Consider the following 100,432-nt stretch of genomic DNA (forward strand, 5'->3'; position numbering starts at 1 on the left):
TCCTGATGGCAATTCCTCATCTAATAACACTTTCATTGTATTAGGACTTGGTGTTGGTTCGATTGACTTAATTTTCATCTTATTCTCCTCTTCTTGTTATTTAGTCCATTCTATCAAAAAGTGGAAAAACTCACTATTGTAACGCCTTAACGAATTCTTCAAAGTCATTTGTTCTAGATTCGATTGCGTTGTGAGTTAATTCTTCAGATCGACGAGTAAAAAGGTGAAATTTCTCAACTATTATTTCCGTCACATAAATAGGTTTTTCTGATTCCTTTACATAACTTGAAGTTTTTATAACTCCTTCAATAGAAACCTCCATCCCTTTTTTTGCTTTTTTAGTAGCATATTCAGCAATGGGACCCCATAATTTTACTGAAACATAATTCGTTCTCGTTTTTTTCAGATAATCTGAATAAACATTCGTAGCAATATTTATAAAAGTTGTTTTCCTTCCATTCGGTGTAGTTTGTAAAATTGGCTCTTTCGTTAATCTTCCTACTAATACAACATTGTTTATCATTATTACCATCTCCTTTATTTTTTTCTACAATACAAAATTATTGTAAGTTCGTAAAAAAAGGAAAATGGTATTTTAAATAAACTTTTATATTTAAAAACTCATTATGAGATAAAAAAACTTGAGTAGTAATATGACATCAGAATCCAAAACTCAAAATTAATACTTTACTTTAAACTTTCTACTAAATCACTTAAAACTGACCAGCGCTCCATTTTCTGTTCTAGTTGAGCTTCTTTTTCCTCAATATCTTTAGAAAGTTTATAAGCTTCATCAAAATTAGAGCCCACACCTTGTAATTTTACATTTAGTTGCTCAATCTCATTTTCCAGTTTTTCGATATCAGACTCAATACTATCCCATTCTTTTTGTTCTTGATAAGTTAATCGCTTTTTCTTTTGTTCTTTTTGATAAACTGGTTTTTCAATTGTTTCTTTTACAGCTTCAACTTCATGTTTTTCGTTCGATTGTCGTTCTAAATAATCCGTATAGCTTTCTAATGTAGATGAAATTTTTCCTTCACCTTCGAAAATTAATAATTTATTGGTAACTTTATCTAAGAAATAGCGATCATGTGATACGGTAACTACTACTCCACTAAAATTCTCAATATAGTCTTCTAAAACCGTTAAAGTATCAATATCTAAATCGTTTGTTGGCTCATCAAGTAATAATAAATTCGGGGCAGTCATTAAAAGTCTTAATAAATATAGTCTTCTTTTTTCGCCACCTGAAAGTTTTCCCAATTGTACTCCGTGCGATTGAGTAGGAAATAAGAATGTTTCCAGCATTTGTGAAGCTGAAATTGTTTTTCCATCTGGTGTATGAATGACTTCTGCTTCTTCCTTAATATAATCAATCATTCTCATAGTTGGATTCACATTTTCTTGTATTTGAGTATAGTATGCTACTTTTACTGTTTGCCCAATTTCAATTTCACCAGAATCAACTTTTTCTTCTCCAACAAGCATTTTCAATAAAGTTGTCTTACCCGCACCGTTTTCACCAATTATTCCAATTCGATCAGTTTGAAGTAAAAGTAAGTTAAAATTATCTAATATCTTTTGCTCGTCAAAAGACTTATTAACATTTATAAACTCAACAACTTTTTTACCTAAACGAGTTTGTTGAAAGTTCATCTCTAATTCCACTTTTTCTTGATTGTTGAGTTTACCCGAAAGGTCATCAAATCGTTGAATTCGAGCTTTTTGCTTTGTTGTTCGAGCTTTTGCCCCTCTACGCATCCAAGCTAATTCTCTTCTAAATAAATTGTTTCTTTTTTCATTAGTAGCTGCCTCTTTCTCTTCCCTGGCAGCTCTTTGTTCAATATAATACTGATAGTTTCCTTCATAACGATAGATATTACTATTTGAAAGCTCTAATAGTGCTGTAGTAACTTCATCTAAAAAATAACGATCATGAGTTACAAATAATACTGCGTTTTGTAGTCTTTTTATGTATTCTTGTAAAAAAACAATACATTCATAGTCCAAATGGTTCGTAGGCTCATCTAGAATTAATAAATCACATGGATGTATTAATGCTTTTGCTAAGGCTACTCTTTTTTTCTGACCACCTGAAAGAAATGAAACATCTAAATTTAAATTTGATAAACCTAATTTCGATAAAATCGTCTTAGCATTTGCTTCTAAATCCCAACCATTTAATGAATCCATATCAGCTTGTAATTTTAGTAATTCATTTTGTAATCCTTGATTAGATGGGTCTTCTCCAAGTGCTTGTAAAGTTTTTTCATATGATTTTACTAAAACCATTACTTTGTCATCACTCTCAAATACTGCTTCAAGAATCGTTTGTTTTTTATCAAAGTCTTCATGTTGAGGCAAATAACTTATTACATAATCCTTTGGAGTCGTAATTTTTCCATCATCAGCTGACTCGATACCTGCAATAATTTTTAATAAACTCGATTTACCAGTTCCATTTATACCTAATAATCCAATTTTCTGTCCTTCACTTACGGTAAATGAAATTTTATCGAATAAAGTTTTTTCCCCATAAGTTTTAATTAAATTCTCTACACTTAAAATCTTCATATTTTAAAATTCCACTCTTTCATAAATTCATCGATGAATTTTTCTACAAATAAATGTCTTTCTTCTGCCATTTCTAATGCTGTTTTTGTATTCATTAAGTCTTTAAGTTTTAATATTTTTTCATAGAAGTGATGTAGCGAAGAACTTTTGTCACTTCTATATTCTTCGATCGTCATGTTATCTCTTATTTTAAACTCTGGGTTAAACATACTACGACCTTTTTTACCTCCGTACGCAAACGTTCTAGCAACACCAATTGCGCCAATTGCATCCAAACGATCAGCATCTTGTACAATTTTACCTTCTAAAGAGGTTGGAATAACCCCATTGCCTCCTTTATAGGAGATATTTTCAACGATGTACAAGATTGCTTTTACGACTTCATTACTATTTAATAATTCATTTAGAATTGATTCTAATTGTATTTTTTGAGCTTCAAGATCATCATGTAATTTATCATCTATTACATCGTGAACTAATGCAGCACATTCTACGATGAATTGATTTGCATTTTCTTTTTTTGCAATATGTACAGCTAAGTTTCTAACACGGTCAATATGATGCCAGTCATGCCCAGAACTATCACCTTGATGAAGATTTCGAACATAATTTTCTAATTGTAATATGATTTCCTGCTGATTCATACTCGTACCTCCATAAATCGACTAGTGATATTATATCATTTTTCTATCTCCGAAAAACATTAATAGGCTAAGTGGGATTTAAATTTACGAAAAAACCTTCACTTAGAGTGAAGGTTTTTAGTGTGTAGACAAATTCCAAAAAAATATGATTTTATATTAAATTAGAATCTAATTATATTGAGTAGTATATTTTTTCTTAAATCCATTTGGATTGGTCTTATGCCATTTCCAAGCATCTTTAATGATCAAATCGATGTCTTCATTCTTTACTGTCCATCCTAAAACTTTTTTAGCTTTCTCTGAAGAAGCAACTAGAATACTTGGGTCACCTTCTCTTCTAGAACTGATTTTATATGGTATTGGGTGCTTAGTTATCCGACGAACCGCTTCAACAATTTGTAATACTGAGTATCCCTTATTATTTCCAAGGTTAAAAATATCACTTTTCCCACCATTAAAAAGGTAATTAAGTGCTAATAGATGAGCATTCACTAAATCTTCAACATGGATATAGTCTCTAATACACGTCCCGTCTGGAGTATTATAATCATCTCCAAAAATAGAAATCTCTTTCCTTTGATTTAAAGCAACCTGTAAAATCAATGGAATTAAATGAGTCTCAGGTAAGTGGTCTTCTCCAATTTCGGCTGAGCGCTTTGCTCCAGCAACATTAAAGTATCTTAGTGAAACATAATTTATACCATATGCTAAACTACTCCATTTCATCATCTTTTCCATCATTAATTTTGTTTCACCATAGGTGTTCGTTGGATTTGGAATGCAGTCTTCTGAGATCGGTACTATTTTAGGTTCACCATATACAGCAGCCGAAGATGAAAATACGATATTTTTAACATTAAATTCATTCATCACTTCTAATAGAACTTGTGTGCCAAATACATTATTGCTAAAATACTCCAACGGTTTTTCCATTGATTCACCAACTAGACTATTTGCTGCAAAATGTAACACACCATCAATCTTTTCATTTTCGAATACTGATCTTAAAAATTTCTTATCTCGAATATCCCCATTATAAAAAATGGCTTTTGAATGAATCGCTCCTTTGTTTCCTGTCTGCAAATTATCAACAATTACTACATTTACGCCATTTTCAATCAGCATGTATACTGCATGTGATCCTATATAACCAGCTCCGCCAAGTACTAAAATATTCATTTTGGTCACATTCTTTCGTTTTTAAGTTGTTTTTTGGTCATATTTTTATTTTTAAAAACAAGCAATTTTTGACCAAAGTAATTTAAAATCGTATATAACCCAGAACTAATTAAAACAGCAAAGTCATTTTTATAATTTAGAGAGATAAAATCCTGTAAATTTAAAATGTAATCAATTATTTTAGCTCCGAGATTAAATGCTATAAAATAACAGGTTAAAATGACTATAATAAACAATGGAATACTTTTTTTTACAGAGCCTTGACTTTTAAATGTAAAATTTCGATTTAAAATATAACTTACACAAGCTCCTATAGAATTTCCAATAAATGTTGAAATCCAATAAGACAAACCAAATAAATGAAGTAATAAATAAATGAATGATAATCCTACAATTGTATTTGCAATTCCTACTGCAATAAAACGGATAAATGTCTTATTCATCTTTGCCCCTTATTTACTAGTTCAGAATTGCTCATTGTATATAAATCTGTTTCAATAGCGTATCTAGGTCGATTTTTTACTTCGTGATAAATCTTTCCAATATACTCACCGATCATTCCGATTCCCATTAATTGAACTCCACCTACAAACCAAATTGAGACCATTAATGACGGCCATCCACTAACCGTATTTCCTAATAAATGTTGAACTATTGCATAACCACCTGCTATCAAACTAAATATGATGGATAAAAACCCAAGCAGTGATACAAATCTAATCGGAGCTATACTAAATGATGTGATCCCATCGAACGCAAAAGATAGCATCTTTTTTAATGGGTATTTTGATTCACCTGCAAACCGTTCTTTTCGATCGTAATAAACATTAGTTGATGGAAACCCTACAAGAGGTACTAGTCCCCTTAAGAATAAATTAGTTTCTTTATATTTGAATAACTCATCTAATGCCCTTTTACTCATTAATCGGAAATCAGCATGATTAGGAACTAGATTAATCCCTATTTTCCCCATGAATCGATAAAATCCAAGCGCTGTTGTACGCTTAAAAATGGTATCTGTTTCTCTACTGTCTCGTACACCATAGACAATATCAAAACCTTCTATATACTTTTCTACAAAATTACGTATTACATTTATATCATCTTGTAAATCCGCATCGATTGATACTACACAATCGGATTGTTTATTAGCAATTTCAAGCCCAGCAATTAGTGCGTTTTGATGCCCTACATTTTTAGCAAGCTTTAATCCTTTAACAAATAAATTATCGTTACTTTCTTTTTCTATTAGTTCCCATGTTCGATCCTTACTTCCATCATCTACAAATAGAATTTTGCTATCATCTGAAATAAGAGAATCATAAATTAATTCTTCAATTAAGTAAGTAAGTTGATAGGCTGTTTCTTCAAAAACTTCCTGTTCATTGTAACAAGGTACAACAATTGTTAGTAAAGGTATCATGTATAATCACGTCCTTATAAAGTGGTTATTTTACTTCGTATAGATAGATGCGCCATGCTGAATGATCATCATTAAATGTCTTCATCAATCTAAGTCCATTACTATTAGCATTTTCTATTGGGACAGCCGCAAAAATATATTCCCCACCCAACTTTTTAAATTCGTTAATATTTAGTTGTAAATGATGGATTTTTACGTTTGAGTCCTTTTTAAATTCATAATTTTTACCTAATTCAGCTACAAATAAATAGCATCTCCCTCCCCAATGATCGAAGTAATTTTCAAGCAAGGGGCTTTTTTCAAGTTCAGGTGCTATTATTTTTCTAAATTGGTGCTTATACTTTAGCGAATAAAAATTATTATACGTATCGAGCGTGTAAAAACCGTTATACTGGGCAATCGCAGGGTGAATGCCTATACTTGCAACCCGATAACTATTTTTAGGTTTTCCAATATATTTTGAGATTTCATTAAATTGATTTACAGCATAAAATTGTTTAAATGATGGTTTCCCTGCTACACGATACACAATTTCATCATTAGCACAAAACATCACAATTACTTGAACTACTAAACAAATTTCCACAAACTTTTGCCAACCTTTTCCCTTTAACCAAAGAAGATAGGCTCCAACAGCAAACATTAAATAGATTATTAAAGGTCTTAAAAAATGAAATCTTGCAAAATTAAACGTATTTAAAAGCTGAAATTGTTCTTTTACTGGCTTCCATCCTTTATAAAACCAAAAGGCGTACCAAACGGATAATAAAAAATTAAGAATGAATAAGTATAGAAATCTTTTTTCAATAATTCCTCTTTTTTTATTTCTTAAAGTCCAGAATACAATAAAAGATAAAGGTACAATGACTAGAGTGTGAAGTGTTAGCACATGGGTATGGCCTAAAAAATAATTCTTAAACACTAATCGAATCGTATGCCAAAAACCCAATGTAGAGCTTAAAAACTCATTTCTACTTGTTGGTTCAGATGGAATGACTAGTGAGAATACTAACCGATATTCTATTGCTAAATACATTAAAGTCATTAATAAAATACTTAAAAAGAACACTAGATTGATTTTCTTTTTTACAAATACATCTCTTAACCATAGCATTCCCATAAATACTAAAAAGAAAAAGAATCCTAATACAAAACTAGAATAGAAAGGTAATAAAATAAGGGTAATCCATTCTTTCCTAGAATATTTCCCAATTCTTATATTTAGAAACGCCCAAAGTGCTAGTGGCATCCCCAATGTACTTAGCATTCCAGACGGCCAAAATGGCGTTAGTGCAAATGCAAGTGAGACCCATACTCTAATAAGGTAATTCTCCTTTGATGTTATAAAATGCTTTTTTAACAAGATATACATCCCAAAAAACGCGAAAAATCTAGTAATTGACTGCCCTATGGAATAAGCTAGCATTGGCGAAAAGAGATTATTTAGCCACTGTATACCACTAAATTCCGTTCCATAAGCATTTCTTGGCAATCCATTTATGATCTGTGGGATTGTGGAATTTAATTTACCAAATAATTGCCCTGAATTTTTAAGTGTTTTATACCATGCAATATTTGAATCTAAATTATCATGTACTCTAATATGAGCATTTTCTCCTAATATGAAAAGTGGAGAAACATAAATGATCATTAAGATTGTTGCAATCATTAAATGTTTATTTTCCTGACTTAGTTTCTTAAATAGTTTCATATTTCTTACACCACTTTGTTTATATATTGTTTTTTGATTATTGATTAATATTTCCCTCACTTTATCTTTTTAGTTTTATTTCCTATCTCTTTCTCACATCTATTAATATTAAAATTCTTTTCTGAAAATCAGATGAAAATTTGAATAAAATTTCATTTAAATTTTCCCTATTATTTTCAATAAGTAAAAAATATTAATTTTATAATGTGCATAAAAATTTAATTAGGCTAATTTCTTTAATAGTATAAAAAGTTTTTAGAAATAATTAAATATGTATTAGAGGTGCAATCATGCTGATTTTTGTGGATGACGAACAAAAAAAGTTTCATCTAACAAACGGAAAAATTAGTTATGTATTTTATGTCATGAAAAATGGTCATCTTGGGTCTTTGTATTTTGGAAAAGCGATTGACATTCATTCAAATTTCACTCATATCCAAAATGACAATTCTACTACAACATATACTTCTTATTATTATGCTGATCGATCAATTAGTCTTGAAACGATCAGACAGGAATATCCTGTCTATGGTACTTCTGACTATCGTGAACCGGCATTAAGTATTCGTCAGTTAAACGGTAGCCATATTACTAACTTTATCTATAAAGATCATACAATTACAAAAGGGAAACCCCTTTTACAAGGATTACCTGCGGCTTATACTGAAAATGAAGAAGACGCAGAAACAATTCAGATTGTTCTAGAGGACTCAACACTTAATGCTGAATTAGTCTTATGCTATACAATTTTTAAAGATTTATCTGTTATTACTAGAAGTGCTTATATTTGTAACCACGGTTCGGAACCTTTTTATTTAGAACGTTTTATGAGTGCATCTATTGATTTTCCTGACTATGATTTCATGATGATTCAGCTAAGTGGTGCATGGTCTAGAGAGAGACATATAAAGGAACGTCAGTTAGTAATGGGTACACAAGGAATCTCGAGTTTACGAGGTTCAAGTTCACATCAACATAACCCATTTCTTGCCTTTAAAAGAAAAGAGACTACAGAAAATCATGGTGAAGTATTTGGTTTTAATTTAGTTTATAGCTCAAATTTTATTGCTCAAGCTGAAGTTGATCATTACGATATGACTCGAATTACAATGGGAATACATCCGTTTCGTTTTACTTGGAAATTATCAGAAAATGAACACTTTCAATCCCCTGAAGTAGTGATGGTGTATTCTGATCAAGGTATGAACGGAATGAGTCAAACTTATCACGATTTATATCGAAACAACCTAATTCGTGGTGAGTGGAAAAATAATGAACGCCCTATCTTAATAAACAATTGGGAAGCCACTTATTTCAACTTTAATGAAGAATCCTTACTTCAAATCGCAAGAGAAGCAAAAAAGCTTGGGATTGAACTCTTTGTATTAGATGATGGATGGTTTGGTAAAAGAAATAATGCTACTAGCTCTCTAGGCGATTGGTATTCAAATACTGAAAAATTCCCTAAAGGAATAGACCGTTTTGCCTATAAAATTAAAGAGTTAGGTTTAAAATTTGGTCTTTGGTTTGAGCCTGAAATGGTAAGTCAAAATAGTAATTTATTTAAAAATCATCCTGATTGGATTATTCATACACCTAATCGGCAAGTTTCTTTAGGAAGACATCAATTAGTATTAGATTTCTCGAGAAAGGATGTTATCGATCACATTTATAAAAAAATGGTAGATGTTATAAAAAATACAAATTTAGACTATATAAAATGGGATATGAATCGAAATATAACTGAGGCTTATTCTAAGAAGTTAGCTAATGATCAGCAAGATGAATTTTTTCATCGGTATATTTTAGGTGTGTATGAATTATATGAACGATTAATAAGTGAATTTCCAAATGTGTTATTTGAATCATGTGCTGGTGGTGGTGGTCGATTTGATCCTGGTTTATTGTTTTATGCACCCCAAGCATGGGCTAGTGATAATACAGATCCAATTGAACGATTAAAAATTCAATATGGTACCTCACTACTATACCCAATTTCTAGCATCGGATCACATGTATCAGCATCACCTAATCATCAAACATTTCGTAATACCCCATTATCAATTAGAGCCAATGTCGCTTTCTTTGGAACATTTGGTTATGAATTGAATCCTTTAATACTTACTGAAAAAGAAAAATCAGAAATTAAATCGCAAATACAATTTTTCAAACATCACCGTTCATTAATGATGAAAGGAGATTTTTATCGGTTACTTGATCCTTTTAAGGAAAACGAAGTAGCTTGGATGGTAATAAGTAAAAACAAAAATGAAGCCATTATAGGTTGGTACAAAATATTAGCAAGCCCAAATCCAAGGAAGTTCCAGACTTTAAAACTGACAGGATTAAATCCAAATAAGAAATATTTACTAAACACTACGAATCACACTTTTTATGGAAACGAATTAATGGAAAATGGAATCCCATTACCACTCGAATTTAATGGCGCCAATAAAAAAATTGCAAAACGAGCAGGTGATTTCCAATCTTGGATTTTTCATCTGGTTTGTCCTGATTAAATGTACAAAACTCGTCCTTAATTTCGTATAACGATGTTCGAAAAAGTAGAAGTATAGACCAATCAAAACGCTTGTCTTTTCGTGCAGCAAATCTTGCAATTGTGCGATAAAAACAAGCGTTTTTAAATGGTCTTTAAACCATTCAACATTAATGAAGGTTCTTAAGCTTTCAATAATTTCTCAATGGTTGATTTCATCTCTTGAGGATTTGTTTGAGGAGCAAATCGTTCAATGACTTTACCATTTTTATCAATAATAAATTTAGTAAAATTCCATTTTATTGATTTTAACCCCATAATACCAGGAGCTTCTGAGCTTAAATATTTAAATAGTGGATCTGCTTTGTCACCATTTACATCAATTTTTCCGTAAACAGGGAAAGTTACACCAAAATTCAATTCACAAAAACTTTGAATTTCTTCATTTGAACCTGGTTCCTGATTCATAAATTGATTACATGGAAAACCAAGAATTACTAATCCTTCTTCTTTATATTCTTCATATAATGCTTGTAAATCTTTATATTGAGGAGTATATCCACATGCACTTGCAGTATTTACAACAATTATCACTTTATCTTTATATTTTGAAAGAGATACCTCTTCGCCCTTGCTATCTTTTACTTCAAAATCATAAATACTCATTTCACATTCCTCCTACTTCCTTATAATGTTAATAGTAATTATTTTCCATCAAAAAGTCTATTCTAATTACTATTTTTTGAAAAAAACCTTCAAACCTATTAATATTTAAATTATAGTTTAATTAAACTAATTTCTTCACCTTTTAACTATAGAATGGAGGTAAGAGTATGCAAGATTTAGGCTTTAATACATATTTAATTGATATATATGATTTATCGTTTCAGGAACGAACGGGTAGTTATATTATTTTAGATGAAGATATTACAATCATTGAAACAAGTGCCAGTCCTTCCCACGAGTATTTATTACAAGGTTTAAAAGAGTTACAAATTTCATTAGACAGAATTAAAAATGTTATCGTAACACATATTCATTTAGATCATTCAGGTGGCGCTGGCTTATTAATGGAAAAATGTCCTAATGCAACTCTTTTTGTCCATCCAAAGGGAGCTAGGCATTTAGAGGATCCGACAAAATTAATTGCGAGTGCAAAACAAGTTTATGGTGATGATTTTGATCGATTATTTAATCCAATTCTTCCAATTGACTCTACTAAAATTTATCAGGTAGCCGATAGTGAGGAACTGGTTATTGGTAAAAATCGTAAACTAACATTTTTACATACGCCAGGTCATGCTAATCATCATATTTCAATTTTCGATTCTTCTAGTAAATTTATGTATACAGGAGATACATTAGGCATTTATTATCCACAGCTTCAAAAGGAAATAGGTACGTTTATTTTACCATCGACATCGCCTAATCAATTTTCATACGAAGCAACACTAAGTTCATCTGGAAAAATTCAAGAGTATCATCCTGATGCTATTTGCTTAGGTCATTATGGATTAACTAGAGATACAAATTTCGTATATGAGTCTTTAAAACTATATTTGGATCGTTTTATAAAACTGACTGCTTCCACGATTGAAGATAATAAAGAAAAACCTTTTTATGAGAAAAGCAGGATTTTGTCAGCAGCATTATATAGTGAAGTAAAGCAAGATCTTCAAAATAAGAATATAGATGAGAGTCACCCAGTTTTCCAGATTATAAAGTTAGATATGGAAGTTTCAGCTATGGGATTAGTACTGGCTATGGATCAAGTTTAATTAAATAAATAACTTCAGCCATTCGGCTGAAGTTTCAGACTGTTGACAAACGCTCGCTTTCTTCGTTGCTTCGCCTGTCTGCGGTGCTCATTACCGTCTAGGGTAACTCCGCTCCTCACCAGGCTTCGCGCCTCGAAAGACAAGCGCTTGCAATCAGTCTGAAAGTCAAGTTTTTAGTACTTTATCTACACACTAAAACTTCAGCCATTCGGCTGAAGTTTTTATTATTTTTTAATTTTTTTCATTGGTTTATTTTTACTTGAAACAGGTTTTTTATTTTGATTTGAAACTGGTTTCGTTCTTTTTTCTTTTATTTGATTTTCATTCGGTTGTTTTTCTTTCATTTCGACTTTTTGTATTTCACCGTGTGAAACCGTTAAATGTTCAAAAAACAATTTTTGCGTTCCTCTTAAGCTAAATAAATTCTTTTTCTCTCGAGGTGTTACTAAGTTTATGACAGTACCTTGTTTATCCATTCTTCCTACACGGCCACTTCGATGAGTATATTGTTCAACTTTTTCAGGTACATCAAGTGTTATGACATAAGGTAACTCTTGTAAATCGATTCCTCGTGCTGCTACATCAGTTGAAAATAGTAAAGTGGTTTTACCGATTTGAAGATCTTTTAAAACTCGACTTCTTTCCATTTTCCCTAGTTTTGAATGAAGTACCGCTGTTTTAATTCCTCTAAAATTTAATTTAGAAGCATATCCTTCAAGTTTAAATGGATCATTACTAAATACGATTGCTTTCATATTTTGAACAGATGCAATTCTTCTAAGTAATTCTAGCTTCTCTCTTTCTTCACAAGGAATAAAACCATGAATTATATTTCCTTCCAAGCTTTGTTCAATCGAAATTTCTTTTAGATTTGAACTTGTTTCCTTGGCAAATTGCATTGCTCCAGGTGTAATTGTTGCAGATAAAAATACTAGTTGGCGATCTTTCATCGTTGCTTTGACAATTTGCGGTAAATCTTTTTGATCATCTGTTTTTAATAATTCATCTACTTCATCAAAAACAATTGCCTTAACACAATGCATTTTTAATTTTTTCTGTTTGATTAATTGTGAAATTCGCCCCGGTGAACCAACGATAATTTTAGGCTTTTGTTTTAATTTTTCAATCTGACGTTTTATATCAGCTCCACCAACAATTGAAGCCACTTTTATATTTGTATTTTGTGTATAGTCTTGAACAACCTGAAAAATTTGCATTACAAGTTCACGAGTTGGAGCCATGATCATAATTTGAGGATTTTCTTCCATTACATCGACCTTATTAATTAAAGGTAAAACATATGCAAGAGTCTTACCAGTACCTGTCGGAGATTGCGCTATGACATCGTTCCCATCTAAAATCGCTGGGATTGCTTCCTCTTGAACTGCTGTCCATTTCGTAATATTATTTGCTTTTATTTTTAAGATTGTTTGTTCTGCTAATTGAAAATGTTCCATTTAAATCTCCTTTAATATTTGCTCATCGTACCATTGTAACATTATTTCTGTAATATGTACCAATTCTTCTATTAGATCGAAGTCATCTTCGGTCATTTTATTTTGAAATTTTATGTTTACTGACGATTCAATGATATTTTTATCTAAAATAGAGTGTTTAATGTTATAAAATGGAGTGAATTGCTCATTTGTCTTATTTTGAAATAAAAGCAGACTTCTTTGAATGATTTCAATTTCTAATGGTTTAGGAAAGGAAAATTCAATTTCAATATAACATCCTACTTCAGTATTTCCATTAATTAATTCATTATATAAATCACTAGCTGATGTGCTCATTGAAAATATGCAACTTGTTGTCTTAGTCGACTTATTTAATTTATTAAATCGAATTGAGAATAATCGATCCATTTTGGAAAGATTAACAAAGTCATTTCGATCAGTGATTTCATATTCTCCATCTAAATCTTTGTCATATAAGAGCCCTTCTATGACAACCTTCATATTATCAAAAGCGGTCGGATCAAACATTATCTACACTCCTTTAATCAATAGATTCCTAAGTTCGCTTATTTCCTATAATGTATCATAATAAACGAACAACACAAAAAATAATCCGATAAAATCATTTTGATTCAATTTTATCGGATCAATTCTTATTTTACTATTTCAAATTGGCTATTATAAAGATTTGCGTAAAAACCTTCTTTTTCCATTAATTCCTCATGCGTACCTTGTTCAATAATATCGCCATCCTTCATACAAAGAATCAAATCTGCATTTCGAATAGTCGATAGGCGATGCGCAATCACAAAACTTGTTCTACCTACCATTAAATTGTCCATTGCTTTTTGAATGAGTGCTTCAGTTCTTGTATCTACACTACTTGTTGCTTCATCTAAAATTAATATTTGAGGATCTGCCAAAATTGCACGTGCAATCGTGATTAGTTGCTTTTGACCCTGGGATATATTATTCACTTCTTCGTTAAGTATCATATTATATCCATCTGGCAAAGCCCTGATAAAGTGATCAGATTGAGCAGAAATAGAAGCATTTGTTACTTCGTCATCCGTTGCATTAAGTCTTCCAAAACGGATATTATCTGCAATTGTACCATTAAATAGCCAAGTATCTTGTAGAACCATTCCAAATAATGATCTAAGTTCATCCCTTTTAAAATTCTTTATGTTATGTCCACCGATTGTGATTTCCCCACTATTAACATCGTAAAACCGCATTATTAAATTTACAATTGTTGATTTACCAGCTCCCGTTGGCCCAACAATTGCAATTTTTTGGCCAGGTTTAACGACTAAATTAAAATCATGAATAATCATTTTTTCAGGTGTATAACCAAAAGCAACATGGTTGAAGCAAACATCACTTGTAACTTCATGATGCTTGATTAATCGTGCGTTTGTTACTTCAGGTACTTCTTCTTTCTCTTCTAAAAATTCAAATACTCTTTCTGCAGCTGCTGCTGTTTGTTGAAGGATATTTGAAATATTAGCAATTTGTGAAATTGGCTGCGTAAATGAACGAACATACTGAATGAAAGCTTGAATTCCTCCAACTGTCATTGATCCATTTGCAGTAAAATATCCACCTAATATACAAATCGCAACATAGCCAATGTTTCCAATAAAAGCAGTGATTGGAATCATAAGTCCAGATAGAAAATTCGCTCTCCATGCCGATTTATATAACTCATCATTATATTCACTAAAAGCTCTCGTAGATTCATCTTCACCACTAAATGCTTTTACTAAAACATGATTTCCTAACATTTCTTCTACATGTCCATTTACTTTCCCTAAATATCTTTGCTGGTTAATAAAATGTTTTTGAGATTTTTTAACGATCATCATGACAAATATCATAGAAAGAGGCAATATACATAGCGCAACTAAAGTGAGTTGCCAGCTGATTGAAATCATCATGATTGTTATACCAATAATCGAGGTAATCGATGTAATGATTTGTGTTAAACTTTGGTTTAATGTTTGATTAATTGTATCCACATCATTCGTTATTCTAGAAAGAACTTCACCGTGACTAGTCTGATCAAAATAGCTTAATGGTAATTTATGAATTTTATCATTAATATCACTTCGAAGCTTAAAAGTTACCTTCATCGTAACACCACTCATTACATAGCCTTGAAGATATGCAAAAAGTGAGCTTAATAAATATAAACCAATTAACCATACTCCAATTACACTTATTTTTCCAAAGTTTATTTTTCCACTACCACTAATTTGTTTCATGACACCGGAAAAAATTTCATCTGTCGCTTTACCTAGAATTTTTGGGCCTAGTATTGTAAAAACCGTTGAAATAATTGCTAGTATAAAGACAAAAACGATTGTCTTTTTGTGAGCACCTAAATAACTCATTAATTTTGCCATCGAACCTTTAAAATCTTTCGCCTTTTGACCTGGTGCCATTGGGATATTTCGTCCAAACATTTGACTGGGCCCGCGATCACCGCCCCGATTTTGAAAAGTATTTTTATTAGAATTGCTCATGCTAATTCCTCCTTGGATAACTGCGATGAAGCAATTTCTAAGTATTCAGGGCAATTTTTAAGAAGTTCTTTATGGGTACCTTGACCTACAATCCTACCATTATCTAATACAACAATGTGCTCTGCATTCATGATCGTATTTACACGTTGGGCAATAATGATCATCGTTGCCCATTCTAGCTCTTCATTTAACGCTTTTCTTAGCGCAAAATCAGTGTTAAAATCAAGCGCAGAGAAACTATCGTCAAAAATAAGAATTTCGGGTTTCCTTGCTAAAGCCCGAGCAATCGAAATTCTTTGTTTTTGACCACCTGAAACATTATCTCCACCTTGAGAAATTTCAGCATTAAATTCCCCTTCTTTTTGGGAGATAAATTCACTAGCCTGAGCGATTTGGGCTACTCTCTCCATTTCTTCATCAGAAATATTTTTATTTCCGTATTTTAAATTAGAGGCAATTGTCCCTGTTAGTAAAAGTCCTTTTTGAGGTACATATCCTATTTTAGTACGTAAATCCTTTTGCTTTACTTCCCTTAGGTCTACACCATCAACTAAAACTTCCCCTTTTGTAACATCATAAAAACGTAAAATTAAATTTGCAATTGTTGATTTTCCCGAACCAGTTGGACCAATAATGGCAGTTGTTTGTCCTGGCTTTGCAACAAATGAAATATTATTTAGCACATCATTTTCAGCACCTTCATATCGGAAACAAACATTTTTAAATTCAACAAATCCTTTTTTATCTGCTTCAAAGTTTTTATGAAGCTCTGGATCGATAATTGATACATCAGTAGACAATACTTCTGAAATACGTGTAGCAGAAACAGCCGCTCTAGGGACAAGGATAAACATGATTGAAATCATTAAAAATGCTGTAATAATTTGCATTGCATATTGCATAAATGCGATCATATCGCCAATTTGCATATTAGATTTAGCAATTTGGTGGGCACCAACCCAGATGATTAATAGTGATGAACCATTCATAATCAACATCATTGAAGGCATCATCATTGTCATGATTCGATTTACAAACAAATTCGTTTTTGTTAATTCACTGTTTACCTCTTGGAATCTCATTTTTTCATGTGAAGCATTTCCAAATGCTCTAATTACCATCAATCCCGTTAAATTTTCTCTTGAAACTAGATTTAACTTATCTATTAGCTTTTGAATTAATTTAAACTTTGGAATAGCAACTGTCATGATTACCATAATTAAAGAAAGTAGAACAATAACAGCTAATGCAATAATCCAGCTCATCGAGGCGGATTTATTAATTGCCATTATGATTCCGCCAATTCCCATAATTGGTGCATAACAAAGCATTCGGATCCCCATCATTAAAAGAGTTTGAATTTGCATTACATCATTTGTACATCTTGTAATCAGAGATGCCGTTGAAAATTTATCAAATTCATTGTTTGAAAAGCTTTCAATTTTTTTGAAAACATCTTTACGTAAATTCCTAGCGACACCAGAGGCAATTCTTGAGGACAAGAAGCTGACTAAGACTGTTGCTATTCCTCCAAGTAAAGCAATCGCAATCATAATCATTCCTATTTTAACGATATATACACTTCCTAGTTTATGTAAATTAACGCCTAGTTCAGTATAAAATGATTTCGTCATCATAATACCACTTTGAGTTAGTAAGGTTTTATCCGATGAAATAGCTTTATTATGCGCATTTAGTATCGCATTTTTGGGAAGTTTATCAAACATTGGTTGCAACTCATATAGTTTTGTTAAATTAATCTTATTTGAACGCGGCGTACTACTAGTTTGTGCGTGACTTACTTTTCCACTAGCTTCTTCTTGGATTATATTAAATAATGTCCAAGTGGATGCACCAAATGATTGATCAAGTTGTTTTTCTACATTCTTATTCAATTTTTTCTTTATGTAAATGCTCTGATCTGCTTTTTTGTAGATACTTATGTATTTTTTTCCTTTTGAATTTTTATCTTTTGCGGATTTTAACTCATAATTTTTAAATATAATTTCTTTTTCCTTATCTGTCATAAAGGTGGTCATTAGTTTCATACCTTTTTGACTAATTGCATCTGGAGCAACATGCAAAATACCATTTTGTTGAATACCATTGTTCACAATTTCGGACATATAGTTAGGTAAGTTCAAATCACACATGGCCTGACCAAATAAGAATAATATAGCTAAAATTATACTTGTACTAAATGCTTTTAAATATTTAGCTAACTTGATCAAATGAGTATCTCCCCTATTATGATGTATTTTTTTAAAACACTAACTCATACTGAAAAAACTCGCATCAAATGCGAGTATGTTTTTCAGTAAGAATTATAAAGTTAATTAAAACAATCCTTTTGGACGGCCTAGTTCATCTAAGTCCATATTTAATGCAGCTGGTTTTTTCGGTAAACCTGGCATTGTCATTACGTTACCTGTTAGTGCAACAATAAAACCTGCACCAATTGATGCTTTAAGTTCTCTTATTTCTACTTTAAAACCAGTAGGTCTTCCAACTAAACTTGGTTGGTCTGATAAGGAATATTGAGATTTTGCCATACAAATTGGTAGGTTGCCCCAACCATTTTCATTAAATTCCAAAATTTGTTTTTTTGCTTTAGAAGAGATATTCACTCCGTCTGCACCATAAACTTCTTTTGCAATTTTTTCTATTTTATTTTCAATTGAATCAGATAATTCATATAAATAATTAAATGTTTCTTTAGGATTTTTTAACATACTAACAAGAGATTCAGCTAGCTCTACGCCACCTTTACCACCATGTTCCCAAACTTCTGTTAAGACGATCTTAATGCCGTTATCTTGTCCCCATTGTTTTAATACACTTATTTCTTCTTCTGAGTCAGAAATAAATTTATTAATTGCTACAACAACAGGTACATTGAATTTGCGAACTGTTTCCACATGCTTTTCAAGATTTTGAATTCCATCTTTAACTGCTAAAGCGTTTTCATTAGTCAATTCATTTTTATTTACGCCACCATGCATTTTTAATGCTCTAATCGTTGCAACTATTACGACTGCATCAGGTGTAACACCTAAAGCTCTAGTTTTGATATTTAAGAATTTTTCAGCTCCTAAATCTGCACCAAAACCAGCTTCCGTTACAACATATTCCCCTAATTTCATAGCCATTTTAGTTGCAATAACACTGTTACAACCATGAGCAATATTAGCAAATGGGCCACCATGAATAATTGCTGGAGTGTGTTCAATCGTTTGAACAAGATTTGGTTTAATTGCGTCCTTTAGTAATAATGCTAGTGCACCTTCTACTTTTAAATCTCCAACAGTTACTGGCGTTTTATGTATAGTGTAGGCAACAACAATTCGTTTAAGTCTTTCTTTTAAGTCTTGAATTGATGTCGCTAAACAAAGAACCGCCATGATTTCAGAAGCAACCGTTATATCAAACCCATCTTCTCTTGGAACCCCGCCAGATGGACCGCCTAAACCTACAACGACATTTCTTAAAGCACGGTCATTTAAATCGACTACTCTCTTCCAAGAAATTCTACGTACATCAATTTCAAGTTCATTTCCTTGATGGATATGATTATCAATAAATGCTGCTAAAGCATTATTCGTCGTAGTAATAGCATGGATATCACCGTTAAAATGTAAATTAATATCATCCATTGGTAAAACTTGAGAATATCCTCCTCCAGTTGCACCGCCTTTTACTCCCATCGTTGGCCCTAATGACGGTTCACGCAATGCTACGATTGCATTTTTGCCAATTTTGTGGAAAGCTTGTGCAAGCCCAACAGTGACCGTTGATTTACCTTCACCAGCAGGAGTCGGGTTTATTGAAGTAACTAAGATTAATTTACCATCTTCATTTTCTTTTAATCGGTCTAAAATTGATAATGACAATTTAGCTTTATAATGCCCATAGTTTTCAACTTCTTCATCAAAAAGATTTAAATTATCTGCAATTTCGTTTATTTTTTTCATTTCTGATTCAAAAGCAATTTCTAAATCTGATTTAACTTGACTCATTCAATCATCTCCAATTGCACTTCATTATAATCAAAATTATAGCACAATTTTACAAAAAATTCATTTTTAAAAATTCAAAATTCTTTATTCATATCATCCAAAATTACTAATACTTTCTACTTATCAATGGAATTCAAAGTTACATACTAAAGATAAGGCATTAAAAGAAAGGAGTGTAATTAAATGTATCGTCATAAAAAGCATAAAGAACATAAACGTAATCACAATTTACCAAAGGATCAAAATGAAGAATATAGTGCAGAGTTTTATCCCACAAGGAATGTGTTTTATTCGGAAACTACTTCAGATAAATCTCATGCCTCTGGAATTGTAATTGGATACGTAGCTCTATTTTTTTCACTATTTTCGTTATTTTTAATGCCTGTTTTATTCGGAATCGTTGGAATTGCACTTGGAATATACTCTGTAACTAAAGGTCATTCCACTTTAGGATATACAGCAATTGGATTTGGATTATTCTCGGTAATAGTCACAATATTCTATAACTTATTAATTGTCTTAAGTGCAATTCTTTAAGAATAGATTGAAAAAAGCAAAAAAAGACCTTTAAGGTCCTTTCAAAATAGATGATTTTTGTACACCATCTACTCACTGAAAGAACCTTAAAGGTCCATTTAAATTCCCCGCAAACATTCACTTACTCAATTTTCATCATCTTCCTATTGGTTTAAATAACATCACAAATCGAAAGACAATCTATTTCTTTAAACTTGAACGACAGACCATTCTTCATCTTTCTTTGAATAAGTTAAATTTGCAATATGATTTGTAAGGTCACGATACTCTTCCACATTTTCTAAAATTTCATCTACACCAGAATAAAAATCAACTCGGAAAATAGGGATTTCGATTACTTTTCTATTTTCAACTCTTTCACTTAAATCAATTACCAATCCATCCTCCATTAAAGGGTATAATGTCAACATTAATTTAATATTGATTGGATTAATTTGTTTTGAACGATTAAATATATTTAAACTTCTTCTCTGAAGTTGTGTAATTTTATATGATATGACATTACAAAGCATAAAAATAAAGTCATTAGTTCGTTTATAATAAACTTTTTGATACATTCCATCACTTATGTTCATGTATGCAAAAGAATTGTTTAATCTTGGTATAAAAGGTTTTTGTAATGGCTCTTTTTTGTGAGCAAGATACAGTAATTCTGCAATTTCTTTAGGTTCAAGCTCATCTAAATCTGCTAATTCTTCAAAATCGATCCAACATAGGTCATCATGTTCACTATGTTCTAATATAAATTGATTAATATATTCTCTTTCAACATAATAAAAAGAGGAATTTAAATTAAATTCGGACCATTGAATATCGTGTTTTAGCAAAAGAATGTTTTGAAGAGGAAAAGGAAGTCCTTGAACAAACTCTTTATAATTTATACCTGATGTTATAAAGCAATGATTATGGTTATCACCATAAATATAGATTATCTCCTTTGAATCTATTCCCGCCAACGATATTGCCACCTTTAATTTTTTTCTTTATCATATCATACTTTATACTAAATTTATCATCAAAAATGATAAATTTAATTCTTTTTACCTAATATTTTTTTACATTTTTTACCATAATATCGCACTCTACCTCAAAATAATCTTATACAGGTGGCCTACATAAAGATGTAGTTTTTGTTTGAATTGGTTCTTTCGTAACAGAGCGAATACTCCATTCTCCGTCATCATTCGAAAAATTAAATTTAACAAGTGTGTAAGGTGGTTGTTGATCTTGTTTATATGCAATTAATTGAATTGTTGCTCCGAATACGTATGTACCATTATATTTCTTTTTTATATTTGTTATTGTCGCACAATTATATTGTTCTCCTGGACCGAACATTTTATATAAACGGTTATTTATACTAGGAAAAAGAATTGATAACACTGCATCTTCTAATACTTCATTTTGTACCGCAAATGCATTTGTCGGTTTTGATGTCCCAATTAAGCACATTAATAGTACGATAATAAATCCTCTTTTCATTTCTAATCCTCCATCTTAAGATTTTAACAAAAATACTTAGTATCTAGTATCTATTCTTTACAATTTACTGATGGTTATGAAAGAGAGTTTAAATGAACTAGGAATAGAAATTTTATGGCAAAAGGAAAAAAGAAGACCTTGAAAAGTTTTTTCTTTTCGTGGTCTTCTTTTTATTTTTTTACAACGCTATTGATGATCCCAATAGTATTTACTCAATATATCTGAGAGCAAGTCAATCGTTCTATAAAGTTCAGGTAATGTATTATCGACCCCACCTACTTCGATTAATATGGAGTGCGGTGATAAATCTTGGTTATAAACGCCATTCCCTTGTTTATAGTTTTTACTAAATATTCCTCTTGTTAAACCTTTGTTAAATTTCATAATTTCACTATTTAAATCTTTTGCTAGTGCTAAGTTCTTTCTATAATTTTTGTTTTCTACGCCAACTACAAAGTATAGCTTTGCGTATTTTTGCCCATTAATCTCAGTAGTTGTCACATTTTTTCTCTGATCATCACGATGTATATCAATAAGATAATTTAAATCTTGATCTTGAGAAAGCGCATCTTGTACAACCAATCTAGACATTTTATATGAACTTCCCCAATTCCAATTTCTTTTCGTTAATTCAGCCCCAATATTTGTTTTATCGTCAATTGCACCAATTCCATTTGCTTCTAAATTCTTTTTCAATCGTTCACCTAATAAGCTTACATTTACTTTTGGAGAAGAAGCTTGATTTGGCGACTTTGCACCTGGGATTAAAGGTAAAAATGATTCCCAGCTATGTGTGTGGTAAATAAAAAAGACATCTTTTCCATTTGTAGTTTGTGATGGCGGATTTGTTGGATTTTTAATTGGTTCATTTACTGGATCTTTAACAGTTGGATTTTGGTTAATTTCGTCGAGTGTTAAGCTTGATTCTATTGGAAGATTGGTAAAATCAATACCTTCTCCAGCAACTAAGATATTATTTTCAAATTTCGTCATACTAGATATTTCATGCACTAATAAACTTTTTGGATCGTACAGTCTAATATTTGTAATAAATGAAAAAAGTATATTACCGATAGGTTGTCCACTTTTAGTAGAATCGTCACCTACCTTAAAATGACCATTTTCATATTCAAACGCTTTAATAAATCCTTCATAGCTCATTTTTTCAAACCATTGATGCACATAATATGATTTAGTATTTTTCATTGATGTCACAAATAAACTCGCTAACAAAAATAATAAGACAATGCCTACAAAGACACTTGCCGTTACACGTTTAAGATTAATAGATTTTATATATATTGATTGTCTCATTAAATCACCTCTAATAAATCGTATGTACAAGCTCTATAAAATAGAATGAAAAAATTATTAAATCCTATTAATTACTCTACTGCTATAAAAGAATGTGATTAAAATATTAAATTGTTCGAACTCCACTCTCATTTACGAATTTTATTAGAATTTTGATTCGTAAAAAAAGAGATGCCCTAAAAGACACCTCATAAAAAATTTCGCAATTCAATTAGTGTAAAAGCTCTTTTTTTAATAAATTACATATTATTATTATTGTTGCAACGATTAAATACTGTAAACGGATTTGCAACACAACTATTTCTTGCAGCTTCTAATTGAGTATCACAAAATGAGCTTGTTGCTGGTGATACCATACTATTATTCATATTTCTATTTCTTCTACATCCACTACGTCTATTATTATTCATATTTCTGTTTTCGTTTCTGTTTTCGTTTCTGTTTTCGTTCATGTTTCTGTTTCTGTTTTCGTTTCTGTTTTCGTTTCTGTTTTCGTTCATGTTTCTGTTTCTGTTTCTGTTTTCGTCCATGTTTCTGTTTTCGTTTCTGTTTTCGTTTCTGTTTCTGTTTGAATGACCATTATTCATACTATTCATACTTTCACTCATAACTCTGTCATTGTCATGATTTCTATGACAATCACATTCATTACATGGTCTACGAACTTCAACAAACTCTCTCATATCTCTTACTGGAGATACTTCTTCTCTTTCTTCTCTTCTACGATTGCAACCACAAAATCCCCACATTTAAGAACACCTCTATAATTATTTATTGTACATTTATAACATACGTAGAAATTTAGATATTGAATGTGTACATGTCTAGATATGAACAAGTTTTTTATATTTATTTTTCTATTTTTAATGTCAGTACGGTAAATGAAATTTCAATAGTAGGCTTTTTTATAAGATTTTGTTAGTTGTTTATCCTAAAAGTAAAAAAAAAATGAGCCAATTAGGCTCATTTCATTGTGTAGACAAAGTTCTAAAAACCTGATTTTCAGACTGATTGCAAGCGCTTGTCTTTCGAGGCGCGAAGTCTGGTGAGGAGCGGAGTTACCTTAAAACGGTAATGAGCACTGCAGACAGACGAAGCAACGAAGAAAGCGAGCGTTTGTCAACAGTCTGAAATGAGCCAATTAGGCTCATTTTACTTGTTACGGTATACATATTCATCTTTTGGTGGTTGAATTTCCTTAATTTTAGTAACGTCTAAATAAGGAATGTTTACTTTAAATGGTTGATAGTACATTTGTTGTATATTACCTGTAGCTTCAATCCATTGATCATTTTTTAACGTTTGTCCCTCAGGTAAATCAATTAGCACTCCATATACACCAGAATCGGCAACACAGTGAATAATTCCAAATCTAAATAAGAAAACCTGATTCTTTTTTAATCCTTTTTCATGATAAATAAAGCCTTTATAAGTTAGTTGCTTTCCTAAATATTTTCCAGGCTCATCATATAAAACTTCCATTCCTTTAAGAAAGTCATAATCATTTAGGACAATGCTTTTCTTATTTATATATTCTTTTGATTCTTGTTTAATTAATTTTTGATATCCTTCTTGCCCATAGTAGATACTTAAATCAGGCTTTAAATACTGCCTTTGCATAAAAGGATCATTGTTACCCGGTTCTGAAACAGGGAAATGAAACCCTTTAGCTTGTACAATCGTAGAATCCAAAGTTGCAACGGGTAAAAATATACCTGTAAACAATGGAAAGATGAAAACCAAGCCATTTAAAAACTTTTTAAACCCTTTTGCTTCTTTATGAACATGTCCATGTACACAAGTATGATCACAATTATGTTCATGATGATGGCTATGGTCGTGGTCATGATCGTGGCTATGCTGTTCATCTTCATCATGACTAGTTCTTAAAGTATGAATTACTTGAATTAAAGTTAGAAATGCAAATAATATCCCAGCTGTCAGAGATAAATAAGAGTATTTCATATTTATATATTTTGAGATCGTACCTTTAATATGCAATTGCATTAAAAAGAAGGTAAATCCTAATAGTACATATGCTCTTGCCATATTGATTCTCCCTTAAATGAATAATGTTGTGAAAAACGTTAATACAATAACTAACCCAATAATAATGAATACATATCGACTTTTAAAATGTTGGAATAACATTAATGTATTTTTTATATCAATCATTGGACCAATAACCATAAACGCAACGATTGAGTTTAAAGAAAACGTACTTTGGAATGAAGATGCTACGAATGCATCAGCCTCAGAACAAAGAGATAAAATAAAGGCTAATGCCATCATTACTAGAATACTAGCAACTTGTCCATTACCTATATGCATTAACGTTGAAGTTGGAATAAATGTTTGTACGAATGCTGCAATAAATGCACCTAAAATTAAAAACTTACCCATTGAGAAAAATTCTTCTATAGCATGTACACAAACACTCCATAACTTTTTCCTAGCTGGAATTGAATGGTCAACTGGAATTGTAACTAGATCGTGTTTTAATGGATTCTCGATTTTTAAATATGATAATACGATTCCTATTATATAAGCAATGATCATAGCAGCCCCGGCACGATAAATCACCATTTCAATATTATTACCAAATGCTATAAATGTTGCAAACAGTACAATTGGGTTAATGATTGGACCTGTTAACATAAACGCCACCGCTACATAGTGTGGCACACCTTTTTTGATCAATCTACTTACAATTGGTACAATTCCGCACTCACAACCTGGGAATATAAATCCCAATAAAATAGCTACTAATACTGCTAGATATCTATTTTTTGGTATTATCTTATATAACATTTCTTCAGTAATAAATATTTGGATGATCCCCGATATAAAAACACCAATTAAAATAAATGGCAATGCTTCTACTACAATCGAAATAAAGATCGTATTCATTTGTAAAAACGAATGATAAAAATTCGTACTCATAATCTCTCTCCCATGTACTTTTAAAAATGAAAACTCACAAAACCTCCGAATGACCGGCGGCTTTGTGAGTTAAAAGTACCTTTTTTTCCAAAAAATTAGTGCAATTGTTGTTGATAATATTGCAGATATACCAATTACAATTGGAAACGCATGTGGTATATTGGCTAATGGAATATGATCAACGTTCATCCCATAAAAACTAGAAACCATAGTTGGGATTGATAAAATAATTGTAATAGAAGTTAAAAATTTCATTACAATATTTAAATTATTTGAGATAACTGAAGCAAATGTATTCATCATTCCACTTAAGATATTACTATAAACTTCTGCCATCTCTATTGCCTGTTTATTTTCAATAATTACATCTTCTAATAAATCTTCATCATCTTCATACATTTTTAATATATTCCCTTTAAGAATTTTTTGCATGACGATTTTATTCGATTTAAGTGAAGTAGTAAAATAAACAAGACTTTTTTCAAGGTTCAGCATTGTAAATAACTCTTGATTTCTTGTAGATTGATGTAATTCAGTTTCAATTTCATTTGTTTTACGATTAATTTGTTTAAGATAACGTAAATAATATGATGATGTCGTATGCAATAGTTGAAGTGCAAATCTAGTCTTTTTAAACGTAAAGAAGCCTTTTACTTTTTGGTAAATAAATCGTTCAAAGATTGGATTTTCACTTAAACAGATTGTGACAAAAGTGCTGGATGAAATAATCATCCCGATTGGTATTGTATCAAAAATTGTGTGCCCATTATCATCATGAGCTACAATTGGAATATCAACAATAATTAGAGTGTGTTCCCCTTCAACCTCTATCCTTGAACGTTCTTCATCATCGAGTGGGTCTTTAATAAAATCTAAATCTAAGTCTAATTTTTGAACTAGATATTGAATTTCTTGTTCTGTTGGATTGATCGCATTGATCCAACAACCTTTCTCAATAACATCGACTTGATTTAGTTTCCCTTGTGCATCTGAAAGATAAAAATTTAGCATCTTAATTCACCTCTAATTCTAAAACAAAAACTACACAATAATAGCATACGAAACATTTATATATGTTTCAACCTTTATTAAAAAGAAAGTCCATTTTCTAATAATCAAAGGCTTTTAGCAGCTATTTTAGTGAGCATTTATACTATTCACAAATAAAGAAAAAGGCCACTTATAGTGACCTATTTTTTAGTATCCGCTTTTATAAAAATAATGCATATCACTTAATTCATCAATGTATTGATAAACTTCTAACTGACTTTGTAATTGCTCTTTTGTATGTAATGAATAATCTTCCGTATTCAATTGATTTTGAACATTTGAAAGAGTATTTGATAAATCTGATTTTAGTGCATCATATGACATAGAATACATAAAATTCATCCTTCCAATTGAAATTTATCATATTATATGTAATATAATGTAAAACAAATCATATTTATTTTATTTTCTACCTTTTCCCACTAATTTTTTTATTAAAAAATATACAACAAATAGGGCAATCGCTATAATGATTAACATGGGTGTATATGGAGCTAAAACAGATTTAGCAGTTTCCCAATTTTTACCTAATTTCTCACCAATTTTGATAAAAAGTATAGACCAAGGAATGATTGCAAGAACTGTATAAAGTGTAAACTTACTTATTGGCATCTTTGCTAATCCCGCTGGAATCGAAATGGCATGTCTAACAACTGGAATAAAACGAGCCGTAAACACTACTCCAACGCCATATTTTGAAAACCATTTTTCAGCTAAATCAAGATGATGTTTATTAATTAGAATATATTTACCATATTTTTCAATGATTGGTCGACCACCAAAATAACCTAACCAATATAAAAATAATTGTGCAATAGTTCCCCCAATCACACCTGCTATTACAGCACCTACAAAATTTATATGCCCTCCGGCTACAAGATAACCAGCATATGCTAAAACAATCTCACTCGGAATAACTTCGATCATTAAGCCTAAAGCTACTCCTAAATATCCTAATGATGCAAAAAATTCTAATATTTGATGTATGATATTTGTCAATAGAATCCCCCTCTCTAATACAACTTGTACTACAATGATAATACATAGCAAGATAAAATATGTCAAAATAAAGAAATACAAAGGTGAATGTATTATTACATATAAAAAAAGGCTGTCCAAGTCAGTGACCTGACATTAGAACAGCCTTTTATCATTTCTTAATTATTTAATTACAACGTTTTTGTAAGTGTAATCTGGTCCGAATGCATGCTCAATTAATCCAGTTACTTTTGGCTTCATTAGGTATGCGATCGCACGTTGATACATTGGAAGAATTGCCGCATTATCTTGAACTAAGATTTTCTCAGCTTGTAAGAATGCATCAGAACGCTTAGTTGGATCTAATAAGAAATCTGAACCTGCTTGAGAGATTAACTTATCATACTCTGGATTAGAGAATCCCATTTGGTTGAATGGGCTTTGACTTGTCCACATATCGAAGTATGTCATTGGATCTTTATAGTCTGGACCCCAACCGCCCATTGAAATATCATAATCCTTTTTAGAGTTTAAATCTAATTGTTGAGCAAATGGTACTGATTTAATGTTCATTTTTAAGCCTGGTAAGTTTTTAGTTAACTCACCTTGTAAGTACTCAGCTATTTTTTTAGATGTCTCTACATCTGTACCTAATAATTCAATACTTACTTCTTTTTTACCGATTTCTTTTAAGCCTTGTTCCCATAATTTCTTAGCGTCTGCTGGATCATATTTCACAAGTTGTCCAGATGCATCACGGAAGTCTTTACCATTAGCATCTAAGAAGTTACTTGGAGCTAGGCCATATAATGGTACTGAACCGTTATTTAAAATTACGTTTGTAATGTCTTCACGATCAAACGCTTCATTTAAAGCTTTACGGATGTTTACGTTTTTAAGAGCTGGATTTTTCGATTCGTTTACACGTAAGAAAAATACGGTTGGCTCTTTTGTAGTTCCATAGTCTGGATTTGATTTATACTTGTCTACAAACTCTGCCGTTAAACCTGCACGATCAACTGCACCTGATTCATAAAGGTTTACACCTGTTGCAGGGTCTTTTACGATTTGGAAGTTGACTTCATTTAATTTTACGTCTTTAGCATCATAATAGTCAGGGTTTTTCACTAATTTATAACTTACCTCATGTTTCCATTCTTTTAACTCGAATGGACCATTAAAAATTAAATTAGATGCTTCTAACCCGTAGTTTTTACCTTGAGATTCAACAAATTTTTGATTTAATGGTAAGAATGTTGGGAAAGTTACTAATGAATCAAAATATGGAATAGCTTTTGCTAATTTAACTTCTAAAGTTTTATCATCAACAGCTTTAACCCCTAATTGATCAACTGGTTTTTTACCAGTAGTAACGTCTTCACCATTTTGTAACACATTTAACATGAATGCATACTCAGATGCATTTTTTGGATCTGCAGCACGTTTCCATCCGTAAACGAAGTCTCCTGCAGTTACAGGGTCACCATTAGACCATTTAGCATCACGTAAGTGGAATGTATAAGTTAAACCATCAGCTGATTTATCAAAAGATTCTGCGATACCAGGTTGTACAACATCATCTTTACCTAACGTGTTTAGACCTTCCATAATGTTACCTAAAACGTTGAAAGATTCAGCATCTGTACTAGTACTTGAATCTAAACTTGGTAGTTCAGCTCCGCCTAGTAAGTTTAATACTTGTGGTTTTGCTTTTGCTGTTTCTTTTTTACCTTCATTTGATTTGTCTGAGTTACATGCAGTTAAAAGCATGCTCACAGCAACAGATAAAGATAGAAAATACGATACCTTCTTTTTCATTAGATTGCCTCCCCAAAATTAAACAATTAGACTTAAAAACTATTAAAATATTCAAACAATTTACATTGTCCGAATAGTTAATAACCTTTAACTTACTTTTTATTTTACATACTTTTTAGAAAATATCAACAAAAAATCGACATTTTTTTCAAAAAAATTAATAAATTTAAATAAATCTTTACTTTTTTGTAACCAAAAGCTACATTTTGAAGTATTTTTTTGCATATTAAATCAAAACCATTAATAATTGCCCCAATTTAAATAAATGTTTAAAGATGGACAAATATGTATATTTTTTTAAAGTTTCAAAAAAAATTAGTTTTAAATTTAATTTCTTCTCTATTCATACTCAAAATAAAACAGGATCCAGCAAAGTAATCCTCTGGACACCCTTTAAGATTTACTTTTACAGCTTTACCTATACAGAAAAAATGAAAAAACCTTTTCTATCACAGTTGTTTATTAATCCTTTTGTAGGTCAAAATTAATATCGAACATTACTTCATTAAACTTATCAATTTTAAAAACATTAATAGATCATTCCAAAAAATGATATTTCATTATTATAAATGTTCTTTTAATGTCCGTTTCCTCTATTGACAATTTTATATTTCAACAATCTGAGAGAAAATTCCTTTTTTTATACCAAAAACTTCCTAAAAAAAGAGAAGTATGATCCCTTCTCTTTTTGTTTAATACTATTATTTTTTGTTAGATGCCCATTTGTAAGAGAAATCTCCGCCAAATTTGTGCGCAATAATACCTTTAACAGAATCTTTTTGTAAATATGCACGACCGCGTTGGTAAATAGGAGAAATACCAGCTTCATCCATAATTACTTTTTCAGCTTCAATCATATCATCCCAACGTTTTTGTGGGTCTGCTTCTTTCTTAGCAGCATTTACAAGCTGATCATATTGTGGATTGTTGTATGCCATTTCATTGAATGGACTGTTAGATAAGAACATATCAATAAATGTCATTGGATCTGGATAGTCTGGACCCCAACCTGAGAATGAGAAGTCATAATCTAATTTTTTCTCGTTATCAAGTTTAATTTCAAACGGTTGTGGAGCTACTGTAATTTTTAAACCAGGTAAATTCTTCTCAAGCTCACCAGCTACATACTCAGCAGCTTTTTTACGAGTTGTATCATCATAAGAAAGCATTTTTAGCTCAAATGTATCTTTACCAAGTTCTTTTTTAGCTTCTGCCCATAATTTTTTAGCTTCTTCGACATTATATTTGTTGAAATCTCCATTATGATCACGGAAATCTTTTGAATCTGGTCCTTTTACCCACTCAGAAGGTACTAACCAGTATGCAGGTTTAGAACCATCATTTAAAATCGAAGATGTAATTGCTTCTTTATCATATGCTAAGTCAAATGCTTTACGAGCTTTAGCATTTTTAAAGATTGGTAGTTTTTCATTGAAACGGAAGAATACTAAACGAGCATCTAATTGAGTTTTGTATTCAGGGTCATTTTTATATTTATCAACGTACTCAGAATCAAGCATTACTTTATCAATATCGCCGTTTTCATATAAGTTAACTGCAGAAGAAGTATCTTTAACTACATTGTATTTAATTTCATTTAACTTAACTGAATCCTTGTCCCAATATTTTGGATTCTTCTTTAAAGTAAAGCTTTCCTCATGCTTCCAGTCACTTAAAGTAAACGGACCATTATATAATTGAGTATTTGCTTCTAAACCGTATTGATTCCCTTTAGACTCAACCCACTTTTGATTTTCAGGTAAGTATGTCCCAAAAGTAGTTAATTGTAAGAAATAAGGAGTTGGTTGTTCTAGTGTTACTTGTAATGTTTTATCATCTAGTGCTTTCACACCTAATTGGTCTTTTGGCATTTTACCATTGAAAATTGCTTCAGCATTTTTCACATAGTATAAAATGAATGAATATTCAGATGCAGTTTTTGGATCTACAGCACGTTGCCAACCATAAACGAAATCATTAGCAGTTACTGGCTCACCATTTGACCATTGTGTATCACGTAAATGGAATGTATATGTTAAACCATCTTTACTAATTTCAACCGAATCTTTCTTAGCAACACCATCTACTACTGCGTCACCCTCTCCTAAACGAAGTAAACCTTCATTTACGTTGTTTAAAACTTCGAATGACATTGAATCAGTAGTTTTTGCTGAATCCATTGAAGGAATCTCGGTAGTTGTAGTTAACCTTAACGTTTGCTTCTTATCCTTCTGTGAGTTAGTTGCCGTTTTTTCTGTGTCTTTGCCACAAGCCGCTAGTACCGTACTTAGTACCAATAAACTTGAAACTGTTGTTGCTAATCTACGCTTCATTAGAGCACCTCCATATATTAGTGATTATTCATTTTATAATTTACTTATTTTTCTGAAAAATCACTTTTTACTTTTTCAATATACTACATATTTTTCAGAAAAAAAAGTATTTTTTTAATATTTAATTTATTTTTTATTAAATTCCCCCAAATTCCTAGTTCAAATATCATATTTTTTATTAATTTTAGTGTAGTGCAATATGATTGTAATACTATTCACATATTTTATCGGTGCAAAATACGACAAATTTTATATGACTTTATGTCGATTCTAGAAACATTTTATGAACTTAATTATTAGATTCCATTATTACTAAATTTTGGGTTATAATATATCTTATTGAATTTGAACATATCAATTTTTTATATCAATTTTAGGAAGTGAATGTATGATAAGAAAAAGTATTCCAAACCTATTTACTCTAGGGAATTTATATTGTGGGTTTCTATCGATCGGCTTTGCCGCTAAAGGAGAATTTAGAAATGCTGCAATTCTTATTTTAATAGGAATGATGCTCGATAGTATGGACGGTCGAGTTGCTAGAGTTTTAGGCGTCCAATCACAATTAGGAAAAGAACTAGACTCTTTAGCTGATATAGTTACTTTTGGAGTTGCACCTTCCTATTTGGTATTTTGTACACAATTTTCAACTGAAGGTATCTTTGGTCTAGGAATTGCCGGTTTATTCCCACTGTTTGGGGCATATAGATTAGCAAGATTTAATGTTACACCGATTTCAACATCACTAAAATATTTTACTGGAGTACCAATTACAGCAGCTGGTGGTCTTGTTGCCTTTTTGACATTATTTGGAAGTCGAATACCGCAAATAGTCATCATAACAGTTTTTGTTGCATTAGCATTCTTAATGGTTAGTAGATTAAAAATTCCAAGCTTTAAAGATATTCCGATTCCTAAATATGCTACAATTATTACGATTTTTTTAGGATACGCATTATATCTAGTATGGCATGCTAAAAAAGAACAGTGGCCATTCTTTATTTATATAGCAATTCCGCTTTATATCTTCTTTATTTTCTTTCAATTTTTCAAAAGTAAAAAGAAACAATCAAGTAATGAAAATAAGAAACCACGTAAATTCCGTTTAAAACGAAAGTCTTAATAAAAAGTATGTTTTGATGTATTTTTTCATCAAAGCATACTTTTTTTTATTTTTTTATCCACTTAAATCGCATTTTTCTTGCACATTAATAATTACTGTTCTATAATGACAAAGGATTAAATCGTATTTATTACGATTTTGAATATTTTATTAAATTATGTACCTAATTGTTTGATAAGAATGATCTTACATTTTTTTTAAAGTATAAAAAGGAATGATTACGAATTAATTAAATTTTTTTAACTTTATTCGTTTATTAACAACCTCATTATAAAATACTAAAATGATTAATTTTTTAGGGAGAGAAAAAAATGAAATTTAAAAAATTAGCAATAACGACTTTGCTATTAACAAGTGCAGTTCTGTCAGCTTGCAATAAGGACACACATCAGCAAAGTACTAAAAATAAAAACAAACTAACGATTTATACAACCATTTATCCCCTTCAAGATTTTGCTGAAAAAATTGGTGGTAAATACGTTGATGTACATTCCATATACCCTACTGGTGTTGATACTCATGATTTTGAACCAACTTCTAAACAAATTGTAGAAATCGCAAACTCCGATTTATTTGTTTACAATGGTGCAGGTATGGAACCTTTTGCAGATAAAATCAAAGATACACTTAAAAATAATCATGTTGCAATCTTAGAGGCAACTAAAAATATCGAATTAATAAAGTCAAACGAAGAGGAAATTCAAGAAGATGAAGATCATCATGACGTTGATCCCCACGTTTGGTTAGATCCATCTCGTGCAAAAATTGAAGCACAAAATATTAGAGATGAATTAGTTAAATTAATGCCAAAAAACAAACAGTACTTTGACGCAAATTATGATAAAATTGAAAATCAATTTGATGAACTTGATAATGAATTAAGAAATTTAGTTTTACATTCTGCACGTAAGGATATTGTCGTTTCACATGCAGCTTATGGATATTTGGAACAACATTACGGAATTGAACAAATCCCAATCACAGGACTTTCCCCTTCTCAAGAGCCATCACAGAAGGATTTAAAGAAAGTTGTTGATTTTGTTAAAGAACATCATGTTAAATATATTTTGTTCGAAACGTTTGCAACACCTAAAGTAGCAACAGTTGTAAAAAATGAAACCCATGCTGAAATCTTAAGACTTAACCACCTAGCAACTATTTCAGAAGATGATTTAAAGAAACATAAAGATTATTTCGACTTAATGCAAGAAAATATAGACACACTAGATAAGACATTAAATAACCGTTAAAAAGAGGACCCAATCTGTTGGGTCCTCTCAGACTGCCCGAAAACGCTCGCTTTCTTCGTTGCTTCGCCTGTCTGCGGTGCTCATTACCGTCTAGGGTAACTCCGCTCCTCATCAGGCTTCGCGCCTCGAAAGACAAACGCTTGCAATCAGTCTGAAACTCAAGTTTTTTGTACTTTGTCTACACACTAAGAGGACCCAATCTGTTGGGTCCTCTTTTACTACTACTTATCCTACCTTCATATTATCAGTAAACGGTTCAGGTTTTTTCTTGATTTCTTTAAACATCAATTCAAATAAATATGCTCCAATCAAGGCTAGGATCGAAATTATGCTAAATGTCCATTTATATCCAATTAGCCCAGCTAGTGGAATCGTTAATGGTGCAATAGTTCGTCCTAGTGACCATCTTAAGCCTGCTGCTGCAAAATACTGTCCACGTTGATTTTCAGGGGCAATTTTTGCAATAAATGAGTTCTGATTTCCTACAACTAATATCTCACCCAAAGTAAAGAGTGCCATTGCAATAAAAATAACATAGGCTGATAGCGTGAAACCGAACAATAACATAGATAAAGCATAACAAACTGATGATGCGAAAAATAGAAATCTTTCATTAAACTTATTGGCAAATTTCGTTATTAAAACTGTAAATAATGCTACGATTAAACCGTTTTCGGCTATGACCCAGCTAAATAATGTTTCACTATTTGTCTTTAAAGTAAAATCGCTAAAACTTAATAATGTTTGAACAGGAATACTTTCTTTTATATAAACCGCTAGTAATAAGTCTAATTGAGTAAAAGTTTGAGAGATTAATATACCCGCTGCAACAAATAAGAAAAAAACCTTATCAGTAAAAATTACACGATAATTTTTTACTTGTTTAATTAAAACTTTTGAAATAGACGCTTCTTTTTCTTGTCTTACAGAGTCTGGTAATGACTCCTTTATTAATAGTAGAATCATAAAAGCGACAATTAAAAAGATCAATGAAGATATAGTAAATAATAAAAATCTTGCTTTAAAAAATAAAATACCACCAATAATTGGACCGATCACTACATTAATATTTATCATCGTATAAAAAACAGCAAAGACTAAGTTTCTTTCATCTTTATCCTCAACTGTATCTGCTACCATGGCCGAACTTGCTGGATTATATAGCATTCCTGTGACACTAATAATTGCAAATCCTAAAAAAGTTAGCCATGGAGAATTTAAAATTGGTGAATTTGCAATTGTTAGCAAAATCATTCCTCCAGCTTGAATGAAAGCTGAAATGACCATCATTCGTTTTCGGCCATACGTATCAGCCAAATATCCACCGATTAAATTTGCAAATACTCCAACAGCTTGAGAACACATAAGTAAAATCCCTGCTGTCACTTTACCTAATTCTTCAGCAAAATAAATTGCTAAAAATGGTAAATACATCCAAAAGAATAATCCAAAGAAAAACTCAGCAACGAGTCTAATCTTCATATTAAAATTCCATTTAAGTATATTCATGATGTCCGTCCCCCCAACCTTCTCACTTTAACATAATTAAAAAAATGCGTAAATTGAATTTTAATTGTACTTCCTTCTTATATGTGTGTATAAATGCATTTATTTGATTTGTTTGAAACTTTTAACTAAAGGAGCATGTCTATTTTCCTAAAATGTATCATACAATTTAGTACTACATTTAGGAGGACTTCCTATGAAATTCAACTTTAGTAAAGAAGCTCGAAATATAGCCTTTACGTATGTCGGAACAGTGATTGGAGCAGGTTTTGCCACGGGTAAAGAAATTGTAGAGTTCTTTTCAATTAACGGGGTATATGGTGCAATGGGGATCCTTTTTGCCACTATATTATTTTGTTGGTTTGGAACTAAAATTATGACAATTGCTCATACATATAAATTAAATTCTGCTCAGCAATTTAATGTACTTTTGTTTGGAGAACTCGGAGGAAATATTATTAATGGGCTATTATTCTTTGTTTTAATTGGCGTTACTAGTGTCATGTTGTCTGGTGCTGGAGCTGTATTTAAAAATTACTTACATTTTGATTCATTTATCGGCTCATTATTATTTATCATTTTGACTTTTATGGTTTTAAGAAAAGGGACAAGTGGTTTATTCAGTCTAAATAATACGGTAGTCCCAATTATGTGTGCTTTTATCGTCGCAGTTTTCATCAACTCACATTTACCATTTACGATGCATGAAATAACACTAGACCATATTCTTCCTTCTATTAATTCGCTAAACTATACAGTGTTTACAAAACCAATAACCTATGTTTGTTTAAATATGGCGTTAGCCCAGGCTGTTTTAGTACCGATTGGTTTTGAGTGCAAAGAAAAATCTTCTATTGTACAAGGCGGTGTATTAGGCGGTCTAATATTAGGCACTATTTTATTACTAATTCACCTGAACGTATCAGGTGTAACCAATTTTCAACAATATGAAATTCCAATGGTAGAAGTAATCAAAAAAATCCATCCAATTTTCTATTATTTTTTCCTAATGGTTATTCTAGCTGAAATATTCACCACACTAGTAGGGAATATATATGGGATGTCTAGACAAATTAATTCATATATCCGATTAAATACAAATTTAGTCGTTATCTTATTATTAATTTGTTGCTTATTTATTAGCATTATTGGCTATGGACCATTATTAACATTCCTTTATCCACTTATTGGTTGGATTAGTTTTCTTGTAATCCTAACCTTACTAAAACCAAAAAAATCATCTTAATCGCAATCATCACAAACTTCATAATATAAACCAAATTCAATGTGTAACTTTGGCTTCCATTGAATCTTAAACATTCTGCTTTGCCAACGTTCTAATACAAATTGAATTGAATTTTCATCATGATCGTTTATTAAAATCATTTGATGAACTTGTAGGCTTTTTACTGAAAAGCGATTTTCATTTTCGATAAACCAATCAATCGTTAACTCATCGTATTCATTTATAATAAACTTAACATACGTGCTCGGTTTATCTTTCAGACTCATCTCGCTAAATATTCCATCGTCAGTCACAATAATCGGATAATCACCTTTATCATTTTTTTCTAATTTTATTTGAAAGGTATTTTCTAAAAAACAAATCATTTTGTCACCTTCTAATTTATGATATGTTGATAGTTTAACAAATAAAGACAGGAAAAGACAGGAATATGCCGGTTCAAAAGATCTCGTTAGACTGGTGATACTGAATTTTTATCCTTAAATTGAAAAAGGATTACTCTTAAATCAAAGAGTAATCCTTTTTATTTATTTTCGATTGTATAAAGCTTTATATTTAGACCATGTATTTCTTCTTTCTTTCATTAAACTAATGAATTCCGGTTTACATTCATCTAAATTAGTTAACGCTACAAGTTCGTTATTTTTCCATTTTGTTACAATACCTTCTGTAGTATAAATTAAGTATTGGTATTCTAAGTAACTTCCTAACGTTGATAAGCTTATTTGTTCAAAAATATTTTCTGCAAAACTGTTAGAAAATGATACACATACTGGCCTAGTGCCCACTCGATCTAAGTCAAGTACATGTACAATTTTCCGATTACAGTCTATACATAATGAATAGACGGAAGGAACAATTCCACCAGTTAGAAAAACTTGTTCATTGCTATAGAATTCCTTCACTCTAATCCTCCTATTATCATTGTATATAAGTATATGCAATAAAAAATAGAATTGACTAGTTAAATTACATTATGCCTCACTTTATTTAATGGAATTTTGGATAAACATAATCTTCCCTGATTCATTAAATTTTAAAGAAGCCTCAAATTCTTTGCCATCCTTTGAAAATCCTTTAATAACTTCTGTGGTCTCATTGTTTAATAACTGCTTCATTAACGCCTTTGTAATTGTTTTTCCTAATATTTTTTTTGAAATTGTAACTCCACATTTTGTTTTTTGGAATTGATCGCACCCATAAAACGATCCTTTATCGATCATTTTACCACCACATTTAATACATTTTCCAACACTAGTTGATTTTTTCTTCGGACCAAACTTCGAACTTTGCATCTCTTCAATTTTAAACTCTGAAAAATTCCATATCTTCTCGTTTTCATATGCATCAAGAATTATTTTTTCAGTTAATTTTTTGGTTTGTTCCATGAACTCAAGACTACTTGCTTTTCCTTCTCCAATTTCACTTAATCTCTGTTCCCATTTTGCAGTCATTTCAGGTGAAGTTAAAATATTTTCCCCTAGAGCATAAATTATAAGCTTCCCCTTATCTGTAGCAAAAACTTGATTTTTCTTAACTACAATATATTTTCTATTTTTTAAAGTACCAATAATACCAGCCCTAGTTGCCTCAGTACCTAATCCTTCAGTTTTATTTAGTATTTTCGTTAATTCCGGATTATCAATATGTTTTCCGGCAGACTTCATTAATGTTATTAATTGTCCCTCTGTATATCTTTTAGGTGCTTGAGTTTTCTTTTCTTTTACCTCTACCTTTTTTACAATTCCTTCTTGCCCAGTTTCAACAATGGGTAAATTTTGTTCTTCTGTATTTTTTTCTTTTGTTTTTTCAAATATGACTTTACGCCAACCTTCTTGAACCATTATTTTCCCTTTTGAAATAAAAGTCGCTCGCCCGTCTACTAACGTATGAATTGTTGTATAATCAAAAATTGAATTAGGATAATGTGCACTAATTAATCGATTTACAATTAGTTCATATATTTTCAATTCCTCATCATTCATTTTATGGATATTAGGTACTTGCTCAGTAGGAATAATTGCATAGTGATCAGTGACCTTTTTCTCATTAACATAGCGACTATTATTTAAGATAGATTGATTTGGCAGTGGAAAGAATTTTGAAAATTGCTCAATATTTTCAAGTTTCTTCAATATATCTGGGAGCATCATTGCTTCTTCTTTCGTAATAAAACTTGAGTCTGAACGTGGGTATGAAATATTCCCTTTAACATAAAGTTTTTGTGCAATCTCGAGTGTTTTTTGTGGTGAAAATTTATATTTACTGTTTGCATCTGCTTGGAGTGCCGATAAATTATATAGAAAAGGTGGTTGAAACTCTTTTCTTTCTTGCTCAATATCGGTAATTTTTACATTTTTATTTTCACAAAAGCCAGCAATTTTTTCAGCTAATTCCTTTGACATTATTTTAGATTCTGATTCGTTATGCCATTTTCCAAAAAACTTTTGCTTATCAAACTGAAAAGTAGCAAAAACCTCCCAATAAGGTTCAGAATTAAACCTTTCAATCTCAAGTTCTCTTTTGACAATAAGAGCGAGTGTTGGTGTTTGAACTCTTCCTAACGAAAATACATCCTGGATTCCTTTTTTTTGTAAGTGTAATGAATATACTCTTGATGCATTCATGCCAACTAACCAATCAGCACATGCACGGCTATACGCCTCAAAGAATAAACTTTTGGTTTCACTTTCATCCAATAGTTGACTAAATCCTTTTTTAACAGCATTTTCTGTTAATGACGAAATCCAAAGTCTTCTCATTGGCTTTTTGTTTCCAGCTAAATTTAAAATAAGGCGAACGATATGTTCTCCTTCCCGTTCACAGTCACCTGCAAGAATTATTTCAGTAACCTCATCTAAATGCACTAAGTTCTTAATGATTGAAAATTGATCCCATTTTCCTTTTGAAACTTTATGCCCAAAGCGATTGGGTATAATTGGCAAAGTATTTAATGACCACTTTTTCCATTTTTCATCATATTCTTCAGGTGATAATAACTCACATAAATGCCCAATAGCCCAAGTTAAATAAGCACCTTTTGGAAAAAACTCGTTAGGTTGAATGACTAAGAACCCTTTTTTCTTTTGAAACTTAAAAGGGGCTGCAAGCTTTAAACCTTGATCAGGCTTTTCGGCAATAATTAATTTCATTTTCTTCCTCACATTTTAAACTAATTTTTGTATCACTTTTTTTGTTAGATATAGTCATTATATAACTTATGTAATGGTAGGGAAAGCAGTAAGAAACGAAAAAAAGGCAGTACCAAAAGAATTCATTCTCTTGAACTGCCTTTACTTCTCTACCTAATTAGACTTTTTAACTACACGCTGGATTACGAGGTATCTGAATAAATTCAACCTCTTCTAATATTTTAATTCGTTTTGTTACAATGACAACAAAGTTAGCTGTCCATATATATTGAGGAAAGTTATTTTCGTCAACCATCATTGCTTGAAAAGTATCATTCATCATTTCTTCAAATTTTTCCTCTGTGATTAAATCATTTTCAATATTAAATTCAATCCATTCACAATGAATCATTTTCATCTCTCCGTCTCTATATAAAGTGAAATCAAGATTTATTCTTAATCGTACTTTAAATTACTTCTTTGATTGTAGTATATCATGCACTTTTCTAATTGTGAATAATTTCACAAATTCATTATAACTTTTTATTTTATTTATGAAATTTTTAAGTCAATTGAATGTATATTTTGATATTAAGCGCTTACTTGACTTATATTCTTAATAGTTGTATATTAATTTCAACATTTATTATTAACAATATTAATAAATGGAAATTCTTTCGCGCTTCATGTGCAATGTTTTAGGAGGAAAAGAAAAATGCAAGGAAAAGTTAAATGGTTCAACAATGAAAAAGGTTTCGGATTCATCGAAGTTGAAGGTGGAGACGATGTATTCGTACATTTCTCAGCAATCCAAACTGACGGATTCAAATCTTTAGAAGAAGGTGCTGAAGTTTCTTTTGACATTGTTGAAGGTAACCGTGGACCTCAAGCTGCTAACGTAGTAAAGCTATAATATAAACTTGACTACATAAAGGACTGATTTTATCAGTCCTTTTTTATTTTTCCAATGAGATTATAATAAGAATTATTCAGTATACTCAAACAAAAAAAATCCTCTCGCTTTTCATGATTCCTATTTTATTTGGGAATACTACGAAGTGAAATAAGGAGGGTGTTTATGTCAAACTTTAATAATTTTGAGGATGTTGAAATGAAAGTTAAAGCTGCTCAAAAGCTTGTGGGCTATGCAACAATGAGCATGGACGAGCAACAATTAACAGATGCAACAACTGCAGTTTCTCAAGCAAGAGAACAGCTTGAAAAAATGAAGGGCCTTGCTACTGATTTAGATGATGAGTTTTTAAAGAAACAAGAAGAAGACTTAATGCAAATTGAGCAACAAATAAGAGAAGCTCAGATGTAATGAAAAAGAAGGTGCTTTTATTAGCACCTTCTTTTTTAAGTTTAATTTAGTTAGGGCAAGTTAACAGTCATAAGTTAATTGCTTACCGATCGTTTTTATTTTTTCTCCAATTGTACATTTATTAATACAAAATGATTGTGCGAATTTTTGACTATGGTCTTTTCTAAAATGTTTATAGACAAAACAGCCATCACAATAAGTCTTCATTAAAGTATCTATTTCCTCCAAGATTTCTTTACGTTCCATCATTCAATTCACCTCTTCATGTAACTTCAATCGTACTTATTATCTTATTCCCTTTAAGTGCTTGCGTTGCTAAATTATGAGCTTCTTTATTATCATTACGTTTAATAAGTTCTAATTGTAAGGTTAATTTTAAGGTTTTACATTTTCTTTCAATTCGATTTAAGAATCGCTCATGTTGTTCTTCATAACAAGGCCAATCTCCAGTTAATTGATTAATGACTACTTGTGAATCTCCTTTAATAACAATTGTTTGTCCTGTTATATTCATTTCCTCTATTAATAAGATTGCATTTTCAATCGCAGCAAACTCCGCTTCATTATTTGTCAATAACCCATCTAATTTTTCATTAAACCTTTTTCGATAGTTTTTACCATTTTGACTAAAGTATAAGCATACACCTATTCCAGATAGAGATGTTGATAGATCAAATCCACCGTCAAAAAATATTGAAATATTATGAGGCTCTTCTTCGAGTTCTTTTAAATACTTTATTACTTGTTTTTTCGTCCACTCTGTGTCGAATTGATCTAAAAAAATGATTTCTTTTGTTCTACCTGTACTTTCAAAATCTTCCGCTAAAAGTAACGCTTCTTTTATTTCTAGCCAATCAGTTTCAAGTGTAATTTGATATTTCTTTTTGGTTTGATACTTCCAACTGATCTTTATCTTCATCCGACACACCTCTTCTTTTATTTATTTTAGACTTGCTTTAGTTGAATATAAATTACTTCATTTCATATTTTAAGTTTTCATTTTTTTGAATATATACTAAAATGGTAGATATATAAGTGTTGGAGGTTTACTATGATTGAAGTTTATATTGACGGAGCTTCCAAAGGAAATCCCGGGCCTTCAGGTGCAGGTATTTTCATAAAAGGAATTAAAGAACCTGTTTTTTTAAGTATTCCATTAGTTTCAATGTCTAATCATGAAGCTGAGTTTCATGCATTGCTACTTGCACTAGATTATTGTGTCAAAAATAATTTAACAATAGTTTCATTCCGTACGGATTCAAAAGTCGTTGAAGAAAGTATTGATAAGAAATATTCGAAAAACGATTTGTTTATTCCTTTATTAGAGAAATCACTTAAGTTGATCGATCAACTTGAACTTTTCTTTATTAAATGGATTCCATCAAGCGGAAATAAGGTTGCTGATGAACTTGCTCGAAAAGCTATAAAATAAAAAAGGAATGGACGATATGAAAAATAAATTAATCGCTTTTTCTTCTTTACTCTTTGTGTCCTTCATTTGGGGTTCTTCGCTTTTCATTGTTAAAGAAACACTTAAGTTTGTCCAACCATTTACATTTAATGCATTACGATTTATAGTAGCAGCAATTGTATTATTTACAGTTCAGACTTTATTAAATCGAAAAAATAATAAAAGATATCGCGGAAAAGCTGGTTATATTTTCCCTGGAATCGTTATAGGATTATTTTTATTTCTAGGTTTTGTATTTCAAACATTTGGATTACACTACACGTCTATATCCAAATCAGGTTTTATCATAGGTATTAGTGTTGCGATTGTTCCTTTTCTTTTATTCTTTAAATATAAGAAAAAAACTACTTTACGGGAAAATGTATGTGCAATTATTGCCTTCATCGGATTATTTTTATTAACACTATCAACAAATTCTAAGTTTAATTCTGGTGATATTATTTCCTTTTTCAGTGCAATTGCGTTTGCTCTTCATATTATTTATTCAACGATCTACTCACCTAGTTATAATTCACTACAACTGGCAACTGTACAAATTGCTTTTGTAGGTTTAGCCTCTTGGACATTTTCTTTAATCTTTGAAGATTGGCAAGTCATTTTCAATCATGCATTATGGACAAATAAATTTTTTGTTTTTTCCATTCTATCTACTGCAATTTTTTGTACCGCTGCAGCATTCTTTATCCAAATGTTTGCCCAGCGTACAATAAGTGCGACTGAAGTAGGGATTATTCTTGCTACTGAGCCAGTTTTTGCAGCGATTACTGGGTATTATTATGGTGGAGAAAGATTACAAGAAATTGGTTTATTCGGTTGTAGCTTGATTTTAGTTTCTACAATTGTAACTCAAATTAGAAAGAACAAAAGTAAAAAGCAATTATATAAAGAAGAAAAAACCATTCACAAAATGTGAATGGTTTTTTTTCCCGCAAATGCCGTTGTTCCTTTTATGTCTAAGTAAACCGAACTCCAAGGTGGATGTCCTCACAAGTAACGCTCATCCTCCTATATGTAGGCACGATGTTGTTACTTAAATATCGGTCTTCCGGTATACAAATCATTGGTTTAAGACATAAACTGACAACGCACACAGCAGGTTTTGTTAATTTGTATTCTCATTCTATACCAATTAAAACTATTTTGCAACTAATTATTTATTCTTATTCACAACATTTTCCTCATAAGAAATCCAGTCACTAAAACTTCCCGGATAAAGTTTTACATTCGTATAGCCAGCTTCAAGTAATCCTAAATAATTAACACAACCTGTGACACCTGAACCACAATAAACAACAGTTTCATTGTTATTCTTAAATGGTTTAAAAAGAGTTTGTAATTCTTCTTTTGTTTTAAATTCTCCGGCTTCATTTAAAACATCTTTCCAAAATGAATTTTTTGCTCCAGGTATATGACCAGCAATTCGGTCAATAGGTTCAAATTCGCCAATATATCGAATAGATTCTCTAGAATCAATTAAATTGTAATCCTCTTTTTTACCATTCTTCTTAACTTCATTCATCGAAGTAATCATATACTCTTGAACATTAATCTCGAATTTTTTTGGTAGTACTTCTTCAATTTTAGAAGTTACTTCAAAATCGTTTTCCAACCATTTTTTATAACCACCATTTAAAACAAACGTAAACTGATGCCCTACTAAATTACATAAAAACCAACATCTTGCGGCATTATCATTCGTACCATCGTCATAACAAATAACAATCGTATCATGATCAATCCCTAGATCTCCTAAAAGATTTCCAAAATCATTTAAATTAGGAAACGGATGTCTGCCTCCATGCTTTTGTACAGGACTAGATAAATCATTATTTAAATCAACATAACGAGAAAGCGGAATATGATTTTTTTGATACTCACTTAAACCATATTCAGGATTTGACAATTGAAATCGACAATCTAAAAATACAACATTTTTATTTAAGCGCAATTTATGTGCAATTGTTACATCAATAATATTTTTCAATTTTAATTGTCCACCCTTATATTAAATTAATTTTTTGAATAAGTTTAAAACTTTTTCATCTACTACTACTTCATTTAAGTTTTCTGTTGCTTTAATTGTTTGTTGAACATCATTTTCGATTTGAGTGCTACAGTTGTGCAGTACAGAATTTAAAGCATCAACATATTGAATGTGATAATGCTCTGCAAATAAGCTATTCATATTTGCTAAATAGTCTTTTAAAGGTGTTCTCAACTCATTAATGCATTCATCAATCATAGTTTCTTTCATGTTTTCAACAAAAAAGCTTTTCGGATTTTTGAAGTAATTCTTTAAACTTTCAAAACGATCTACATTAATAAATTGATCAGGATTTTTTATCGTAACTGGTAAGATCTCATTAATTTCACTTTTTTGAACGATAAATTCAGATTGAATAGAATGTATTTCACCAATTACTCGATCTTGCGACATTGAAATTTCATTCGTTAAAAATTTCTCTAATCTAAATCCTGTTACTCTTAATTCCTTTAAAATCTCTTCCAGTATTTCATAGATAAATTCACGAATTTTAGTTACAAATAATTGTTTAATATTTTTTGTTGTATTATTGAAAATGCTTGGATTAAAGAAATAAGGGAATAAATCTCGCATCCTTAATTCGATACGCTTTTCGATGAAGAAAATCAATTGTTCGTTTTCTTTCATAAATGCTCTTGGTAAATTAATAGGTTCTGCATTTTTAATCGTTTCTTTAACTTTTTTCTGAATTTGCTCAAGTTCGTTGAAGAATTGATCTTTTTCACGTTTTATTCTTTCAAAACGATTAATCGTATCACGTAAGATTTTTTCAATTGTTAATAGGTCATTAATAAAAGTTTTAAAGACTTCATTCGCAATCTCAAATTGGAAGAAATTTTGGATTTTCGTATTTAATTTCTTATAATTATTCTGGATTTCTAAATTTAACTCTGAATCACCATATCCCTTCATCTGAAGCATACTTGAAATTGCAAAAACTGATGGGAAACGTACTCCTAATTTCGTTAATTGGTTAATAAAGAAATTTTGCACGATTTCGATTTCGTTTTGATCCTTTGCTAAATCCGAAGCATTTAACACAAAGTAAACTTTATCACTATCAAAGCTTTCTCTCATTCGTCCGATTTGCATTAAGAAAGACTCATCTTGACGTGTAAAGGCATGTTGATAATGTGCAACATATAGAATTAAATCAGCTTTTTTCAAATAGTCGAATGCTAGTTCAGTATGTCTTGAATGGATACTATTTCCCCCAGGCGTATCCACTAGTACGATTCCACTTAACGTGATCTCACAATCAAAATAAACTGTACTTTCTTTTACAAAACACGCTCTATTTTCTTCACTTATAACACTTACATACTCACTTAAATCATATCGCTTAGTTGTACCTAGTAAGCTTCTCATTTCTTCATAATTTTGACATACGCTTTCTGCATAAACGAAAGCATCAGTAGGGATTTTATCCTTTTGTTTCTTAATTAAATTTTGAAGGGTACTAAACCATTCTTTTTCATTTGCTTCCACGCCCCATTTTTTGAAGAAATCAAGAAACTCTTCTTTTAAAGATTCTTCCGATTTATAACTCACATCAGCTTTTTTATTACCAGATTCAGCTGTTGAGCGTTTAATCTTACAAATTGCTGCTGTTGTTGGGTGTGGAGAAACAGGTAATACACGATCGCCAAGTAAAGTATTTATATACGATGTTTTTCCAGAACTAAACGCTCCGAATAATGCAATTGTGTATTCGTTTGATTTTATTTGATCTCTTTTTTCTTTTAGAATACCGATTTTACTCTGGATAAATTTATTTGAAGTTAATTCGTCTAATATAAAATCAGCAACTTCATATTTAGCTTGAATTTCTTCGTTTGAATATTTTTTTGAATTAGTTTGTTCAATGTCAATAATAAGTTCTTCTTTTATTTCCGGTGCTTGAACAGTTAAGATTTTGTGATTAATTAATTCACTTACTGATATTAAAGTAGGCTTAATTTCTGGCAATTCTTGATTCATTACTTGATGATTATTTAAAATCGTCTTAATTTCTGAGACCATATGTGAAATTTTTTGATTATTAAACTCTAATTCATCAAATCCATCTATTTTTGATTGTAAATCATTCTTTTGATTTTTTAGTTTTAGAATAGTTGATTCATTTTGTACCCTAAGTTCCTTTGAAAGTGTATAAATAAATTCAGCAATACTTTTACGATATACCGCCTTAATTCCTTCACTTACTTCCTTCGTATACTGTAATAAATAGTTACCACCTGTATCAATCAAATGAGATGGCTTTGGACAAATTACATCTTCACTCAAATTAGGCTCTAATATTTTATCAAAGTCACTGCTATCAATGTTATTATTTTCAATTTGTTTTACAGTTCGAATTGCTGCTTCTTTTACAAAATACTCAATTTGTTTATTTGTTAATTCTTGTACCTTGTAAATAAATTGACTTTTAGATTCACGTAAAGAATTTTCAAGTTTTTTTCTAGATTGAAATAATCCTTTATTTTGCAATGCCTTTTCTGATTCTAAATATTTTGATGCTAATTCTCTCATTTCAAATGGTGTAATGTTTGAATTAGTAAGGACTTGTTGTGTTGACTGTAAACAATTTTCCTCAAATGTTGAAACTGATGTTTCAATAACTTCAATTTCATTATTTAAATCATTATATTGTGATCTAATCTCATCAGCATTTTGATCGAGATCAATGTAATCGTTCTCAAGTTGTTGTATTTGTTCATTCATAATTGTTAAAAAGCTTGCATAGTCATTTTCAATTTGTACTACATCTTGATGACTGTATAAGTCATTTAAATAATTAATAAACTGGTTATATTCGTTATTATCTACAGATTTATCTCTTGTAGAAATATAAAAAACTTGTAAGTTGCCTAATCCTTGTTTTTTCAAGTTTCCAATTACACCATGTTTAAATTGTTCAAACGTCAATTCTGTTTCATCGTGTTTATCAATACATGTAATAACTAAACAAACTTTATTATTTTTTTCAACTAAATTATGAATAAAATCAATATTAGTTTTCGAATGAACATGTTGATAATCCATTAAATAGAAAATACTATCCGCTAGATGAATGACTGAGTTTGTCGCCTCTAAATGATCCATATCTGTTGAATCAATTCCAGGAGTATCAATTAAAACAGATCCAGTTGGAATTTTAAATAGTTCTTGTGCCCACTCGAGCTCAATAATTGAACCACTATCAGATGCTAATTTTTTTAGTTCATCTACTTGAATATCCTCTTGAATCTGATACATTTCACCATCTTTAAGCGTAATTAACATTTTACTTTCGCCATTTTTTAATTTTACAACGTTTGCACTTGTAGGTATTGGGCTTGTAGGTAGTTTTTCTACTTGTAAAAGATCATTTAGTAAAGATGACTTACCAGCAGAAAAATGCCCACAAAATACGTAATAACTTTCCTTATTTTGTATTTTGTATGCTAATTTTTTTAATTGAAATAATTCCTTCGAATTTCCTTGTTCAGAAAGTAAATTGATCCCTGAAGAAACCTTATTCAGTATTTCCCCTCTGTTAATCTTAGTGTTTTGCAACGTGATTTCCCCATTTCATGTCATACTCAAATAATTTCCCTAGCATTATTTTATCCCCATATATATTAATTTGGAAGAAGAATGTATAGGCATATGCATATAAAATAAAAAAAACTAGGTAACATCACCTAGTTTTGAACTTGTTTAAGTACATATTTAGTTAATAAAAAGTATAAAAGAATTGTAGTTGACACAAATCCAAGAACCATTTGACGCACAACCTTCCGAAGTTGATAATGATTTTCATTCTACATTAATCATAATCAGTTATTTTCCATTTGTCAATAACTATTCGATTGATTGTAAAAGCGCTTTATTTTCTTCTCGGATTCTTACTTTTAATAAAATTAAATTACAAACAGAAAAGATTACAGTTGTAATATACGCATGAAACATAATAGGTATTACTAATAATTCAATGGTAACGATCATGTAATTTGGATGCTTGATATATTTATAAAGACCACGTTTTACTAATTTTTCATTAGGTAGAATAATGATTTTTGTATTCCATCTTTCCCCTAACGTTGAAATAACCCATACCCTTGCTAATTGTAATATGATAAAAACGATAAGGAGAAAGGTAAAAAATCTAATTTCTAAATAATGAATGAAATAATTCTCAATTAGAATTGAAATAAAAAACATGCTATGTAATATGATAAAAAATTTATAATGCTCTTGACCAAATTCAAGTGCGCCTCGCATTTTTAATTTTTTTTCATTATTCTTTGCTATACCTAGCTCAATCACTCTTTGTATGACGATGAATAAAAAAATAATCTTTAACATTAGCATTCTACCCACTTTAACAATGATAACTCTGAACTAAATCCTGGTCCTAAAGCACAAAGAAGACCGTACTCATTCGTTTTTCCTAACTTCATATACTCACTTAACACAAATAAGACAGTACAAGATGACATATTTCCATATGATTTTAAAATATTTAAGGAAATTCCGATTTTCGCTTCGGAAAGTTCTAATGAATCGATATATGCGTCCAATACTTTTTTTCCACCAGGGTGAGCAATGAAATGAGCTACATCCCTTATTGTTAGTTCATTTTCCGTTAAAAAATTTGAGACAACTGGATGTAACCAATCTTTAACGATTGTTGGTATATCTCTTGAAAAAATGACAAATAAGCCATCATTCCTAACATCCCACCCCATTACGTCTAATGAATTTGGCATTAGAGTTGAATTAGTTTGTTCAATTGACGGTAAAGATTTATGGATCGTTCGATTTTTCAAATCACTCTCATCGCCAATAACTAGAACCGCTGCTGCTCCATCAGCAAATAATGAAGTTCCTATTATATTACTTTTGGAAAGATCTTCTTTTTGAAATGTTAAACTACATAATTCAACTGCAACAAGTAAAATATTTGACTTTGGATGGGCTTTACAATAATCAAATGCTCTAGAAATTCCACTAGCACCACCGGCACACCCTAAGCCCCATATGGGTATTCTTTTAATCGAAGAATGAAATGGCAGGATATTTGCGATATGAGCATCAATTGTAGGGGTTGAAATACCAGTTGAAGAGACAAAAATAATTCCATCAATTTTGTCATATTGAATTTCCGAAGATAGAAATTCATTACTATTCAAACAATTTTTAATAGCTTCTATTGATAATTCAATTGAGATTTCAGTGTAAGCCTGATTTTTTTGCTCAAAGCTATGTTCTTCGCTATACCAAGAAAGCTCCTTAGAAATAAATCGACTTTGAATCTCACCATTTTGAAATACAGATAATAAGCGATCAATTGAAGGATATCTTTTCAAAAAAAGCTCTCGAATAAAAGGCACTATATTTTCCTGATCGATTTTATATTTTGGTACAGCTTTCCCAACAGATAAAATTAAAGGCATAATTTCCCACTCCTTATAGTCATTACCTTTTGTATTAATTTGGAAAATTATTCTTTAATACATGAAAAATCCTAGAGTGGAAATAAGATGCCATTCAATAAAAAAAAGACAATTCACTATTCATTCATGGACCATGAACAAATAATAAGAATTGTCTAAGCGTTTCAAAGGAGTTTTCTTTCTGTTGTGCAGTTTTAGTATATCTCATTTTACTCGAATCTACATTCGCAATTATTTCCATTAAAATGCTTCTAAAATAAAGCCTACAACATTTCTAATTCACAATTATGATTTATTTACTTCTTCCAACTCATACAATTTTGTATATTTTGATTCTAAATAATCAACAAAATATTTCACATTTAAATCTTCACCAGTAACGTCCTTCAATATTTGTTGCGGTTCCTTCATTGCACCATATTGATGAATATTCACTTTTAACCAATCAAGAATTGTTTGAAAATCATTGGTTTCAATTAATTCACTAAAATTTGGTAATTCTTTTTCCATTGTTGCTTTAATTTGAGCAGCATACATAGCACCTAATGCATAAGTTGGAAAGTATCCAAAATGTCCCATTGACCAATGTACGTCCTGTAAAACACCTTCTCGATCAGTTTCAGGAATTATTCCTAGATACTCCGCCATTTTTTGATTCCAAATTAAAGGGAGCTCTGAAACCTGGATTTTGCCATCTAATAAATCCTTTTCAATTTCATAACGAATCATAACGTGTAAAGGATAAGTTAATTCATCAGCTTCAATACGAATAAATGAAGGCTTACTATTATTTATCACTTTATAAAATTCATCTAAAGTAACATTATCTAGCACTCCATTAAGTTGCTCTTTTAATTTTGGATAATTTGATTTCCAGAACTCATAACTTTGTCCAATAATCTTTTCATATAAAAGGGACTGAGATTCATGAATACCTAAAGACGCTCCATGGGCAATCGGTAAACCATCCAAATCTTTGGAAATATTTTGCTCATATAGTGCATGACCACATTCATGAATTGTACTAAAAATGGCTTTTTCAAAATTATTTTCATGATATTTCGTTGTTACTCGAACATCACCTAAATTAAGAGAAGTAGCAAAAGGATGTGGAGTAGGATCTAATCTTCCGGCATCAAAATTATAACCAAGAGAAGTTAATAGTTGTTCACATATTTCTTTTTGTTTTTGCGTCGAAACGAATGCTTTCATCTCTTCTTTTTCAAAATTTTTCCCACTAGTCGATACAGCTTTAACAATCGGTACTAATTTATTTCTTACTTCTGAAAATACTTCGTCTAGTTTATTTACAGTCATTCCAGGTTCATATTGATCTAAATATGTATCATATTTACAGTCTTTATATCCTAAATATTCAACGAACTTACGTTTATACTCAATTATTTCAGTTAAATAAGGTTCAAATTTAGCAAAATTATTTTCTTCCTTCGCTTCTGCCCAAACACTTTCAGAAATTGCTTGGCATTTAACAAATGCTTCAAACTCATCAACTGGTATTTTCGTATTTTGATCGTATTGCTTTCTTAAATATTTTACTGTTTTTTCAACTTCTAATGAACATTTCCCTGCACTAATGGCTTCTTCCATTGTTATTAAATAATGAGCCATATCTTTTGAAGTACTCATTTTAAAAACATCGGCTGATAATTGACTAATTACATTTGAACGCTGACTTACAGCATTTTTAGGTGCACCTGTTCGAAGATCCCAATATAATACACTAATTGCTTCTTCAATGTTTAACATTTTTCTTACATAATCTAAAAACGAAGCCTCATAATCTTTTAAGCTCATCAAAACACCCACCTTTTAAAATCAAATTTTCAAGTCAGCTAAATAGTAACATAAAAAATATGTGGATAAATAAGAATTGTCTTAATTTTCAAATAATATTTCTCGACAAAATGAATATTGTTCAGTAATTTCGTAGATACTACTCAAGTATTTTTTAAATCATCACAAATTTATATCCTGAATATTCCTTGACAGGAATATTCCTAATGAGGTATATTCAATTTATGAATTCGACTTTAATTGCTCTTGCAGAGCCGAACCGGTTACAGATTGTCGAACTCTTACGTGACGGTCCTCTATCAGTCGGTGAAATTGCTGAAAGCTTAGGACTTAAACAACCACAGGTTTCAAAGCATCTTCGCGTTCTAAGTGAAGCTGGGCTTGTCGAAGTTCAACCTATCGCCAATAAAAGAATTTATAAACTAAGACCCCAGCCTCTAAAAGAAATGGATTCTTGGATTCAGTCATTCCGTCACGTCTGGGAACAGAGATTCGATCAATTGGACGATTATTTAAAAAAATTACAAGGCAAATAAACTTAGCTTATTCATTGCACACAATTTAATTAGTACTAACTACTATTGAAAGGAGAAATACCTAGTTTTTTAAGGAAGAAATAAAGTAAATAATAAATTAAATGGAGGAATAAATAATGAGTAAAAATACGTTTAATGTAGATGAGCAAGGATTAGTTTTAACAAGAGTTGTTGATGCACCTCGTGAATTAGTATTCAAGGTTTGGTCAGAAGCAGAACACCTTAAAAACTGGTGGGGTCCAAAAGGCTTTGAAATGGATGTAGCAACGCTAGAATTTAGACCAGGAGGTAAATTCCACTATAAAATGGAATCACCAGAAGGATTCGTTATGTGGGGATTATTTGTTTTTGGTGAAATTATTGAACCTGAGAAAATTGTATTTGTTAATTCATTCTCTGATCAAGAAGGAAATATGGTTCGCGCTCCTTTCTTTGAAGTTTGGCCATTGGAAATTCAAAACACTTTAACTTTAGAAGAAAATGATGGTAAAACAACTATTACATTAAAAGGTTTTCCAATCAATGCTACTGATGAAGAAGTTGCTGCATTTATTGCAAATAAAGATTCTATGCAACAAGGCTTTACTGGTACATTTGATCAACTAGATGAATATTTAGCAAAAACATCTTTATAAGATAAAAAGATAAATACCCTTTAAAGTTTGGAAGTAGCTTTAAAGGGTATTTTTTAGTGCTATTAATAATAGACAACCTTCGTTTTAGCGATTAAATCATGCAATGTTTTCCGATCTTTTCGGAAGATAAAAAATAGATCAATTAGATACAAAATTCCAATTGCTTCTATAAATATTGGAAAATTCAGCTGACAACCAAAAGCAAAGATCGAACGTAATGTCATTGTTTTGAGATCAACTAAGTCATCTGTATCCCTTACAACCATAATACTTAATAATCTTTTTCCTATTGTTTGTCCGTTCCAAATATAAGTAGGTACAATGACATAAAATAGGAAAATAAATAATAACGACCAAATTGAATATAAAAACAGTTGCTTACTACTAAACATAAATAAATCTAAAATGTCTTTACTTTCTAACCCAAGTATTAATAACCCCAGTTTAGAAAATAAAAGATTTAACGAGCCATCAATCCAAGCTGCAAACAATCTTCTAAAACGACTTGCCAGTTCGAAATCCATCTAGAACCTCATTCCACATTTTTATAAAAAAAATGGATATTAATCGATATACTCTATTATACTTATGGAATTTTGTTTTTGATTAGTGATTTTTAACTATTTGTATTAATTTTTTTATACAAGCTACGTAATTAGCATTTTTCACTATAAATCGCATGCTATTTTTCTTAAGTCCAGTTGAAACACAAACTATAAACTTCTCGATTTTTTAAACGTCACATAACTTTACAATTGCTACCCTTGTTCTCACAATTTTTATAATAGAATCTATAAAAAATAAATTGAGCTAATTGTTATCTAATTCTTTTTCCTAATAGCTTTCCACTTCGAAAAAAATAAGACCACAAAAAATTTTGTGGTCTATGTACTATTTTATCATATTGGTTTAATATTAATTTTTGATTGCTTAACTGCAACCGTTTTCAACAATTTCTGTAGTTCTCTTAAATCAGTGTCCAACTGATGACGAATCTTTACTACTTCTTGATGATTGTCATTATTTTGATTTTGAGCTTCTTGCAACTTGATTCGTTTTTCTTCAATATTTCGTTCTAAAGATCTGGCTGTCCTAAAAAACATTCAAATTACCTCCTTTTCAAAAAAAGTATGAACACGCTTTCATTTTTATCTATAATACTATAAAAAAAATATCTTAAGACTTTCTAAATGTGAATATTTTTTGAACTTAATTTCAGTTACTTTAAATCTTCAATATTTCACTTAATTAAATTCAAATCTTCTTACTAAGCAATTGTGAACACGCTTTCATTTTTATCTATGATACTATAAAAAAGTAATTTATTAAATATCTAAATATGTCTATTCTTTGAACTTATTAAAAAAACATAAAAAAATAATAACTTGAAATTAATCATTTATTTATGTTTTCTTTAATAATGAGTATGAGGAGGTTCTTAACAACCTCCATCCATACGAATCAGATTAAACTAGATTATACAATTTAGAGTATTTATCTTCTAAGTAATCAATAAAGTATTTTACATTTAACTCTTCCCCTGTAACATCTACTAATATTTCTTTTGGTTCTTTTAGTTTTCCATATTGGTGAATATTAAGAGTTAGCCAATTAACAATTTGATGAATCTCGCCGTTTTTTAAGATCGTTTCAAAATCGCTTAAATCCTGTTTCATTTTATGCTTAAACTGTGCTGCATACATCGCACCTAATGCATACGAAGGAAAATAACCAAAATCTCCACCTGCCCAGTGAACATCTTGAAGAACACCTTCTCGATCGTTTGATGGAATAATACCTAAGTATTCTTCCATTTTATCATTCCATACTTTTGGCAAATCCTTTACTTGTAAATCACCATCAAACAGTTCTTTTTCAATTTCATATCGAACCATTATATGCAATGGGTATGTACATTCGTCCGCTTCAATTCGAATTAATGAAGGCTCACTATGGTTTATTGCTTTATAAAATTCTTCTACCGATAAATTTTTAAAATACTCACCGGTTTTTGCAATTAAATTTTCATACTGAGCTTCCCAAAACTCTTTACTTCTTCCAATCATATTTTCAAAGAATAGTGATTGAGACTCGTGAATTCCCATCGATGCACCTTCACATAATGGTGTCCCTATTAAATTTGATGATAAATTTTGCTCATATAGTGCATGTCCACATTCATGAATTGTTCCAAAAAGCGCACTCATAAAATTATCTTCAATATATTTCGTTGTTACTCGAACATCACCAGGATTTAATGTAATCTGAAATGGATGAACTGTTTCATCTAAACGACCTGAATCGAAATTATAACCTAATTTTACAAGTATCTCTTCACTAACTTGTTTTTGAAGATCAATTGAGATCGGTTGTGACAATTCTTCGCGAATTAGTTTAGTTTGTGAATTTGAAATTTTCGCTACTAATGGTACAAGACTTTTTCTTACTTTACCAAAAACTTCATCTAGCTTCCCAGTTGTCATGCCAGGCTCATAAAAGCTTAATAATGTATCATATTTCTTATCTTTATAGCCCCAATATTCAATGAATTGTTTTTTCATCGCTACAATTTTTTCTAAATATGGTTGAAACTTATTAAAATCACCTTCATTTTTAGCGTCTTCCCAAGCATTTTCACTTAATGAACAAATCTTTACATATTCTGCATATTCATTTTTAGGGATTTTACAGTTTAAATCATAATTTTTTCTACATTCCTTAACAGATTTTTCAATGATTTCATTTAAGTTTCCTGTGTCTATTTCTTTTTCTAATAAATTTAAATAGTTTTCCATTGTACTTGATGTTGTCATTTCAAATACTTCTGCAGAAAGCTGACTGATGACATTTGATCTTTGTTCAGCTCCATTTTTAGGCGCTCCCGTTCTTAGGTCCCAATACATAACATTAATTGCTTCATTATAATTTTCGATTTTCTTTAAATAGTCAGTAAATTCTTCTTGTATTTTATTAATTTCCATATTTACCCCTCATTTCTAAATTTTAGGATGTTAATTTCATTCTATCATAACTTTTCTATTGAATTAATAGTAAGCTTTAAAAGCACTTTCATTATCAGAAATCATGTGCTTAAGTTTATTAAAAGACATAATCAATAAAAATATTGTACAATACAGCAAGGTGATGTTATGAAAATATTATTATTAGGAGCAACTGGAAGAGTAGGATCTTTTTTAGTGGATTTATTATTAGAAGCTAAATGTGAAGTAATTGCTTTAGTAAGAGATGAACAAAAAATAACGATTCATCATGAAGCTCTTACAGTTTTAAAAGGAAATACGCTAAATGAAAAAGATTTAAATTTAGCTTTAGAAAACGTAGATGGAGTAATTTCTGCCTTAAATACTGGAGGTGAAAATATTTTATCTAAAACAATGGGACAACTAATCCCTCTTCTTGAAAAGAAACAAATAGGTAGGATCGTTACAATTGGAACTGCAGGTATTCTCCAATCTAGAGTTGATCCAACCATTCTACGCTATAAAAGCTCTGAATCAAAACGAAAATCAACAACTGCAGCAACCGATCATGAAGAAGCTTATAACTTATTAAATGAAAGTCAGTTAAATTGGACGATTGTTTGCCCAACTTACTTACCAGATGGTCCAATAACTAAAAATATTCGTGCTGAAAAGAATTATTTACCAATTGATGGCCATCGTATTACAACTGGAGATACAGCTTTTTTCGCATTTAAGGAATTTTGCGAATGTAATTTTAGTAGATCTAGGGTTGGAATATGCAATTAAAAAAGCTAGCGAATGCTAGCTTTTTAATTATGATGGATTAACAGGCAAACTGTTTAAGATTTTTTCTTTCGTTTCATTGTTTAGATCATTCTCAATAAATAAAACGATTTTTCCTTTATCTTCATGACTACGGATTAGTCGTCCGATACCTTGGCGTAATCTTAATAACATATACGGCTCATCAATCTCAAAGTAAGGGTTTTGTGCATTTTGACGTTTAGATTGGAATACAGGATCATTTGGCGGGAATGGTAGCGCATGAATAATCACTTGACTTAGTGACATTCCTTGAATATCTAATCCTTCCCATAAATGAACAGCACATAAAGACGCGTTAATATCTTCTTGGAATTTTTGTACAATCGAACTAATCTCTTCTTCACCTTCAAAGTATAAATTGAAGTCCAATTTTTCTTTATCAACTTGCAGTTTAAATTTTTTCATTTCTTGAGTTGAATTGAAGAGAATTAATGTACTTCCGTTATTTTCCTTTAACTTCTCAATAATCTTTTCATTTTTTTCCTCAATTTTGGTTGGGTCAACTTGATTTAACTCTATTTTCATTTGTTCATCATAATCAAACGGAGAATTGACCGAAAATGATAAGTAATCTTTTATCCCTAAACTACCTCCGATATAATCAAAAGAACTATTTTGAGAAAGAGTTGCTGATGAAAATACAATCGGCATTTGTTGATTGAATACTTTTTCTTGTAAAAGCTCATTTACCGCCTTAGGCATGATGACTAATGTTAATTCATTTTGATTATACTCAATCCATTGAATCGCTGTAACTTCATTAATAAATAAATTTAAGCAACGCTCAACATCATCTAAATGCTCATCAACAATATTTAGCTGATATTCATCAATCGTATACATTTCACTTTCAAAGACTAATTCATCACCAATGCTACTAATTTGAGACTTTAGTCTCCTTGCTAACTTAATTAATTTTTCATTCATATTCAGATTAAAACGTCTAGATCCTTCAACTTCTTCGGTATTGTTATCTAATTCAAAAAAGAATTGATCGTACGTTTCTAATGTATCTTCTAGTAACTGTTGGAAGCTTTCACGTGTACCTGATTGCATTAAAAATGATAAAAATGTATTTAATGTCTCTTGTTGCAGACGATAAGTTAACGATTTTTGACTTGCAAATTCAAGTAAGTGTCCTTCATCAAATACTACACAACTAGGATTAGGTAGTAATGGCAATTGACCTTCTCGTTTTCTAGATTCTACCGTCCAAATATGCTCCATATAAAATTCTTGTGAGCATACAATTAGGTCAGTTGCTTTACGATAATGTTCTCTTGATAGAGTTTGTCCACATCGATGTCTTTGTTCACAAGTAGAGCAATCCTGGAAATAATCATATGAAATTGTATCCCACTCTTCATCTGTTAGATCCTTATATTCAGTACGGTCTCCATATGGAGTAAACTTTTGGAGTGTTCCATAATCATTTACAAAGCTTGGTAAATTTTCATAAACCCCTAAAACAGCATCTGATACATCAATTTCTGAACGTTGTAAATCCAATTTCTTTAAACATAAATAATTTGTAGTTGATTTTGCTAATCTAACATCAATTGACAAATTTAAAGCATTCGATAATTTTTCAATATCGCCATTTTTCTTTACTAGCTGCTCAATTAAAGATTCATCAGCACATGCGATAATAGCTGGCTTACCTGTATATCTTGCATAGCATAAACAATATAGCAAATAGACAAACGTTTTACCTGTACCAACACCTGCTTCAGCAAAAATAACTTTCTTTTCCTTAAACGCTCTTTCAACCTGATAAGCCATAAAGATTTGCTCATCTCTTAATTCATAGCCTGCATCTGGTAATAAATCGTAAAAAACGTCCCCAATCCATTCCCCTAACTTTTCAATGAATTGGTCTTGCTTTCCTACCTCGAAAGGTAATTTAGTTGAATGACTCATTGCTACCCCCAAAATGTAAATTAAAAAGAAAAAGTCCTCTTTTGAGAACTTTAATTTTGCAAATTTATTCGATCCATTATATTATTTAAAAATTGTCTCTACCCGCTATCATACAAAAAATGTGAGGGAAAGGCAAGGGAAATAAGGCATGATCACCTAAAGACTAATGGAATTGTATATTTGGAACGAAAATAAATTTGCTTTAAATTCTTAAAGATTTCTAGATAACTTTACCAGCCTTTTGCTTGCTTTATCATTTCTTCAACAATCATTTGAGATTTTAATGCTTCTTCTCCATTGATCGATGGATTTTCATCAGAGTATATACAATTGATAAAATGGTTAATACAATCCTCAAAACCTCTTTGTTTTAATGTTGTATCCCATGATGATGAAAACGAATTATTTATTGAGTTATTTTTTTCTACTTCAAAGTTGTTCATATTTTTTACTCTAATAATCGAACCTTCAGTAATTAATTCTAAGCGCTCAAGATTTGTTCCTGCCATTCTGTGCATTACTGTATTAATAGATGTTCCTTCTATCGATTCATATTGGTGAGTAGCATACTCTAATTGATTAGTATGAGTGAGTTGAACTCTTCCATTAATCAAGTTAACTTCTCCATCTGCAAACCATCTAATCGTATCAACTAAATGTAAATAATCATCCAATATCGTAAACTCGAATGAATTAGACCCAATTTTATTCTCTCGATGTTTTTCAAATCTGATTACCGCTATATTCTTTGCTTGTTCTTTTGCCTGCACATACATTGGACAGAATCGACGGTTGAATCCAACCATAAGTTTTCGATTTAGTTTAATACTTAATTCAGTTAATTTTTCCGACTCTGGCAATGTAGCTGCTAATGGTTTATCAACATATACATCTTTACCTTTATTGAGTAAATACGATACAACCTCAAAATGTGAACTAGTTGCACTATGTACAAATACTGCGTCACTTTGTTCTGCAAGTAATTCCAAACTTTCAAAATCTTGAATTCGGTATTGTGAGCATATTTTCTTACGTTTTTCTTTATTTGGTGAAAATGCACCGATAAAATCCCAGTTTTCTTCTTTTGTAAGAATGGGTAGATATGCTTTTTGTGCAATATTTCCTAATCCTACCATTCCAATACGTGGTTTTTTCATTTTTGATCAGTCCTTTAAATTGGCTTATTTTTCTAGATTTATTGTAACAAATTATCATTTTCCATTTAAAAGAAAAATGATTATATTTCAAAATTATCTAATGGCAATAACATTCGAATTATCGGGAAATCTATAAAATAATGATAAAAATGGTAGTTTGGAGGTGTTTATTTGTACTTATATTCTTTAATTCAGACTAATTTTGATACAAATGATGATATAAGTGTTGTAAGAGACCTTTATTTACTTCAGCATGAAAAGAGTTTCTCTAATGATGAATTCCATGATCTAGTCACACAATATAAAAGTACTGCAGAAACGAATTGGCATGTTGCACATTTACTTGAAAAAAATCATGGATTTAGAATTGTACCTGCAATAAATTTATAATGTTAACAAAAAGAATACAATTTTTGTTCAAGTTTTGTACGTAAAAACTTGAACGAAATACGTTAGTATAAATAAAAAGGTGCCCCAATCGTCTGAATAGACAATTGGGAACACACTTTTAACTTTTTTACTCTTCGATTCTTCTTGGAGGTCTTTTTCCAAAGTATTGATAATAGTCAGTTTTAATGAAACCATTAAATAATTTACGTTTTTTTGTTGCTGGTTTACCGTAAAATTGTTCAAATTCCTCATGACTAGTAAGAACATACACTGACCATGTATCTAATTTTGTAAATACATTCCCCATATCTGAATATAACTTTTCAACGTAAGGTCGATCGTTTAATCGCTCACCATATGGTGGATTGGTAACAACATACCCATACTCAGATCTAGTAGTAAAGTCTTTTACTTGCATTTGTTTAAAAGCAATTGAATCTGATAATCCAACTTCATCAGCATTCGCTTTTGAAACATTAATCATTCGATGATCAATATCTGATCCGATTATTTCAAGTTTTTGATCATAATTAGCTAAGTCTTCTGCTTCTTGTCTTGCTTCATTCCATCTTTTTTTACCAATCCAATGCCAATCTTCAGACGCAAAGCTTCTAAACGATCCTGGAGCGATATTATGTCCAATTAACGCAGCCTCAATTGGAATAGTACCAGATCCACAAAACGGATCAACAAAAGGTAAATCAGCATTCCAATTCGTTAGTAATATTAATGAAGCCGCAAGTGTTTCTTTTAATGGTGCTTCACCTTGATCTACACGATATCCTCTTTTATGTAAGCCTTCACGACCAGTAGTATCAATCGTTAATGTTACGATATCTTTTAAAATAGATACTTCCACTCGAAATAATGGACCATCTTCAATTAACATACCTTGAATATTTTGGATTGTTTTTAATTTATCAACAATTGCTTTTTTGACGATTGCTTGGCAATCTGATACTGAAAATAATTTTGATTTATGCGATTTTCCTGACACAGGAAATTGACCGTTTCTTGGGATAAACATATGCCAAGGTAAGGCTTTTGTTTTTTCAAATAATTCATCAAAAGAGGTTGCCTTAAATTCACCAACACGTAGTTTCACTCGATCAGCTGTTCTAAGCCACAAATTCGCTTTCACAATTCCAGCTTCGTCCGCTTTAAATAATACTCGACCATTTTCAACTACTACATCTTCAAAACCTAGGCTTTTGATTTCTCTAGCGACTAGAGCTTCAATCCCCATTGCAGCAGTAGCAATTAATGTATATTTCGCCAATTTAACCACCTATCTCATTCAAATTAAGAATGTACTTTTCTTTTCATATTTTCATTTTGATTCCTATTTTCATTATGAACAATTAACGTCGAAATTACAAAAAACTCTCCATAGAATGAAGAGTTTTTAAACAGTTTCATCATTTCATATGTTCTGTAAGCCATGTTCTGTACCATTCGTACTTCAAGCGGCTCTCGCCTCGTACTACTAGGTGGTAATCATCTATCTACAGAATAATCTGTCCCTTTCTCTGTTCAATTCCTTTGAAAGGATTCCCCTACCATAATTTGGGTTTCTCACTCGTGGGGTTTACCGCGTTCCACTCCTCTCATTTCTTCGAGGACTACGTCACTGTGGCACTTTAAAGGTAGTAGAACCATATCCATAAAGGACTTAGGTCCGTTCCCTGCCGTTAGCTGATTTCACAGCTACCCTATCTTATGACTTCGATAGGCACGAACACTACAGCCATCGCAGGACTGTGCGAGCATGGACTTTCCTCAACAACGTCTAGCGTTGCAGCGATTACCCGAACATATTGAAACGAACATTTATTAGTATAGTAAATTATACTTAAGTTTGCAATGCTTTCTTAAAATATAAATTAAGTTAAAATTATTCGAATAGTTTACTACCAAAAACATGCTTCTCTAAATTTGATAATCTTTTTAGAACATCAGTATTCGTATTATTAAAAGGTGAAGGCGGAGGTGTAGCTGTGTTTTTTTGATCCTCCAACAATTTTTTATACTTTGCATTTTCTTGTTGTAGGGCTACGATTTGATTTTGAAACGATTCATAATCTTTAATGACCGTGTCTAAGTATTGATCCACTTCCTCTTGATTATATCCTCGCATTGAAACTTTAAATTCTTTATTTAGGATATCTTTTATACTTAGTTTTATTTTTGTTGATTCCATGTGTATCACCCCAAAACATTTAGAAATATTTACCTTCTATTTTTTCAAACTCTTCATAAATTGTCAATTATCTATTCTATAATTCCCTATATTTATTGTCATCATTCTCAAAAGACTCTTCTGCAATCACTTGTAAATCGTCAAATGTGATGATTTCTACAGGATAATTAAATAGTTCATTTTTCTTGTATGCTAAATCATATAAATATATAGGACTACCTTCTTTTTCATTATCGTAAAATAAAATACATCCATCACTTTTACTAACTAAAAATTCATTTTTTGCTTTTAACTGTATTGGAGATTCGTATGGTTTTCTTGAAATTGAGTCGACGTGATCCGCCCCAATTAAGATTTCATTATAATATTCTTTATTTGCTTCATTCCAATTTTTTTCTTGATCTTCGTAGGGTGTAAAAATACCTAACTTTAATTCGGGATAATCAAGTTGAAGCTCGAATACTACTTCTGCGGCCCATAATTCAGTACCCATTTGCCCTGAAATAATAATCCATTCTAGTTCATCTATGAACAAAAGTATTTTATTTTTTATTGCTTTTTTTATGTACTTAACTGCATCGTGTTTATTCGAAAAAATGCCTAATTCAAATGATTTATAACCAGATATAAGTAGTATCTTCATATTACCTCACAATAATAAATTAGGAAGAACTAAAAGTTCTTCCACAAATTAAATTTTATTTTATTAAATACTCAGCTTAATTTCAAATATTTAGTAAACAAATAAAATTGTAAGTATAAATTTATCTCTCAAAAACCATTAATTTAAATAATATTCAAATGTAGAAATTTATATTGAGGGAATCTAATATTTAACTTTGCATAGTAGTCATAAGCTTAGTGGAAATCAACTATTAAGACCAATTTAAGATCAATGTTTCAATATTTGATAGCTGCTCATAGAGGATATTTTATTCCCTTTAAGATTAGTTATTGTGATAGGAATATTATTGTTAAAATTTTTTCGTCGAAATTTTATGATAACATTACATATAAAGCTTGTTTAAAACTCGTAAAAATAATTAATGTTAATGTAATTGTGAAAAAAAATAAAAAAAGTATTTTGTTCAAAATTATCCTCTCCAATATCCTAAATATACTTTAATGTCAACTTTTTTATTTTATTAGGTTTGAACATATTTCACAACAATAAAATTAATAATGATTAAAAGTTTAAATTTTCTGATTTTTTCGAGTATATACAATGATTGCCGAAAGCATTTTATTCCTTTAAAATGAGTTATGAAATCGTTTTAAATATAGATAATTAATGCAATTCAAGGAGTAAAAAATGATTAACAAAAATTCCCCAATACCAATTTATCATCAATTATTAGAATACATAAAATGTAAAATCACATCAGGTGAATACCCTGCTGATGAATTGATTCCATCAGAAAGAGAGTTTTCAGAAAAATTCCAAATATCTCGTATGACCGTTCGACAAGCATTAAATAATTTAGTTCAAGAAGGAATTGTTTACAGACAAAAAGGTAAAGGTACATTTGTTAGTCGTCAAAAAGTTGAAAAAAAAATTAGTAGATTAAATAGTTACACAGAAGAAATGATTGAGAGAGGTTTAAAACCAAGTAGTAGGTTAGTTCAATTTGATATTTTAAATTCTGATAAAGCATTATCCAATATACTAAAGATAAAAGAAAAAGATCCTATTTATTTTATAAAACGTGTCCGTTTAGCAGACTCAATTCCTATGTCGATTGAAAGTATCCACGTGTCATGCGATATTGCTCCAAACTTAAATCAAAGTGTTTTAGAAAAATCATTCTTTGATTATGTAAATGCCAATATTCCAGATCCTATTCAATATGCTGATCAATCGATTCAAGCTAGAATGCCTTCTGAAGAAGAAGCACAATTATTAGAAATCCCGCCAAATTGTCCCGTATTGGCCATTTATCGTACAACATATTTAAGAAGTGGCAAAGTTTTAGAGTACGAATTGACTGTATACAGAGCCGACCGCTACAAGCTTGTACATTCTTTATCTAGAAATGATTAATTGTATAGAAGGTAAATTCTTTATACGATTTAAAAAAGCCAGGAGATCCTGGCTTTTTTTATTTGAATAAAACCCCTATTTGTTTAAATAGTCCACCTACTTGATTCATGGTATTCATCATTTGACCCGCAGTAGACATCATTTTTGGGACATCGTATGAACCTGAACCATTTTTAAATTGATTTAATATTGATGAAAACTGAAATGATTGACCATTATTATTTTGCTGGTTTAATTTTTTTGGTTGTGTTGGATAAGGTGTACTAGGCGCAAACATTGGTGGAGTTGTAAATGGGCCTTGTTGTAACATTTGAGCATGTTGAGGTTGCATTGAATACTGGTGATTTTGAGGGCTGCTTAAATAGTTCGTTTGATTACCGAATTGTGAAGAATTCATTGGCATATATGGATATTGGTTTTGCATCATTCCGTAATAATTAGGATCGTATTGATACCCTTGGTTATATGAAACAGTAGGATGCTGCATTGAAAAGTGTTGTGGTGCTGCATACTGCATTTGACTTTGATCATAACTACCTGTTTGTATTGATGGTCCCCCATAAGATGGCTCAATCATCTGAGATTGTTGGATTGATTGAGTTGATTGTGTTGGTTGAACTGGTTGAACTAGTTGTGTTAGTTGAGTGGATTGTGCATGTTGAGTCTGTTGCGATTGAACTGGCGGTTGTTGTGTATTCATAGTATGGTTTTGGGAAAAGGGTTGAATTGTATTTCCATAATAACGCTGATTTTCATCTGATATTTGATTCATTTCTGGAAAATTAAAATTCTCATCAATCACTTGATTTTGCTTTCTAAACCATTCAAAGCTGTTATCTGAATGATTTGGAGGAAACATTTGAGATCTCATATTCTCACATCCATTATAAGTTTTCTCATTTATAAATATGTTACAAATGCCTAATCTGTTACTTCTATTAGTTTATGCGCTATTTGTCATAATATGTCGGAAGTTTAAATTTTTAAAAAAATTTAAATTTTAAATATTTATGGTACATTTTATTTAGTTATACAAGTTGTTAATTAAATTTTAATGTTGGAGGGGTAATAATGACTTTACAAGAATTAAAGAGCAAGTTTATTTCATCAAAAAGTTTCGAACCAACTGACTTTAATCAATTAATGGACTTTTTACAACAAAATTACCTAAATGGTGAGGTTACTATTCAACATTACAGAGAATTAGTTAAAGAACTTGAACGATTTGGCGCTTGTAAGCCAATTTAGAAATCGGGAATATAATATTATAATAAATAAAGCGATACACATTTACTAAATTGTAAAAGTGTATCGCTTTATTTAATTCCATTATTCTCTTATCCCTTCATTCAAAACAAATATGTTTTACTTATTTATATTTATTAAATATTAAATGCTAATTGTCTTCCTAAAAATGGTGTTGAGATCCAACTACCACCCTCTTTTGCTTGACTTACTTTGTTTTCAAAATGATGAAGATGCACTGTTGTTGACTGGATCTTATTTAAAAGTAAATTCTTTTCTTCATCACATTTTTGATCAATTCTTAAAGCTAAGGAGTGCTCAATAAATTCTACCTCATTTAAAAATTCATCAATTGCTCGAAAAAATTCATCTCTTTGAATTAACTCCATACAGTTCAACTCCTCTTCCTAATTTTCTATACAGAATAAATTCAACAATAGTTCATCTACCTCCTTCCCTAGTGACAAAACTAGAACTATTTCGCTAAACAAAGTGAATAAAGGTATTTTCATCTATAATTTCGACAAAAAAACTTGTAACGTGGAACAGAATTGGGAAAGGTATATTACATGGAGGTGTTTCAAAATGGCAAAAAACAAAAATGAAAAAAAGAAAAAACAAGAAAAAAGTAAAAGTCAACAAACTGGTAATCCAAAATTAGATGGTCCTAATTTCCCTGCTACATAAATAGTAGCAACACTGGTTTTCATAGACATTCTTTTTATTGAAATCGATTTAAAAGAAAAAAGTTAGCATTTGTGTGCTAGCTTTTTTTGTTGAAATATAAAATCGTCAATTGAGAAAACGGAATTTAAGTGAAACATTTAATAATGATAAAATTAGCATTTTTTGAATTATCTTTTTAATGGTTTAAATGTTAATTTTTTGAGCAATTTCATTATTTCAACTAAAAATGAAAATTTGATAATTAATTGACAATGTAGTTTTTCAACAGCATGAGAAAAAAGCCAGCATTTGTTTGCTAGTTTTTTTCGACTAAAATTTATAACCAATTTTATTGAAAAATCGATTTCAATTTTAATAATGAACCAAGCAGCTCTTGCTTTATTAAAAAAGATTGCTTAAAACTATCTCCATTAATAACTTCCTCATATTCATACCATTCATTTAAAATTTTACTATTTGTATACCAATCATCTAGAGCAGTTCGTGTATGAGGAATTATTGGATAAACATCTCTTAATTTCGGATTATTTGAACTTGTAATTCCAACTAACCCTTCATAATCACTTCTACTGCCTGTGTGAATAGTTTGCATGGCAAAATCGATAAATTCATTGTGTAAATCCTCATGAAATAAGATGGAATATAATTGTTTACCAATTTGAATTCTTTTCGTTAAATCTTCAAATTGGTAAACACCAAGTCCATATAGTTCACCATTTCTTGTTGGTAATATAACATAACTAAGTTTTAATTGTTCCTGTAGTTTAAATGCTAAAGAATTAAAAACTTCACTTTTAAAAAATTTATTTTGAATGACTGGTCTTTCAATCATATTTTGTTCATTAATAATTAATGAATAAACTAGCCTTTTCTTATCACGATCCGTCCAATATTTCTCCCATTCAATTTCCATAAAACTAGATATTGAAAAATATTTCAATAAATAAAATAATGGCTTATTATTCACTTTTGAATATTCAAAAAGAAGTAACTGTGGGAATGCATCTAAAAAAATAATCCAATTTGCCCGTTCATATGTCATAAAAAGCTGTTTTCTTTGTTTTACACTTAGTCCATTAACGAATATTTGGTTTTCCAAATCTGTCATGTTATAGCCTGCATTACGTGACACCATACTTGCAAGAAAAGACCATTCGATTTCACTTTGTCTTAAAAAATATTCTTGGTATGCAATCGTTCTGGAAATATTATCAGCATTATATTTAACTGTTTCTTTCTTTATTAAATCAATAAGTTTTGCTTCTTCCTTTGATAAATTGTGGTGCTCTTCTCTTCTTTCTTTTATGAAACCTTTCCAGCTTTCATGGTTTGCATTCATTGACTCACCCCAAGCAATCTGGTATTTTTTTACACGAACATCTGTTTTAGTGCTATAATACAAGTTGTATGTAAATTAAGGTGGAGTTGGTTTTATGACAATAAGTTACCCAAATCGAAGAAATAATGTAGTTCAAAAAAGTCAAAAAAATAACGAAATACAAGTAAAATCAAATAATACTTATAGTAATCGCGGAATGTCCCTTGAAGATGATTTAAATGCTACTAATACGTATTATTTATCAAATAACATCGCAAACATACATAAAAAACCAACACCTGTACAAATCGTAAAAGTAGACTATCCAAAAAGAAGTGCTGCAGTGATTAGAGAAGCCTATTTTAAGCAACCATCAACTACTGACTATAATGGCATCTATAAAGGGAAGTATATTGATTTTGAAGCTAAGGAAACCAATAATAAGACTAGTTTTCCTTTACAAAATTTTCATTTACACCAAATAGAGCATATGGAAAATGTACTGAATCACGGTGGAATTTCGTTTGTCATATTAAAATTTTCATTATATAATGAAATTTATTTTATGAAAGCCACTGATATTCTTACCTTTTGGAAAAGGCAAACAGATGGTGGAAGAAAATCAATTTCTAGAGAAGAATGCAAAGAGTATGGAACGTTACTTAAACCAAGTTATCCAATCATTGTTCCTTACTTAAAATGTATCGATGAACTTTTTGTAATTTAATATTTTCATAATTTCATTAAGTTCATTTGAAAGGCAGGAGAAACAAAAAAATGGCAAAAGAGTATAGTTCACGACAAGAACGAAAACAATTGGAAATGGAAAAGCCTTCAAATGTCAAACCAAAAAAACGTGAAGGTTTATGGAAAAAGATTACTTTATCAATATTAACTTTAGCGGTACTTTGTATTCTCGGAGGTGTTGGAACTTTCTATTATTTAGTAAGTGATGCACCTAAACTTGATGAATCAAAGCTTAAAGTACCTTTATCGTCTACGATTCTAGATAAAAATGGCAATGTTATTGCTGAGCTAGGAACTGAACAAAGAACGAAAGTTTCATATAACGAGATTCCTAAAGTAGTAGAAGATGCATTTATTGCTACTGAGGACGTACGTTTTTATAAGCATAAGGGTGTTGATATCCGCCGTGTGCTTGGCGCAGTTTTAGCTAATATTACTGGTGGATTTGGATCACAAGGTGGTAGTACAATTACTCAACAAGTTGTCAAAAACTCATTCTTGTCTCCACAAAAAACAATTAAACGTAAAGTACAAGAATGGTATTTATCATTCCAGCTTGAACAAAAATATTCTAAACAACAAATTTTAGAAATGTATTTAAATAAAGTTTATTTCTCAAATGGTTTAAAAGGCCGAGGAGTTTATGGTGTAGCAAAAGCAAGTGAAACATATTTTAGTAAAGATTTATCGAAAATTACATTACCTGAAGCAGCTACACTTGCTGGTATGGTACAAAGTCCAAACAACTACAATCCAGCAAAACATCCAGCTGAATCAGAAGCTAGAAGAAATGTTGTATTAAGTCAGATGAAAAAATATGGATATATAACGAATGAACAATATGCTAGTGCAAAAGCAATTCCAGAGAAATCATTAGTAAAAGTTCATGAAAGTGGTCAAACAAAGTATCAAGCATTCATTGATGTTGTTATGGATGAGGTAAAAAAATACGGGGATGCAGATATAAATACAGATGGATTAACAATTGAAACAACTATAGATCCAAAAGCACAAGCTAAAGCAGATGAAATTATTAATCGTGGATCTGACTTTTATCCAAGTGATGATTTCCAAACTGGTTTTGTGTTAACTGACACTAAAACAGGTGAAATTAAAGCAGTAGGTGCTGGAAGAAACACAACAAGTGGTGGTTTAAATTTTGCAACAGATATTAAAAGACAACCTGGATCAACTATTAAACCAATCCTAGACTACGGTCCTGCAATCCAATATTTAAAATGGTCTACTAATCATCAACTTGTTGATGAGCCATATCAATATTCTGATGGGACACCTATTCGAAACGCTGATAAATCCTATAAAGGTAAATTATCGATTCGTAAGGCGTTAATCGGTTCAAGAAATATTCCTGCATTAAAAACTATGCAGCAAGTTGGATTAGATAAATCACGTGAATTTGGAAACGGACTTGGATTTAACTTCCAAAAGGACAGTTTTTATGAGTCTCATGCAATCGGTGGATTTACAGGTGTATCTGCAATGGATATGGCAGGTGCATATGCAGCCTTTGGTAATGGCGGTGTATATATAAAACCACATGCTGTTACAAAAATTATCTATCAAGATAAAACTGAAAAAGTATTAGCTCCTGAACCAAAACAAGCAATGAGCGATTACACTGCATATATGATTACAGATATGCTACGTGATGTTGTTAAGGCTCCAGGTGGTACGGGTGGTAGAGCTAATGTACCTGGTCTGGATATGGCAGGTAAAACTGGTACGACAAACTACCCACAAGAAGTAAAAGACAAATATGGCTTCCCTTCAAACGCAACGCGAGACAGTTGGTTTGTTGGTTATACTCCAGATGTAACTATTTCGGTATGGACTGGATATGAGAAAAATAAAGAAGGTCATTATTTAAGTAAAACATCAACAAATTTAGCTAAATATATTGCTAGAGATATGTTAGCAGCAACAGCTGATCGTTCATCTGAGTTCCATAAACCAAGTTCAGTTGTAAAAGTACAAAACGAATTATATATTAAAGGTGAAAAAATGGATGATCTACCAACACCTGATACATTAGATCCAGCTAAAAGTGTTACAGCGAAATATGATGAAAAAACGAGCAGTGTTTCATTAAATTGGCAGTATCCTTCTGAGTTACTTGCTTCTACTACTTTTGAAGTAAACTATGATATTAACGGTGTTAAAGGTCAAACTCAAAAAGTAAATGGAACATCAGCAAAAATTAATGGTATCGTCGCTGGAAACAAAGTAAAAATTACAATCGTGGCAACTAATGGCGATACTAAGAGTGCGGCGGTTACTGTTACAGTCGATTTATCTACTACCCAAGAGCCTACTACCCCACCAGCTGATAATAATGGCAATGGTAATGGCAACGGTAATGGCAACGGTAACGGTAATGGTAATGGCAACGGTAATGGTAATGGCAACGGTAACGGTAATGGTAATGGCAACGGTAATGGCAATGGCAATGGTAACGGCAATGGCAACGGCAACGGCAACGGTAACGGTACAGGTACTGGCAACGGTGACGGCACAGGTACTGGCAACGGTGACGGCACAGGTACTGGCAACGGTGACGGCACGGGTACTGGCAATGGTGACGGCACAGGTACTGGCAACGGTGACGGCACGGGTACTGGTACAGGTGATGGTGGCGGAGCTGGAGATGGTAATACAAATCCAACTACACCTCCTACTACACCAGATCCAAATAAACCATCAAAACCAACAAATACGAATCCAACTTCGTATAACTCAGATTCATACTCTAATAATCGATTTAATAAGTTGGAACGTAATATCATTGCATAAATTAAAAACCTCCTCGTTTTTTGAGGAGGTTTTTCTATGTGATTAATCTAAACATTAAGCCTAAGAATAAATGATCTACTCTAAATATAAAATAAGCCTCCTCATCTTGAGGAGGTTATTTTTTGCTTATAATAAAGCTTTTCCAACTCCGTATATAAGCCAGAAAGTTGAATAAATGAGTGATAGTGATCTGGTTGATTTAATACAAAACTAATACGCTCATCTAAATTAATTGGCTTAATCTTTAATTTATTTAACTCAAGTAATAAATTATTTAAATTAAGCAGCATTTGGCCATTTATCCAAGTAAGAATTGATATAAAATTAGCTAAGCCTCTTATCATTGGTTCACTCGCAAGTTTTCGATTCCGTTGTTTTAAGTAGTTAGAAATGTGTTCAGACTCCTCTTTCCATTCATTAATCATCTCTTTAATAATTTCATCGCATTCATTCGGGATGTTAGTGCTCTTATTAACTAGAATCTGATAGCTTTCATAAAAAAACGGTTTATTTTTAATTTTAATTTCTTCATTGATTATTTGGTCATTAGCATTGTCTTTATAAAATGGCGTAACGATAAAATCTTTATAAATACTATTTGTCATTTACTTTCTTCACTTTCATACGTTTTTTTCCTTCTCTACACAGATCAAGTAAAGGACATACCTCACAACTCGGCCTTTGAGCTTTACAATGGTATCTACCAAAAAATATGAGTCGATGATGTGTTACTCCCCAGTCTTCGATTGGAACTTTTTTCATTAATGTCTCTTCTACTTCTAATACAGAATCTTTCCAACGGCATATAGCTAATCTTTTTGAAACTCTTTCAACATGAGTATCTACAGCAATTGCTGGTATATTAAATGCGACTGACATTACTACATTCGCTGTCTTTCTACCAACTCCAGGCAATTTAACGAGTTCTTCCCTAGTACGTGGAACTTCACCATTAAATTCATTAATAATCATTTCACTTAATTTTTGGATATTTTTTGCTTTGTTCCTAAAAAGTCCGATTGACCGAATATCATTTTGTAATTCCTCTAAAGTAACATTTAAATAATCCTGAGGTTCTTTATATTTTTCAAATAGATTTTTTGTTACCTTATTTACTAAAACATCAGTACATTGAGCGGATAAAGCAACCGCTACTACTAATTCAAACGGATTCTTATGGTTTAATTCACAATGTGCATCAGGGAACATATCACCAATTATATTAAGAACCTCATTTATTTGTTGTTTATTTAACATCCCAAAACACTCCTTACTAAACAAAAGCGAGGAGCATGTCCTCGCTTCAGACTACCTGACAATCGCCGCTTTCTTCGTTGTTTCGCCTGCCCTGTAGTGCTCATTACCCTTTAAAGGTTACTCCGCTCCTCACCAAGCTTCACGCCTCGAAAGACAAACGCTTTTTTGACAGTCTGTTCAAATTTTTTGTACATTGTTTACACAATAAAGCGAGGAGCATGTCCTCGCTTTATTTTTCAAGCCAATTATAAAAAGGAATTGATCCTGTATACTTTGTTTCGTTTTGTGGTTCTCTTGTTTCTTTTTTTCTAAAATGCTTACTATAATTCATTGCTTGGTCTACTTGCTTTATTCCATTTTTCTTCCACTCAAAAAGAATACGATCTATATAACGAAAATTTAATTTCCCACTAATAACTGCTTCTTTAAGTGCTGTTTTTATTAGTTTTTCATTATGATCATCTTGGTCCATCCACATTGTTAAAGTTTCAATCTCAAAAGGAGACAATAATCTACCAAATTCTTTTTCAAACACTAAGTAAATTGATTCCTCTTCTTGTTCAATAATTGAAGGAATAGTATGTTTTTCATTTGATTGTTGACCTTTCTGGGTCAAATCAATTAATTTTAACCATAGCGGAGATAGTGAATATGCCTCACAACGTAAATTATGATGGTCAATTTCTTCCGTAATTTCTAATAAACCTTTTTTTAGAAGTTCTCGAATAACTTCCATACATTTTTGTTCATTTATTGACATAATCTTTGCTAATTGAGTAGGTGTTGGAAACGTATGACCTTGTTGTTGAAAAGAGAAAAGCTGTAGAATCATGACTAGTTCTTCTTCATTTATGTTTAAAGAAGAATAATGACTGAGAAGTATATTTGGAATACTAATATTCCCAAATTGAATCCAGTTTAGAATGCTATTATTATTCACTTCGAACACCTCTAGCATAGTATAGCATGATTACATAAAATATACAGTAAAAGAAACTCGTGAAATAAAAATAAATAGAGGCATGTAAATCACACCTCTATTTTAGTATATCTATTTAGTATTTAAAAAACCAACTAATAAATTATTTAATTAAGGATATAGTCTGTTTAATAAATAGGAAATGCTTTTGCTTAGTGGTGCTTAAAATTAATACAAAAAATGTATTGAAAAAAGCTAAGCATTTGCTTAGCTTTTTTATTTAAAAATATGAGTTACCAACGATTGAAATTAACTTAAGATACTTGCTTTCATAAATTGCTCAATGCGATCTAAAGCTTTATCTAACTGTACTTGAGATGTTGCATATGATAGTCGGATATTATCAGGTGAACCAAATCCTGAACCAGGGATTACCGCTACATTAGCTTTTTCAAGTAATTCAGTAGAGAATTCATCTACATTTTGATATCCAGCCATTTTAGCTGCCTCAGTCACATTTGGGAATAAATAAAATGCACCATTTGGTTTAACACAGCTAAATCCTGGAATTGTAATTAAGCGCTCATAAGTTTTATTTAAACGATCTTCAAACGCTACTCTCATTTCCTCAACAGGACCATCGCCTAACTCATATGCTTTAATCGTAGCGATTTGAGCCATTGTAGTAGGATTTGAAGTAGAGTGGCTAGCAAGATTTGTCATGGCATTAATTATTTCCTTATTACCAACAGCATATCCAATTCTCCATCCTGTCATTGAATGAGATTTTGATACACCATTGATAATAATCGTTTGCTCTTTAAGCTCTGGGCTTAACGAAGCAATTGAAACATGTTTTGCATCATCATATACTAATTTCTCATATATTTCGTCAGAAACGATTAATATATCATGTTTTAAACAAATTTCTCCGATTGCTTTTAATTCTTGCTCATCGTAAATCATACCAGTTGGATTACTTGGTGAATTAATAATGATCGCTTTTGTATTCTCTGTAATCGCTGCTTCGATTTGTTCAGGTGTTACTTTAAATTGTTGATGTTCATAACCTTCAATAAATACTGGTACACCTTCTGCTAATATAACTTGCTCAGGATAGCTTACCCAGTAAGGTGTCGGAATAATTACTTCGTGACCAGGATCTAAAATCGCTTGAAAAAGTGTGTAAAGTGCATGTTTTGCACCATTTGTAACTACAACCTCTCCTGGGGAGTAAGTTAATCCTTGATCTTTCAATAACTTATCACAAATAGTTTGTCTTAAAGCTGGTAAACCGTTTGAAGGAGTATATTTAGTTTGGCCTTTAAGCATTGCTGAATAAGCTTCTTCAATAATTTCAACTGGTGTATTAAAATCAGGCTCACCTGCTCCTAATCCTATTACATCAATTCCTTGATCCTTCATCTCTTTTGCTTTTGCTGTAATAGCTAGTGTTGTAGATGGTGTTAGTGCACTTACTCTTTTTGCTAGTTTCATCTTGTTAATTTCCCCCTAAATACTATAACGTTTTAAAAGCTCTCCATTTTCGAAAGCAGCGTAGTAAAAATTATATCGGCCGTCTTGGTCTATATATACTACTTCCCAAAGTGGTATTTTGTTCTCTATTCCTAACTTTACTTTATGTATTTTTTTTGGGTTTCTCTCACTGACAACTTTGTCAATGATTTGTTTTTGGGTCAATCCTTCACTTTTCTTTCGTGTAATAACTTCTCCATCCTGTACCCACGCGATCATTTCATTATTTGCATCATCTTTACCACTTACAACGATCGCTTGTTCTTTTCCATGGAAATAATCAGAAGTTTCCACAGATTTTAAATACCCTTGATTTAAAACAAGCTCTTCGGCATGTTTTTTATCATCACTTAGCATTGAAATTGATGATTGATAGGTAGCGATTAAAAATAATGATAGAAAAATGATGCTTAATCCAAGGATGACTAACCATTTTTTCATATATACCTCATTTATGTTCGATAAATTGTAAATACCGCATATTCTTGATCTTCTTTATCAAGTGCAAGACCAAACATTAAATCTTTTTCTTTTAAAGTACGATTTAAACTATCAACAATTTTGTATAAATCTCTAGTATATTCAATTTTTGTTGTTGATAATACTTCAATATTTGAATTCATGTTGCTCCTCCTAAAAATGTATTATAAATACATTACAATTTATGTCATTATACCACACGTCTAACCTTAAATCCCCTACTATTCTTATGCTAAATTTTGAAAAACTCCTAAAAATCTTTTAATAATTCATCCATTGTATTAATTTTTATTTTGTTTTTCGGAATTAACTTTAAAAATTCTGAACCATAACTAGTATTTATTATGCGATTATCTAAAACAAATAATGAACCTTGATCTTTTTCATTTCGGATAAGACGACCATAACCTTGTCTGAACTTAAATACTGCTAATGGTAAAGCTAAACTTGAGAAAGAATTTTCTCCAGCTTTTTTTAATAAATTTGATTTAGCAATAAACATAGGCTTTTCAGGGTTTGTAAACGGTAAGCGTACAATGATTAAACAATCTAATTCTTCATTAGGTAGGTCAATTCCTTCCCAAAAAGTGTTCGTACCTAATAAAATTGTTTGTTTAGATTGTAAAAACTGTTTTATTAACTTTTGTTTTCCACCAGGAGAAACACCTTGAGCTAATACAGATGAATTCAGTGAGTCTAAATCTTGTATTAATTGATCATAAGTCTGTTTTAATAAATCAAAAGCTGTAAATAAAACTAATGTTCTACCTTTTATTTCCGTAACAATTTTGCGAATTGTATTCGAAGTTTGTAATGCATACTCTTCTTGAGTGATTTCTTTTATTCCCATTAAATCTGAAGGAATATAGACTCTCATCCCTTGGGCAAAATCATTTGGGACAGGGTAGATTTTTTCAATAACATTGTTATTTTCACTAATTCCTAATGATGACCTTATAAATGAGAAGGATGAATCAATCGACATTGTAGCAGATGTTAGTACAATAGAATTTCTTCCACTAATTAAATAATTTTGTATTAAATCTGCATTTTCAACTTTCTCACTATAAAGCATTGTCGTATGAAATGAACCTTTTGCTTCAGTTTCCATCCAGCAAATATAATGATCATTTTTATCGAATAATATTTCATAAAGACCATTTTTCATGCTTTTTAATTGGTCAATAATCATTTTAAACTCCTTAACGATTGAACGGTGAAACGCCGATACCTTATTATCTTCAATTAAATTTAAATATTGCTCGCAACCCGTGAATAAAGTGTTATTCACATGCATTAATCTATTCGCACATTCTTGAATAACCTTCCAATTTTGGCTAGCAGTATTTTTATCACTTAATGTAATTGACTGTCTAATATTTTCTTTATCAAGTTCATTTTGTTTACTTAAAATAAAATCACGTAATAACCTAAATAACTCTTCTGATTCATACTTTATTTCTTTTACTAAATGATCAACTTTTTTCCACCATTTTTCACGATTTGGTATTCCCTCATCAAATTTATATAATCGGTGAACAAGTTCATTACTATCAGTAGTACTTAATCTACTTAAATATTGATAATATTTTAAACAAGAAAAAGTGATTCCAAAAGTTTTTGATGCAGTCTCCTCAAGAGCATGTGCCTCATCAATTACAATCGTTTTAACAGAATTAATTAAGTGATCTTTATTTTTTAAAGTAGACAATAAATATGCATGGTTTGTAATAATTATATCGGCTAACATTAATTGATTTTTAGCCTTTTGATAAAAACATTTATGAAACCAAGGATTTGCTTTTTTATTTTCACTTTCTTCGTTACAACAAACACGATCCCATAAATGTAAGCCACCTGAAGGGAGTGATAATTCATCTAACTCCCCAGTTTCAGTTTCAGTTAACCAAACTGTTATCATAGCCTTAGATAAAATGCTATCGTAATTATCATCAAATTGTTCGCCAACAATATACTCAAATTTTTGCAGACATAGATAATTTCTTTTACTTTGTATAGAAGCTATTTTTAACTGAAATGGAACTATTTTTTCAACCGTTTTTATATGTTTTTTAAGTAATTGTTTTTGTAACGCGATGGTACTTGTACTAATGACCACTTGTTTGCCAAATTGTTTTGAGAAAAATGCTGATGGAATTAAATAACCAAATGTCTTGCCAACACCTGTTCCAGCCTCAGCTAAGAGAATATTATTCTGGCTAAATGCATCGAACACATCGTGCATATACGCAAATTGTTCATCTCTTTTTATAAAATTTGGAATTTCTACAGCCATCTGATCTACAAGCTCAAGTTTAAGATGCTCGTCGAATTCTACAAAATCTTCTTCTTCTTGAGGTAAGCTAAAGCTTCTTTTTTTAAGCGCTATTCGTCTAAATTCTTCATAATCAACAGATTCATTTGAAAAGGATTCAGATTGCTTTTGAAGTAGATCCGAAATATAGTATGTAATGTCACTTTTAAAGCTAGTGCTAAGTTTTTCTAATATTTTTAATGATGCATATGGCAAGCTCTCAAGTTTTTTTAATAAAATGGTTAATAATTCGGCAGTTACTTCAGCATCACTATCAGCTTGATGTGGGTTTTCATGTTGTATATTGAATACTTTTGCTAGATCAGATAATTTATAACTAGTTAAGGTTGGATATAAAATTCTTGTTAACTCTACTGTATCAATAGCTAACGGTGAAATTTCTGGTAAACCAATCCGCTCAAATTCTTTTTTCAAAAATGTTAAGTCAAAATGCACATTATGTGCAACAAAATAAGCGTCATTAAACATCGGGTATAATTCTTCGACTATTTGTTCAAATTGAGGAGCATATTGAACCATTTCATCTGAAATCCCTGTTAGTTCAGAAATAAAGGTTGGAATATTCATGTTTGGATTAATAAAACTTGAAAACTGTTCAATAACTTCTCCACTTTCCAATAAAAAGGCTGCAATTTGAATAATTCGATCTTGACCTCTATTATTATTTCCGGTTGTTTCTAAGTCAACGACCACAAATTTATTCATATTTTGCCACCTCCAAATTCTCTATATAGATATTATTTTGCATAAACAGATTAAACAATGCAACCAACAAAAAAATCCCCTTAAGAAGGGGATTTCAAATTGCCCTCAAACGCTCGTTTTCTTCGCTGTTTCTCTTGTTGTGTTAAATACTTTTGATCCTCATCATGTATCTTCATGCTTCGAAATTCAAAAGTTGACTTTTTACTTAACTGTACCTGCAATTTCTTTGCCAATCATTTCGACAATTTCATTTGCATCATTTAAAATAGCAATCTTTGGTTCATGTTGATCCAGTTTCTCTTCCTCTACCTGACCATATGCAATAATAATTACTTTGTCGCCTTCTTGAACCAATCTAGCTGCTGCACCGTTAAGACAAATTACACCACTTCCACGTTTTCCTGGAATAACATATGTCTCAAGTCGTGCACCGTTATTATTATTTACAATTTGAACTTTTTCGTTTTCAAGTACATCAACAGCATCCATTAAATCTTGATCAATTGTAATACTTCCAACATAATTTAAATTAGCTTCTGTAACTGTAGCTCTATGAAGTTTTGCTCTCATCATTGTGCGAATCATGTCATTTCCCCCTAGTTGTTCAATCCTTAAATAGAAATTAAAATATTATCGATTAAGCGAGCATTAGAAAATTTAACTGCTAACGCAATAATTACTTTTCCATTTATTTTATTTAAAGGCTCTAAATCTGGATAAGAATAAATACTTACGTAATCTACTGTTCCAGATGTTTCACTTTGTATTGTAGAAATAATATTTTGCTTAAGTTGAGCTGGATTTAAATTCCCATTATTTATCTCTTCAACTGCTTTTTGTAAACTTTTATAAAGAACTGGTGCTTCTTGTCTTTCTTTGTCTGTTAAATAGACATTTCTTGAACTTTTAGCTAATCCATCTTCTTCTCTAATAGTTGGAACTGGATTAATTTTTACAGGAATATTAAAGTCTTCAACTAAACCTTCAATTACAGCGACTTGCTGAGCATCCTTTAATCCAAAATAAGCTTGGTCTGGTTGAACAATATTAAATAATTTTGTTACAACTAATGCAACACCATCAAAATGTCCAGGTCTTTTTTCACCACAAAGGACATCTACTCGTTTTGTTACTTTCATAGTTGATTTTAATTCATTTGGATACATTTCTTCAACTGTTGGATAAAAGAGGCAATCTACACCAGCATTTAGTGCAACTTTTTCATCTCGCTCAAAGTCCCTTGGATATCGGTCAAAATCTTCATTCGGGCCAAATTGAGTCGGATTAACAAATATACTTAAAACGACGATATCATTATTTTTTCTAGCTTCTTCTAATAATGACGCATGACCTTCATGTAAAAACCCCATTGTTGGAACAAATCCAATCGATTTTTCATTTTTTCTGTGAACTTTTAATTCATTTCTTAAATCATTTATCGTGTGAAACACTTTCATTGCGAACTTCCCCCGTATAATGCCTTTAACTGTTCTTCTTTCATCGTAAACGAATGTTTAGTATCTGGAAATTGTCTAGTTTTAACTTCTTGTACATATGAAGCAATTGCATTTTCAATTGTTGTAGAGACATTTGCATACTGTTTAACAAACTTAGCTACACGACCAACACCATATGTTATTAAATCATGGTAAACAAGTACTTGACCATCTGTATCAACACCAGCACCTATTCCTATTGTTGGAATGGAAAGATCCTTAGTAATATCCTTTGCAATTTGCTTTGGTACACATTCAAGTACGATTGCAAATGCACCTGCTTCTTCACATTTTTTTGCATCGTTAAACAATTTCATCGCACTTTCAGAGTCACGTGCTTGAACTTTATAGCCACCTAATACACCTACAGATTGAGGAGTCAATCCTAAATGAGCTATAACTGGTACTCCCGCGATTGTTAATGCTTTAATCACATCTAAGACATTTTCATCTGCGCCTTCAACTTTAACAGCGTGTGCATCACCTTCTTGCATAATGCGACATGCACTACGTAATGCTTCTTCTTTTGAAAAGTGGTAAGACATGAATGGCATATCTGTCACTATAAACGTATTTTTTGCCCCGCGTTTAACAGCTTTTGAGTGATGAATCATGTCATCTACAGTCACCTTAATTGTAGAATCATATCCTAGGACAACATTCCCAAGTGAGTCACCGACTAAAATCATATCTACTTCACTTGCTTCTGCTAATAGTGCTGATGGGTAATCATAAGCAGTAATCATGACAATTGGGTCATTATTTTGTTTCATGTTTAAAAAATCTTTTGTTGTTTTCATCTTTTTTCCTCCTTTTAAATGAAGAGGAAATGGGGGCTACAATAAAAAAACTTTGCTCTGGGAGAGAACAAAGGAAAATTGTAAACCGTCTCATTCCTCTGTCCCAGTCCTTATAGGATCAAGGCAGACACATTTTTTGAATTGATTTTTTAAAACCTGGTGTAGTTCTTCTTAGGATACTAAAGTTTGATTGACCCTATTCAGATACCACCCTTGAAGTATCAGCGATAGTCGCGACCCTTCCAATACAGTTTATAGTAAGAATAGCAATTAAGTAAAGAAAAAACTTGGTATTATTTACAAATATACGTGGCAATTATACAGCAAATAAAATAACTCTCTTTCAAATATAAAAAGAGAGTTGTTTTATTTCGTATTACATTATTTATTTATCGAAATATCCGCTGAATAAATTGTATGAACATTACCTAAGTGGTCTTCAATCAATAATTGACCTTCATCAGTAATTCCAATGGCATTACCGACAATTTCTTCGGTTAAAGTCGTGGCTTTTATTTGTTTCCCTAGCGAGATTGCATAGCTTTCCCATAAAATTTTTATCGGTTTAAAACCTTTTTCTAAAAATATTTCATAGAACTTTTCAAATTCAGCTAATATAGATTGAATTAAATTTGCCCTCAGAAAGGTTTGTCCTTTTTCAATACGTAATGATGTAGCGATATCTGACAGTTCTAACGGGTAATCTTCTTCAACTTGATTAACATTGATCCCAATACCTATGACAACGCTTTTAATGCAATCAGCGTCACCTTGCATTTCAGTTAAGATTCCACAAACTTTTTTATTATTGATTAAAATATCATTTGGCCATTTTATATTTGGATGTAAACCGGTCACTTTTTCGATGGCTGAAGCAATGACTACAGCCGTTAATAATGTTAGCTGAGGTGCTACTCTAGGTGAAATAGCTGGTTTAAGGATCACACTCATTGCTATTGCTTTTCCATCAGAAGTTAACCAGTTTCTTTGTAATCTGCCTCGACCTAATAATTGACGCTCAGCCAAAACAATCGTACCTTCTGGAGCATCATTTAGCACTAATTCATTAGCAATCGTTTGGGTTGAATTAGTTTCTTCTTGGTATACGACATTTCTTCCAAATTTTTTCGTTTCTAAACCTAGTTGAATATCCGTTGGAGTTAATCGATCAGATTTGCCTGTTATTTTATATCCAACCTTCCTTACTGCTTCAACTTCAATTCCCTCATCTTGCAATTCTTTCATGTATTTCCATATTGCAGTACGTGAAATTCCTAATTCATCACTCAAAAATTGACCTGATAAATATTCATTACTATTTTCCGTAAACAATTGTATAATTCTTTCTTTTACTTTTGAAGCCAATTTATGAACCACTCCTTAACAGCAAGTTGGTTATTCTCAAGCTGGTTCTCTACTAATTGAAATTCTATTTTACTTAATACTTCTTTCAACCATGGACCACCTTTTAATTGTGACCATTCTAATAAATCATTACCTGTAATACATATATCTGCCTTAGAATAAATCGGTAATTGATTATATCTATTTTTTAATAATTCCTCATTAAATTCATTTGCATTTATATGATCAATGACACACTGTAAACGCTCATATTTTATTGCATCCTGTAATCCAACTTGATATAACTTTGTATTGCTCCATTTAATTTTCGTTTCATTTAACAAATGATAAATCTTTAATATTTGTTTCATGCGACTATTCGACATCTTCCAATTTCTTAAAACCTGTTCTGGGTTATCAACATTACATTTAAATATTATTAGCGCCCAAATCTCTTCAATTGTTTTTATTGATTGAATAGGAAGTTCTAAAAGATCATTAAACTGATTTGTATATTCTTTTAAGCTTGGAAGATGATTTACTAAATTTGTTTGTATTAATAGTCCGATGCCTTTTTTAGGTGACTTTCCTATTAACATTTTTTCTATTTCAACCGAAATGCGTTCAATGGCTATATTTTCAATTAAATGTTTATTTGATTTAATTGCGTTAAACGTTTCATCATGTAAACGAAAATCTAATTGGCTTACAAAACGTATACCTCTCAGCATTCTAAGAGCATCTTCTTGAAATCTTTCCTTCGCTTCACCAACACATCTAATTAGCCCATCATAAAGATCAATTGTACCATTAAAAGGATCTATTATTTCATTTTTCGTCGTCATAGCAATGGCATTCATTGTAAAATCTCTTCGTTTTAAATCTTCTTCGATTGATTTTACGAATGTAACCTCCGATGGTCTACGAAAATCATGATATGTTGATTCAGTACGGAATGTTGTAATCTCATATGGCTCACTATTTTGTATAACTAAAACAGTTCCGTGCTGTAATCCAGTAGGAACGGTTTTTGGAAATATTGACATAACCTCTTCAGGTAAAGCTGAAGTTGCAATATCAATATCTCCAATTGTTCTATTTAATAATTTATCTCTAACACAACCGCCGACAAAATAGGCCTCGAAGCCATTTTTTATTAATTGATCTAATATCGGCTTTGCTTTATCAAAAATTTCCATATTATTTCATTCCTAATAACTCATTATAAATGGATAAATATTGTGAAACGATTTTATTTGATTGAAATCTTTCTTTAACAATTTCAATCGAGCGAATTGATATGCGTTTATATAGTTCTTCATCTTGTAATAAGTTGAGTGTATAATAAGCGATTTGTTCAATATCTCCTAGTTCACAAATAAATCCGTTTTCTCCATGTTCGATTACTTCTGGAATCCCACCAACTCTAGTACCGATACATGGAACTCCACAAGCCATCGCCTCAAGTAATACTAATCCAAAGCTTTCTTTTGACGAAAGAAGTAATTTTATATCGCTCATTGAAAGTAACTCTTCAACATTTTCTTGCTTTCCTAAAAATAAAACATCATCCTCAATACCAAGCTCTCTTACTAATTTACATAAACTTGAGATTTCCGGACCATCTCCAACTAAAAGTAACTTAGATGGAATTTCTTTTCTTACTAAATTAAATACATCTACTACATCTTTTGTTCGTTTAACTTGGCGGAAATTAGAAATATGTATAATGACTTTTTCATGCTCTAAAATCCCGTACTCTGCTTTTAATGTCTGGCAATTTCTTTTGTAATACACTCTTTCATCAATAAAATTATACACAGTTTTTATTTCTTTATCAGGGTTAACTAATTCCTCTGTTTGACGAATTAAATCATTTGAGACTGCAGTTACAACATCTGATTTTTCAATCCCGAACTTAATTAACTCTGTTAAAGATGAGTCATAACCAAGGACAGTTATATCTGTACCATGTAATGTCGTTACAATTTTAATATCATGATGAATCATTTGTTTTGCTAGAACAGCACATATTGCATGCGGAATCGCATAATGTACATGTAAAATATCTAATTTTTCACGGTTTGCAATTTCAGCCATCTTACTCGCCAATGCTAAATCATATGGAGGATATTGGAAAACTGAATATTGATTTACTTCAACTGCATGATAATAAATATTAGGATATACTTTATTTAAACGAAACGGCATACTTGATGAAATAAAATGAATTTCATGTCCTAGTTCTGCTAATAACTTTCCTAGCTCAGTTGCAATCACACCAGAACCGCCTACTGAAGGATAACATGTAATCCCAATTTTTAATTTCATTTTATCTCTCCTAAACTTCTTCATTTCTTCTTAAACTAACCAATCTGCATTTAATAGGAGTGGTCTTTTTGTCATAAACCCTTCCCCATATGGCACTCCGGCTTCTTTCCCAAAAATTTTTTCTCTTGCAATTACGCTATTTACATAGTCGTTTGTTAAAGGCGTAACGACACCATCTGGACCGGGAGTAAATTGACTTTCATATGCTTCTAAAGCTGCTCTTTTGACTTCAATCGTTTCAGAAACATCAACTATAAAATTAGGTCGATGAAACCCATTAATCATATATTGAAAAACATGTTTTACCTTGTGAGCTTCATGATTTGTATTTGCATTAAATTTTCTAATCCCAGATGAAAAAACAGCTTCTTCTACTATTTTTGTACAATTACCATGATCAGGATGACGATCCACTTCATATGGCGAGAAAATAATACTAGGCTTCGTCATTCGAATTAATGCAGCTACTTGTTTAATCGCTTCCTCAGATAAGTATAGCCCCCTATCTGGTAATGATAAATTAAAACGCTTTGAAACCCCTAAAATCTTATCTGCTTCTTCAGCTTCTTTTCTTCTAATAAAAGTATCTCCATTTGATGAGAGCTCCGCTTCCGTTAAATCACAAATAGCAACCTTATAGCCTAACTTAGTAAACTTAGCAATCGTACCTGCCATTCCAATCTCAACATCATCTGGATGCGCTCCAAACGCTAGTACATCAAAATATTCCACTTATCTCACTCTCTTTCAAACTAACTAAAAAATTTCACAACTGCCTTAGCGGTTTGAATGTTCGTTGCCACCGGGACATGAAAAACATCGCATAGCCTTAATAAAGCATTTACATCTGGTTCATGCGGTTGAGCAGTTAATGGATCCCTAAAAAAGAAAATTGCGTCCATTTTCCCTTTAGCAATTAATGCACCTATTTCTTGATCTCCTCCGAGTGGACCAGATTGAAAACGATAAACGTTTAAAGTTGTATTTTCCATTACACGTAGTCCTGTAGTACCTGTTGAAAATAGTTCATGCTGCTGAAAAAAAGATTCATTTTCTTGAACGAACGTTACTAATGCGTCTTTTCTGTTATCGTGAGCAATTAGAGCTATTTTCACTTCCTACCCCACCTTTAGTCCATTATATTTTCTAATCCGTAGACTAGCTCTGTAAGCTTCATTACTTCCTCAACGGCTACTTTAACTCCAGACATAAAAGAAGCTCGATTCATTGAATCATGTCGAATTGTTAATAGTTGACCATCACCACCGAATAAAACTTGTTGATGCGCAACTAAACCAGGTAATCTCACGCTATGAACTCTCATTCCATTTAGATCTGCACCTCTAGCTCCAGCTTCAGTTTCAACTTCATTTGGATGTCCTTGTATTTTCGATTCACGAACTTCCTCAATCATTTGAACTGTTTTAAGAGCAGTACCTGAAGGCGCATCTAATTTTTGGTCATGATGTAACTCAATAATTTCGATATCTTTAAAATATTTGGCTGCCATTGCAGAGAATTTCATCATTAATATAGCACCAATTGCAAAATTTGGCGCAATAATACAACCTAGCTCATTATTTGTAGCTAACTCTTTTAAATCATCAAGCTCCTCTTTTGTAAAACCAGTTGTACCGATTACAGGGCGAATACCATTTTTTAATGCTAAAAATGCATGTTTTTTTCCAATTTCAGGAGTTGTTAAATCAACAAGTACATCAAAGCTTTCATTTTCAATACATTGCTCTAATGTTTCATATACTTTTGCTTCACCTTTAAAGCCAGGGCTAACCTTTTGGATTTGTTCTCCACCTAATTTATAATCTACTGCAGCTACAAGGTGAAAATGCTCAGTTCGATCGATTAATTGTAAAGCTTCAATTCCCATTTTACCTCTTGGTCCTGCTAATACAACTCTAATTACTTTTTCCATTTTAAACTTCCTTCCTTGTCCAACGATCTTTATCTCGAGTATTAAACTTCTTCATCACCATATCATGAGCTTCTTGTAAGTCTATATTTAGGCTATTTGCTAAACAAATCATAACAAATAAGACATCACCTAACTCTTCTTCAATTAGCTTTTCTTCTTCTGTGCTTTTCTTAGGCTTTTCACCATAAGTATGATTGATTTCTCTAGCTAACTCACCCATTTCTTCAGTTAACCTAGCCATCATTGCTAAAGGACTAAAATACCCTTCTTTAAATTGACCTATATATGTATCGACTTCTTTTTGCATTTCATTCATCGTTTTTTCGTGCATACTAATATCAACTCCTCAATTAAATCTTATCGAATTGACCACTTTTTGACAAATTATATATTATTTTACTTGAAAAAAATACAAGATAAGATAAAAATAAGAGTTTAGGGTAATTTTTATAGTATGGAGGAAGTATATGATTTTTAAATTGAAGTTACGCAATATCTTTTTTATTATTTTAGGTTCTGCAATTTTTTCTTTTGGAATTATGAATATAAATATTCCAAACAATCTAGCTGAAGGTGGCTTTACGGGAATTAACTTAATTCTTTTAGCTGAACTAAATATTCCCGTTTGGATCTCAAACTTAGTATTAAACGTCCCTTTATTTTTTATTGGTTGGAGATTACTTGGTACAGTGACAATGCTTTATACAATCATTGGTACTGTTGCAGTCTCATTTTTCTTAAAATTATTTGAGAAATTTACTTTCAATATAGATGTTCATGGCGATTTAATGTTAGCTTCATTATTTGCGGGTGTATTTATTGGTGTAGGTTTAGGAATTATTTTTAGATTTGGTGGAACTACTGGTGGTGTCGATATCATTGCTCGTTTAGCATATAAATACAAAGGTATTAATATGGGTAAAACGATGTTTATTTTTGACTTTGTTGTCATTACACTTTCACTTTTAACTTACTTAAAAGCATATGAAGCAATGTATACCCTAGTAGCAGTTTTCGTCGGAGCAAGAATTATTGATTTTATGCAAGAAGGTGCATACGCTGCTCGTGGCGCAAATATTATTTCTGAGAAAAATGATTTAATTGCCGCTCGAATTATGAAAGAAATGGAACGAGGCGCAACTTATTTAAAAGCAACAGGAACATTTACTGGAGAAAGCAAAGACGTTTTATTTTGTGTCGTTCCTAAAAACGAATTAGTTCATTTAAAAAACATCATTCAAGATATCGATCCACACGCTTTTGTAGCCGTTACAGAAGTGCATGATGTACTAGGTGAAGGCTTTACATTAGATGAAAATAAAGTCCCTCTTCACCCTTAATTTTAACTGAAACAAAAAAGAGGTTCTTGGCATTCATTGCCAGAACCTCTTTTTGTTTTATATTGATATTAATCATCACTGCGTGTCATACCAGTATAAATTAAAATTAATCTTAATAATTCTGCTACGGCTACCGCTGCCGCTGCAACATAGGTCAATGCAGCTGCATTTAAAACACGTTTTGCATAAACATGCTCATTCGAATTGATAATACCTAAAGTTGTAATCTGTTTTAAAGCTCTACTTGAGGCATTAAATTCAACAGGAAGTGTAACAACTTGGAACAATACACCTAGTGCTAATAAAACTATCCCTATTAATAATGCACCTGATAGACGAGATAACATGCCAATTAAAATAAATATATAAGAAAAATTGGAACTGAAATTGGCAACAGGTACTAATGAATGACGGAATCTTAAAAAGCTATAGTCATTCGCATCTTGAATTGCATGTCCTACTTCATGAGCAGCAACTGCAGTACCCGCTACTGAATATCCATGATAATTTTCAGTTGATAATCTTACAACTTTTGCACGTGGATCATAATGGTCAGATAAATATCCTCGAGTTTCCTCTACTGCTACATTGTATAATCCATTTTCATTTAAAATTTTTCTCGCTACTTCTGCACCCGTTAAATGTGATGTAGAACCAACTTGAGAATACTTTCTAAAAGTTGATTTAACCTTCATTTGCGCATATAAAGGTACAAGCAACAAAATTAAAAAGTAAATTAGATAACTCATTGTAATTCCTCCAAGGAGTGTGATTTTACGATATTGTAATAACTTTTAGAGAAATTTGTCAATCATTATGTTCTCTTCTTTTTTTGTTCTTATTTCGATCACCTATATATTTTCTCCAACCAACATAACTTAATGTACCGACAATAATGATCCCTGTTGTAAATATTGTCCAAATAGAAACAGGAGGAATAATTGAATTACCTTGATCGAAAATGAATGATAATTCACTTTTTGTCTCATCCAACTTTTGTTGAAAAGCCGGTATAGATTCTTGGTTAATACGATAATCATCTAAAAACGAAACAAGTGAATTTATTTTTTTTACTTCATCATATGGAAGGTCCATGATAAGACTTGGATAAATAATCTCAAATTGATGTAAGAATTGATTTAATTGCGTTTCATATGCTTCAGAATTACCTCGTTTATATGCTGACTCCATATTCTGTAGTGGGGTCATAACTGACTTTTTCATTTCCTTCCACATCGGCTGCATAGTCGTTTCTCCAGCATCAATCAATAATCTCAAACCAAGTACATCGGCAACTTTTTCTTGTGGATCAATTGCATCATTTGTTAAAGATACAAGCGCATTTTGAAAAGTAACTGAAATGGTTTCTAACTCCTTTGGTGTGAAATCCTTATTCTTTTTTGCTGACGCCATATACTTAGATTCTAATTGTTCTAATAAATTTGCGCCATGAATATAATCACCATCTTGTACTAAAGAGAGCGATTGTTCAATTAACGAAGTTTCTTGATCTATTTTAGCGTACCCTTTTACGGTATTGAATGAAAAGAAAATAAAAAAAACGCTTATCCCCGCAATTAACTTTTTCATCAAACCCCTCCCTCATAACTACTAATAATTATGAGAGAAAGGACAAGATTAGAACTTGTTCAAGCACGAGCTCTATTTTTAAAAATTAACTGGTAATAAGCGATTAAAATAACAAATATAGTTAACCAAAATGTCACTAAAGCAATCCAAATTCTGTAATCAGAAAGCATATAGTATTCTGGCATTGTTCCAAAAACATAGTCTAAAATAAGATCTTGTAAGATCCAAATACTAGCAACTGTCAAGTGCCATTTTTTAACTTTAAATGTCGGTGCATACAAAACAGCCTGGATCGCCATAGCACCATGCGAAAAAATTAATAAGTATGCAACCGCATCAAGTCCACCTGATAAATAAAGAACCATTCCATTCATCAACACTGCCCATATTCCATATTTCATCAAGCTTACATATGCTAGTGCCTCTATTAATCCATTCCGTTTATTTAGGATGAACAGTAGCAATACAATACAAAAAAATAATGATGCAGTTGGACTATCAGGTACAAATATTTTTAACCAACCAGGAGTAAAATCAAGTTGAGATCGATACCAATAGTATCCGTAGATTGTTCCAAGTACATTTATGATAAATAAAGCAATTAAGTTAGGTTTAAGCCGTAGCATACTGTAGAGTATGTTCACTATTTCACTTCATCTCACTTTCACTGAGGAGATTTTATAAATTTATAACACAAAGTTCACAATTTATATGTATCATCACATTTTTTACATGTTATTATTTCAGTATACAATACAACATGAAAAAAAGAGTCGAAAATTCGACTCTCTTTTAATTACTCTGTTTTACCTGCTTTTGAAACGAATTCAGCTAGCACTTTAAGTTCAGCGTCAGTACCTTTAAATACGCCAGATGGCATCGCTTTTCGACCGTTTCTTGCGATATGAGCGATTTCTTCAGGTTTTAAACCATTATTTTGAAGACTTGGAGCTGCTGCGCCACCTTCAAGATTATCGCCATGACAAGATACACAAGTATTTTTTTGCAATAGTTTATATGCTGGATCTTCTTTATTTAATTCAACAAAAGTACGGATTTTACCTTGTTCTTTTTGTTTTTTCCAGTCATGGTGAGCCGCAGCTTCCCATGTTAAATAAATTACACCAGATAAAGCTAATAACATAAATCCTGTAGCTAATGGACGTTTAATTGGTTTTCTATGTGGACTACGATCTAAGAATGGCGCTAATAATAAGCCACCAAATGCTAATCCAGGAATTACGAAAGCACCAATTACGTTATAGTCACCAGAAGCATAGCTATATTTTAAGAATTGATATAAGAATAAGAAATACCAGTCTGGTAGTGGCGTATAGCCAGTATCAGTTGGATCTGCAACCCTCTCAAGTGGAGATGGATGTGCAATTGTTAATGTTAAGTATCCAATTAAGAAAACTGCTCCTACCATCCATTCTTTTAATAAGAAGTTTGGCCAGAATGCTTCAGTTTTACCAGGATATTCTGAATAATCCTTTGGTACATTAGGTTTACGTCCTGCCATTGCAGGTACACGTGAGTCACCTACAAATTTCATTCCTTTACCGCGATGCATGTTCTCCCTCCTTTATTTCGACACACTTTAGTCATTTTTACTAAAGCCCCATGCACTAAATCTTATAGTGGACCTGAAATACCTTGCTTACGAATAATTAAGAAATGGGCACCCATAAGAGCAAGTAAAGCACCAGGTAAGAAGAATACATGGATTGCGAAGAAACGAGTTAATGTTTGTGCACCGATGATTTCCGGATTACCTGCAATTAACGTTTTCACTTGCTTACCAATAAATGGTGTTTGTTCAGCAATTTGCAGACCTACTTTAGTCGCAAATAACGCTTTCATATCCCAAGGTAATAAATATCCTGTAAAGCCTAATCCAAGCATTACGAAGAAGATTAAAACCCCTACAACCCAGTTAAGCTCACGAGGCTTTTTATATGCGCCTTGGAAGAATACACGTAAAGTATGTAAAAACATCATAACAATTACTAAACTTGCACCCCAGTGATGCATACCACGAACGATTTGTCCGTATGCAACGTTGTTTTGTAAGTAATAAACTGATTCCCATGCATTTTTGATATCTGGAACATAGTACATTGTTAAGAACATTCCAGATAAAATTTGAATTACTGTAACGAAAAATGTTAATCCACCGAAGCAATATACGAATGCTGAAAAATGGTGTGCTGGATTAACGTGCTCTGGTACTTCATGATCAGCGATATCTCTCCAAAGAGGCGTAATTTCTAATCGCTCATCTACCCAGTCGTAAATTTTGTTAAGCACGATTATTTACCTCCTGTATTTGGTTGTAGTTTACCAAGATAGAAAGAATCACCTTTCACTTTTACTGCATAGTTGTCTAGTGGACCAAGCGGTGGTGTACCTTTAATGTTTTTACCATCCTTATGGTAACGACCGCCATGACATGGACAGAAGAATTGATTTGGAAAATCTTTATTGTCGTTCCAACCAACTGTACAGCCTAAATGCTTACAAGTAGGTGATAACGCTACGATGTCTCCATTTGAATTCTTGTACACCCATGCAATGTGTGACGCGTCAGATTTAACCCAACCATCTACCTGCTTAACTTTAAAGTCAAAGCGTTTTGGGTCAGTCGTTAAATCTTTAACTAGTCCAACTTGCACCATTGCTCCAGCTTCTTCTTTTTGTAAAACTGGGTCAATGGCAAAACGAGCCAATGGCATTAGCATTCCTGCCGCCATAAAGCCGCCTACACCTGTTAAAGTGTAGTTTAAAAACTGGCGTCTTGAAACCTTTTCACTCATGAAAATTCCCCCCTCTATCACAAGTACTCCTGTACGGACAACAGCTATAATAATAAAACTAGGACACTTTCATAATATAATAACAAATTTAGAAGGTCAATAATATCCTAATAATAATCATAGTAATAATGTTGTTTTTATTTTTATCCCCATATTTTAGAAAATAATGCATTTATGTGAGATAATTGTTTATCTACTATTACACGTTGTGATGATTCATCTAAGCTATTGATATTTAAATTAGGTAACCAAATTAATGATTGATCCATTTCAGCTTCTGACTGTCTCCAATCAAAATCACATGTTAAATAAAAAACATGCTTAATCCCACTAGCTTTAAACTCTTCATTCCAAGCTTTTAATCGGCTTATTTTATTAGAATCTTCAGGTAAATAAGTAAATTCCGGAGCGATTACAACTCTCCCTTTATATGTACGTTCAAGTTCTGAAGTAAGAATTATTAAGTCCTCTCTTTGCTCGGCTAGACCAATATTTTCTTTTTTCAAAGAAACAGGACAAAGTGGAATAATGATCGTATCGATGTATTCCAGATTCTCAATAACTTGATTTAATTCATTAGTTGTCCATTTCATCAAAATTACCTCTTTCTATTAAAATAATTTATTTATAATTGTGAAATTTTTGTGAACAAATTTCTATTTTCCATTTAACCATACATTACTATTTTAAGAAAGAAAAAAAGCCCGCTAATATTGGATTTTTCAGTCAATGGAAAGAGATCTTTGTAATCAACTCAGTAATCCCATAAACAGTTTACTGATTAGTATAAAAAATTCAGTTGAACTTCGAACCATTACGAAGCATATATTTCTATCAGATCAATCAATATTTCAAAAATCTTTCTATGTTAAGTGACTTTTTTACCATTTTTTTATATGAGTATTTTTTTATGAGGAATTTGCTAATCTTAAGTATACAAACTTTAATTTTTAACTTGTAAAAGTTAATCGATACGCTCGACTCCTTTGGAATACACCAGAAGTCTAAGGACCTACTAGAATTGCATCGAATGATTAAGATCATGAATCTGTCCACACTTTAAAGAGAAGGTACTAAAATGGAAATTAACCCCACATATCTTATTTAACAATAAAATTTAATTGTGTTCAATTAGCAAATACCTTTTCAACAGTAAAAAAGCCCCCATAATGAGGACTTTTTTCAGATTAACATTAAACTAATGAATTCAGTTGCTTAGTTAATTCTTGGAAAAGCTTTTTGTCTTGTTTATCTAGAGCTTCGTCAATCATTTTCATCAATCTGTCTTTTTGGAAATTAATAATTGAATCTGACAATAGCTTTTCAGCAATTACGCGATCTTTTTCGTTACTATTTAAGTTTTTTGGTATATGTGGGTTCTCTTCTAAAACTGAAACAAACATTGGATATTGAAAAGAAGATTTAAAATTGAGTTGGATATAAATATCCTCATCCCTATTTAGTCGAATATCGTGAAATGATTTCTCTGCATCCGTCGTCATAACATTTTGTTTATAAAAATGAAATGGGACCTCTTTAACACAGTTTGTCGACATCACTAACCCGCGTGGACAATATTTAGACTGTTCTACGAAATGAACCTTTTTCATTAAATAGTCATGGCTCATTAGGTAATTTAAAATCCAAACACATTCTCTTTGCTTTAACTGGAAATTACTTAGAAACCACTTAACAAAATCTTTCTTCTCATTCACAGATACAGGGGTTGCCATTATTAAATCCCTCCTCTGTCCTTAAAATTTGTCCCCTTTTCTGAATAAAGAAAACTACAGAATTTCATTTATTCTTTCAAGACGCTCTCTTACTTCTTCCTGTAGATACTCATCGTCTACAAGTTTACTGTAAACCTCTTTTGCTTCTTGTACTAAGCCTTCTTCAAACAATAGGTCTCCGTATTCCTTTAAGAAGGAAATTTCCTGGTTAAAGTCATTATATGCTAGACGATATTGATTTAATGCCAATTCATAATTTTCATTTCCATAATATGCTTTACCTAAGTCCCAATTAAAATGAGGATCTGAAGCTCCATGCTCAATTGCTAGTTCAATTGTACTAATTATGTCATCGAAATCTTCTTCTTCGAAAAGAATTCCGACTAATAACTGCACTGCCTCAATTAGAGAAGGATCATAAATTAATGCTTCCTGTAAATGTTTTTTACTTGCATCTAAATTCTTCAATTTACGAGCTAATTTTGCTGCTGATAAAAGGCATTCTACATTTGTTTCATCAACAAGTAAAGCTTTTTGTAATATATCATAGCCTTCTTCAATTTGGCCTTCAAGATCATGTGCTTTACTTAGCCATAAATGTGCCACTAAATATTCAGGATCAAAGAATATTGCTTCCTCGAAAACTGGAATTGAGGCTGCATAACGTTCAGCTTGAAATAGTGTAATGCCATATCCTAATAGTGTATGGAAGTCTTTTGTTTTCTGAATTCCTTTTTCATAATAGGAAATTGCATCTTCCCATTCACCTTCAGCACTTAAACATTCAGCAAGTCTTAAATCTTTATTTACTCCACTCACTTCAATTTCTTGATTAGCAAGTTTTTCGTAAAATGGAATAGCTTTTTTATAATCATATTTACTAAAATAATACTCCCCTAGTGCAAAATCTACTACAGGTTCCTTCGGTAAAATTCTTTTTGCTTCAAATAATTTTTGTTCAGCTACTTCATCAAGACCTTGAACTTGATATAGATCAGCCATTAATAATAGTGCTTGAACTCGACTTTCACTCTCATCTTTTATGGCAAGTAAAATTTCTAAAGCGTCGTCTTCTAAATCAAGATCCAACAATATTTCTGCATACATTATTTTAAGATCATCGTCGTCATCATATAAGTAAGCTAAATCTTCAATGATATTTTTCGCATCTTCCACAAATCCTAATGATTGAAAAAGAAGTGCTGCTTCGTATTTTTCTTCATCGTTAGCGCTTTTTAAATTCTTTCTTAATAAATCTAATCCCTTTTCAGTATGACCGTTCTCTATTAACTGAACAGCTTCGTTTAAACTCATTCTTACACCTCATATGACTACTTAATTAATTCATTTAATTGCTCTTTAAAGTTCGGAAAAGATACAGCAATACATTCTGTATTTTCAATAATTGTATCACCTTTAGCAAGTAATGCAGCAATTGAAAGCATCATTCCCATTCGATGATCTCCATGTGAATTTACATTAGCACCTATTAAAGAACTATTCCCTTGTATAATCATACCATCTTTTGTTGCTTCAATGCTTACACCAAGATTTGTAAGTTCTGTAACAACAGTCTGGATACGATCCGTTTCCTTTACTCTTAACTCTTCAGCATCCTTAATAATGGTCTCTCCATCTGCTAAAGCTGCTGCTAAGGCCAAGATTGGTAACTCATCGATACATGTAGGAATTTCAGACCCACCGATTACAGTTGATTTTAAATTGGATGATTTCACTCTTATATTCGCGATTGGTTCTCCGTTTACAACTTTTTCATCCTCTAAAGTAATATTGGCGCCCATTCTTTCTAGAACTGTTAATATCCCTGTTCTGGTAGGGTTTACCCCTACATTTTTCAACAATATTTCGCTATTAGGAACAATCGAACCTGCTACTAAGAAAAATGCAGCTGATGAAATGTCCCCTGGTACAATAACATCTGTTGCAGTTAATTCTTGGTTTCCATTAATCGAGACTTTGTTTCCATCAACTACTAACTCACATCCAAATGCATTTAGCATTCTTTCAGTATGGTCACGAGACTTTTCTGGTTCAGTCACAGTCGTTGTTCCTTTTGCGAATAAACCAGCTAGTAAAATTGAAGATTTAACTTGTGCACTTGAAACAGGAGAAGCATAAGAAATACTATTCAGTGAACCTCCTCTAATAGAAATAGGTGTATATGTAGCGTCTTCACGTCCATCTATAGAAGTTCCCATCATTTTTAAAGGTTTTGTAACTCGTTTCATTGGTCTTTTACCAATGGATTCATCACCAATAATAACTGAATGGAAAGGTAAACCACTTAATATTCCCATCATTAATCTTGCTGTTGTTCCCGAATTTCCTACATCAAGTACTTCATGTGCCTCTTTAAGTCCTTCAATCCCTTTACCATAAACGACTACTTCATCTTCTGATACTTCGATTTGTACACCTAATTTTCTAAAACACGCAATCGTACTTAAACAATCTTCACCTAATAGAAAGTTAGTAATTTTTGTAGTCCCTTTCGCTAATGATCCAAACATAATTGCTCTATGAGATATTGATTTATCTCCTGGAATTGTCACATCACCAACTAAACGGATTTTTTCTAACTGGGAATTTCTCATCATATTCACCTTATCTAACCTTTCTATATGTATTTACATTCCATTTTTTATTAAATCAAACCTTTATTTTCTCTGAAATTCTATTCGACGAATTGTCCTATGATTTTCATTTTTATTGGTTTAGTTAGCCTAATTTAGAAAAAGAAAATGATATTTTGATTTAACTTTTGATCAAAACACCATTTTCAGGTAAGTATTATGAAATTATTTGTTTTAAAAAACGATCTAAATTTTCTTTTATAAAGTCTTCCTCTAATTCACAAATCACTGGATCCCCAAAACTTTTTAAGATTATATATTTTATTTTCAAATCGATATTTTTCTTATCTTGTTTCATTAGATTTAAAATTGGTTCTAATTCTAATTTTGAATAAACAGGATAATTCAATCGATTATACCAATTTAAGATCTCATTAAATCTTAAGTCAACCTTAAAGAACTGTTCACTTAAATAGATTGAAAATAAAGTTCCAAAGGCAATTGCTTCACCATGAGTTGTTTTAGCATAGCCTAAATAAGCTTCAATTGCATGCCCAAGTGTATGGCCTAAGTTTAAAAATGCTCTTTCTCCAGTTTCTCTTTCGTCCTTGGATACAAGTTCATTTTTTACCCTTATTCCCATTGTCACACATTTTTCAACTAACTCATCATCTAACTCTTCAAGTGAAAGAATATGATCCATTAACCAATTTAAATTGTCGTTAGAAGAAATCATAGCTTCCTTACTAATTTCAGCAAAACCTGATCTCCATTCCTCTATTGGCAAAGTAGTTAAAAAATTTAATTCATACAATACTAATTCCGGCTGATAAAATGCGCCAACTATATTTTTAGCTTTTGGAAGGTTTATAGCTACTTTACCACCTATAGCACTATCGTGGGCTAGTAAAGTAGTAGGTAATTGGATAAAACGAATACCACGCATATAAGTAGCAGCAACAAATCCTGCTAAATCACCAACTACTCCCCCACCTAAAGCAATTATTAAACTATTACGATCTAATTGGACATCAAAACAATAGGTTAAACAATTTTCGTATATAGCAAAACTCTTACTTTTTTCACCATGTGGAATGATAAAGTGTTCAATTTTATTTTTTTTACTACAATTTAGTAGTACTTCTTCTAAATAAAGTGGAGCAACTTGATCATCTGTAATGATTAGTATTTTGGAAACTTTAGGAACTAAGCTGTCCAACTTTGACTGTAGTTCACTCAATACTCCAAACCCTATACAAACATCGTATTGTTTAGAGCTTGTATTTACAGTTATCACATTCATTAAAAATTCCTCGCATACTCACGGAAATCTTCAATATTACGTTTTAAACGCTCAAGTTGATCTGATTCAAATTGTTCAATAATTGCTTTTGCAACTTCCCAAGCAACAATATGCTCTGCTACGACACTTGCTGCAGGAACAGCACAGCTATCAGAACGTTCGATACTAGCTTCATAAACTTCCTTTGTTTCAATATCAACGCTCTTTAGCGGCTTGTAAAGCGTTGGGATAGGCTTCATTACTGCTCGAACGACAATTGGCATACCAGTTGTCATACCGCCCTCAAAACCGCCAGCACGGTTCGATAATCGGTAGTAGCCTTGTTCTTCTGAATATGCAATTTCATCATGAACTTCACTTCCTGGTAGTGAGCCAGCTTCAAACCCGATGCCGAATTCTACACCTTTAAAGGCGTTAATGCTTACGATTGCACCTGCAATTTTTGAGTCTAGCTTTCTGTCATAATGAACGTAGCTACCAACACCAGCTGGCATACCTTCAACAACAACTTCTACAATCCCACCAACTGAATCTCCTTTTTGTTTTGCATCATCAATTAATGATTTCATGTTTTCTGTAGCTTCAGCGTCAATACATCTTACTTCCGAGTTTTCAGCTCTATTATGTAAGTCTTCTACATTTTGATAGTCTAGATTTTTTGCTTTAACGCCACCAATTTCAATAACATGGCTTGCAATTGAGATTCCTAGCTCACTCAACAATTTTTTTGCAACTGCTCCAGCTGCAACACGTACAGTCGTTTCACGAGCTGAAGATCGCTCTAAAACATTCCTCACATCTCTAAAACCATATTTTATAGCTCCATTTAAATCGGCATGCCCTGGTCGTGGTTTTGTAATGCTTCTTTTTCCTTCGTATTCTAGATTGTCCAAAGGTTCAGGACCCATAATATTAGTCCAATGTTTAAAGTCGTTATTTTCAACAACCAATGCGATAGGAGAGCCTAATGTATAACCATGTCGAACACCGCTAGTAATTTGAGCAGTATCCTTTTCTATTTGCATTCTACGCCCTCTTCCATATCCACCTTGACGTCTACGAAGTTCAACATTTATTTCTTCTGCTAAAATTGGCAAGCCTGCTGGTACGCCTTCAATAATTGTAGTTAATTGTGGACCATGTGATTCACCAGCTGTTAAATAACGCATTTCAACACCTTCTCTTTATGTAAGTTTAAAATTATTTAGTTACTACTATAGCACAACCTATTCTGTATTTAATATTAAAAAAGAGCCATATTTGGGCACTTTTTTGTTTTTTTTCAAAAAAATGAATTATTCAGTAGTAAAACCTAATTTTCAACATTTTGATTGTGCAATCTTTTTAGCAATATTTCAAAACAAGAAAAACTGATTCGATGAGCCTTCTCGGCACAGTCTTTAAGCTGTACCGAGATTTCATCCAACACTCTATTCAATTTTTTTATCATGAACCATTCTCATTGCTAAGGCATTTGAGTCTTTCGATTAATCTGTACCATTTATAAGGTCGTTTTTAATTTCACCGCTCTCTTTTAGTAGAAAATTTTACTATGATTGAAGCTTTGCACGGAAGTCTTTTAACTCAAACATGAATTCTTCAAATTGTGGAATATTCATTTGTTGAGCTGAATCTGATAAAGCAACTGCTGGATCAGGGTGTACTTCAGCCATTACTGCATCTGCTCCAATTGCTAATGCTGCTTTTGCTGTCGGTAATAATAAGTCCTTACGACCTGTTGAATGGGTAACATCTACAACTACTGGTAAATGTGTTTCTTTCTTCAAAATAGGTACTGCTGAGATATC

At 31.4% G+C, this 100,432-nt stretch carries 96 protein-coding genes, 2 other RNA genes and 1 pseudogene (1 of these 99 running past the window's edge); 19 read left to right on the forward strand and 80 right to left on the reverse strand.

Features of this window, described 5'->3' with window-relative positions:
• The 8 genes from ACFVRR_RS07865 to ACFVRR_RS07900 form a co-directional block, all read right to left on the reverse strand.
• Nucleotides 1-78: the 5' portion of a conserved virulence factor C family protein gene (locus ACFVRR_RS07865; protein WP_387326695.1), read on the reverse strand. Its footprint begins 1,077 nt before the window's first position; 78 of the gene's 1,155 nt are visible here — the first part of the coding sequence; its start codon is at nucleotides 76-78; the stop codon falls past the left edge of the window.
• A 55-nt stretch (nucleotides 79-133) separates the two neighbouring features.
• Nucleotides 134-523, reverse strand: coding sequence for a single-stranded DNA-binding protein (locus tag ACFVRR_RS07870; protein WP_176525954.1), 390 nt, complete (start codon nucleotides 521-523; stop codon nucleotides 134-136).
• Between the two features lie 164 nt (nucleotides 524-687).
• Complete coding sequence (locus ACFVRR_RS07875; protein ID WP_387326698.1) at nucleotides 688-2,577, reverse strand: ABC-F family ATP-binding cassette domain-containing protein; 1,890 nt, start codon at nucleotides 2,575-2,577, stop codon at nucleotides 688-690.
• A complete protein-coding gene (locus tag ACFVRR_RS07880) occupies nucleotides 2,574-3,221 on the reverse strand; it encodes an HD domain-containing protein (protein ID WP_387326701.1) in 648 nt (215 codons plus the stop codon). Before ACFVRR_RS07880 ends, ACFVRR_RS07875 begins: the two co-directional genes overlap by 4 nt.
• A 168-nt stretch (nucleotides 3,222-3,389) precedes the next feature.
• Entirely contained in the window at nucleotides 3,390-4,400 is a 1,011-nt protein-coding gene (galE, locus tag ACFVRR_RS07885) for a UDP-glucose 4-epimerase GalE (protein ID WP_387326704.1), read from the reverse strand.
• Nucleotides 4,401-4,405: 5 nt separating this feature from the next.
• The gene (locus ACFVRR_RS07890) at nucleotides 4,406-4,843 is read right to left on the reverse strand and encodes a GtrA family protein (RefSeq protein WP_387326707.1); all 438 of its coding nucleotides are present in this window, start codon (nucleotides 4,841-4,843) and stop codon (nucleotides 4,406-4,408) included.
• Nucleotides 4,840-5,823: a glycosyltransferase family 2 protein gene (locus tag ACFVRR_RS07895; RefSeq protein WP_387326710.1), complete on the reverse strand. Its 984-nt coding sequence runs from the start codon at nucleotides 5,821-5,823 to the stop codon at nucleotides 4,840-4,842. The genes ACFVRR_RS07890 and ACFVRR_RS07895 overlap by 4 nt, the downstream gene beginning before the upstream one ends.
• A 25-nt stretch (nucleotides 5,824-5,848) precedes the next feature.
• Nucleotides 5,849-7,534: a DUF6044 family protein gene (locus ACFVRR_RS07900; protein ID WP_387326713.1), complete on the reverse strand. Its 1,686-nt coding sequence runs from the start codon at nucleotides 7,532-7,534 to the stop codon at nucleotides 5,849-5,851.
• Between the two features lie 290 nt (nucleotides 7,535-7,824).
• Between ACFVRR_RS07900 and ACFVRR_RS07905 the strand changes: the two genes are divergently transcribed.
• Nucleotides 7,825-10,053 (forward strand): alpha-galactosidase, encoded by a 2,229-nt coding sequence (locus ACFVRR_RS07905; RefSeq protein WP_387326716.1) that lies wholly within the window; start codon nucleotides 7,825-7,827, stop codon nucleotides 10,051-10,053.
• 161 nt (nucleotides 10,054-10,214) lie between these two features.
• Here the strand turns inward: ACFVRR_RS07905 and ACFVRR_RS07910 are convergent, their stop codons facing one another.
• Complete coding sequence (locus ACFVRR_RS07910; protein ID WP_387326719.1) at nucleotides 10,215-10,697, reverse strand: glutathione peroxidase; 483 nt, start codon at nucleotides 10,695-10,697, stop codon at nucleotides 10,215-10,217.
• 167 nt (nucleotides 10,698-10,864) lie between these two features.
• On the opposite strand from ACFVRR_RS07910, the gene ACFVRR_RS07915 reads away from it, so the two are divergent.
• A complete protein-coding gene (locus ACFVRR_RS07915) occupies nucleotides 10,865-11,809 on the forward strand; it encodes an MBL fold metallo-hydrolase (protein ID WP_387326722.1) in 945 nt (314 codons plus the stop codon).
• 224 nt (nucleotides 11,810-12,033) lie between these two features.
• Here the strand turns inward: ACFVRR_RS07915 and ACFVRR_RS07920 are convergent, their stop codons facing one another.
• From ACFVRR_RS07920 to ACFVRR_RS07940, 5 genes are all read right to left on the reverse strand, one after another.
• On the reverse strand, nucleotides 12,034-13,266 hold the full coding sequence (locus ACFVRR_RS07920; protein ID WP_387326725.1) for a DEAD/DEAH box helicase: 1,233 nt from the start codon (nucleotides 13,264-13,266) through the stop codon (nucleotides 12,034-12,036).
• The gene (locus tag ACFVRR_RS07925) at nucleotides 13,267-13,794 is read right to left on the reverse strand and encodes a hypothetical protein (RefSeq protein WP_097979378.1); all 528 of its coding nucleotides are present in this window, start codon (nucleotides 13,792-13,794) and stop codon (nucleotides 13,267-13,269) included.
• 125 nt (nucleotides 13,795-13,919) lie between these two features.
• Nucleotides 13,920-15,794, reverse strand: a complete 1,875-nt coding sequence (locus ACFVRR_RS07930) for an ABC transporter ATP-binding protein (protein ID WP_387326728.1) — start codon at nucleotides 15,792-15,794, stop codon at nucleotides 13,920-13,922.
• Nucleotides 15,791-18,025: an ABC transporter ATP-binding protein gene (locus ACFVRR_RS07935; RefSeq protein WP_387326730.1), complete on the reverse strand. Its 2,235-nt coding sequence runs from the start codon at nucleotides 18,023-18,025 to the stop codon at nucleotides 15,791-15,793. The genes ACFVRR_RS07930 and ACFVRR_RS07935 overlap by 4 nt, the downstream gene beginning before the upstream one ends.
• A gap of 105 nt (nucleotides 18,026-18,130) precedes the next feature.
• Complete coding sequence (locus ACFVRR_RS07940; RefSeq protein ID WP_387326732.1) at nucleotides 18,131-19,810, reverse strand: formate--tetrahydrofolate ligase; 1,680 nt, start codon at nucleotides 19,808-19,810, stop codon at nucleotides 18,131-18,133.
• A gap of 183 nt (nucleotides 19,811-19,993) precedes the next feature.
• Here ACFVRR_RS07940 and ACFVRR_RS07945 point away from each other — a divergent pair, with 183 nt between their 5' ends.
• A complete protein-coding gene (locus tag ACFVRR_RS07945; protein WP_097979382.1) occupies nucleotides 19,994-20,347 on the forward strand; it encodes a permease in 354 nt (117 codons plus the stop codon).
• A 188-nt stretch (nucleotides 20,348-20,535) separates the two neighbouring features.
• Here the strand turns inward: ACFVRR_RS07945 and ACFVRR_RS07950 are convergent, their stop codons facing one another.
• From ACFVRR_RS07950 to ACFVRR_RS08000, 11 genes are all read right to left on the reverse strand, one after another.
• Nucleotides 20,536-21,303, reverse strand: a complete 768-nt coding sequence (locus tag ACFVRR_RS07950) for an oxalate:formate antiporter (RefSeq protein WP_387326735.1) — start codon at nucleotides 21,301-21,303, stop codon at nucleotides 20,536-20,538.
• A gap of 142 nt (nucleotides 21,304-21,445) precedes the next feature.
• Nucleotides 21,446-21,829 carry a DUF3888 domain-containing protein gene (locus tag ACFVRR_RS07955; RefSeq protein WP_387326738.1) on the reverse strand — a complete coding sequence of 128 codons (384 nt, stop codon included), beginning with the start codon at nucleotides 21,827-21,829 and terminating at the stop codon, nucleotides 21,446-21,448.
• 186 nt (nucleotides 21,830-22,015) lie between these two features.
• On the reverse strand, nucleotides 22,016-23,143 hold the full coding sequence (spoIIP, locus tag ACFVRR_RS07960; protein ID WP_387326741.1) for a stage II sporulation protein P: 1,128 nt from the start codon (nucleotides 23,141-23,143) through the stop codon (nucleotides 22,016-22,018).
• Nucleotides 23,144-23,382: 239 nt separating this feature from the next.
• Nucleotides 23,383-23,892 (reverse strand): hypothetical protein, encoded by a 510-nt coding sequence (locus ACFVRR_RS07965; RefSeq protein ID WP_387326744.1) that lies wholly within the window; start codon nucleotides 23,890-23,892, stop codon nucleotides 23,383-23,385.
• Between the two features lie 403 nt (nucleotides 23,893-24,295).
• Nucleotides 24,296-25,192, reverse strand: coding sequence for a TIGR03943 family putative permease subunit (locus tag ACFVRR_RS07970; protein WP_387326746.1), 897 nt, complete (start codon nucleotides 25,190-25,192; stop codon nucleotides 24,296-24,298).
• Between the two features lie 12 nt (nucleotides 25,193-25,204).
• On the reverse strand, nucleotides 25,205-26,086 hold the full coding sequence (locus tag ACFVRR_RS07975) for a permease (protein WP_387326749.1): 882 nt from the start codon (nucleotides 26,084-26,086) through the stop codon (nucleotides 25,205-25,207).
• A gap of 69 nt (nucleotides 26,087-26,155) precedes the next feature.
• The gene (locus ACFVRR_RS07980; RefSeq protein ID WP_097979388.1) at nucleotides 26,156-27,097 is read right to left on the reverse strand and encodes a magnesium transporter CorA family protein; all 942 of its coding nucleotides are present in this window, start codon (nucleotides 27,095-27,097) and stop codon (nucleotides 26,156-26,158) included.
• 186 nt (nucleotides 27,098-27,283) lie between these two features.
• Nucleotides 27,284-27,469, reverse strand: coding sequence for a hypothetical protein (locus tag ACFVRR_RS07985; protein ID WP_056466479.1), 186 nt, complete (start codon nucleotides 27,467-27,469; stop codon nucleotides 27,284-27,286).
• A gap of 69 nt (nucleotides 27,470-27,538) precedes the next feature.
• A complete protein-coding gene (uptA, locus tag ACFVRR_RS07990) occupies nucleotides 27,539-28,141 on the reverse strand; it encodes an undecaprenyl phosphate transporter UptA (RefSeq protein WP_387326930.1) in 603 nt (200 codons plus the stop codon).
• A gap of 156 nt (nucleotides 28,142-28,297) precedes the next feature.
• Nucleotides 28,298-29,932 (reverse strand): peptide ABC transporter substrate-binding protein, encoded by a 1,635-nt coding sequence (locus ACFVRR_RS07995; protein WP_387326753.1) that lies wholly within the window; start codon nucleotides 29,930-29,932, stop codon nucleotides 28,298-28,300.
• Between the two features lie 701 nt (nucleotides 29,933-30,633).
• On the reverse strand, nucleotides 30,634-32,265 hold the full coding sequence (locus tag ACFVRR_RS08000; RefSeq protein ID WP_387326756.1) for a peptide ABC transporter substrate-binding protein: 1,632 nt from the start codon (nucleotides 32,263-32,265) through the stop codon (nucleotides 30,634-30,636).
• 388 nt (nucleotides 32,266-32,653) lie between these two features.
• On the opposite strand from ACFVRR_RS08000, the gene pssA reads away from it, so the two are divergent.
• Together pssA and ACFVRR_RS08010 are read left to right on the forward strand one after the other, a co-directional pair.
• Nucleotides 32,654-33,388 carry a CDP-diacylglycerol--serine O-phosphatidyltransferase gene (pssA, locus tag ACFVRR_RS08005; protein ID WP_387326759.1) on the forward strand — a complete coding sequence of 245 codons (735 nt, stop codon included), beginning with the start codon at nucleotides 32,654-32,656 and terminating at the stop codon, nucleotides 33,386-33,388.
• Between the two features lie 311 nt (nucleotides 33,389-33,699).
• The gene (locus ACFVRR_RS08010; RefSeq protein WP_387326762.1) at nucleotides 33,700-34,638 is read left to right on the forward strand and encodes a metal ABC transporter substrate-binding protein; all 939 of its coding nucleotides are present in this window, start codon (nucleotides 33,700-33,702) and stop codon (nucleotides 34,636-34,638) included.
• A 225-nt stretch (nucleotides 34,639-34,863) separates the two neighbouring features.
• On the opposite strand, the gene ACFVRR_RS08015 is transcribed toward ACFVRR_RS08010, so the two are convergent.
• Entirely contained in the window at nucleotides 34,864-36,147 is a 1,284-nt protein-coding gene (locus ACFVRR_RS08015) for an MDR family MFS transporter (protein ID WP_387326765.1), read from the reverse strand.
• Nucleotides 36,148-36,340: 193 nt separating this feature from the next.
• Between ACFVRR_RS08015 and ACFVRR_RS08020 the strand changes: the two genes are divergently transcribed.
• Nucleotides 36,341-37,390, forward strand: coding sequence for a YkvI family membrane protein (locus tag ACFVRR_RS08020; protein ID WP_387326768.1), 1,050 nt, complete (start codon nucleotides 36,341-36,343; stop codon nucleotides 37,388-37,390).
• On the opposite strand, the gene ACFVRR_RS08025 is transcribed toward ACFVRR_RS08020, so the two are convergent.
• From ACFVRR_RS08025 to ACFVRR_RS08040, 4 genes are all read right to left on the reverse strand, one after another.
• Nucleotides 37,387-37,755 carry a DUF3979 family protein gene (locus ACFVRR_RS08025; protein ID WP_387326771.1) on the reverse strand — a complete coding sequence of 123 codons (369 nt, stop codon included), beginning with the start codon at nucleotides 37,753-37,755 and terminating at the stop codon, nucleotides 37,387-37,389. The two genes, ACFVRR_RS08020 and ACFVRR_RS08025, sit on opposite strands and share 4 nt — an antisense overlap.
• 162 nt (nucleotides 37,756-37,917) lie before the next feature.
• Nucleotides 37,918-38,295: a hypothetical protein gene (locus ACFVRR_RS08030; protein WP_069031962.1), complete on the reverse strand. Its 378-nt coding sequence runs from the start codon at nucleotides 38,293-38,295 to the stop codon at nucleotides 37,918-37,920.
• Nucleotides 38,296-38,376: 81 nt separating this feature from the next.
• Nucleotides 38,377-40,542 (reverse strand): DNA topoisomerase III, encoded by a 2,166-nt coding sequence (locus tag ACFVRR_RS08035; RefSeq protein ID WP_387326774.1) that lies wholly within the window; start codon nucleotides 40,540-40,542, stop codon nucleotides 38,377-38,379.
• Between the two features lie 166 nt (nucleotides 40,543-40,708).
• Nucleotides 40,709-40,933 carry a hypothetical protein gene (locus ACFVRR_RS08040; RefSeq protein WP_097978844.1) on the reverse strand — a complete coding sequence of 75 codons (225 nt, stop codon included), beginning with the start codon at nucleotides 40,931-40,933 and terminating at the stop codon, nucleotides 40,709-40,711.
• Between the two features lie 303 nt (nucleotides 40,934-41,236).
• Here ACFVRR_RS08040 and cspD point away from each other — a divergent pair, with 303 nt between their 5' ends.
• Together cspD and ACFVRR_RS08050 are read left to right on the forward strand one after the other, a co-directional pair.
• Nucleotides 41,237-41,434, forward strand: a complete 198-nt coding sequence (cspD, locus tag ACFVRR_RS08045) for a cold-shock protein CspD (RefSeq protein ID WP_056466512.1) — start codon at nucleotides 41,237-41,239, stop codon at nucleotides 41,432-41,434.
• A 165-nt stretch (nucleotides 41,435-41,599) separates the two neighbouring features.
• Complete coding sequence (locus tag ACFVRR_RS08050; protein ID WP_097978845.1) at nucleotides 41,600-41,845, forward strand: DUF2564 family protein; 246 nt, start codon at nucleotides 41,600-41,602, stop codon at nucleotides 41,843-41,845.
• A 60-nt stretch (nucleotides 41,846-41,905) separates the two neighbouring features.
• Here the strand turns inward: ACFVRR_RS08050 and ACFVRR_RS08055 are convergent, their stop codons facing one another.
• Nucleotides 41,906-42,094, reverse strand: coding sequence for a zinc-finger domain-containing protein (locus tag ACFVRR_RS08055; RefSeq protein WP_387326779.1), 189 nt, complete (start codon nucleotides 42,092-42,094; stop codon nucleotides 41,906-41,908).
• A gap of 13 nt (nucleotides 42,095-42,107) precedes the next feature.
• On the reverse strand, nucleotides 42,108-42,764 hold the full coding sequence (locus tag ACFVRR_RS08060; protein WP_387326782.1) for a reverse transcriptase-like protein: 657 nt from the start codon (nucleotides 42,762-42,764) through the stop codon (nucleotides 42,108-42,110).
• A 132-nt stretch (nucleotides 42,765-42,896) separates the two neighbouring features.
• Between ACFVRR_RS08060 and ACFVRR_RS08065 the strand changes: the two genes are divergently transcribed.
• Nucleotides 42,897-43,277: a reverse transcriptase-like protein gene (locus ACFVRR_RS08065; RefSeq protein ID WP_387326785.1), complete on the forward strand. Its 381-nt coding sequence runs from the start codon at nucleotides 42,897-42,899 to the stop codon at nucleotides 43,275-43,277.
• A 16-nt stretch (nucleotides 43,278-43,293) separates the two neighbouring features.
• Nucleotides 43,294-44,229: a DMT family transporter gene (locus ACFVRR_RS08070; RefSeq protein WP_387326788.1), complete on the forward strand. Its 936-nt coding sequence runs from the start codon at nucleotides 43,294-43,296 to the stop codon at nucleotides 44,227-44,229.
• A 6-nt stretch (nucleotides 44,230-44,235) separates the two neighbouring features.
• On the opposite strand, the gene ssrS is transcribed toward ACFVRR_RS08070, so the two are convergent.
• The 6 genes from ssrS to ACFVRR_RS08100 form a co-directional block, all read right to left on the reverse strand.
• A non-coding RNA gene (ssrS, locus tag ACFVRR_RS08075) (6S RNA) lies at nucleotides 44,236-44,418 on the reverse strand.
• Nucleotides 44,419-44,466: 48 nt separating this feature from the next.
• On the reverse strand, nucleotides 44,467-45,300 hold the full coding sequence (locus ACFVRR_RS08080; protein ID WP_387326791.1) for a sulfurtransferase: 834 nt from the start codon (nucleotides 45,298-45,300) through the stop codon (nucleotides 44,467-44,469).
• 21 nt (nucleotides 45,301-45,321) lie between these two features.
• Nucleotides 45,322-48,918 carry a dynamin family protein gene (locus ACFVRR_RS08085; RefSeq protein WP_387326793.1) on the reverse strand — a complete coding sequence of 1,199 codons (3,597 nt, stop codon included), beginning with the start codon at nucleotides 48,916-48,918 and terminating at the stop codon, nucleotides 45,322-45,324.
• A 288-nt stretch (nucleotides 48,919-49,206) separates the two neighbouring features.
• The gene (locus ACFVRR_RS08090; protein ID WP_387326796.1) at nucleotides 49,207-49,710 is read right to left on the reverse strand and encodes an isoprenylcysteine carboxyl methyltransferase family protein; all 504 of its coding nucleotides are present in this window, start codon (nucleotides 49,708-49,710) and stop codon (nucleotides 49,207-49,209) included.
• Nucleotides 49,710-50,801: a type III polyketide synthase gene (locus ACFVRR_RS08095; protein ID WP_387326799.1), complete on the reverse strand. Its 1,092-nt coding sequence runs from the start codon at nucleotides 50,799-50,801 to the stop codon at nucleotides 49,710-49,712. Before ACFVRR_RS08095 ends, ACFVRR_RS08090 begins: the two co-directional genes overlap by 1 nt.
• Nucleotides 50,802-51,086: 285 nt before the next feature.
• Nucleotides 51,087-52,616: a carboxypeptidase M32 gene (locus tag ACFVRR_RS08100; RefSeq protein WP_387326802.1), complete on the reverse strand. Its 1,530-nt coding sequence runs from the start codon at nucleotides 52,614-52,616 to the stop codon at nucleotides 51,087-51,089.
• A 224-nt stretch (nucleotides 52,617-52,840) separates the two neighbouring features.
• On the opposite strand from ACFVRR_RS08100, the gene ACFVRR_RS08105 reads away from it, so the two are divergent.
• Together ACFVRR_RS08105 and ACFVRR_RS08110 are read left to right on the forward strand one after the other, a co-directional pair.
• Complete coding sequence (locus tag ACFVRR_RS08105) at nucleotides 52,841-53,152, forward strand: ArsR/SmtB family transcription factor (RefSeq protein WP_387326805.1); 312 nt, start codon at nucleotides 52,841-52,843, stop codon at nucleotides 53,150-53,152.
• A 116-nt stretch (nucleotides 53,153-53,268) separates the two neighbouring features.
• Nucleotides 53,269-53,787 (forward strand): SRPBCC family protein, encoded by a 519-nt coding sequence (locus tag ACFVRR_RS08110; protein WP_387326807.1) that lies wholly within the window; start codon nucleotides 53,269-53,271, stop codon nucleotides 53,785-53,787.
• Between the two features lie 62 nt (nucleotides 53,788-53,849).
• Here ACFVRR_RS08110 and ACFVRR_RS08115 read toward each other — a convergent pair whose 3' ends face one another.
• The 3 genes from ACFVRR_RS08115 to ACFVRR_RS08125 form a co-directional block, all read right to left on the reverse strand.
• A complete protein-coding gene (locus ACFVRR_RS08115; RefSeq protein WP_387326810.1) occupies nucleotides 53,850-54,311 on the reverse strand; it encodes an RDD family protein in 462 nt (153 codons plus the stop codon).
• A 375-nt stretch (nucleotides 54,312-54,686) separates the two neighbouring features.
• Nucleotides 54,687-54,890 carry an aspartyl-phosphate phosphatase Spo0E family protein gene (locus ACFVRR_RS08120; RefSeq protein WP_069031948.1) on the reverse strand — a complete coding sequence of 68 codons (204 nt, stop codon included), beginning with the start codon at nucleotides 54,888-54,890 and terminating at the stop codon, nucleotides 54,687-54,689.
• 363 nt (nucleotides 54,891-55,253) lie between these two features.
• Nucleotides 55,254-56,768 (reverse strand): carboxypeptidase M32, encoded by a 1,515-nt coding sequence (locus tag ACFVRR_RS08125; protein ID WP_387326813.1) that lies wholly within the window; start codon nucleotides 56,766-56,768, stop codon nucleotides 55,254-55,256.
• A 168-nt stretch (nucleotides 56,769-56,936) separates the two neighbouring features.
• Here ACFVRR_RS08125 and ACFVRR_RS08130 point away from each other — a divergent pair, with 168 nt between their 5' ends.
• The gene (locus tag ACFVRR_RS08130; protein ID WP_387326816.1) at nucleotides 56,937-57,557 is read left to right on the forward strand and encodes an NAD(P)-dependent oxidoreductase; all 621 of its coding nucleotides are present in this window, start codon (nucleotides 56,937-56,939) and stop codon (nucleotides 57,555-57,557) included.
• A 27-nt stretch (nucleotides 57,558-57,584) separates the two neighbouring features.
• Here ACFVRR_RS08130 and ACFVRR_RS08135 read toward each other — a convergent pair whose 3' ends face one another.
• Nucleotides 57,585-59,516: an ATP-dependent DNA helicase gene (locus ACFVRR_RS08135; RefSeq protein WP_387326819.1), complete on the reverse strand. Its 1,932-nt coding sequence runs from the start codon at nucleotides 59,514-59,516 to the stop codon at nucleotides 57,585-57,587.
• 230 nt (nucleotides 59,517-59,746) lie between these two features.
• Complete coding sequence (locus ACFVRR_RS08140) at nucleotides 59,747-60,673, reverse strand: Gfo/Idh/MocA family protein (RefSeq protein WP_387326822.1); 927 nt, start codon at nucleotides 60,671-60,673, stop codon at nucleotides 59,747-59,749.
• Nucleotides 60,674-60,844: 171 nt separating this feature from the next.
• Here ACFVRR_RS08140 and ACFVRR_RS08145 point away from each other — a divergent pair, with 171 nt between their 5' ends.
• A complete protein-coding gene (locus ACFVRR_RS08145; RefSeq protein WP_069031943.1) occupies nucleotides 60,845-61,063 on the forward strand; it encodes a hypothetical protein in 219 nt (72 codons plus the stop codon).
• Between the two features lie 127 nt (nucleotides 61,064-61,190).
• Here the strand turns inward: ACFVRR_RS08145 and ACFVRR_RS08150 are convergent, their stop codons facing one another.
• The 4 genes from ACFVRR_RS08150 to ACFVRR_RS08165 form a co-directional block, all read right to left on the reverse strand.
• Nucleotides 61,191-62,342, reverse strand: a complete 1,152-nt coding sequence (locus tag ACFVRR_RS08150; protein WP_387326825.1) for a THUMP domain-containing class I SAM-dependent RNA methyltransferase — start codon at nucleotides 62,340-62,342, stop codon at nucleotides 61,191-61,193.
• A 151-nt stretch (nucleotides 62,343-62,493) separates the two neighbouring features.
• Nucleotides 62,494-62,879: RNase P RNA component class B (gene rnpB / locus ACFVRR_RS08155), an RNA gene on the reverse strand.
• 78 nt (nucleotides 62,880-62,957) lie between these two features.
• Complete coding sequence (gene gpsB / locus ACFVRR_RS08160; protein ID WP_097978859.1) at nucleotides 62,958-63,263, reverse strand: cell division regulator GpsB; 306 nt, start codon at nucleotides 63,261-63,263, stop codon at nucleotides 62,958-62,960.
• Nucleotides 63,264-63,339: 76 nt separating this feature from the next.
• On the reverse strand, nucleotides 63,340-63,906 hold the full coding sequence (locus ACFVRR_RS08165) for an SLOG family protein (protein WP_387326828.1): 567 nt from the start codon (nucleotides 63,904-63,906) through the stop codon (nucleotides 63,340-63,342).
• Between the two features lie 669 nt (nucleotides 63,907-64,575).
• On the opposite strand from ACFVRR_RS08165, the gene ACFVRR_RS08170 reads away from it, so the two are divergent.
• Nucleotides 64,576-65,304 carry a GntR family transcriptional regulator gene (locus tag ACFVRR_RS08170; protein ID WP_387326831.1) on the forward strand — a complete coding sequence of 243 codons (729 nt, stop codon included), beginning with the start codon at nucleotides 64,576-64,578 and terminating at the stop codon, nucleotides 65,302-65,304.
• A gap of 58 nt (nucleotides 65,305-65,362) precedes the next feature.
• On the opposite strand, the gene ACFVRR_RS08175 is transcribed toward ACFVRR_RS08170, so the two are convergent.
• The gene (locus tag ACFVRR_RS08175; RefSeq protein WP_387326834.1) at nucleotides 65,363-66,175 is read right to left on the reverse strand and encodes a YppG family protein; all 813 of its coding nucleotides are present in this window, start codon (nucleotides 66,173-66,175) and stop codon (nucleotides 65,363-65,365) included.
• A 200-nt stretch (nucleotides 66,176-66,375) separates the two neighbouring features.
• Here ACFVRR_RS08175 and yppF point away from each other — a divergent pair, with 200 nt between their 5' ends.
• Nucleotides 66,376-66,552 (forward strand): YppF family protein, encoded by a 177-nt coding sequence (yppF, locus tag ACFVRR_RS08180; protein ID WP_082459337.1) that lies wholly within the window; start codon nucleotides 66,376-66,378, stop codon nucleotides 66,550-66,552.
• A gap of 134 nt (nucleotides 66,553-66,686) precedes the next feature.
• Here yppF and ACFVRR_RS08185 read toward each other — a convergent pair whose 3' ends face one another.
• Together ACFVRR_RS08185 and ACFVRR_RS08190 are read right to left on the reverse strand one after the other, a co-directional pair.
• On the reverse strand, nucleotides 66,687-66,938 hold the full coding sequence (locus ACFVRR_RS08185; protein ID WP_387326837.1) for a hypothetical protein: 252 nt from the start codon (nucleotides 66,936-66,938) through the stop codon (nucleotides 66,687-66,689).
• Between the two features lie 626 nt (nucleotides 66,939-67,564).
• Complete coding sequence (locus tag ACFVRR_RS08190) at nucleotides 67,565-68,575, reverse strand: DUF2515 family protein (protein WP_387326840.1); 1,011 nt, start codon at nucleotides 68,573-68,575, stop codon at nucleotides 67,565-67,567.
• A gap of 94 nt (nucleotides 68,576-68,669) precedes the next feature.
• On the opposite strand from ACFVRR_RS08190, the gene recU reads away from it, so the two are divergent.
• Both recU and ACFVRR_RS08200 read left to right on the forward strand, forming a co-directional pair.
• Complete coding sequence (recU, locus tag ACFVRR_RS08195) at nucleotides 68,670-69,281, forward strand: Holliday junction resolvase RecU (protein WP_056466590.1); 612 nt, start codon at nucleotides 68,670-68,672, stop codon at nucleotides 69,279-69,281.
• 50 nt (nucleotides 69,282-69,331) lie between these two features.
• Nucleotides 69,332-72,112, forward strand: a complete 2,781-nt coding sequence (locus ACFVRR_RS08200; protein WP_387326843.1) for a transglycosylase domain-containing protein — start codon at nucleotides 69,332-69,334, stop codon at nucleotides 72,110-72,112.
• 101 nt (nucleotides 72,113-72,213) lie between these two features.
• Here ACFVRR_RS08200 and ACFVRR_RS08205 read toward each other — a convergent pair whose 3' ends face one another.
• The 17 genes from ACFVRR_RS08205 to ACFVRR_RS08285 all read right to left on the reverse strand — a co-directional run bounded on the left by ACFVRR_RS08205 (nucleotide 72,214) and on the right by ACFVRR_RS08285 (nucleotide 87,579).
• Nucleotides 72,214-72,717, reverse strand: coding sequence for a YpoC family protein (locus ACFVRR_RS08205; RefSeq protein WP_387326845.1), 504 nt, complete (start codon nucleotides 72,715-72,717; stop codon nucleotides 72,214-72,216).
• A complete protein-coding gene (gene nth, locus ACFVRR_RS08210; protein WP_387326847.1) occupies nucleotides 72,707-73,369 on the reverse strand; it encodes an endonuclease III in 663 nt (220 codons plus the stop codon). Before nth ends, ACFVRR_RS08205 begins: the two co-directional genes overlap by 11 nt.
• Nucleotides 73,370-73,598: 229 nt before the next feature.
• Nucleotides 73,599-74,309: a DnaD domain protein gene (locus ACFVRR_RS08215; RefSeq protein WP_387326849.1), complete on the reverse strand. Its 711-nt coding sequence runs from the start codon at nucleotides 74,307-74,309 to the stop codon at nucleotides 73,599-73,601.
• Nucleotides 74,310-74,597: 288 nt separating this feature from the next.
• Nucleotides 74,598-75,785 (reverse strand): pyridoxal phosphate-dependent aminotransferase, encoded by a 1,188-nt coding sequence (locus ACFVRR_RS08220; protein WP_387326851.1) that lies wholly within the window; start codon nucleotides 75,783-75,785, stop codon nucleotides 74,598-74,600.
• Nucleotides 75,786-75,800: 15 nt separating this feature from the next.
• Nucleotides 75,801-76,265: a cell wall elongation regulator TseB-like domain-containing protein gene (locus ACFVRR_RS08225; RefSeq protein WP_387326854.1), complete on the reverse strand. Its 465-nt coding sequence runs from the start codon at nucleotides 76,263-76,265 to the stop codon at nucleotides 75,801-75,803.
• Nucleotides 76,266-76,276: 11 nt separating this feature from the next.
• Nucleotides 76,277-76,447, reverse strand: a complete 171-nt coding sequence (locus ACFVRR_RS08230) for a YpmA family protein (RefSeq protein WP_082459338.1) — start codon at nucleotides 76,445-76,447, stop codon at nucleotides 76,277-76,279.
• Between the two features lie 107 nt (nucleotides 76,448-76,554).
• Nucleotides 76,555-79,344, reverse strand: coding sequence for an ATP-dependent DNA helicase DinG (dinG, locus tag ACFVRR_RS08235; RefSeq protein WP_387326858.1), 2,790 nt, complete (start codon nucleotides 79,342-79,344; stop codon nucleotides 76,555-76,557).
• A 201-nt stretch (nucleotides 79,345-79,545) separates the two neighbouring features.
• The gene (panD, locus tag ACFVRR_RS08240; protein WP_025671415.1) at nucleotides 79,546-79,929 is read right to left on the reverse strand and encodes an aspartate 1-decarboxylase; all 384 of its coding nucleotides are present in this window, start codon (nucleotides 79,927-79,929) and stop codon (nucleotides 79,546-79,548) included.
• Between the two features lie 26 nt (nucleotides 79,930-79,955).
• The gene (gene panC / locus ACFVRR_RS08245) at nucleotides 79,956-80,801 is read right to left on the reverse strand and encodes a pantoate--beta-alanine ligase (RefSeq protein ID WP_387326862.1); all 846 of its coding nucleotides are present in this window, start codon (nucleotides 80,799-80,801) and stop codon (nucleotides 79,956-79,958) included.
• Complete coding sequence (gene panB, locus ACFVRR_RS08250; RefSeq protein WP_387326865.1) at nucleotides 80,798-81,640, reverse strand: 3-methyl-2-oxobutanoate hydroxymethyltransferase; 843 nt, start codon at nucleotides 81,638-81,640, stop codon at nucleotides 80,798-80,800. Before panB ends, panC begins: the two co-directional genes overlap by 4 nt.
• A 381-nt stretch (nucleotides 81,641-82,021) precedes the next feature.
• Nucleotides 82,022-83,005, reverse strand: coding sequence for a biotin--[acetyl-CoA-carboxylase] ligase (locus ACFVRR_RS08255; RefSeq protein WP_387326868.1), 984 nt, complete (start codon nucleotides 83,003-83,005; stop codon nucleotides 82,022-82,024).
• Nucleotides 82,990-84,183, reverse strand: a complete 1,194-nt coding sequence (locus ACFVRR_RS08260) for a CCA tRNA nucleotidyltransferase (RefSeq protein WP_387326871.1) — start codon at nucleotides 84,181-84,183, stop codon at nucleotides 82,990-82,992. Before ACFVRR_RS08260 ends, ACFVRR_RS08255 begins: the two co-directional genes overlap by 16 nt.
• A gap of 1 nt (nucleotide 84,184) precedes the next feature.
• Nucleotides 84,185-85,315, reverse strand: coding sequence for an N-acetyl-alpha-D-glucosaminyl L-malate synthase BshA (gene bshA / locus ACFVRR_RS08265; RefSeq protein WP_387326874.1), 1,131 nt, complete (start codon nucleotides 85,313-85,315; stop codon nucleotides 84,185-84,187).
• Between the two features lie 30 nt (nucleotides 85,316-85,345).
• Nucleotides 85,346-86,047 carry a bacillithiol biosynthesis deacetylase BshB1 gene (gene bshB1 / locus ACFVRR_RS08270; RefSeq protein WP_387326877.1) on the reverse strand — a complete coding sequence of 234 codons (702 nt, stop codon included), beginning with the start codon at nucleotides 86,045-86,047 and terminating at the stop codon, nucleotides 85,346-85,348.
• Between the two features lie 20 nt (nucleotides 86,048-86,067).
• Nucleotides 86,068-86,430, reverse strand: a complete 363-nt coding sequence (gene mgsA / locus ACFVRR_RS08275) for a methylglyoxal synthase (RefSeq protein ID WP_097978877.1) — start codon at nucleotides 86,428-86,430, stop codon at nucleotides 86,068-86,070.
• A gap of 14 nt (nucleotides 86,431-86,444) precedes the next feature.
• Nucleotides 86,445-87,248 (reverse strand): 4-hydroxy-tetrahydrodipicolinate reductase, encoded by an 804-nt coding sequence (dapB, locus tag ACFVRR_RS08280; RefSeq protein ID WP_387326880.1) that lies wholly within the window; start codon nucleotides 87,246-87,248, stop codon nucleotides 86,445-86,447.
• A 1-nt stretch (nucleotide 87,249) separates the two neighbouring features.
• Entirely contained in the window at nucleotides 87,250-87,579 is a 330-nt protein-coding gene (locus ACFVRR_RS08285) for a nucleotide pyrophosphohydrolase (RefSeq protein WP_098429770.1), read from the reverse strand.
• A gap of 136 nt (nucleotides 87,580-87,715) precedes the next feature.
• Here ACFVRR_RS08285 and ACFVRR_RS08290 point away from each other — a divergent pair, with 136 nt between their 5' ends.
• The gene (locus ACFVRR_RS08290) at nucleotides 87,716-88,588 is read left to right on the forward strand and encodes a YitT family protein (RefSeq protein ID WP_387326884.1); all 873 of its coding nucleotides are present in this window, start codon (nucleotides 87,716-87,718) and stop codon (nucleotides 88,586-88,588) included.
• Between the two features lie 68 nt (nucleotides 88,589-88,656).
• On the opposite strand, the gene ACFVRR_RS08295 is transcribed toward ACFVRR_RS08290, so the two are convergent.
• The 13 genes and pseudogenes from ACFVRR_RS08295 to ACFVRR_RS08355 form a co-directional block, all read right to left on the reverse strand.
• Complete coding sequence (locus ACFVRR_RS08295; RefSeq protein WP_387326887.1) at nucleotides 88,657-89,337, reverse strand: zinc metallopeptidase; 681 nt, start codon at nucleotides 89,335-89,337, stop codon at nucleotides 88,657-88,659.
• Nucleotides 89,338-89,395: 58 nt separating this feature from the next.
• Nucleotides 89,396-90,178 carry a sporulation protein YpjB gene (locus tag ACFVRR_RS08300; RefSeq protein ID WP_387326890.1) on the reverse strand — a complete coding sequence of 261 codons (783 nt, stop codon included), beginning with the start codon at nucleotides 90,176-90,178 and terminating at the stop codon, nucleotides 89,396-89,398.
• A 59-nt stretch (nucleotides 90,179-90,237) separates the two neighbouring features.
• On the reverse strand, nucleotides 90,238-90,822 hold the full coding sequence (locus ACFVRR_RS08305; protein ID WP_387326892.1) for a DUF1405 domain-containing protein: 585 nt from the start codon (nucleotides 90,820-90,822) through the stop codon (nucleotides 90,238-90,240).
• Nucleotides 90,823-90,974: 152 nt separating this feature from the next.
• Nucleotides 90,975-91,751 (reverse strand): menaquinol-cytochrome c reductase cytochrome b/c subunit, encoded by a 777-nt coding sequence (locus tag ACFVRR_RS08310; protein ID WP_056466650.1) that lies wholly within the window; start codon nucleotides 91,749-91,751, stop codon nucleotides 90,975-90,977.
• Between the two features lie 62 nt (nucleotides 91,752-91,813).
• Nucleotides 91,814-92,488, reverse strand: a complete 675-nt coding sequence (qcrB, locus tag ACFVRR_RS08315; protein WP_056466653.1) for a menaquinol-cytochrome c reductase cytochrome b subunit — start codon at nucleotides 92,486-92,488, stop codon at nucleotides 91,814-91,816.
• A 2-nt stretch (nucleotides 92,489-92,490) separates the two neighbouring features.
• Nucleotides 92,491-92,994 (reverse strand): QcrA and Rieske domain-containing protein, encoded by a 504-nt coding sequence (locus ACFVRR_RS08320; RefSeq protein ID WP_097978883.1) that lies wholly within the window; start codon nucleotides 92,992-92,994, stop codon nucleotides 92,491-92,493.
• A gap of 143 nt (nucleotides 92,995-93,137) precedes the next feature.
• A complete protein-coding gene (locus ACFVRR_RS08325; RefSeq protein ID WP_387326896.1) occupies nucleotides 93,138-93,587 on the reverse strand; it encodes a DUF2487 family protein in 450 nt (149 codons plus the stop codon).
• Nucleotides 93,588-94,187: 600 nt separating this feature from the next.
• The gene (locus ACFVRR_RS08330; RefSeq protein ID WP_387326898.1) at nucleotides 94,188-94,727 is read right to left on the reverse strand and encodes a ReoY family proteolytic degradation factor; all 540 of its coding nucleotides are present in this window, start codon (nucleotides 94,725-94,727) and stop codon (nucleotides 94,188-94,190) included.
• A 54-nt stretch (nucleotides 94,728-94,781) separates the two neighbouring features.
• A complete protein-coding gene (locus tag ACFVRR_RS08335; protein ID WP_387326900.1) occupies nucleotides 94,782-96,041 on the reverse strand; it encodes a tetratricopeptide repeat protein in 1,260 nt (419 codons plus the stop codon).
• Between the two features lie 17 nt (nucleotides 96,042-96,058).
• Complete coding sequence (gene aroA / locus ACFVRR_RS08340) at nucleotides 96,059-97,342, reverse strand: 3-phosphoshikimate 1-carboxyvinyltransferase (protein WP_387326903.1); 1,284 nt, start codon at nucleotides 97,340-97,342, stop codon at nucleotides 96,059-96,061.
• Between the two features lie 196 nt (nucleotides 97,343-97,538).
• Entirely contained in the window at nucleotides 97,539-98,624 is a 1,086-nt protein-coding gene (gene aroB / locus ACFVRR_RS08345) for a 3-dehydroquinate synthase (RefSeq protein ID WP_387326906.1), read from the reverse strand.
• Nucleotides 98,624-99,793, reverse strand: coding sequence for a chorismate synthase (gene aroC, locus ACFVRR_RS08350; protein WP_387326909.1), 1,170 nt, complete (start codon nucleotides 99,791-99,793; stop codon nucleotides 98,624-98,626). The genes aroB and aroC overlap by 1 nt, the downstream gene beginning before the upstream one ends.
• A 381-nt stretch (nucleotides 99,794-100,174) precedes the next feature.
• A pseudogene (locus ACFVRR_RS08355) lies at nucleotides 100,175-100,432 on the reverse strand (bifunctional 3-deoxy-7-phosphoheptulonate synthase/chorismate mutase); the annotation flags it as partial.

Origin of the sequence: Gottfriedia sp. NPDC057948, assembly GCF_042887255.1 — a bacterium.
Taxonomy (GTDB): Bacteria; Bacillota; Bacilli; order Bacillales; family Bacillaceae_G; genus Gottfriedia.

Bases quoted from the DNA above. Each gene is read 5' to 3' on its own strand.
- ACFVRR_RS07870 (WP_176525954.1), bottom strand. From the start codon at position 523: ATGATAAACAATGTTGTATTAGTAGGAAGATTAACGAAAGAGCCAATT.
- ACFVRR_RS07875 (WP_387326698.1), bottom strand. From the start codon at position 2,577: ATGAAGATTTTAAGTGTAGAGAATTTAATTAAAACTTATGGGGAAAAA.
- ACFVRR_RS07880 (WP_387326701.1), bottom strand. From the start codon at position 3,221: ATGAATCAGCAGGAAATCATATTACAATTAGAAAATTATGTTCGAAAT.
- galE (WP_387326704.1), bottom strand. From the start codon at position 4,400: ATGAATATTTTAGTACTTGGCGGAGCTGGTTATATAGGATCACATGCA.
- ACFVRR_RS07890 (WP_387326707.1), bottom strand. From the start codon at position 4,843: ATGAATAAGACATTTATCCGTTTTATTGCAGTAGGAATTGCAAATACA.
- ACFVRR_RS07895 (WP_387326710.1), bottom strand. From the start codon at position 5,823: ATGATACCTTTACTAACAATTGTTGTACCTTGTTACAATGAACAGGAA.
- ACFVRR_RS07900 (WP_387326713.1), bottom strand. From the start codon at position 7,534: ATGAAACTATTTAAGAAACTAAGTCAGGAAAATAAACATTTAATGATT.
- ACFVRR_RS07905 (WP_387326716.1), top strand. From the start codon at position 7,825: ATGCTGATTTTTGTGGATGACGAACAAAAAAAGTTTCATCTAACAAAC.
- ACFVRR_RS07910 (WP_387326719.1), bottom strand. From the start codon at position 10,697: ATGAGTATTTATGATTTTGAAGTAAAAGATAGCAAGGGCGAAGAGGTA.
- ACFVRR_RS07915 (WP_387326722.1), top strand. From the start codon at position 10,865: ATGCAAGATTTAGGCTTTAATACATATTTAATTGATATATATGATTTA.
- ACFVRR_RS07920 (WP_387326725.1), bottom strand. From the start codon at position 13,266: ATGGAACATTTTCAATTAGCAGAACAAACAATCTTAAAAATAAAAGCA.
- ACFVRR_RS07925 (WP_097979378.1), bottom strand. From the start codon at position 13,794: ATGTTTGATCCGACCGCTTTTGATAATATGAAGGTTGTCATAGAAGGG.
- ACFVRR_RS07930 (WP_387326728.1), bottom strand. From the start codon at position 15,794: ATGAGCAATTCTAATAAAAATACTTTTCAAAATCGGGGCGGTGATCGC.
- ACFVRR_RS07940 (WP_387326732.1), bottom strand. From the start codon at position 19,810: ATGAGTCAAGTTAAATCAGATTTAGAAATTGCTTTTGAATCAGAAATG.
- ACFVRR_RS07945 (WP_097979382.1), top strand. From the start codon at position 19,994: ATGTATCGTCATAAAAAGCATAAAGAACATAAACGTAATCACAATTTA.
- ACFVRR_RS07955 (WP_387326738.1), bottom strand. From the start codon at position 21,829: ATGAAAAGAGGATTTATTATCGTACTATTAATGTGCTTAATTGGGACA.
- spoIIP (WP_387326741.1), bottom strand. From the start codon at position 23,143: ATGAGACAATCAATATATATAAAATCTATTAATCTTAAACGTGTAACG.
- ACFVRR_RS07965 (WP_387326744.1), bottom strand. From the start codon at position 23,892: ATGTGGGGATTTTGTGGTTGCAATCGTAGAAGAGAAGAAAGAGAAGAA.
- ACFVRR_RS07970 (WP_387326746.1), bottom strand. From the start codon at position 25,192: ATGGCAAGAGCATATGTACTATTAGGATTTACCTTCTTTTTAATGCAA.
- ACFVRR_RS07975 (WP_387326749.1), bottom strand. From the start codon at position 26,086: ATGAGTACGAATTTTTATCATTCGTTTTTACAAATGAATACGATCTTT.
- ACFVRR_RS07980 (WP_097979388.1), bottom strand. From the start codon at position 27,097: ATGCTAAATTTTTATCTTTCAGATGCACAAGGGAAACTAAATCAAGTC.
- ACFVRR_RS07985 (WP_056466479.1), bottom strand. From the start codon at position 27,469: ATGTATTCTATGTCATATGATGCACTAAAATCAGATTTATCAAATACT.
- ACFVRR_RS07995 (WP_387326753.1), bottom strand. From the start codon at position 29,932: ATGAAAAAGAAGGTATCGTATTTTCTATCTTTATCTGTTGCTGTGAGC.
- ACFVRR_RS08000 (WP_387326756.1), bottom strand. From the start codon at position 32,265: ATGAAGCGTAGATTAGCAACAACAGTTTCAAGTTTATTGGTACTAAGT.
- pssA (WP_387326759.1), top strand. From the start codon at position 32,654: ATGATAAGAAAAAGTATTCCAAACCTATTTACTCTAGGGAATTTATAT.
- ACFVRR_RS08010 (WP_387326762.1), top strand. From the start codon at position 33,700: ATGAAATTTAAAAAATTAGCAATAACGACTTTGCTATTAACAAGTGCA.
- ACFVRR_RS08015 (WP_387326765.1), bottom strand. From the start codon at position 36,147: ATGAATATACTTAAATGGAATTTTAATATGAAGATTAGACTCGTTGCT.
- ACFVRR_RS08020 (WP_387326768.1), top strand. From the start codon at position 36,341: ATGAAATTCAACTTTAGTAAAGAAGCTCGAAATATAGCCTTTACGTAT.
- ACFVRR_RS08025 (WP_387326771.1), bottom strand. From the start codon at position 37,755: ATGATTTGTTTTTTAGAAAATACCTTTCAAATAAAATTAGAAAAAAAT.
- ACFVRR_RS08035 (WP_387326774.1), bottom strand. From the start codon at position 40,542: ATGAAATTAATTATTGCCGAAAAGCCTGATCAAGGTTTAAAGCTTGCA.
- ACFVRR_RS08040 (WP_097978844.1), bottom strand. From the start codon at position 40,933: ATGATTCATTGTGAATGGATTGAATTTAATATTGAAAATGATTTAATC.
- cspD (WP_056466512.1), top strand. From the start codon at position 41,237: ATGCAAGGAAAAGTTAAATGGTTCAACAATGAAAAAGGTTTCGGATTC.
- ACFVRR_RS08050 (WP_097978845.1), top strand. From the start codon at position 41,600: ATGTCAAACTTTAATAATTTTGAGGATGTTGAAATGAAAGTTAAAGCT.
- ACFVRR_RS08055 (WP_387326779.1), bottom strand. From the start codon at position 42,094: ATGATGGAACGTAAAGAAATCTTGGAGGAAATAGATACTTTAATGAAG.
- ACFVRR_RS08060 (WP_387326782.1), bottom strand. From the start codon at position 42,764: ATGAAGATAAAGATCAGTTGGAAGTATCAAACCAAAAAGAAATATCAA.
- ACFVRR_RS08065 (WP_387326785.1), top strand. From the start codon at position 42,897: ATGATTGAAGTTTATATTGACGGAGCTTCCAAAGGAAATCCCGGGCCT.
- ACFVRR_RS08070 (WP_387326788.1), top strand. From the start codon at position 43,294: ATGAAAAATAAATTAATCGCTTTTTCTTCTTTACTCTTTGTGTCCTTC.
- ACFVRR_RS08090 (WP_387326796.1), bottom strand. From the start codon at position 49,710: ATGTTAAAGATTATTTTTTTATTCATCGTCATACAAAGAGTGATTGAG.
- ACFVRR_RS08095 (WP_387326799.1), bottom strand. From the start codon at position 50,801: ATGCCTTTAATTTTATCTGTTGGGAAAGCTGTACCAAAATATAAAATC.
- ACFVRR_RS08100 (WP_387326802.1), bottom strand. From the start codon at position 52,616: ATGAGCTTAAAAGATTATGAGGCTTCGTTTTTAGATTATGTAAGAAAA.
- ACFVRR_RS08105 (WP_387326805.1), top strand. From the start codon at position 52,841: ATGAATTCGACTTTAATTGCTCTTGCAGAGCCGAACCGGTTACAGATT.
- ACFVRR_RS08110 (WP_387326807.1), top strand. From the start codon at position 53,269: ATGAGTAAAAATACGTTTAATGTAGATGAGCAAGGATTAGTTTTAACA.
- ACFVRR_RS08115 (WP_387326810.1), bottom strand. From the start codon at position 54,311: ATGGATTTCGAACTGGCAAGTCGTTTTAGAAGATTGTTTGCAGCTTGG.
- ACFVRR_RS08120 (WP_069031948.1), bottom strand. From the start codon at position 54,890: ATGTTTTTTAGGACAGCCAGATCTTTAGAACGAAATATTGAAGAAAAA.
- ACFVRR_RS08125 (WP_387326813.1), bottom strand. From the start codon at position 56,768: ATGGAAATTAATAAAATACAAGAAGAATTTACTGACTATTTAAAGAAA.
- ACFVRR_RS08130 (WP_387326816.1), top strand. From the start codon at position 56,937: ATGAAAATATTATTATTAGGAGCAACTGGAAGAGTAGGATCTTTTTTA.
- ACFVRR_RS08135 (WP_387326819.1), bottom strand. From the start codon at position 59,516: ATGAGTCATTCAACTAAATTACCTTTCGAGGTAGGAAAGCAAGACCAA.
- ACFVRR_RS08140 (WP_387326822.1), bottom strand. From the start codon at position 60,673: ATGAAAAAACCACGTATTGGAATGGTAGGATTAGGAAATATTGCACAA.
- gpsB (WP_097978859.1), bottom strand. From the start codon at position 63,263: ATGGAATCAACAAAAATAAAACTAAGTATAAAAGATATCCTAAATAAA.
- ACFVRR_RS08165 (WP_387326828.1), bottom strand. From the start codon at position 63,906: ATGAAGATACTACTTATATCTGGTTATAAATCATTTGAATTAGGCATT.
- ACFVRR_RS08170 (WP_387326831.1), top strand. From the start codon at position 64,576: ATGATTAACAAAAATTCCCCAATACCAATTTATCATCAATTATTAGAA.
- ACFVRR_RS08175 (WP_387326834.1), bottom strand. From the start codon at position 66,175: ATGAGATCTCAAATGTTTCCTCCAAATCATTCAGATAACAGCTTTGAA.
- yppF (WP_082459337.1), top strand. From the start codon at position 66,376: ATGACTTTACAAGAATTAAAGAGCAAGTTTATTTCATCAAAAAGTTTC.
- ACFVRR_RS08185 (WP_387326837.1), bottom strand. From the start codon at position 66,938: ATGGAGTTAATTCAAAGAGATGAATTTTTTCGAGCAATTGATGAATTT.
- ACFVRR_RS08190 (WP_387326840.1), bottom strand. From the start codon at position 68,575: ATGAATGCAAACCATGAAAGCTGGAAAGGTTTCATAAAAGAAAGAAGA.
- recU (WP_056466590.1), top strand. From the start codon at position 68,670: ATGACAATAAGTTACCCAAATCGAAGAAATAATGTAGTTCAAAAAAGT.
- ACFVRR_RS08200 (WP_387326843.1), top strand. From the start codon at position 69,332: ATGGCAAAAGAGTATAGTTCACGACAAGAACGAAAACAATTGGAAATG.
- ACFVRR_RS08205 (WP_387326845.1), bottom strand. From the start codon at position 72,717: ATGACAAATAGTATTTATAAAGATTTTATCGTTACGCCATTTTATAAA.
- nth (WP_387326847.1), bottom strand. From the start codon at position 73,369: ATGTTAAATAAACAACAAATAAATGAGGTTCTTAATATAATTGGTGAT.
- ACFVRR_RS08220 (WP_387326851.1), bottom strand. From the start codon at position 75,785: ATGAAACTAGCAAAAAGAGTAAGTGCACTAACACCATCTACAACACTA.
- ACFVRR_RS08225 (WP_387326854.1), bottom strand. From the start codon at position 76,265: ATGAAAAAATGGTTAGTCATCCTTGGATTAAGCATCATTTTTCTATCA.
- ACFVRR_RS08230 (WP_082459338.1), bottom strand. From the start codon at position 76,447: ATGAATTCAAATATTGAAGTATTATCAACAACAAAAATTGAATATACT.
- dinG (WP_387326858.1), bottom strand. From the start codon at position 79,344: ATGAATAAATTTGTGGTCGTTGACTTAGAAACAACCGGAAATAATAAT.
- panD (WP_025671415.1), bottom strand. From the start codon at position 79,929: ATGATTCGCACAATGATGAGAGCAAAACTTCATAGAGCTACAGTTACA.
- panC (WP_387326862.1), bottom strand. From the start codon at position 80,801: ATGAAAGTGTTTCACACGATAAATGATTTAAGAAATGAATTAAAAGTT.
- panB (WP_387326865.1), bottom strand. From the start codon at position 81,640: ATGAAAACAACAAAAGATTTTTTAAACATGAAACAAAATAATGACCCA.
- ACFVRR_RS08260 (WP_387326871.1), bottom strand. From the start codon at position 84,183: ATGGAAATTTTTGATAAAGCAAAGCCGATATTAGATCAATTAATAAAA.
- bshA (WP_387326874.1), bottom strand. From the start codon at position 85,315: ATGAAATTAAAAATTGGGATTACATGTTATCCTTCAGTAGGCGGTTCT.
- dapB (WP_387326880.1), bottom strand. From the start codon at position 87,248: ATGGAAAAAGTAATTAGAGTTGTATTAGCAGGACCAAGAGGTAAAATG.
- ACFVRR_RS08285 (WP_098429770.1), bottom strand. From the start codon at position 87,579: ATGCACGAAAAAACGATGAATGAAATGCAAAAAGAAGTCGATACATAT.
- ACFVRR_RS08290 (WP_387326884.1), top strand. From the start codon at position 87,716: ATGATTTTTAAATTGAAGTTACGCAATATCTTTTTTATTATTTTAGGT.
- ACFVRR_RS08295 (WP_387326887.1), bottom strand. From the start codon at position 89,337: ATGAGTTATCTAATTTACTTTTTAATTTTGTTGCTTGTACCTTTATAT.
- ACFVRR_RS08300 (WP_387326890.1), bottom strand. From the start codon at position 90,178: ATGAAAAAGTTAATTGCGGGGATAAGCGTTTTTTTTATTTTCTTTTCA.
- ACFVRR_RS08310 (WP_056466650.1), bottom strand. From the start codon at position 91,751: ATGCATCGCGGTAAAGGAATGAAATTTGTAGGTGACTCACGTGTACCT.
- ACFVRR_RS08320 (WP_097978883.1), bottom strand. From the start codon at position 92,994: ATGAGTGAAAAGGTTTCAAGACGCCAGTTTTTAAACTACACTTTAACA.
- ACFVRR_RS08325 (WP_387326896.1), bottom strand. From the start codon at position 93,587: ATGAAATGGACAACTAATGAATTAAATCAAGTTATTGAGAATCTGGAA.
- ACFVRR_RS08330 (WP_387326898.1), bottom strand. From the start codon at position 94,727: ATGGCAACCCCTGTATCTGTGAATGAGAAGAAAGATTTTGTTAAGTGG.
- ACFVRR_RS08335 (WP_387326900.1), bottom strand. From the start codon at position 96,041: ATGAGTTTAAACGAAGCTGTTCAGTTAATAGAGAACGGTCATACTGAA.
- aroA (WP_387326903.1), bottom strand. From the start codon at position 97,342: ATGAGAAATTCCCAGTTAGAAAAAATCCGTTTAGTTGGTGATGTGACA.
- aroB (WP_387326906.1), bottom strand. From the start codon at position 98,624: ATGAATGTGATAACTGTAAATACAAGCTCTAAACAATACGATGTTTGT.
- aroC (WP_387326909.1), bottom strand. From the start codon at position 99,793: ATGCGTTATTTAACAGCTGGTGAATCACATGGTCCACAATTAACTACA.